This window comes from Acinetobacter sp. IRS14 (genome assembly GCF_034650275.1).
In the GTDB taxonomy this organism is placed as follows: Bacteria; Pseudomonadota; Gammaproteobacteria; order Pseudomonadales; family Moraxellaceae; genus Acinetobacter; species Acinetobacter oleivorans.
Map to the genome: position 1 here is coordinate 1 of NZ_JAOVFN010000001.1, position 115,343 is coordinate 115,343.

The following is a 115,343-nucleotide window of genomic DNA, read 5'->3' on the forward strand; positions in this document are numbered from 1 at the left end:
GTGGTGTTGCGTACTGCCCACACTGTGATGGTCCATTGTTCAAAGGTAAACGTGTTGCGGTGATTGGTGGTGGTAACTCAGGTGTTGAAGCTGCGATTGACCTTGCCGGAATTGTTGAGCATGTGACTTTGGTTGAGTTCGATACAAAACTACGTGCTGACCAAGTATTGCAAAACAAATTGCATAGCTTGCCAAACACAACTGTGATTATGAATGCGTTAAGCACAGAAGTGTTAGGTGATGGCTCACAAGTGACTGGTCTTAAATATAAAGACCGTGCGACTGATGAAGAGCATGTAGTAGAACTTGCAGGGATCTTTGTACAGATTGGTTTACTCCCAAATACTGATTTCTTAAAAGACAGTGAAGTTGAGCTAACCAACCGTGGTGAAATCATTGTGAATGACCGCAATGAAACTAATGTCAAAGGTGTATTTGCTGCTGGTGACTGTACGACCGTGCCTTACAAGCAAATCATTATTGCTACAGGTGAAGGCGCTAAAGCATCCCTCTCTGCGTTTGATTACATTATCCGTTCTGGGCAATAAAATTTAATTTCAAAACAAAAGAGCCAAAGGACAACCTTTGGCTCTTTTTATTTTATGGTTTATATAAACCGTGTTCGACTAAATGCTCTCGTAAAATACGACGCAATTCTAATACCGCTTGTGGTGTGAGCTGGATTGAATGACCACCCGGAAGAACTTTCTCCGATTTTGCACCTTCTAAGTGAGCACTTTTGTATGGAACGATACCATCGGTAATCACATTTGGATCATCACTTTTGGTAATGTTACCCATAATAGAGTGGAAGACTAACCCTTGGTGCGGATTAATATTTTCTGTAAGTTCCATAAATTTAGATTGATGACTCAAATCACTTGGACCATTTTGAATCAAACCATTATCAATATTACTCAAGAAATCTTTAACATCTAAATTTTCAGTGGTAAGTGAAGTCGCTACAGCTGACAAAAATGCACCCGGTAAACGAATAATTTTACGTGCTGCTAACGTAAACCATCGATCTGCATAATCTGTACCTCGATGAGGAGAAGCCAAGAAAATTGCACGATCAAAGTTATTGATTGAATGCATTTGCAATCGTTCAGTAACCATTGGATGTTTCTTGAAACGGTTTTGCTGACGAATCGTCATCAAATCTAAAGCAGGCTTGGTAATATCGCCATCACTGACCAGTAAGCGGCTAATAATACCTCCCATACTATGGCCCACAAGAACAGCATCATGTGCAGCAGGGTCACTAGGGTTCAACGAACCAAAAGCTTGTTTAAGAAGGGCATAAGTTTGGAAACGGCTTTCCAAAATCGGCATATTGGTTGAATAAAAAACTTGCCAAACTTGATAGTTATCTCTTAAAACCGTGTCACCCATAACATCATTGGTCAAAGCAATCCACGCCTCAGGACTACTTGCTAGCCCATGAACCAACACAATAATTTTCTTATTGGGATTGTACGGTTCAAGCATGTAGAGATGTGGCATAGTCAAGTGCTGGTCACGATCAATCAGACTTAAATAAGCTGCCACACCTAAGTTATTTTCGGCTAGCCATAGACCATAAGGGGCAGAGAAGTTGGCTGCTAGAGGATATTGCTTACCAGCGACATTAATATTATCGGTGCGATAAGGGTCGTAAACGCGAATCACGAATTCAGAATTATTAATAATTTCTTCAACAGTGGTCGCATGTTTTGGTTCAGCGACAATCGTTGCAGCCAAATAACGTGCATGATGAATATTGGGGTTAACGCCATTTTTATAATTGTATTTAAGCGGGTCTAGAATATATTCATTAATATCTTCTTTTCCTGAACTAGGAAAAACCGCTACAAATTCAGAGCCAAAACCATCGCGGCGGTTAATGGTTCTTAACCCTGAAAAATTTAAATTATAACTAGAAATTAACTTTTCTAATTTTTGTCCAGCAAGTTGTTGGTGAAATTCAAAATCAATCGAATAGACACTTTTACCAATATGTATTTGAGGTTCTACGACATCTTTTTTTGGATAGCGTAAATCATAAACACTTACCATTTTTGCTATGGCTTGATTGTAAAAGTCCCGAATCTGAACTTGTCTATTATCAAAAATACGGTCGGTAGGCTTACGTTTTGTTGAAAATAAATAGGCGTAGCTATAACGAATACTTTTATCGAGTAGATTTAATTGCTGATCTAAGCAATCATCATATTTATTCTGAATATTGGTTTGTTCTTCTTCGGACTTATGTTTAGTAAATCTACTAATTTTACAATCCGAGGAATCTGACAAGGCCATTGCTTTTGCCAGATACATTTCACTTGCAGCTGATAAAAACTGTTCATCTAAAATTTGAGGAAGTTTTTTGAGTTGATTTACACAGTTATCAGGGGTGTCAGTGCAGACTTTAGCTTCCTGACCAGACATTGATAAAACATTCAGACTTGCTTCGCTGAGTTTATCTTGCGTAAGAATACTATTACGTTCATTTGCAATAGTCACATTCAAAGCTTGCTGTTTAACATTAACGACCTGACAACCACTCAGAATTGAACCGAGTAGCATGACCGTCAATACTGTTTTGCTTCTTTTTATTGAAAACATTATGGTCAAAATTTAGTGGCTCAATGGTAGGTAGATCATACAAATTTTAAAATATTTTTCAAATGATCAAATAAAAAAAAGGGCTGTCAAAACAGCCCTTTTTTATCTATTTAAGCTTATTTTTTAGGTGTTGCACTTGGTGTTGTAGTTGCAGACATTGCAGGGTTAGTCAAAACTTGCCATACATTCCAACGACCTTGTTTTTCAATTTCTTGAATTAAACGATCAGCAATTTCCGATTCATCTGGATATTTCACTTTATAATTTTTAAGTGTCTGAATCGCGTTTTTCTTTTGCTCCATTGCAATATAGTTGTTTGCAGCAGCTAGATACGCTTCTTGAACATTACCTTTAATGGCTTTATCTAAGTAAGGAATAGCTTCGCGTTGACCACCACCTTCAGATAAACCAAAACCAAACCAGAAGTTTGTTTCTGCATCATCTGGGCTAATTTTTAAAAGTCTTTGAGCATATTCTAAAGATCTAGTGGTATGAACGGTACCTAAATCAAGATTACGTGCAAGAACGCTTGCTTTGAAAGCGCGAAGCAAAATATCAAATGACGCATTTGGATTTGCAGCAAGTGTATCAAGTTGCTGTGTTACTTCTTTAAGTTTACTTTCGAAGCCTTTACGTTCTTGACGATCAGTAAAGCGAGGTGGGTAGTGACGAGCTTTGCCTTCTACTAACTGTAAAAAGTCATCAATACTTGTAACATCAATTTCATTCTCACCAGCTAAAACAGCGTATTTCATTGAACGCTGTGAATTATTTACAGTTGGAACAATCAGTTTGTTGACGTCGAGAGTAAGTTGTTTAGTTGGGTCATCTTGACGATTAACCACCATTTTGGTTACTGGCTGTGCAGCAGCATCTTTTAACGCAACTTCAAATGCTGGCGGTTGATCATAGTTAAAAGGATTTAGTGCATAAAAAGGAGGAGTAAGCTCTGGTTCCTTGAAAACAAAAGGCTCAATTTTTTGTTGTTTTACAGGTGCCATTGTACAAGCTGTTAAACTTGAGGTCGCAAGGATGATATATGCCAAAGGCTTAAAATTCATAGGATCTTCCGTTCATTTTAGTAAAGTCAGATTTGGTAGTGACAAGTCTAGAAAAAGCTAAACCGACATGCAAGGGTAAGCGTGTTACATTATGAATCAAGAATATTACGTTTTTGATATCTTGTTTTGTGCACCACATTCACGACGCACTTCTTCAAGAATTTTTAGCTCTTCATCACTAAAAGGTTGTTCATCTTGACTTTCTTTTTCGAAGCTAGGATCTAGCTCTGATAGACGCTGACATAAATTATTCATACGCGTTTCATTGTGCTGAATACGATCAAGTAAAACACGCATGCCTTCTAAAATAGGGTCTGACTGATCAGCAGTTGTCGCATATGGAGCAAAACCAATACTTTGCGCATAATCGCGGCGACGTTCTTCATCTTTATCTTTAGTTCTGTCGGCATCTTTATAGATATAGCGAGCAGGGTTTCCTACAGCAGTTACTCCGGCAGGAACAGCTTTGGTCACTACAGCATTCGAACCGACTTTGGCACCTTTACCCACAGTAAATGGACCCAAGATTTTCGCACCAGCACCAACAACAACACCGTCTTCTAAAGTTGGATGGCGTTTACCAGTTTTCCATGTGGTACCACCTAAGGTAACCCCATGATAAAGCGTAACATCATCACCAATTTCAGCAGTTTCACCAATCACAACACCCATGCCATGATCAATAAAAAAACGCTTACCGATTTTAGCGCCAGGATGAATTTCAATTCCGGTTGCAAAACGGCTAAATGAAGAAAGTAGGCGAGCTGCACCTTTACAGTCTTTTTGCCATAATTCATGCGCAACACGATGCATCATAATTGCATGAATACCAGGATAAGTTGTGAGAACTTCTAGTGTATTGCGGGCAGCAGGATCTCGCGCAAATACAGCTTTTATATCTTCTTTAAGCTGCTTAAGCATTGGGTTGATCCTCCTTGTCAGATAATGCTTTTTTCCATTTACCACTTGTTAAAGCTTGTACGCGACTAAAAATACCGCGAAGTAAATGATATTCCATACGATCTAATTGTATACGACCAAATAAACGACGCAAGCGTAAAGGTAATAAACGTGGATTTTCTGGATCTAAAAATTCAATTTCAGTCAGCATTTTTTCAAGATGAGGATAAAACTCTTCCATTTGTTGCTGAGTCACCAAAGGTTCATCCCATTGCATGCTTTGGCCTTGAACTAATGGCATTTCATCTACATTCTGATCGACTTGCTCTTGCTCGAGAGCAGACATGTGAAGTTCGTAACATACAACTTGAATGGCTTGCGCTACATTCAACACGCCATAGTCTGGATTGACAGGAATGGTTAAATGATAATTTGCCAGTGCTAATTCTTCATTTGTTAAGCCACGGTCTTCACGGCCAAAAACAATAGCGATTTGTTGTCCTTGAGTGGTGGCCTTAATAGCTTCTTTAGCCGCAGGTCTCACATCAAGTAAAGGCCAAGGAATGGTGCGGCTACGTGCACTTGTTCCAAATACTAAATGACAGTCTTTAATCGCATCTTCTAAGGTATCTACAATCTCAAGATGTTCAAATAAATCTTGGGCACCTGCGGCAAGTGCTTGTATATCTGGATGAGGGTATGTTTTTGGTGCTACGAGAACTAATTTAATTAGTCCCATTGTTTTCATGGCACGTAAAGCACTACCAATATTGGCAGGCAAAGTTGTATTTACCATGACAATACGCACTTGTGCTAATTGCTTTGACACGGTGGTGTGGTCAAACGAACTCATAAGATTTCCAGAAATTACGAATATTGAGAAACTTCGCTTTGGTATAAATCCAATGCATCGTCCATAGACATACCCGCAGGAGGAGGGGCAACAGCATGTGGACGAACAGGGTCTGCTGCTTTAGCTGCTTTCGACTTTACTTGATATTCAATATAAATATTATCTTTACCAAAATAATCTCTGAGTTTAGCAAGTAATTCATCTAGAGGAGCGACTTTCCATTGCGGACCAAACTGAAGTTCGGCTTGAGCATAGGGTTGATCAATCTGTAACTGTAGAGAGATATGTTGATGCATATCTACATTGCAAAATGGCAAGATCATGTTTTGCAGATCTTTTGCCAGTGTTGGCTGCATGAACTCTTCTGTCAATTTGATTTGAATACTGTTAGCACGTTTTTGTCTTATTTCATTTAATGTGAAAGCCTTGGTTAAACGTCCCATTGGACGATCAAAGCCTTCTCGCTCATAGATTTCGCCTTCGAAAACGACAACACGTTCAACTTGCACAATATCTTTAAAACGTTGGAAGCGTTCATGGTTACAGCTGACTTCAATACGTGCCGTACCATCATCTAGTACAATAACCACACGGTTCGGGAAGTTTGCGACATCAATAACCAAACCTGCATAAACCGTTGTAACACCACGACGCGTCGCAGTAATTTCATTTAGTTTTACTGGAATAAAAGCTTTGAGTTCCTGTCGGTAAACATCAATGGGGTGACCGGTTAAATATAAACCAAGCGTATCTTTTTCGCCTTTGAGACGAACTTCGTCACTCCATGGTTTTACTGGTTTAGCTGGTTTACGCTGAACTTCTTCAACCTCACCAAATAAATCCATAATTCCGCTTTCACGGTTACTGCGAGCTTGTTCAGCGGCTTGAACAGCCTCAGGCAATTGTGCCATTAAGCTTGCACGTTCAATTCCTAAACAATCGAGTGCACCCGCGCGAATTAAAGCTTCAAGAGTACGCTTATTGATTTTCTTCAAATCAATACGATGGCAAAAATCGAATAGATCTGTATAAGGACCAAATTGTCGACGAGAGTCAATAACTGACTGCATTGCTTGTTCGCCGACGCCTTTAATTGCACCTAAACCGTAAACAATCGTTTTATCGTTACTTGCATGGAAGTGATAAGTCGACATGTTGACTGATGGTGGTAAGACTTCGAGATTATTGTTTCGACAGTCATCAATCAAAAATACAACACTGTCGGTGTTTTGCATTTCCGATGTCATTACCGCTGCCATAAACTCAGCAGGATAGTGAGCTTTTAACCATGCAGTATGGTAGGCAACTAGGGCATAAGCAGCCGCGTGAGATTTGTTAAAACCATAGCCTGCAAACTTTTCCATATAGTCAAAGATATGGTTTGCTGTACTTTCGTCAATCCCTTTTTCAGCAGCACCTTCTAAGAAGATTTGGCGCTGTTTGACCATTTCCTCAGGTTTCTTTTTACCCATTGCACGGCGTAATAAGTCTGCGCCACCTAACGTATAACCTGCACATATCTGCGCAGTCTGCATTACCTGTTCCTGATAAACCATAATCCCGTAAGTTGGTTCTAATACACCTTCTAAAAGAGGGTGGAGATATTCAAAATCTCCACCATGCATACGGTGAATAAAGTCAGGAATCAGGTCCATTGGACCCGGACGATACAAGGATACGAACGCAATAATTTCTTCAAATTTGCTTGGACGTGCTTCTTTAAGCATCCGTTTCATGCCGACGGATTCAAACTGGAATACCGCTGTCGTATTTGCATCGGCAAAGACAGAATAGGCTTTAGCGTCGTCTAGAGGAACATGCAAGATATTGAGTTGATCATTACTGTCGCGGTTTTTATTAATATTTTGAATCGCGTCTTCAATAACGGTTAAGTTACGTAAACCCAAGAAGTCGAACTTGACCAGACCCGCTGCTTCTACATCGTCTTTATCATATTGAGCAACGCGGTTTGTTCCATCTGCATCACAAAGTACAGCCGAGAAATCGGTAATTTTACCTGGTGCAATGACTACACCTCCGGCATGTTTACCAGTATTTCGGGTTACACCTTCTAATTTTAATGCCATTTCCCAGATTTCGCTTGCATCGTCGTTATCTGGGTTAGATGGATTGGTCACAATATCTTTAAGCTGTGGTTCCATATCAATAGCGGTAGCTAAATCCACACCGAGCGGTTTGGTAGGTACCATTTTTGAAATACGGTCAGCTAAACCGTAAGATTTACCCAATACACGTGCAACGTCACGGATTGCACCTTTTGCTGCCATGGTTCCGAAAGTTGCAATTTGTGAAACGGCTTCACGACCATAAGTACGTGATACGTAATCAATAACGCGGTCACGTCCAGCAATACAGAAATCGACGTCAAAGTCAGGCATCGATACACGTTCTGGGTTCAAGAAACGTTCGAAGAGCAGATCGTAACGAAGTGGGTCAAGGTCTGTAATTTTTAAGCTGTATGCGACTAATGAACCTGCACCTGAACCACGACCTGGCCCAACAGGAACACCATTATTTTTTGCCCATTGAATGAAGTCCATGACGATGAGGAAGTAGCCGGGGAAACCCATCTTCAGGATAATACCGACTTCATAATCAATTCGTTCATCGTAAGGCTTACGAATCTCTGGCCAATCTTCACCACGTTTTTCAACAGGGTAAAGATAATTTAAGCGCTCTTCTAAACCTACTTTAGACAAATGTTCAAAATAAGTGTCGATGGTAAAACCATCTGGAATTGGATAGTCAGGTAAAAAGTAAGTGCCGAGTTGCAGTTTAACGTTACAGCGTTTAGCAATATGATAGGTGTTCTCGATAGCACTAGGAATATCGGAAAACAATTCGATCATTTCATCTGAGGTTTTAAAGTGCTGCTCAGGACTATATATGCGTGGACGGCGATTATCTGCTAGTACATAACCATCAGCGATACAAACACGCGCTTCGTGCGCTTCGAAATCTTCTTTTTCTACAAAGTGCACATCATTATGTGCAACTACACCAACATTATATTGTGCAGCAAGTTTAGCTGCTTCTTGAATAAAGTCTTCTTCACCGGGACGGTCGGTACGTGTTAAAGCAAGATAAACACGGTTACCAAACTTTTCGAGCCATGCTTCTAAAAGGGGAGCTGCTTTTTGCGGGTTAGATGAACAAAGCATCTGACCAACATCACTATGCTGGCCAAGTAAAACGATAATATCTTGATGCTGTTCAAGTACCCATTCTTTTTTTACACATGGAATACTGAGCTGTTGTCCTTCAATAAAACCGCGTGAAACGATTTCAGTAAGACTTTTCCACCCAACATCACTCATTGCAAGTAATGTTGCACGGTGTTGAGCATCATCAAGGCGAATCGTACTACCTAAAAGAGGCTTAATGCCTTTTTTTAAACAAGCATTATAAAATTTTACCGCCGCATGGAGGTTAGAGAGGTCAGTTAATGCCAACGCAGGCATTTGGTCTTTAACCGCAGCATTGACCAAGTCAGGTATGCGAACTATCGACTCTGTAATCGAAAATTCTGTATAAATACCTAGATGAACAAACTGCATAAACCAATCCTTAATGCGACCGAAGCATAGTTTAACACGCAAAGTTAAAAGGAAATGGTTAATATTTTGGCAAACTGTTAAGGATTTTATTATTTAAGAAGAATGAGTTGAACATCTATTGTACAGTTTTAATATAAAAGACATTATTTTTATAAAATATGACCAGCTCAAACACCAAGGTTTGAGCTGGTTGAAAAACTTAGTACTGCCAGAACATACGTTGAATTTCTTTAGCGTCATTAGTCTTAGTAAGAGCTAATGCAGCAAGAAGACGTGCTTTTTGTGGGTTTAAGTCATGAGCAGCTACCCAACCATATTTATCATCAGGTTGTTCAGCATTACGTAATACGAAACCTTGTGGTACACGTGATGAACGGATAATTTGAATACCGTCTTTATCATGAAGTTTTTGCAAAGTTGGAACGATATAGTTCGCAACAGAACCGTTACCAGTACCTGCATGGATAATCGCTTTAGCACCAGCTTTTGCATATGCTTCATAAGCATCTGGAAGCATAGAGTCTGAACCGTAAACGATTTGTACTAGAGGAAGTGCATCACCTTTAATATTCTCGATATTAAATTCTGAAGCATTTGTAAAACGTTTTACAGACTGTCTGAACCAGTATGGCTTGCCTTCAACTAATGTACCTAAAGCGCCCCATTGGCTAACAAAAGCATTTGTATGAATGTTAATGCCTTTAGTGACATCACGCGCTGCAAAAATAGAGTCGTTCATCAGAACCATAACGCCTTTATTTTTTGCATCATCAGAAGCTGCTAAAGCAACTGCGCTATAAAGGTTAAGTGGTCCATCTGCTGAAAGAGCAGTTGAAGGACGCATTGAACCAACAATAACAATCGGTTTATCAGTGTGAACAACAAGATTTAAGAAAAATGCTGTTTCTTCTAAAGTGTCTGTACCGTGAGTAATCACAACACCATTAACAGATGGTTTTTTTACCAGCTCATTTACTTGACGAGCAATTTGTAATAATTCCTTGTCAGTAATACTTTCAGAAGCGACCTGTAATGCTTGAATACCAGTGACATTCGCCAAATCTTTGATTTGTGGAACAGCATTAATTAAGGCATCAACTGGAACTTTTGCAGCAGTGTAGGTTGCACTGTTTGCTGAGCTTGCGCCAGCACCTGCGATAGTACCGCCAGTGGCTACAACAACTACATTATTTTTTGCGTAAAGTGGGAGAGAGCAGGCCAATAAGCCCATCGCTAAACCTAAAGATTTAACAGTTTTAGTCAACATCGAAAATATCCTTATGAAGTGACGAAGTAGAAGTTTGCCGAATACGCCTGCTTTTCCTAAGCAAAATACATACCATGTAAAACATATTCGTAACTTGTTTGAATAAGAAGCATCCCTGAATAGCATTTTGTTTCATCAACAATTGCTTAGTCATTGCCTTTATTTAGCGTTAATAAATATCATGAATAAAATAAAAAATCTATTAAGTTTTTCTAATTTATCTCAATTTTTTTGTTTTTAATATAAATGATACAAATGATTTTCCCATTATTATAAAATTTAAAAATAATGGGTGTGATGTGCTTTTTCTTTACCATTTGGTATTTATATATCATTGATTTTATATGGCATTGTTTATAAGTAAAATTATATAAATTTTTTAATAGATAAACTAAATAATAATTTCAATAGTTTAATATAATTAATTGTTACTAAAAGGAATTAAAAAATAATCAATTGATGTTTGTTTCTAAGAATATAAATTCTGTTTGGGTGAATTTTATTCTCTTTTTAAGGTTTGTTTTAAGAAAATTTAATAGGAGTGAAAATACATTATTGGGTTCATTATTTAATATGGAAATACACATAAATTTTTATTGTTTAATTTTAGAATAAAAAAGAAGAGCAATTTTATAAGGTCATATAAAATTGCTCTTAAGTTGGGAGAGTGGGAGAAAAGAGAAACTTAAGCGGGCGTTTGTTCTTGAGTTGATTTAATTAATACTGGCTCTGGTAGCTCTTCAGTATCTGCTACTTTTTCTCCTTCAAGCTTAGCAACAACTGCGGTAGCAATACTGTTACCTACTACGTTTGTTGCAGTACGACCCATATCGAGGAACTGATCAATACCAAGCAATAAGAGAATGCCAGCTTCAGGTAAATGGAACATGGTGAGTGTTGCTGAAATAACCACAATTGAAGCTCGTGATACACCTGCAATACCTTTACTTGTCACCATCAGAGTTAACAGAATTAAGATTTGTTGAGTGAAGCTAAGATCGATGTTGTAAGCTTGAGCAATAAACAGTACTGCAAACGTGGTGTACATCATTGAACCATCTAGGTTAAATGAATAACCCAACGGTAATACAAAGCTAGTCACTTTTTTAGGTACACCAAATTTATTGAGTGCATCCATTACTTTAGGGTAGGCAGACTCACTTGAAGCTGTAGCAAAAGCAAGAGTTACAGGTTCACGAATTAATTTACCTAAGCGGAAAATATCTTTTTTAAGTACGATTGCACCAACAGAGAACAAAATGATCCAAAGTAATAGAAGACCGAAATAGAACTCAGCGATTAAAATACCGTAGTCAACAATTAAGCCTAAACCTTGTACTGTAATTGCTGAAGCAATTGCAGCAAATACTGCAAATGGTGCAAACATCATGACGTAATCGGTGATACGGAACATGATCTTGCTAAGTTCTTCAGTCAAACGAACAATAACTGAATCTTTTTCGTTGCCTTGATTTACAAAAGCGAGTGCTGAACCAAAGAAAATAGCGAAAACAAGTACTTGTAAAATATCGTTATTTGCCATTGCTTCTGCAATGCTGCGTGGGAACACATGGCTTAAGAATGATTGCAGTGTAAAGCCAGTAGTCTCTGGGAGAGAAGCGCCACTAAGTTGTTGAGCTGTTGGTAGTGCTAAATCTAGAGCTGCGCCTGGTTGGAAAAAGTTTGCTAAACCCATGCCGATGGCAAGCGATACAAACGAAGCAGTAATAAACCAAGTCATTGACTTGAGTGTGATACTACCAATCGATGTAGATTTCCCCATTGATACAATGCCTGAAACAATTGTGGCAAATACCAATGGAGCAATAATCATTTTGATGAGGCGTAAAAAGATGTCTGTGCCGATGCTAAAATAAGAAGCGATTTGTTTGAGTTGGTCACCTTCATTAAAAAAGTGGTGACAAATCCAGCCTGTCAGTACGCCAAGTAAAATAGCAATAACAATATATTTGAGCAATTTCTTTTGCTTCATATGAACCTCTATCCATTTGATTCAATCATTCTTTGATGGGATTTGAATGATTGAAAGCTTTCCTTGTTAGTTCAGTCCGGTCGTTCTACCGATTTTATCTTCCTAGATATCTGAATCTGTTTTAACCGAATCGAATATGGTGATGTTGTTATGGGAAGGGATTGTTGCTCGATTTTGAAGCAGTGTGAAATGCAAAAAAATATTGATCCATGCATTTTTTGCATAATGAAGATTGCAGTAAATGTGAAATTACGCACAAATTTAAACGTATGGTAAAAAATATAGAAATGAATTATTAAACAGAATTTAAAGATTAAATAAATTAGAATTTTAATGAAAAATATTTAAATTCAAATAGTTATTTTAGTGAAAATAAAAGCGTGGAAGAGTTTGTAATTATTCTTTTTTTAAATTAGTTAAATAAAATTATCAAAAAAGGCATCTAATTTAAGATGCCTTTTTTGATATGCATTTTTTTAACGACGATTGGCTAAGAAACGACCTAAACGAGTGATTGCTTCTCGTAATTCATTTTCAGCTGGTAAGAAAACCACACGGAAATGATCTGGAGTTGGCCAATTAAAGCCCGTACCTTGGACCAATAACACTTTTTCTGCACGTAACAAATCAAGCATTAACTTTTCGTCATCTTCAATTGGATAGATGTTTGGATCAAGGCGAGGGAAACAGTACATTGCTCCCTCTGGTTTTACGCAGCTTACGCCAGGAATTTCATTTAGCATTTCCCAAGCAATATTACGCTGTTCGTACAAACGTCCACCCGGACGAATCAGGTCATTAATTGATTGATAACCGCCTAAAGCAGTTTGAATCGCATATTGAGCTTGAACGTTTGCACATAGACGCATTGATGCCAACATATCTAAACCTTCGATATAGTCAGCAGCGCGGCTTTTATCTCCAGTAATTGCCATCCAGCCTGAACGGAAACCTGCGATACGATAAGCTTTTGATAAACCATTAAAAGATACGCAAAGCTGGTCGCCAGCTAATGAAGCTACTGAAACATGTTCAATACCATCATAAATAATTTTGTCGTAAATTTCATCAGCAAATAAAATTAGATCATATTTTTTTGCAAGCACTACAATCTGTTCAAGAATATGACGTGGATAGACTGAACCAGTAGGGTTGTTCGGGTTAATGATGACAATACCGCGAGTATTCGATGTAATCTTACTTTCAATGTCAGCAATATCTGGATACCAGCTATTTTCCTCATCACATTTATAGTGAATTGCTGTACCACCTGAAAGATTAACAGCTGCTGTCCAAAGTGGGTAATCCGGCATTGGAATCAACATTTCGTCGCCATCATCAAGCAGGCCTTGCATCGCCATAACAATAAGTTCGGATACGCCATTACCAATATACACGTCATTCACGTGCATATTTAGGATGCCTTTTTGTTGGTAATATTGGCAGATAGCTTTACGTGCTGGAAAGATACCTTTTGAGTCAACATAACCAATCGCATTTGGTAGGTTTAAAGCAACGTCATTAATAATTTCTTGTGGGGCTTCAAAACCAAATGGAGCAGGGTTGCCGATATTGAGCTTGATGATTTTATGTCCTTGCTCTTCCATTTCATTGGCGGCTCGTAATACTGGTCCGCGAATGTCATAACAAACATGCTCAAGCTTCGATGATTTCTTTATTTCTCGAGAAGTTGGCATGGATTGGAGGGTAGCAGTATTTTTAGACATAGCTGGATTCACTTTTGCATATCGGTATAAATAACTTTTAAATGTTTTAACTGTTACCAAATTCAGATCGTGTTGATCTTTTAGTAATTCAACAATTTTTTCATGGGTAAAGCCCGATTGCTGATACTGTTTGATAACTGGTAATAGTTGCTGGAAAAGCACACTTTTTTTCTGAGACATGTTTTGTCCTATACAACCGTGCCGAACAAGAATAGCACCATCTTTGCTTCCTTGGAAGAAAATAAAACATAAATTTGCTTACTTTTAATTTTGAATTTTGCTTACTTTTTGCTTTCTATTGCTTAGGTGATTAAATTCCAACAAATTTTACGTTCAGAGACTAGTGTTTTTGCGAGGAATGGCGTAAATATAAAACTCAATCATCAGAAATGTTTACTTCAGAATAAAGGTGCATGTCATGGGAAAAGTCAATAAAACAGACCGGGAATGGCAAAGAGAGTTATCACCAGAAGAGTATCGGATCACACGACAAAAGGGCACTGAACCTGCATTTACGGGGCAATACTGGAATACTAAGCAACATGGCACCTATGTCTGCCGTTGCTGCGGTGCAGAATTGTTCTCATCAGATACTAAATATGACAGTGGTTGTGGTTGGCCTAGCTTCTTTAAACCGATTGAGCCAACTGCAATTGAAGAACATGACGATTTATCGCATGGTATGGTCAGAACAGAAATTGTTTGTCATGATTGCGAAGCCCATTTAGGGCATGTTTTTGAAGATGGACCACAGCCGACTGGTTTGCGCTATTGTGTAAACTCGGCATCATTACAACTTAAATCACAAGAAAAAAATGATGAGGAAACCTATCCATGAGTAATATTTATCAGTTTGAAGCTGAACTGTTAGAGGGTGAAGTTAAGCAATTAGCTGATTACAAAGGTAAAGTTTTACTAATTGTAAATACTGCAAGTAAATGTGGTTTTACACCACAATTTGCTGGCCTTGAAAAGCTTTATGAGAAATATAAAGATCAAGGCTTGGAAGTTTTAGGGTTCCCCTGCAACCAGTTTGGTGGGCAAGATCCGGGTAGCAATAAAGAAATCGGTACGTTCTGCCAGCGCAACTATGGGGTGAAATTCCCAATGTTTGCGAAAGTAGATGTAAAAGGCCCAGAAGCTCACGTGATTTTTAGATATTTGACACGTGAAGCTAAAGGCATTTTAGGAAGCAGCACGATTAAATGGAATTTTACTAAATTCTTGGTAGGAAAAGATGGCGCCGTGCTCAATCGCTATGCGCCTACGACTAAACCAGAAGCATTAGAAGCTGATATTGAAAAAGCATTAGCAAGTTAATGAATTCAATGAACGCTATTCCTCAAGCTTTTGAGTTTTGGCAAGATGGGCGAATGCCTTATGTTGAAGCCAGAAGATCTTGTTTTAGTCGAACATGTTATAAGTCTCATAGTCATCCAACATTTTCTATTGGAGCTATAGATGAAGGGAATAGCGTTTTTCAAAGTTCATTTGGTACAGCACAAAAGATTTCTGCTGGTACCTTAGTCATTGTACCTGCCCACATAGAACATTCTTGTAATCCATTACCTGATCAGGCTTGGAGTTACCAGATGTTGCATCTGGATATATCTTGGCTTAATCAATGGTACGCTGAGTTTCAAAAAGAGGGCTTTGATTTAAATTTACCCCAGCATAAACCTCTCATTCTTAAAGATGAGTCTTTATATCAGGCTTTTTCTGGTATGAATGAAACTTTATTTGATTCTGAAAAATTGATTCTTGAAAAAGAACAGTCGCTTATCTATTGCCTTACTCAGTTGTTACTCCCTCATTTTATATTAGAAGAAATACAGAAAACTCAATATTTGTATGAGGACTTCTTGGCCTTAATTCATATTATTAAATCATCCGAACGATTTATTTCTCTAGAAGAGCTTGCACAGCAGGTAGGTCTTAGTCGATATGCAATTATTCGTCTATTTAAAGCTAATGTTGGCTTAACGCCCCATGCATTTCAAATTAATTTAAAGATTAATCAAGCCAGAGCTCAATTAAAACAAGGGATTTCGCTTGTGGAGTTGGCAGTAAATTTGGGCTTTAGTGATCAAAGCCATTTTCATAAAGCTTTCAAAGCGCATACAGGAATCACTCCTCGTCAGTTTCAACTCGCAGCCGCGCAATAATTTACAATAAATTATTTTTCTCTATTTTTAAGCTATTCCATACAGTTTTAAAGATGAAATCGTTATGGAAGTTTTTTTAGTTATCGCCTTTACCCACTTTTTAGCGCTGCTATCTCCGGGACCTGATTTTTTTCTTATTCTCACCAGCCTTTTGCAAAAGGGTTCACGTTATACATATGGTGTTATTGCAGGAATTACGTTTGGTAATGCCTTAATTTTGATGGCGTGCATGTTCGGATTTATGTTACTTGGAAATTTGAGTACGACCATTCTTTTAGTACTTAAGTGGTTTGGGGCAGGGTATTTGGTTTATTTGAGTTATCTTTGTTTTAAGGCTGCTCGATCTGGCAACTTAACTTTTGCTACTGAAAAAAATGAGTTGATTGATCAAGAGTATCAACATCAGGATAAAGTTAAGAGCTTAATGTTGGGAATACAATCTAGTCTGCTTAATCCCAAAAATATTATGTTTTATAGTAGCTTGATGTTGCTTATTCAGCATCAATTTAGTTTAGTTCAAAAATTGCTAATGAGTACGTGGATGACTGGAGTCGTACTTGGTTGGAACTTACTGTTGGTTCGGCTATTGCTTCAAAACCAAGTTCTAGAACAGATTAAACGTTCAGCGATAGGCTTATATTATTGTTCTAGTCTGGCTTTTATATGTTTTGCAATCTTACTGATTGCTTATAGTTAATGTCGGTTGTATAGCCTTCATGCTAAATAATTATGAAGGCTATACAACTTATCTATGCTTAAAGAATTGCTTTTAAACGCTTAACTACTTCTTCGCATTGCGCTAAATCGGCGACTAAAGCCATACGTACATGATTTTCCCCAGGGTTACCTTGATCTGTGTCACGAGATAAATAACGACCCGGTAAAACTTTAATATGGGCTTTTTCCATCAACATCTTGGCAAAAGTTTCATCGTTATCGACTTTTAACCAGTAATAGAAACCTGCATCTGGCTTTTGCAGAGGTAATAAGTGACCTAGTTCATTTTGGAATAAATCAAACTTTGCACGATATTGCTTACGGTTTTCTTCCACATGGTTTTCATCATTCCATGCTGCAATTGATGCAAGTTGATGTTGAACAGGCATTGCTGCACCATGATAGGTACGGTACTGCAAATATGGTTTTAATAATTCAGCATCACCCGCTACAAAACCTGAGCGTAAACCCGGTAAGTTTGAGCGTTTAGACAGTGAATGAAATACCACACAATTTTTATAGTCATCACGACCAAGTTCTGCACATACTTCTAATAAACCAGTAGGTGCTTGCTCGAACCAAAGTTCTGAATAGCACTCGTCAGAAGCAATAACAAAATTATATTGATCAGATAAGGCAATTAACTTTTTGAATTGTTCTTTAGAAAGCACAGTACCAGTTGGGTTGCCCGGTGTACATACAAAAAGAAGGGCAGTTTTTTCCCATACTTCTGCGGGTACAGCATCAAAATCACCTAAGTAACCATTTTCTTCGGTGCAATTGATGAAATAAGGTTTTGCGCCGGCAAGTAGAGCTGCGCCTTCGTAAATTTGATAAAACGGATTCGGCATTACCACATACGGAGCGTCTTCACGGTTAATGAGCGCCTGAACAAATGAGAAAATCCCTTCGCGCGTACCAGACACTGGCAAAATGTGGTTTTCAGCACTAATGCTATTAAGTTTAAAGCGCTTAGTGAGCCAGTCTGCAATACTTTGGCGAAGCTCAGGTAAGCCTTTGCTGTTTGGATAAGTTGATAGATGATTGAAGTTGTCAATAATTGCCTGTTTAACAAACTCTGGTGCTGGGTGCTTTGGTTCACCAATTGATAGAGGAATCAAGGGAAGGTTAGCAGGAGTAGTATCCTTAAAAAGCTGGTTTAACTTTTCAAATGGATATGGGTGCAATAACGACAAGCTAGAGTTCATTAAACAGTTACCAAGTAGTTGAGTTTCAGTGCTGACAAATTTGATTAGATGCTTCATCTAATGCAGCTTTAAGCTTTTCCGAGAAGAGTTTAACCTCTTCGTTATTTAATGGTTTTCCATCTTTTTTCGTGACAAAGAAAATATCTTCTGCACGTTCACCTAAAGTTGCAATTCTAGCTGAATGGATGTCTAAACCTTGCATCATAAATAAGCCACCCACACGTGCAAGTAGGCCAGGGTGATCGAGTGTTGAAATTTCAACCATGTTTTGCTGTAACGCTTCATTCAATGTAACGTCAACTGTATTTTCAATATCGAAATGACGTAGCTGACGTGGAATACGGCGTTGCATAAGTCCCGGATATTGGTCTGGCTGACTAAGCGCCTTCACCAATGCAGTTTTAACAGTTTCTTCGCGTTCAGGATCGGTTAGCAATGTACCAAAGCGATCGAGAACAACATAGGTGTCTAAGCTAAATGCGGTACTTGCTGTGATAATTTTTGCATCCTGAACGTCTAAGTTCATGCGGTCTAAAACTGCCACAGTCGTTGCAAAAAGGTTTGGTTGGTCACGTGTGTATATAAAGATTTGCACGGCATCTTGGGCAGCTTTACGGTGAGCACGTAACAGTACTAATGGCTCCGGGTTATCGCCGTGTTTCAAAATTGCTTGAGTGTGCCATGCAATTTCATCCGCCGATTCTTTAATAAAGTATTCATCGCCCAGTTCTTGCCATACTTTTTCAACGTCTGCCAATGAGAAATTATTCACCAGTAATTCACTTGCTGCAAATTTAGTGTCTTCAATCAGCATTTGATAGTCAACAGGACGGCTTAAACCTGTACGAATGACGTCACGGGCATGTGTATAAAGTTGACGCATAAGCGAAGCACGCCATGTGTTCCACAGTTTTGGATTTGTCGCATTAATATCTGCAACTGTTAAAGTATATAGATAATCAAGATGTTCCATATCGCCAAGTTTTTCAGCAAAATCTTTAACAACATCCGGATCGGAAATATCCTTTTTCTGAGCAGTCAGTGACATGAGCAAATGGTTGTGAATGAGCCATGCAATTAATTTACATTCACGCTCTGTAAAGCCGTGTGCACGTCCAAACTCAATCGCATCTTCTGCACCAAGTTCACTATGGTCTCCACCGCGGCCTTTGGCAATGTCATGAAATAATGCAGCAATAAACACAATATCTTGACGTGCAAGACGTTGGAAAACGGAGCTTACAACAGGGAACTCTTTAGCAAATTCTGGTTCTTTAAAACGATTTAAATTGCGCAGTAATAATAAGGTGTGTGCATCGACTGTATAGATATGGAATAGGTCATATTGCATAAGGCCCATAATCTGACCAAAGGCAGGAATATAGTTTCCTAAAACGCCATATCGTTTCATCGCAACCAAAGTATCGTATAGACGATAAGGTGAGCGAATAATCGACATAAATAGGGCTTGATGCTCAGGGTTATCTCGAAAATTTTGGTTAATACGTTTTGCAGCAAGGATAAGTAAGCGTAAAGTACGAGCGCGAATACCTTCAATATCTGGTCGATTAGCCAAAATATAGAATAGTTCTAAAATAGCACTTGGATGTTCTGCGAAGATTTTGTGGTGCTGTACGGCAAGTTTATTGTCGACAATCTTAAAGTGGTCATTAACGACTTCAATTTTACGTTCGTAATTTGGTAAACGCGGAGTAATAACTGATTCGCTAAAATAGGCCAATAACATTTCATTGAGTGTTGAAACCTGTTGAGCCGTACGGTAGTAGCGTTTCATGAACTGCTCGACACCGTAGTTTACAGGCTGACCTTCTTGACGAGCGTAACCAAATTGAGCCGCAATTTCTCTTTGATGATCGAACAGGAGACGGTTTTCATCACGCTTCGCTAAGCGATGTAAATGGTGACGAATTTCCCAAAGAAAACTCTCAGCTTCTTCTAAAACGTTTAATTCGAATTCTGAAATAAAGCCTAAATGAACTAAGTCATAGATGCGGTTTACGCGAAAATGACGCTTAGCAATCCAACCAATCTGGTTAATATCACGAATGCCGCCAGGTGCATTTTTAATGTCGGGTTCTAAGTTGCTTTCAGTATTGTTGTGTTGGTGGTAACGCTTAGCTTGTTCAGCCATTTTTGCATCAAAAAATGTTTTGTCTGTCCACGTTTGTGAAACAATACGACGCGGCCATTTTGCAAGTTGACTATTACCCGTAATTAAACGAGCTTCGATGAGTGTAGTTGCAACAGTTAAATCGGTAGCTGCTTGTTCAACACAGCTTTGAATGGTGCGAACGCTAATACCGGGCTTGAAATTGCCAACATCCCACAAAGAGGAAATGAATGTAGAAATGCGTTTTTCATTTTCTTCGTTAATTTCATGTTCCGATAAAATCATGATATCAACATCGGAATAGGGCAACATTTCACGGCGCCCATAACCACCCACAGCAAAAAGACCTAGCCCTGTCTGATCAAGTTCAGCATGTTTCCACAGAAAGATCAGTGCTTCATCAACGAGGTCTGAGCGTGCTTTAATGACTTCCCGAATAGATTGCCCATTTTCATATGAATCCTGCAATTGCTTTTCTACATCCGTTCGCCATTGATTAATGGCTTTAATATCATGATGGCTTGTAACGTAGTTCAGCAATGGCGATGTATTGATCATGAAAATGGGTCTACCAAAAAGTAAATGTTAAGAGTTGGTTTTTACGCTTACTTGATCAGCGGTTTCTTTCGCTAAAGTACGAGCAAGATCAGTATTTTCTGCACGAGCAGTTGCTACACCCATACGACGTCGTTTGAAACCTTCTGGTTTACCAAACAGGCGTAAGTCGGTATTTGGGTTAGCTAATGCTGTATTTAAGCCGCTGTAGCTTAAATTGTTTGCATCGACCCCAGCATAAATAACTGCACTAGCAGCAACACTATGGCGAGCTGTATTTACTGGCAATCCTAAAATTGCACGAGCATGCAGTTCAAATTCGCTTTGAAATTGTGATGCTAGAGTAACTAGACCAGTATCATGTGGGCGAGGCGAAACTTCACTAAACCAGACCTTGTCGCCTTTAATAAAAAGTTCTACACCAAAAATACCACAACCACCCAGTGCTGTTGTCACTTTATTTGCAATACGTTTTGCTTCTTCAAGTGCAGCCGCAGTCATTGGTTGAGGCTGCCAGCTTTCTACATAATCACCAGCATCTTGACGGTGACCAATTGGGTCGCAGTAGTGAGTTTCGATTTCACCAGTTTCAGGATTTTTAGCACGAACGGTAAGTAATGTAATTTCGAAATCAAAATCAATTTGAGATTCAATGATGACCGTACCTTGGTTAACACGACCACCTTGCATCGCATATTCCCAAGCAGCATCGACTTCATCGAAACTTTTTACACGAGACTGACCTTTACCTGAAGATGACATTACTGGTTTTACAAAGTTTGGATAACCAATATCATCAGAAGCAGCGCGGAAGCTTTCTAATGAATCAGCAAAGCGGTAAGCAGAGGTAGGTAAACCAAGTTCTTCAGCTGCAAGGCGACGAATACCTTCACGGTTCATAGTCAGATTTACAGCTTTAGCAGAAGGAATAACAGTTGCAGTTTGGCTCGCTTCAATTTCAAGCAAAACTTCTGTCGCGATTGCTTCAATTTCTGGAACAATTAAATTCGGTTTAATTTTCTCGATGAGCTGTTTTAACTCAGTTGGATTAGCCATATTTAGCACATAAGAAAAATGTGCAACTTGCATGGCTGGCGCATGATCATAACGGTCGGCTGCATGTACTTCAACACCAAGGCGTTGTAAAGAAATTACAACTTCTTTGCCAAGCTCTCCTGAACCTAACAATAAAACTTTAAATGCAGAAGATTGAAGGGGGGTACCGAGTGTCACGCTCATGCGAATCATCCTGACAAAATTATTTTTTTAAGCATAGCAGAACTTATGAGGGAGTTAAGCTTTATCACACATAAAAAAATTAATTTTGTCGGACAATTAAGATGTCACTTTTTAGATATTAACTTGATAGTTTAAAAGCAACTCATCTGCATTTTTGCCGCGAATACCCCAATTTTCTTTAGGGGTTTCAAAAATCGTAATTTCAATATCTTGCGGAGCTATTTTGCATTGTTCTTCAATATTGCGAAATAAAGTTTGAATGAGTTGTTTCTTAGTAGCTGCGCTACGTCCTGCAAACATTGAGAGTTCGATAATAATGTAGTGTTGGCTGCGGTCAGAAGGATAGATAAAATTTCCAGGCTTAAGACTGATAAAACGTTGAAATCTTTTCTCTATAGGATATTTCAATTCTTCAATGAGCGCTTGATGGATTGCATGAGAAAGTAATTCTCGATACTGCATAATCGTTTGTTCATTGGCGTAAATTTTAACTTGTGACATTTTTATCTCTATTAAGTAGGTAAGATTATCTTTTTAATCAATTCAAAAATTAGATTTTTACGCCAGAAGTTTCAATTTTAAAGGCCTCTGGCTAGGTTTTATTTTATATAAGGAAGATCAGTTTATCTATTTATAAAGGTAAATAAGTATAGATCAGACCATAAACAATTGCGGCAGTTAACGTTGCCGGAACAATTTTCTTAAATTTAAAATAAAGACCTGCTAGCACTAAAAAGCCGATAAGCATAGCTAGGCTTTTATCTGGATTTTCAAGAAGTGGTGGAAGAGTGGCCACAATAAGCATGGCGCTAATTGCAGATATACCAATGCTTCCCAAAGCAATTTTTAGCCAGACTGAACCGCGTCTTTGCTGTGTCCCTTGTAGCTTTTGTATAACAAAGAATGGTCCAAAACGTGAGGCGAAATTAGCAATACCAACAATGATGCCAACCACAATAATCTCTAGATTCATTTTAAACTTCGACCTCTTCTTGTTGTTTCAGCACATAATGTTTAAACAAGCCGGCTAAAATGCCTGAAAGAATACCAATAAAAATAGCCGCAGATAGGTTAATCCAATAACAGGACAATGCTGAAACAACCAAAGATACAGCAACTACAAGGCTATGTTTTCGCTCAAATGCTGCTAATAAAAAACTTAAGAATAAAGCAGGCAATAAGAAGTCTAAAGCTGCTTGTAAAAACTTTGGCAGATGAGACACTTGATCTGCAAATAATCCGCCTAACAATGAGCCAGTTGCCCAAGCCATCCAACTAAATAGACTTAAGCCTAACATCCAAGACTCAGACCATTGTTGTCTGCGCTGTGAAAGTTGAATCATTCCACTTGCAAAAACTTCATCGGTTAAGCCCCAAGCCCACACCGCCGTTTTCTTAAGATTTAATTTGTTTGGAATCAGGTTGTATAGCGCTGGTCCATAAAGCACATGGCGAATATCAAGTGCAATGACTGTTAATGCAGTTAACCAGATAGAAGAACCACTTGCTAAAAGTGCGACAACTAAGAACTGGCTGGCTCCGGCATACATTGAACAAGATAGAAAAAAAGCTTCCCATGGTGTAAAGCCAAACTGAGATGCAGAAACGCCAAAGGCAAAAGAAACAGGTAAATAGGTGAGTACGATAGCTTGGCTATCTTTGGCGCCTTGCCAAAAAGTTGCTGTTTGGGCAGGCATCAATTGTTGTTCGGACACAATACACCTTGGCAATAAACCAAATGATAAAAATACTTGAAAGATTGAGTATTGTAGCCGAATTTAATAGCATAGTGCCGAAATGTTTAATCGGCAGTTTGCTATGTTCAATGCAAAGATTCGTTTAGTTTATATCGCCATGTTGAGTGCAGGTATTTTTACATTGCAGGGCTGTGACAATGGTAATCATGAGGCAGAAAAAAAAGTAGAAATTAAGCCGGCACCTAAACTGACCAATGATGCAACTGTTTATGCTCAAAAAGCATGGACATTGATTAATACGGTTGAGCATTTGGTTTATGAAAAGCAGTTGAGTCAAATCGATGGCAAAGTTCGTAAACCTTTACGTCAATTGAGTACAGACTGGCGTATTAATGTAAAAATGACGGACTCAGTAACAGAAGGGAAATATGCCCTTTGTCGTAAAGCTTTAACGAGTCTAGATGTGTGGGCCCGCGAAACGCTTGAAAATAATGATTCAGTTGCTAAGAAACAAGCAGATTATGAGCGAGATAAAGCGCAATGTAAGGATGCGATCGATACGCCAAATCTTGGAAACACATCTCCAAAATAAAAACTTATAAATATAAAAAAGCGAGATGATCAGTCTCGCTTTTTTGCTTTTAAAACGATAATGAGTGAATGTTAATTACGGCTTTGTCGCAGCTTTAGCTGTGTTTGCTGTTTTCACTGCATCTTGTTTCATTTGATGAGTCATTTGCTGTGATTCATGTTGAGCATGCGTAGATTTCATCATTGCTTCATGCTTTTGTTCAGTCATATCTTTTTTAACATCTTGTTTTGCTTTTACTGCTTCTTTTTTAGCAGTTGCTTTGCCGTGTGCAGCAACACATTTTCCGCCTTTATGATTCGGCCCTGTACCACCTTGTAATTGAGTTCCTTTTGGACATGCAAATGCCGAAACACTTAACATAGCCAATACGCCAGCTGTAAGAATTGTTGATAATTTTTTCATGTTAATCAGCGCCTTGTTGAGTATTATTGCTCAGCTTGAGTGTAAAATGAAAATATATGCTTTAAAACATTTATTTTGTGAAATAGAGTTTGAACAATGTGTTGTTTTGCAGCGTTATCTATTTTTTTAATTTGGTTTTAAGTTTTTGTCATATAGCTGGTTGTGCAAAGACTAAGAATGGACTTGAGCAACTACTTTCAATTTCTCAATATCTAGAATCTCGATTTTTCTAAAAGTAATTTTGATGATTTTCTGTTTTTCGAGCAGACTCAGCTCATGGTTGATCGTCTGTCTAGATGTGGTCAGCATATTTGCCAATTGTTCTTGAGAAATATGGATGTGATGATCTTGAATAAGAATATGATTCCCATATCCTTCTAAAATGAATAGAAGACGTTGAGCAAGCCTTTGAGAAATACTGCGTGTTTGGATAGCAATCTGTTCTAAGAAAACGTATCTGAGTTTTTGACTGGTTAAACGAGCAAAGTAGTACCAATAATAGGGATTGTCTTTGAGTAATTCATTTAATGGTTTTGCAGGAATATGCAGAACGGTACTTTTTTTCAAAGCAATCGCATCGTGCGAACGTGGTTCATGATCAATCAGCGATATTTCACCAAACCACATAATTGGCTCAGCAATTGCAGAAAGAGCTTCATTACCATTTACATCGACATAACCCAAACTAATTGAGCCTTCAAGCACAGTATAAATGCCATCAAACACATCTTGGGCACGGAACACATAATTGTTTTTTTCAAAGGTTCTTTGCTTACCATGCTCTAGAATAAAGTTTTGGAATGCTTCTGGAAGCAAACTAAACCATGTATTTTCTCTTAGTCGATTAATATAAATAAGATCCAATATCAGCCCATCCATGAAAAAATCATTACTTTGTCAAATAGCTGACAACTTTAAGTTTTCCTTATTTGTACAGTATGACTATAGATAGATGAATAGGGAACAACTCATGTCAAATTTGGAGCGACAGCTTAGCAAATATGCGGCTTACCACTTAAATCATAAAAATATTTTGACGCATTTTATCGGTATTCCGCTCATAGTGTTTTCAATTTTATGTTTAACTGCGAGAGCTGGAGTCGATATTGGCAGTTTTAAACTGACTTTAGCTATAGTGTTGATTGCAGTTAGTACGATCTATTATTTCATTTTGGATAAAGTTTTTGGCGTAATTATGCTGATTCTTTTAGCCGCTGTGTATCCACTGGCGAGCCAAATTGCCCAGTTATCTTTGGGGCAATGGTTAGCGACAAGTATTGGTTTCTTTGTGGTGGGGTGGATTTTTCAGTTTGTTGGACATTATTTCGAAAAGAAAAAACCTGCTTTTGTTGATGATGTAATAGGACTTGCGATAGGGCCATTATTTGTATTGGCAGAATTTATATTTATGCTAGGTTTTAGAAAGCCTTTGCATGCGCGTATTTTACAAGAGGCGCGCAGTAAACGAGAGGCGATGGATTTAAGTCATTAAACATAAAAAAAGCCCCAATATGATGGGGCTTTTTTTGAGCTTTAACTTATACGTTAAAACGGAAGTGCATTACATCGCCGTCTTGAACAACGTAAGTTTTACCTTCTAAACGCCATTTACCAGCTTCTTTAGCGCCGTTTTCACCGTTGTATTGTACGAAGTCGTCATATGCAACAACTTCAGCACGGATAAAGCCTTTTTCGAAGTCAGTATGAATCACACCAGCTGCTTGAGGAGCGGTTGCGCCAACTTTTACTGTCCATGCACGAACTTCTTGTACACCAGCAGTGAAATAAGTCTGCAAACCTAAAAGCGCATAACCTGCACGAATAACCACGTTTAAGCCTGGTTCTTCCATGCCCATTGCTTCTAAGAACTCAGCACGATCTTCATCTTCTAATAATGAAATTTCAGCTTCGATCTGGTTGCAAAGAGGAACAACAATTGCGTTTTCTTCAGAAGCAAGTTTTTTAACTGCTTCTAAATGTGGGTTGTTTTCAAAACCATCTTCTGCAACGTTTGCAATATACATGGTTGGTTTTAAAGTCATTAAACCAAAACCACGAACTAATTTACGTTCGTCATCAGACAAATCAGCCGCACGCGCTGGTTTACCTTCGTCAAGTAAAGGTTGGATTTTTTCTAAAACTGCTTTAGTTGCTACAGCTTCTTTGTCACCGCCTTTAGCAACTTTAGTTAAACGTAAAATTGCTTTAGCAACAGTTTCAAGGTCTGCAAGCGCAAGTTCAGTATTAATAGTTGCGATGTCGTCTAATGGATCAATTTTACCATTTACGTGAATTACGTTTTCGTCTTCGAAACAACGTACAACATGAGCGATTGCATCAGTTTCACGAATGTTAGCAAGGAATTGGTTACCTAAGCCTTCACCTTTTGATGCACCAGCAACAAGACCTGCAATGTCCACAAATTCCATGGTAGTTGGCAAAATACGCTGTGGTTTAACAATCGCAGCAAGTTTGTCTAAACGTGGATCTGGTACAGGAACAATACCTGTGTTTGGTTCAATGGTACAGAAAGGGAAGTTTTCCGCTGCAATCGCTGCTTTCGTTAATGCATTGAAAAGGGTAGATTTCCCTACGTTTGGCAGACCAACAATACCGCAATTAAAACCCATGAAAACCACTCACAAATGTGTAAATTAAAAATTGTCGCTGATTTTACATGAAAGCCATGACAAAGTCATGGCTAGAGCGGGGGTGTATTGCTTTTAAACTTTACGTTTATCAAGTTGCTGGGCTAAGGCATCGCCAGTTGCTTGTACTAACATGACTAAAACAATGAGCACAAAAATTACAGCCAACATAATTTGCATATCAAAACGTTGATAACCATATCTATATGCGATGTCTCCTAGACCACCTGCACCAATAGCACCAGCAATCGCAGAGGAGTTAATCATAGTCACAATAGTCACGGTAAAGCCTGCCACAATACCCGGCAAAGCCTCTGGTAAAAGCACATGCCAAATAATTTGTTTACGGTTACAACCCATGGCTTGAGCAGCTTCAATTAAGCCTTGGTCGACTTCACGTAAGCTGACTTCTGCAATACGAGCAAAAAAGGGAATTGCCGCAATCGTCAATGGAACAACGGCTGCCCAAACGCCATAACTTGTACCTACAATCCAGCGAGTAAGCGGAATAAGTGCAACCATTAAAATAAGAAAGGGCACAGAACGAGTAATGTTAATGACCCAACCTAAAGCCTGATTAATCTTTTGTGACGGGTGAATGCCGTGCTCAGAAGTGCTAACTAAAACAACAGCAATCGGTAAGCCAATTAAAAAAGCAATAAATGCAGATGCACCTACCATGAGTAAGGTGTCTACAGTTCCAGTAATTAATAAATCAATGAGCTGGTCGTGCATAGCCAAGTACCTCAAATTGTGCAATTGCAGTTGATGCGTCTTGTCGTATAGATGAAAGATCAATTTCTACGTTAGGAATACCCACTAAAAGTGAACCAATAATGTGCCCTTGAATGGTATCGACCTGACTTTGATATAAATTGACGGGCGCTTTAAATCTAGCAAGTAGCTCTTGTATATCGGGTACTTGATGCGCTTCAGCCTCATATTTCAGTTTTACAATAATATGAGTTGAATCTTCATCGGGTAGAGGACTGATTTTAAAAGGCAGAGTGATCTGCTCAAGGTTTAACAATTCTTGAGTAATTTGTTGCTCTGGTCGTGAAAATACAGACCAGACTTGGCCAGCCTCTACAATTTCACCTTGGTCAATCACAACGACCTGATCACAAATTTCTCGAATGACCTGCATTTCGTGTGTGATGAGAACAATCGTTAGACCAAGTTCCTGATTAATCTTTTTAAGTAAAGCCAAAATAGTAGCAGTGCTTTCTGGGTCAAGTGCAGAGGTTGCTTCATCACACAGTAAAATTTCAGGATGATGGACAAGTGCACGTGCGATACCGACACGTTGCTTTTGTCCGCCTGAAAGTTGTGATGGATAATGACCAGACTTATCTGCAAGACCTACGAGTGCCAGAACTTCATTTACACGTTGATCGATATCTGCTTTGTTGTAATTGGAAACTTTTAAGGGCAATGCCACATTTTCCCAGACCGTTTTTGCAGACATCAAATTGAAATGTTGAAAAATCATTCCAATGCGTTGGCGAGTTTGAATAAGCTCGGCATGACTCAATTCAGCAATGTTTTGTTGATGAATATGAATACTGCCTGTATTTACTTGTTCTAAGCCATTTAACGTGCGGAGTAGGGATGATTTTCCTGCACCACTTTTACCAATAATGCCTAAAATCTTACCTTGAGGAATATCAAGGTTAATCTCTTTTAAAGCATGCAGCTTTTGACCCTGCGATTGGTAAAATTTATTCAAACCACGAATTTTGATATGAGGTAGAGAAAAATCAACTTGTGATCCAAAACTCACCATTGTCATTCTCCTTATTTCCAGCCTTGAAACCACATACCTTGGCCAAAGTCTTTATCCAGAATATCTTGTGCTTGTTTTGAGTTCTGGAATGCTTTAACAAAGGTTGCAAGTTTTTGGTTTTTATCTTGGTAATCGCGACGGGTCACAAATAAAATTGCATATTTTTTATCGATTGGATCTAAAAATAATGCGCTATGTGGGTCGGTTACCTTTGCCATTTTTAAGTAGTGAGGGAAGCCGAAAATTAAATCGACATCGTTATATGCATGTGAGGTTTGAGGGCCTTCAACCTCAACAAAGCTTAGCTGTTTAGGATTAGCAATAATGTCTTGAGTGGTTGAAAGTTCATTGTTAATGTCTTTAAGCTGAATTAAACCTGCACGGTGCAATAAAATTAAAGCGCGAGCTAAATTGACGGGATCGTTTGGAATAGCAACACGTGCATTTGAAGGTAAGTCTTTAAGTGATTTATATTTTTTTGAATATAAACCTACATGACTTCCTGAGCCCACGGCAAATGCATGTAAGTCATAGCCCGTTTCTTTAACAGCATTACGTAGAAATACGCTTTGCTGGAAAAAGTTTGCATCAATATCACCGTTTTGTACGGCAACATTTGGTGCTCGCCAGTCAGAAAATTCAACGAGTTTGACATGAACACCTTGCTTTTCTACTTCATTGGCAACGCTTTGTAATAACTCAGCATACGGTGGGCTAATGCCAATCGTTAAAACATCATCGGCTTGTTTATTTTTAATATAACGGTAACCGACGAGGCCCAGAACTACGATAACAATCGTAATTCCGAGTAACCAAGGCTTATGCTGTTTGAACTGAATCGCCATAATCTTTCCGTTATTACTTCCAGCCAGGGAACCAAAGTTTTGGCCCAATCTCAGCATCTAACACAGCTTTAACTTTTGGCGAGTTTTGATAGATCTCAACAAATTTCTTCAATTTGTCGCCTTTATCCTGATAGTCGTCACGTACTACAAACAAAATTGCATAACGTTTATTGGTATTGTCATCAAGTAAAAGAGCACTATCAGGGTCAGCTGTTTTTGCTAAGCGTAAGTAATGTGGGTAACCAAATGCCAAGTCAACATCATCAATTGCACGAGCAGTTTGCGGTCCTTCAACCTCAATGAATTGCAAGTTTTTAGGGTTTGAAACAACATCTTTAAGTGCAGATAAATGGTTATTTGAATCTTTAAGCGTAATTAATTTAGCTTGCTGTAAAAGTAGTAGGGCACGACCTTGGTTCACAGGATCATTTGGAATGACTACACGTGCGTTTTGTGGCAATTCAGCAAGGCTTTTATATTTCTTTGAATAAAGTCCCACATGTGATGCTGCACCTACTGCAAATGCTTTTAATTTAAAGCCAGTTTCTTTAATTGCATTGTCTAAGAACGGTTGATGCTGGAAAAAGTTCGCATCAATATCCCCATGATTTAAGGTAATGTTTGGGGTGTTCCAGTCAGAAAACTCAACCAGTTTCACATTTAAACCTTGTTGCTTTGCTTCATCGGCAGCAGCTTGTAAAGTTTTTGCAAATGGTGGACTAATACCAATCACAAGTTCATTTGAGCCACTTTGACGGTGTTTATTCCAAAAGAATAAAGCAACAAAAAGGACTACAACGACTAAGCCTACGCCTAGCCATTTTTTTGAGGCTGTTTGAGCCATGTCTATCTCCAAATTTAAGCGGTTATTTCTTCAATTGTTGTTAGGTTTTTGCTGTTGTTATAGGGACTACATCGGAACGCTTGAACAGGGTGTTGTTTTGGTAATTGATCACCCCGATTAAAAATTTTGTTCCGCAGTGAACCCGTTTTATATGCAGTCTTATAACGACCACGTTGTTGTAGCTCAGGAATAACCAAGCGAATAAAGTCGTGGTGAGACTCAGGTGCAACTGTACGTGTCAAATTAAAGCCATCAATATCTGTTTCATCTAAAAGATGAATTAAGTATTCAGCAACTTCTTCGCCACTACCCACGATGAGGGGATAACGACCACCTAAAACATGCTGAGCTTTTAAGTCATTTTTCGTGATTTGTTGCTCTTTAAATTTTTCGGTAATCGAAACAATACTGTTACTTTTTTGGTAAGGAATCGCTTCATCGTCGGCAAATTTACTTAAGTCGATGCCAGTTGAACTCGCATAATGCGCGAGGCCTGCTTCAGGGCTTGCATACTGACGATATTCATTAAGTTTTTGTACAGCGAGATCATGTGTTTCGGCAACAACAACCGTTATGCCAACAAACACTTTAATGTCATCCGCTGAACGGCCTTGCTGTTCTGCAAGAGCACGAATCTTTTTCACTTGTTCGCGTATTTTTTCGGGTTTGTCGCCACCAATAAATATACACTCAGCATGTCGAGTCGCAAACTGCATACCTTTGGGTGAAGCACCTGCTTGAAAGAGTGTTGGAGTGCGTTGCACAGAAGGAGACACCTGAAAAACACCTTCACTTTGGTAATATTTTCCGTGGTGGTGAATGGTGTGAACTTTAGATGGATCTGTAAAAACACGCTGTACTTTATCTTTTTTTACTGCGTCGTTTTCCCATGAACCTTCCCAATATTTATAGCAAAGCTCTAAAAATTCTTCGGCTTGTTCATAGCGGGCATCGTGGTCTTTTAAACCTTTTTGACCAATTAAGCGTTCCGCACTATCTAGATAACCTGTCACAATATTCCAGCCAATACGACCTTGAGTTAAATGGTCGAGACTCGCAAAGCGGCGGGCAAACTGATATGGATGCTCATAGCTTAAGTTCACAGTGACCCCAAAACTTAAGTTTTGAGTGACTGCCGCCATTGCTGAAATGAGTGTAGATGGGTCATGGCTCGGAAGCTGAATGGACTCTTTTAAAGTCAGATCAATACCATTTTGATAGACGTCATAAACACCTGTAATGTCTGCAATAAACAAACCATCAAATAAACCACTTTCTAGAGTTTTGGCTTGTTCTGTCCAATAGCTCAGTTCATTAAAGAGGTGTGATTCATCACGTGGATGTGTCCATAAGCCATGATTGATATGTCCAACACAGTTCATGTCAAAGGCGTTTAATAAAATTTCTTTCGCTTTAAAATCAGCCATTACAATGTCCCCCGACGAGGTGGTAGAACACCGTTAAGTACATAGTTCCCAATAAAGTAATATTTCCATCGTGCAGCATCATGCAACGTATGTACGCGCGCATTGCGCCAGAAACGGTCTAAGCCATCTTGTGTCTGACTACCACGACTACCAGCAAGTTCAATCAGCTTAGAAGATGCTTTGAGTGCTGTATCGCTACTATGAGCACGTACTTTGGCCACATTAATTGAAGCTTTGGCAATGCTTTCAGGTGTGGTTTCAATTTTTGCGGCATCAATTGATTGCGCAGCTTGCTTTAATAACACTTCACTTGCCCGTACATCTACGGCAATGCGTCCTAATTCATAAATCGTTAAAGGATCTTGGTTTGCAGTTTCTACATTTGAATCAATCCATGGGCGGGCTTGATGCACTCTTTGCAAGCTTTCTTCAAAGGCTCCACGTGCAATGCCTACCTCAATTGATGCATGCATAATTTGAGCAAAAGGGCCCACTAAGGTTGGTTGTAAAAATGCAGTATCAAAAGGAATAACATCATCTGCATCGACAAAAACCTGATCAAATTTAACTGTGCCGCTGCCTGTGGTTTTCTGTCCAAAGCCAGACCAGTCATCAACAAGTTTCAATCCTTGTGAACCACTTTTTACAAAGGCTAGATACTCTCGGCCTGCATCGTCTAAAACTAAGGTTGGAATACGGTGAGCAAATAAACTTCCTGTGCAGTAAAACTTTTCACCCTGAATCAAATATCCATTTTCATGCGGACGAATGTTGGTTTGTTTATGGGTTGAAGTTTTAGTTTTAAACTCGGCAAGTGCATTACCGAAGCGAGTGCCATTTAACACTTCGCCATATAAACGTTGTTTTTGAGCTTCTGTGCCTGTATTGCGCAATACTTCTAAGGCATAGAAATGGTTTTGTGGAATTTGTCCGATTGAACCATCTGCACCGCTTAAAAGTGCAATCACTTTAGCAACTGTATGACTTGAAACTTCGGCACCACCATATTGCTTTGGCACTGTAATTGCCCAAAGACCAGATTGGCTCAATGCATCGATTTCGGTATACGGTAAAATTCGCTTAGAGTCTCGCTCAACTGCGGTTTTTTTAAATTGCTCAGCAAACTGTTTGGCAACTTCTAATGCTTCTGCATCATTTTGAATAATGTGCGCTTGGCCAGATGCCGAGGTTTGTTTCGTTTGAACCGATTGATATGAAGTCATGACAATTTCTCCTTAAATCCAGGCATGGCGGGCAGGGAAATGACCATTAAGGTAATAATTGCCAATGGCATGTAATTTCCAGCGAACAGGATCGTGTAAAGTATGTACACGGGCATTTCGCCAATGTTGATCTAAATTGTGTTGGCTTAAACTTGAACGGCTACCGCCTAGTTCCAGCAATTTTTCAGAGATTTGTAGAGCCGCATCATTGGCATAGACTTTTGCTTCTGCGACCAAAATTGAAGCTTTAGCTACTTGTTCATCAGTCACAGTTTCAAGTTGGTCAAGTTCATCTAAATATTCAGCAGCGTCATCAAGCAGTAAAATTGCAGCATCGAGCAAAATATTTAACTTACCTACTTCTTGCAGGGTGTAATGTTCAAAGCTGGCTTTTTCAACATTTGCATCAATAATTGGACGTGCTTTATGAATAGTCGATAAAGTATCGTCAAAAGCGGCTTCTGCAATCCCCACATCAATGGCAACTTGTAATAACTGAGAATAAGCACCGCGATAAGTAGGGGCTTTAGTTAATAAGCGTTCATCAAAAATGAGTTCTGGATTAACTTCAACGTGATTTAATTTAACTGTACCACTCGCTGTAGTACGCTGACCAAATCCATTCCAGTCATTAATGACTTCAATACCTTGAGCTTCTCGATTCACAATGACTAAAACTACATGACCTTCAGGATGAACCGCTTTAATTGCGAGCCAATGCGCAAAACTTGTACCTGTGGAATAAAACTTTTCGCCGTTTAAAATATATTTGCCGTTTTCAATGGTAAGTGTAGTTTTTAAAGTTTTTGAGTCATGTGTATTACGTTCTGGTCCACCGTTAGCAAGACGTTTGCCTGCCAATATTTCTGAAAAGATAAATTGTTTTTGTTGTTCTGTGCCCATAATTTCGATCAGGTTTAAAAGGCTAATCTGATTTTGTGGAATCTGACCAACGTTCGCATCACCTTTACTTAAAATACGGAAAACTTGAGCTAAAGTTTTATTGGAAACAAAAGCGCCGCCATATTTTTTCGCAATTCGAATTCCGCCTAAGCCTTTTTGGCTAAAGCTTTCGATTTGCTCATGCGGTAATAAGCGTTGTTGATCACGTGTATTACGACCCTCTAAAGCATAATCAGCCACTTGATAAGCAGCATTAATGGCTTGTTGATCATTTTGAATGATTTGGACGTATGCCGTCGTTTTAGATAGAGAATTAGACATAATGACACCTTGTATTGCTGTCATTACCTTACAAAAGAAATATTTTTCCACTAAACGAGGACTTATGCTCAGCTTATGAAATAAAGTGCAAAGCATTTTTTTTGATTTTTAATGGAGAAATACAGATATTAAAAATATTTATAAATCAATAGATTGTAGTTTTTATGCGAAAAATTGATAATAAAATTAGTTTTAATATGAAAAAGAGCAATAAGTACGGTAAAAAAAGATATAAAAAAAAAGACCTAACTGTCAGCAAAAAATGAGCACAATATCCATTGTTTTAAATAAAAATAGCTTCTAAAGTATCTACTTACCATCGACCATTTTTGTACAAATAGTCAAATAAAAATAAACGTGGAGATTTTATGCGGGTTTTGTATCAGTTTCCTTTGTCCCATTATTGTGAAAAAGCTCGCTGGTTGTTAGACCATAAAGAACTTGATTATGTGGCTCATAACCTAATTCCAGGGTTTCATCGTGCTTTTGCACAACTCAAAACAGGCCAAAATTTATTGCCAATTTTGAAAGATGACCATCAATGGATTGCTGAATCAACCAAGATTGCACTTTATTTGGATGATACCTACCCAGAACACGCGCTTTTGCGTCGTGATGAGCAACTTAGACAACAAACTCTTAAAATTGATAGTTTAGCTGATGAGCTTGGTATACATGTGCGCCGTTGGGCTTTAGCTCATACGTTGGCGCAAGGAGACCATGCTTTAGAAATTATGATGGGTGAACAAGGCTATTTACGTCAGTTTGAAAAAATATCGAAACCTTTTCTCAAAACACTCGTAAAGAAGAACTATAAACTTGAAGAGGAGTGGGTGGGTCAGTCCAAAGAGCAGATGGACGAACTCATAAATGAATTAAACCGCTATCTAATAGAAAACCAAGCGCGCTACATGGTGGGTGATCGCTTAAGTCTTGCTGATATTTCTGTGTGTTCGATGCTTGCACCATTGTTAGAGGTGAAGGGTACGCCATGGGAGCGTGAAGAAGCAGAAGAAGTTTCTGAGGAATGGAGCAACTATCAAAAATATTTGCTTGATTTACCTCTAGGCCAATATGTTTTAAGAATATATCAAACCGAAAGAAACGCACGCGTAGATTGGCGAGGAATTTAAGCTTTATAAAATGCCCTGATTTTCTCAGGGCATTTTTGTAATATTTCTAAGTTCAGTCATTAACTTAAATATTACTATCAATTTTCTAAATGATTTTTATTAAACCATTTGCATATATTATTTTACTCCTGCAACTTCTTTATTTAGCTCATTATTCGAACTTATTCTAAATACTTAATAATTTTAATTTTTATAATTTTTTGCAAAATACAATTTTTCTAAAAACAGTTTTTAGCTGAAGTTAAGCCACTTTATTGTGCATGTGTTTACATTGTAATCAATAATTGCCACATTTAAGTGTAATTAGTTGAGCTTAATAATAGACAGAAGATTAAAACATAGATTAAAGTAGAAACATGTTAGCAGTTTTAAAGGTATTAACTCTGCAAAACAGACTGAATAAAATAAGTGAAGCAAATGGATGTGTCCTACTTGGAAAAGTTGGCGCGATAATTGCAATTTAATAATAAATCACTCTATTGCTCTATATGAATGATTCTATAGATAAATAGAGAGAATGATCATCAAGGAGTTCTTATGAAACGTTCTGCAACCTCTCTCATTATTTCAACATTTATGCTTTGTACGGTTGGTGCTACTTCTCAAATTCAGGCAGCAGATACATTAGCTAAAATTAAAAGCAGCGGAAAAATCGTTATTGGCCACCGAGAATCTTCTGACCCAATTTCATATGTTGTTGCAGGTAAACCAGTGGGTTATGCAGTCGATATCTGTAACCAGTTTGCAAATGACATTAAAAAAGAATTGAAAATGCCTGGGCTAAAAGTTGAATACAAGGCAGTAACTTCATCAACACGTATTCCTGAACTTTTAGCAGGCAATATTGATATGGAATGTGGTACGACCACAAACTCTAAGCAACGCCAAGAACAAGTGGGTTTCTCAACTAACTATTATGCAACAGAAGTACGTATGGCAGTTAAAGCCAACTCTGGCATTAAGAGTTTGGCAGATTTAAACGGCAAGGCAGTTGTAACAACTCAAGGCACAACATCTGATAAATACATTAAGATGAATGAAAAGGGTCAGTCAATTAATGTCCAAAATATTTATGGTAAAGATCATGCAGACTCTTTTGCTATGATGGCATCTGGCCGTGCTGCTGCATTTGTTATGGATGATAATATTTTAGCTGGTTTGGTTGCCAAGTCTTCTACACCTAAAGCATTTGCAATTGTAGGGCCAGTACTTTCATCTGAACCTTACGGTATTATGCTTGCTAAAGATGATCCAAAATTTAAAGCGATTGCAGACCGTACTGTAAATAATTTATGGAAAACTGGTCAAATGGACGCTTTATATAAGAAGTGGTTCTTATCGCCAATTCCACCAAAAAATACAAATTTGAACATGCCACAAAGTTCATCTTATAAAAAACTAAAAGCTCACCCAACAGATGCAGGGATCTAACAAGATCTTTTTGTCCTAAATTTACTTAAGCAAGTGAGACTCACTTGCTTAAGCGGTCTATTTTCCTAAAGATATTCATTTAAGGGGCAAACATGTCAGTCGGCTCGCTAAACTGGACTATATTCTGTGCGGAGTCTAATGAATATGGTGTCGATAAAGCCGCATGGGCAGAATCAGTCTGTAGAGCAATTGGTAGTACAAGCTACAATGCTCATGCTGAAGCGCCCACATGGTTACAAATGTTAGGTTCAGGCGTCTTTACTATGGTTTGGACAGCTGTTATAGCCTTTCTTATCGCATTTTTATTAGGTTCTCTCCTTGGGGTAATTCGTACATTACCTAACAAACCTCTCGCATTTATTGGCAATTGTTACGTTGAAATCTTCCGTAATATTCCACTTATTGTGCAGCTATTCTTCTGGGCATTTGTTTTTCCGGAGTTTTTACCGGACAGCTTAAGTGCAGGCAGTGGGGACGTTGTTGCAGGTGGATGGTGGAAAAATATTTTAAATCAGCAACCTGCGGTTATTGGTGTTTTTGCATTAGGTCTCTACACTGCTGCGCGTGTATCTGAACACATACGTGCCGGTATTAATACTGTTTCTCGTGGACAAAAGTTTGCAGCTTCTGCAATGGGTTTTACCACTGCACAAAGTTATCGTTATGTCATTTTACCTGTTGCATATCGTACAGTGTGGCCAACGATTACTTCTGAAGCAATGAACGTTTTCAAGAACTCGGCTGTTTTATATGCTTTGAGTGTTTTGAACTTCTTCGCTTATACAAAAACCATGCGGGAAGAAACTTCTCAGGACATCATTATTCTTATTCTCTCTACACCTGTTTATTTAATTATTACTTATAGTATTAAATTTATCATGGCATGGATTGAGAAACGAATGGCTGTGCCTGGCTTAGGCTCAGGAGGGAAGTAATTATGGATTTTTCTTTATTACATAACCCTGATGTGATCGCGGCACTCAAAGAAGGTTTTATTTTTACCCTGACCGTGACTGTATTGGCGATGATGGGCGGTATCCTAATCGGAACCCCATTGGCAATGATGCGTTTATCAAACAATGCCATCGCAAGTAATTTCGCAAAATTTTATGTCGATCTGTTTCGTGGTATTCCACTGATTCAGGTGATCTTTATTTTCTACTTTTTGTTGCCAAAAATATTTGAGTTTCAATCTGATACGTATTGGGGACCATTGTTTTCAAGTGTTGTGACTTTTGCTATTTTTGAAGCTGCATTTTTCTCGGAAATTGTACGTTCCGGAATTCAGTCTATTTCAAGAGGTCAGGTCAATGCAGGCTACGCGTTAGGTTTTACCTATGGTCAATCAATGCGCTACGTGGTTTTACCTCAAGCCTTTCGTAACATGCTCCCAGTATTGTTAACTCAAACAATTATTTTATTTCAGGATATCTCATTAGTTTATGTGATTAGTGCACCAGACTTTTTAGGCCGTGCAGATACATTGGCTAATACATATGGTCCTGAAACCAAAGCAACATTCTATTTAATCGTCGCTGTAGTTTACTTCTGTAGTTCGTTTGTACTGTCGCAATTAGTCAAACGCTTACAGCAAAAAATTGCCATCATTCGCTAATTGGAGATTTTAAATGCCAATGATAGACATCCAACATATCTCTAAATGGTATGGTGATTTTCAGGTTTTAACAGATTGCACGACGAGTATTGAAAAAGGTGATGTCGTTGTTGTTTGCGGACCGTCTGGTTCAGGAAAATCAACACTCATTAAAACAGTGAATGCGTTAGAGCCATTTCAACAAGGCGATATTATTGTTGATGGAGTTTCTCTGAAAGATCCAAAAACGGATCTTGCTAAATTCCGTTCACGAGTAGGAATGGTCTTTCAACACTTTGAACTTTTTCCGCACATGACTGTTTTGGAAAATCTAACCATTGCTCAAGTTAAAGTGTTAAAGCGTTCAGTTGCCGATGCTCGTGAAAAAGGTTTGAAATATTTAGAGCGTGTAGGTTTGCTTGCGCACAAAGATAAGTTTCCGGGCCAATTGTCTGGTGGTCAACAACAACGTGTAGCGATTGCTCGTGGCTTGTCCATGGACCCAATCTGTATGTTGTTTGATGAACCAACTTCTGCACTTGACCCAGAAATGGTCGGGGAAGTACTTGAAGTGATGGTGCAACTTGCACATGAGGGCATGACCATGATGTGCGTTACACATGAAATGGGTTTTGCTAAAAGAGTATCTAACCGTCTAATTTTTATGGATGAAGGTAAGATTTTAGAAGACTGTCCAACGCATGAATTCTTTGATAACTTAGATGCTCGCCACGAGCGTGCGAAGCTTTTCTTAGAAAAAATTCAAGCCATGCACTAATACCATTAATAAAAAAAGAGCCTTTAAAAAGGCTCTTTTTTTACATCCAATTTTTAGAAACTATATTTTGCTAATAAATTGACGCGAGAGTAATCACCCTTATCGCCTGCGAAAGTTTCTCGTTGGCCATATGTATATTCTGCACCTAAATCAATATTTTTAACCGGATTCCAGATTAAATTGACCAAGGCATTATAAGTTTCTTTGTTATAGCTGGTGCTGATTAAATTGCTATTTGCATAGATGCTATCATCTTTGTATTGAATACCGCCTATTGCAAAAGTAGAGCGGAGGATAGGGCTCCATTTCCGTTGATAGCCAATAACGGCACTATCAAATTCACCTAAATTAATATCCTGAGTTGTTGTGTCATAGGCATAAGCTGAGTTGCTATAAAGTAAATAGCGGCCATCTCCTTTAACATGATAGTAATTAGCAACCAAGCTATCTTGAGGCGTTAAATCATATTTACCACCAACGCCGACACCCCAACCAAATTTTTCTTCAGAAGTACTATCTTTGGGAGCTACACGGTTTTCATGGGCAAGACCATGTAACTGTAATAGGCCTTTATTATCTGTAGTTTTGAAATCATATCGTGCTGTTAAAGCAGGAAAGCGGCTTCCACCGGCAGCATTCCCAGCTTTCTCAACATCACCACCTTCTAAGGCAACTAATATTTTCTGTTGTGCATTAATTGGCTGAGTGTATCTAACCTGTACTGTACGCGTAGTACCTGTACCAATAGCACCATTAAAATCTACTGTTTCTGGTGATGTATCGGTATTTACAAAAGGTGAGGTCGTTTGACCAGCTAACCATTTTCCTAAAGACATATAAGCATGGCGAACACGGAAGGTACCATTACCATTATCGCCATTTCCGCCCATGAAATCGGCTTCAATTTTTCCGATTAAATCTCCGTACTGAGTAGGTCGAGTAATGTCTAGACCAATTCTTGAAGTTGCGGCAGATACATTTAGTGAGTCTTGTTTCGGATCATCTTTATTTAATGGATAGTTGGCGCCATTTGAAATGCTACCATTTGAACCTTTAAAGTCATAGGTTGCATCTGCGCGGACACTACCATAAAGCTTAACTTGGGTTTGCCCATCCGCCATAGCCATCCAACCTGGTTTTGATACAGGAGGTATAGGGGTAGCTGGTGTTACGGGAATTGTTGCTGGAGCACTAACCGATAAAACTGTTTTTTGTTGATCAGATAGTTTCTGGACGAGTTGTTTTAACTCTTTTACTTCATCACGTAAGGCGTTAACTTCAGCATCTGTAGCGGCATGCACAGGCATCGTCACGCTAATTACGCCTAAAGAACTCATTGCTAGCACGAGTGTTTTGATCTTATTCACAGGAACTCCCCGACATGGATAAAAATTTTCCTGCAAATACATAACAATAATAATGCCAACTTTAAGAATTTAGAAAAAAGTAAAATCTCTATAATTATCATTGGTCTATGTGTAAATAATGGGGCGAGTAAGATCTTATATTGAAAAAAATAAATAAGAGCATGAAATCGGCTTTCTAAAATGCGCCATATGTTCCATTATTTGCACGGTTAAAATGCACTTCTGCAATAAAATGTGTAAAAGAATTAAACGTATTAGCTATTTTTAAACCTTTGTATTTTAAATGCAGGTGAGTTGTATAGGGTATACTGTCCTTACTGTAAAATTCTGGCTGGAGATAACAATGGAGTTAGATCGTTTTGATAAACAAATTCTAGAAATTTTGTCTCATGAAGACTTAAATTTGAATGAACTTTCAGAACGGATCAATCTGTCAGTCAGTTCTGTGCATCGCCGGATTAAGCATCTGATTGAAGCCAACGTTATGGGGCAGCTCAAAAGGGAAATTAATTTTAGTAAACTTGGATTTACCTTACACATCTTATTGCAAGTTTCATTGAGTAAGCATGACACCGAAACATTTGATAAGTTTCTTTCTGAAATAGAAGCAATTCCAGAAGTAACCAATGCCTTTCTTGTGACAGGGCAAAGTGCCGATTTTATTTTAGAACTTGTAGCACGTAACATGGATGACTACAGTGAAATTTTATTAAGACGTATTGGAAAAATTGATAATGTTGTCGCACTGCATTCCAGCTTTGTGATTAAAAAATATAATGTTTTTAACTGCTATAACTTACTCAATAAACTATAAAAAAAACGCACCATTAGGTGCGTTTTTTATTCAAATGTTTGATTTAGGCATCAAGTTGAGCCAAAACCTCATCTGTGAACTCAACGTTTGTATAAACGTTTTGTACATCATCAAGATCTTCAAACATATCAATCATTTTAAGAATTTGTTTTGCTTGGTCGACATCAGTAATTTCAGCTTTAGTTGATGGACTCATAACAACTTCTGCGTTGTCAGATTTTAAACCAGCAGCAGTTAGAGCATCTTGAACTTCACCAAAAGTTTCTGGTGAAGTGATTACCAAAATTTCATCTTCTGAAACTTCAATATCTTCAGCGCCAGCTTCTAAAGCAATTTCCATGATTTTGTCTTCTAAAGAAACATCTTCAAAAGTAATTTCACCACGTTTAGTAAATAGATAAGCGACAGAACCCGCAGTTCCTAGGTTACCATTTGTCTTGCTAAAACAGTGACGTACATCTGGTACTGTACGGTTTAAGTTATCGGTCATTGTCTCAACAAGAACAGCAACACCGCCAACACCATAACCTTCGTAAGTTACTTCTTTTAAATCATCATTATCTTCACCACCGGCACCACGTTGGATTGCACGGTTGATGGTGTCACGTGTCATATTAACTGAAAGTGCTTTTTCAACTACTGCACGCAAACGAGGGTTACTAGCAGCATCTCCACCACCAAGTTTGGCAGCAGTCACAATTTCACGAATATATTTAGTAAAAACTTTACCGCGACTTGCATCTTGTTTCGCTTTACGATGCTTAATATTGGCCCATTTAGAATGACCCGCCATGGACGTGAACTCCAAAAAAAGAAAATGCAAAAGTGCTGGAATATTAGCATAGGCTTGGTTTTGTTGAAAACTATTGCCCTGCGTTTTGTTAGCCAATTGAATAAGAATAATAACCTTAAGGCCTAATGAGTGAGATCAGGCCGAATCAAATCCAATTTGATCTAGTTAATTTTGACATCTATGTCAAATTTCGCATATAGCTCTTTAATCGTTTCCAGATCTTTTTGTAAGTCTGTTGGGTAAATTTTGCCTAGAATTCCGCCTTGTTTGCTTCGGGCATTGGCATACATGAGTACAATTGGAACATTAGCGGCTTTCGCAATATGCCAAAAACCTGTACGGATAGGTTTACGTTCTGAGCCATCTTTCGCACGAGTAGCTTCAGGAGCAATCACTAAGTTAAAAGTTTCATGAGTTTGAAATTGTTCAACCATTTGAGAAACAATATCTTTACTCGCTTTGCGGTCAACGGGAATACCACCAAGTTTTTCTAAAAATGGTTTAAAAGGACCCTTAAAAAGTTCTTTCTTTATTAAAGTATGAATTTTAATGTCTAAAATTTGGAAGAGAGCAATAGAGAGCACTGCATCTAGATTTGAGGTATGTTCAAATCCAATAATAACTTGTTTTTTTTCAAGAATTTTGGGATCTACATTATAGGTCCAACCAGCAGCTTTAAAGATAGAGTTAGCTAGAAATTTTTTCATAGATCAGTGCAAGGTGATAAATTTGCAGGATTCTAATATGAGTTTGTAAAAAAGCCTAGAAAAATTATGAAAGCTAAAGTAGCCAATTAAAAATGAAGATTATCTAAGCTTGAAGATTTAAAAAGTTCTTTTTTATTTTTCTTTAAACATAATAAACTTAGATAATTTTAAAATTACGAAACTTGTTGAGGTATTTCTTCATTAATTAAAAACTCAATATACTGCCAAATTTTTTCAGCGTTAATTAGTTTTTTATCTGTTGTTCCATCAATAATCATCCCATCAATAATAGAAATAATAATATGAGTAAGGGGAGTGGGGTTTTCAATACCTAATTGAGTGAGCTGGTCTTGTAGTAAATGAGTTAACCACTTTGTATACTCGTAAAATGGTTCACGAATTGAAGTATATTGTTTAGATACTTCAATAAATGCTTTTTTAAATAAGCATCCATTAAATGTTTCGCTATTGATCCATTCAATATACCAATTAAAAATAATATGAATTTTCTCAAGCGGGTTAGCATCTTGACGTAAACTTAATTGTTCATTAATTGAATTTTGAATATTTAAGTTTCTATGTTGCAAACACTCCATAATTAAATTTTCTTTTGAAGGAAAATATTTATAAAAGGTCATCTTTGCAACATTAGATTCAGCAATAATACGGTCAACACCAGTTGCATTGTAGCCAATCTGATTAAATAAATTTAAAGCAGTATTTATAATATCTTCTTTTTTTGACATTACTATTCCATATAGTTAGAACTAATTATAACTTAATCGAAAAATTAAAATTTTAATATCAATGATCATAATAAAAAAAGGGATTGGATTCAAGTTGATATTGTGATAATGATAATCATTAACATAAGTTTTTTTTAATTTTCTATTTGATTTCGTACGATTTTAATTCTAATATGGATTGATAAGGGAACATATTTAAATATTAATTTAAGTCATTGTTTTTATAATAAAATATGTAAAAATCGATCAGGCTTCAATAAGTTTAATGAGAGTAGATATGCCTAAGAAATTTGAGAATTTTAATAATCCTAGAAAGAAAGCACTCGCAGGGATGAAGCAAAGCATTTCTACTGAACTATGGGAAAAAAATTCAGACTTTTTGACCCAATTAAGAGAAAAAATTGCTAAACATGCGGTGTCACATCATCCTGCAATTGATATTTTAAATAACGGAGAAATTAATAAAGAAAATTTAAAAAAAATACATTTAGAATATCGCCATGCAATTGTACAAACTTTTACTGATGCATTGCTCATGGCCCAATTTCAAACTAAACAACTAGAGCCAAGATTGCATGCTGGTGCGAAAATGTTTCCGCGCTTTCTTTTGAGCCTAAATATTTTTGATGAGTTTGGATTTCGTCCAGGTTTAGACAAAGATGGTTATTATCAGGGAAATCCTGAATATGCTCACTATCCTTTATTTGAAGATGTATTAAATGATTTCGGTATTACGGAACAAGATCGTTTGACTTATCAGCCGACTGAAATTGCAGATCAAGTTAGAGTGTTTTTAGAAAATGCTTATGATGACTATAAAGCTGTTTCAGCCTTATTAGCAGTCGCAGAAGAAGAGGTGATTCTTTATAGCCCACCGTTACGTAAAGCGACTAAAGCTGTAGGTTTAGAGGTAGAGGGTGGTGGTTATTATCATGTGCATGGTATTTCTGAAGATGAAAGTGCCGAAGCCGCAGATGATGATCATGAGGAAGACTTATGGTATGTCTTGATGCAAGCTTGTACAGAAGAAGATTATAACTATATCGAAAAGTTATGCTTAGAGTATTGTGATTTATGGGAAAAATTTTGGGATGCTCAAATAGAAAACTTAGAGTCAATTCCTAAACAGAGTTTGGCTTAAGAACATGACGAATAAATAATTCAATAATTTATAACAATCATAAATACTGAAAAGAATCCTCAAAATATGGAAATAGGAAAAGATTTTTAAAGTTTAAATGAACAATACAAAAATCGGCATGCCCTTTATTTTTAAAGTGTTGTTTTTATATTAGGTTGCTGATATCTAAAGTGCTTTCTATGCAGATTTATAATAATCCCAGCATTACTGCGCGAATGACTGCCGAAATTTTATTGTTTACATTGAGTTTTTGCATTGCATTCATCATATGGAAAGTCACGGTTCTCTCACTGATAGATAGAATTAGTGCAATTTCTGAAGCAGTTTTTCCTTCAGCACTCCAACGCAATACCTCTTTTTCTCTGGTAGATAACTTAAGGTTTAAAACTGCACACTCTCTGTCATTCACAATTTTGGCAATACTATTGTGCAACATTTGAGCAAGCCAAAACATTTTTGTGGATAGTGATTTTTGTTCCTGTTCAGAAATTAGATCGGCTGATCTGGCAAGTGTGAGCATGCCTTGTGTACCAATTAAATCTCGACATGATTGGGACCAGCCAACATCTAGACCGTATGATTGTGCTTCATCCCAAAAATCGCTTGGTAATTGCTTATTTGCTGTTTGGCTAGACCAAATCAGTGGTTTCAATGAGTTTAGGCAATGTCGTACTGTTGGGTCGATAGCTACGTAGTGACGCTCAGCATAACGTTGTTGCCATTCTTCAGGATAATTATTCAACAAGATTGTTTTAGGTTGAGCAATAGAGAGAGGGATATGCATGCCATAAGCACAATAGCTATATCCAAGTTGTGCGCTAATGGATTTAGCGATATCAAATAGCTGATTCGTATCTTTTGCATCTAAAGATGCAGAAAGCAAATCTTCTTGCCAATTTTCCATGTTTTCCCCTTGTCTTTAATGCATAAATTTTATTAAAAGTATTCGATTCTTATAATCAGGTATTCCCTGAGGTGGTTTTTTATAACTGCAATTTTTTGAAATTAATTGATTAATCGGAAAAATGTAGGACTAGTCGTTAGCGTGGCGACTTAAGCTCATATTTTTTGTTAAGAGTTTGATAAGTCAGAAAATGTGTAGTAAATCGACATTATCTTTATCATTGAGCTCTAACTAAATTATAAGTTTTTACGTATGAACAAGTGCTGTCTATCAGCAGGAATTTAAAGGCCCTTATCTTGCAGCTATAAATATGGTTGATGAAAAAAGTGAGGAATCTGTTGCACTAGGAATACAGAGTGCAACAGATTGATGCAATTAATTAGATTTAACAAGAACCCCAAACAACACCAGACCAAACAGGGTTGTCATTAAGATAGAGAGTAATTTTTAAACCAGTAGGGATACCCCATGACGTGCAAAGATCGCCGCAGACTTTTAGTGTTGCACCAACTGGAATACTGATAGGAGATGGGAAGCAAATTTGCCCAATGATTGGGAAGCTGAAACATATTTTGTTTGTTGTCGGATCGTAAGAAGCTGAAACACAAGCCTGAAGATTTAGTGCTTGAACTCCAGCTGAATTTAGTTGGCTTTTGAGACCTTCTACAGTTATATTATTTTCAGTTGTTAAGTTGGTATTTTCACTTGTTAAATTAGCGTTTGCAGGTTGAGTTTCAAAACCGACTTTTGTGTAGTCAGGAATCACGTCTTTTTCACATTGACATTTGCTCATTTTAATACTTCCTTTTAAATATTCGTACTCATCTGGCTTTTCCGAAATTTGCCCCATTTATTTTTCGTGGTTTCTGGAATCCACAGCCACCCCAATATGGGATGATTTCTTTGAGGTGGATGTATTTCTACGTTCTTGCATATCCATACATCTGCCTATTATTTAGTCAAAATGTATTGGTTTTTTTAAAAGGAAATAACTGTAAGTTTTTACAGTTTTTAAGCAAGAATGATGTTTTGAGCTTTGAAGGGATGAATACCTAAAACTTGTCGAAGGTTTAAGAATAGGTATATTTTTTAGGCTGTGATGCACTTAGCACTTTTATTTTTCTCGATGAGTTATACTAGGCTCTAAGAAAACTTGATTTAAAAACAAACAAATTTGAGTTTTAAGCTATAAGATGCAACCTTGCTAGATAATAAAATAAATTAGCACACTCATCATGAGTGGTTATTTTAAGTGATAAATTCTTGAACCATATTCAGAAGATATGTTAGTAACTTTAGAGAATTTATAGCGAGATTAAATATAGATAATCTTATTATCTATAATGTGCCCATAGTTCCAGATCACTTTCTGAAAACCCTTGTCCTAATAGGAGAAGAGTTCAAATAGAAGAAACTTAGATTTACCAAGTCTGATTGTTTTTCTTTCATTTTAAGTGTTAATGGTTTGGATGACAGAAGATTCATCTTATGCTGAGAAGAAAGGCAAAGTGCTCAAAAAGATTAAATGAAGGATAAAAACCAAAAAATTATGGAATGGATGGACTATAAAATAGATGAGAGCGTCTGATAGTCTGAAAAAAATACATTAAAAAACCCCATAAACTTTTTAGTTTATGAGGTTTGTATTTGGTGGGCCCACCGTGACTTGAACACGGGACCAACGGATTATGAGTCCGCTGCTCTAACCAACTGAGCTATAGGCCCTATAAGTCAGAAAAGCTTTAAATCTCAAGGCCTTTCAGTGCGTGCAATACTAATCAATTTTTTAATCAAACACAAGTCATTTTCTAAATTAGGCACATACTAGACCTAAAAAATATTGTGTTATTTTGGTTAAATATTACGAGCGAGAGTGATTCTAGCGTAGGAGTACTCCCTGAGTAAAGTGAACTTAGTTATTTATCGATCAATTAGAACTTATGCCAGTCAGAAGTTTATAGTGATTGGGTTTTAGTTAATTATCAGTTCGAATAGTCAATTTCTTTTAAAACATCTTCTGTTTGAAAAGTAATCAAATTATGGGTTGATTAAGTTTTGCTTAAAACATGATCAATATAGGTTTGCTAAAAAAGATTACAAACATAATTTATACATTTATGTCTTACACAGAATTTATAAATATTTTTTTAATAAAGATTATAAAATATTCTAAATAAACTTAATTTAAGAAGTATTTTATCTGCACTAAATATTTAGAAAAACGTGCAACTTAATAGAGTGATATATTTATTATCATACTAAAATTCTAATCTAAATTATTATTTGAAAATTAATAGAAACTGTAATAAATCTTATTAAGATAAGTAGGTTTTTAACTGATCGAAATCAGATATTTTTAATTAATATTCAAAAACTAATAATACAAAGATAATATTTATGAAATTAATTTTGTTCAGGGCATAGGGAAAAAATCCATAAGCTTTAACGAGGAAATACAAAAATAAGGGAGTAAAGTGAGCTTCCTTAAAATTAAGACCTTTATCTGATTTTATTAAAAAATTAGAACTTTTAGTGGGAGAATTGGAAATTTTTTAATTGAAATTTCTTTCTTTTTCTCATGTGTTTTCTATACAAAACTTAAAGTGTGACTACTTTCACGCTCAATACAAATGATTGTATTTTATTGAATTTATTCTTGACTAAAATGCTAGGTTTTAATAAAGTACAAATGTATTTTTCCAAAATAAAAAACTATTGCTTAGTCCTGAAATACAGTAAGAAGCCTGCTTTTTAAAGTAGGCTTCTTGCTTTTTGTAATATAGAGGAAATAGGAAAGAGCAATAATCTGAATTTTAAAAGTAAGTATATAATTAGAAATAAAACTATAGAAAGATCATGTGTGCTCAGAGCTACAGTATAAGAAATTATAAGTTTTCTTGAATAATCTGAATGAATTCTCGAGCCGCTTTAGATAAGGGGCGGTCTTGAAGCCAAATTAAGTAAATGGATAGAGGTAAATGATTTTTAGTATTTTTAAAATCTAAAAGAACTAAATGACCTTGAGCAATTTTTTCTTGTACTAATGATAACGGGAAATTTCCCCAACCGAGTCCTGCTTCAACCATATTAATTGCTGTTTGTAGACTATTGGTTTTCCAGTACATAGCACCAATAATTGATCGAGAATCTGTCATTTCATGGTCGCTACTCGCCACTACAATTTGCCTAATATTAATTAACTCTTCAATAGAAAAATGTTTTGTTTTTCCTTGTAGAAGAGCATGACTAGACGAGATAGTAGCAACGACTGTTTCAGTCATTACTAATTGCAGATTCTCACGCATTTTTATATTGAGGTCTGAACCAGCTAAGCAAAGACTAATTTCTTCCCTATAAAGTAAATTAAGAATGTCATCTTGAGGTGCAGTAATAACCTCTATATTTAGTAAGGGGAATTTATCAGCTAACTTCTTTATTGAAGAAAATAATAGTTTTGTATTTACATCTGAGACTACACCAATACGTAATTTACTCTCTAGTCCTAAAGAAAGTTCATGAGCATGAGTACTAAATAGTCTAAGTTGTTCAGAAATAATTCGTGCTTGAGGTTCCAAAGCTAATGCGGTAGGTGTAGGAATGACTTTGCGTGGAGTACGTTCAAATAAGGTGTAACCCAATTCTGCTTCTAGATTAGCAACCGCCATACTGACTGCTGAGGGTACTCGATTTAGTTTACGGGCGGCCGCAGAGAAAGAGCCTGTATCTAGTACCGTAATAAAGAGTTCAATAATTTCGCTGTTAAAATTCATTTTGATATCAGTAGAACTGAAAGCTATTAACTTTATATATGATTTTGACTGAAATTAAAATATAAAAAATTAATTAGAGTTTGCCTATTATGCAAGGTGTAAAGCGAAGAATTGTCTATGTTTCTTCTTATGAAGTCATCGGAATGATTATTTCATCAGTAGGTTTAGCGATTTTAGCAGGTGATAGTCTTGAACATACAGGACCACTCTCTGTCATGATTACGACCATCGCTGTAACTTGGAATTTTATCTACAATATTTTATATGAGAAGTGGGAGGCTAGACAAAGCAGTAATGTTCGTACAGTTAAGCGTAGAGTTGGACATGCTATTGGTTTTCAGCTGACTTTAGTTCTGTTCTTGATACCGCTTATTGCATGGTGGATGGATATTTCTCTAGTTGCTGCTTTTTGGTTAGATGTGGCTTTTATTATCATTATTCCTATCTATACTTTTATATTTAATTGGAGCTTTGATAAGTTATTTGGATTGCCTGTTTCGGCACAAGCTAAAGCATTGAAAGAATAGTCACTAAATCAGCTTAATAAGCTATCAAGGTGTGTGACTTTGATAGCTTATCTCTAGTTTAATTATTTGATTTGATTTGATTTGATTTGATCAATGACTAACTGCTTTGAAAACTTAAGTTGAGCTTTCTTGGCGAAAATATAATAAATCACCGCTGTAGAAATAAGTCCTACCAGCCATGATAAGTCGATCCCTCCTAACATTGCAGCAATTTGTCCCGTATAAAATTTACTATCAATAAAAGGCAGTTGGATCAAAATACCTAGAAAGTAGCAGGTGATACCAATTCGATTCCAACGGCCATACTTGCCATTTGGATCATAGAGCGCATCTACATCACATTCTTCTTTAGAGATAAAGTAGTAATCAACCAGATTAATAGCACTCCATGGAATAAAGAAGGTAAGTAAAAACAAAATAAATGCTTTAAAAGCGCTTAAAAAAGTATGTTCACCTATAATTGCAATAAATGTTGAAATCACAACCATAGCAAGGACAATGAGTAATCTTGTTATTTTTGAGATTTGATTTGTCGATTTGAAACTATTCCAAACCGTAGCAATGCACATAAAACTACCGTAAGCATTTAAGGTTGTCAGAGTAACTTTGCCAAAAGCGATACTAAAATATAAAAAGGTCACGACGAGGGCAATTGGGTTCATACCCACAACATATTGAACTTCATTTCCGACAAAATTGCCGTTTGCAACCTGAGCAATCAAAACACCTAAGCTCATGGAAATTTGTGAACCCAATAGAGAACCTAAGCCAACGGCCCAAAATACACGAGATGAAGATGTTTTAGTTGGAAGGTAACGGGAGTAGTCTGCAACATAAGGCCCAAAAGAGATTTGCCAAGAAGCAGAAAGTGAAACTGCTAACAAAAATGAAGACCAACTGAAATGACGTATTGCTAAGAGTTCTGATAAATCAGAAAGTGCTAAAATTTGAGTCAAAATAATCACAAAAGCGATCAAACCAATAATACTGGCTACTTTGCCTACCAAATGAATTAAACGATATCCAATCGTTGCAAATATAATGATTAAACATGCGTAAATTAAGATACCAGTTGTATTGCTGACATGTGCGAGATGTGCAATTGCTTTACCAGCCAACACCTCTCCAGTTGCGGTAAAGCCAATATACATGAGGCAAACAAGTATGATTGGAATACAAGCACCATATACCCCAAATTGCACACGGCTTGAAATCATTTGAGGAAGGCCAAGTTTAGGACCTTGGGCAGCATGTAGTGCCATAACGGCAGCACCAAAACATTGTCCCACGAATAAACCAATAATAGACCAAAAAACATCCCCGCCTAATACAACTGCTAGCGCACCCGTCACAATTGCTGTGATTTGTAAATTAGCACCAAACCAGAGGGTGAATTGAGCAAATACTCCGCCATGTCTTTCATTTTCTGGAATAAAGTCAATACTTCGGTTTTCAATAAAACTACTATTTGGTTTCTCAGCCGATGAGCCCATTACACTCTCCTTGTCCTTTTAAGAGTCCACTCTATTTTTATTAAGTCAACATTTGTACAAACAAATACAAACATGTATATACAAGTAATTTAAAAAATAATCAAACAATTTTTGAGTCTGTAAAAGCTAAAAGTGGCTTAAATAATTCATAGATAAATAGAAAAAGTATTTGACGAATTTATTTTTTAAGAAGTTAAATAATGGAAAAATAATATATAAAAAAGCCCTCTATAGAGGGCTCAACTTTATGCGTTTGCATCTAAAACGATTTGGAAATAAGTAGGAAGTTCAGAAAATTGCACGAGTTGGGTTTTATCTTCTTGCTTAAAATAATATTGATAATTTGGAGTTTCTAAATGGTTATCTAGATATTGTGTTGCATCAGTAAACTGGGCTTTTGCAATGGGCTTATCTTTCTTGCATTTAATAATAACAGGATTTACCGAATTTAATTTTACAGGAACACCATTTTCAAATTTAGCAGTTTCAATCAACAAAGAAATTTTGAAATCACCAAAATTTACACAAAAGTGGCCTCCATTTTCTGTCTTAACTTCTCGGTCAGAGAAAAGATCTTTAAATAAACTCTTTAGGGATTCTCGGTGTTTATCTAAAGCAACTTGAAATTCATGATCTCGTTGCTCGATCTTTTCTTGTTCTTCTTGTAGCAATTTGGCTTGCTTTTCAATAGTTGTAAAATCCAGCTTCATTTTAATATCTCCTTTGGTTGTTTTAAAACTATATATGGCAATCTTTTATTAAGTTTTAAAGAAACATACAGTATTTGTTACAACGGAATAATTAAGATGAGCTTTTGTATAAAACTTCAAAAATGTAAAAAATGTTTTCGAAAATATAGGAACTTAAAGAGATTGTCGGGAGGTGATTTTGTATTTTATATTTGAAAATGCTGCTACATATTAATAGTAGATTTTAATGTAGCAGCATATTTCTTATTTTGTACAATGTTTTGCCATAAGTGGAGTACTTTTAATTTTTAAAAAACCTCCGCTACTCATGACACCAAGCATCACCAAACCTGTTCCTACTAACTGCCAGATATTAAGCGTCTGCCCAGCAAGCAGAGCAATTATCATACTGAACACTGGTACAAAGTTAAAAAATACCGAAGCGCGGCCAGCACCTAATTTTTGTATGCCATTAAACCAGAATAAATAAGCAATCATGGTAGAGCAGATAACCACATATCCCATGGCTAAATGTGCATTTACAGGTGCAGATGCAATGGCTGAAAGAGGATTTTCAAATATCATACTCAACAAACCAAGTGTTATTGCTCCAAACATCATAGAAAAAGTTGTTGTTTCTAGCGGCGTAGCATTTTTTACATAACGACGAGACAGTACATTTGCGAAACAAAATCCAAATGCACCTAATAATATAAATAGATCTCCAATGTCTATTTTGAGATGAAGTAAAGTTGTTATATGGCCCTGACTAATCACAAGTAATACGCCACTTAAGCCAAATAAAACGCCTAAAAATTTACTAGTGGTAAGCTTTTCACCATCTAGCATTATTGTCATTAATAGGGTCATTAACGGTGTAGTTGCCATAATTAAAGCACCGTTCACGGCAGATGTCGTTTTTAAGCCATAAAAACAGCCTATGTTGAAGCCTGCAATTCCAATTACCCCAATCACAAGGTAGATAACTAAATTCTGGCTTAAAGCTGACCATCTTAGTTGGCCTGTTATTGAAAAGATCAGAAGTAAGCCTAGGCTTGCAATTGAAAACCGTTCAGATGCAGCAGATAGCGGAGGCATATGTTGAATGATATAAGACATTGCATTAAATGCTGATCCCCAAAAAAACATTGTTAAGACAACACCAGCATAGGCATAAGCCACCGTTCTGTTCATGGACAGGCTCCCATCAAGAAAGGTTTTATTCTGGGCAATTATATAAAGGTGTACAATTCCATATTAATACACTTCTAATGTGAAAATTTGCACAATGATTGATTGGGAAAATTTACATTACTTTTCAGTTTTTACAGAAGAAAAGTCACTGTCAGCGGCTGCTCGAAAATTGGGAGTAGATCATGCAACTGTATCTAGAAGAATTGCCCAGCTAGAACAAAACTTAAAACTTAAATTAGTTGATCGTAGACCACGCACCTACATCCTAACCCCTGATGGTGAACGCCTTGCGCAAGTGGTTGCTCGTATGATGGAAGAAACTTTTTCTATTGAACGTTTAACTCAGGCTGGTCAGCAAGAAGTGATGGGAAGTGTTTCTATTAGTATGCCTCCTTTAACTGCGGCACATCTCATCATGCCTCATCTGGGCAGATTTTATCGACATTATCCTCAATTAAAATTGCGCGTGCTCGGTGATGTTCATTATGTTTCTTTACAGCATAGTGAGGCTGATATTGCGGTAAGATTTGGCCGTCCTAAAGATGAAAATTTAGTAGCTCGTAAAGTAGGTGAAATTCCTTTTGGAATATATGCGGGTCCAAATTATTTGGCTTCAACGGCTCCTGAAAATTATGAATGGATTAGTGTAGAAGTAGGGGGAGTACATGGTCAAAAACAGCAAAAACTAAAAGAAAGATTAAATTATAAAGAACCCATAATGGTGACCAACCATCCCGAGTTACAGTGGAGAGCTGCATGTGGAGAAGTGGGATTAGCGGTCTTACCGGATTTTTTAGGCGCTCTTAGTAATTTAGTTAGATTACAAGATGATCATCCGATGAGTGCTGAAATTTGGTTAGTTACACATGAAGATTTACGGCACAGTCCAGCAATAAGAGTAGTAATGGATTTTCTTGTATCTTGTTTTGAGCCTTTTAAAGTTTAAGCTGTTAACTATCGATTTATATAAAAAGCTGCTGGAGTCCGCAGCTTTTTTATTTTGATATATTTAGGTTAAACTGACTTCTATTCCGTTGCGTAAATTAGATTGATCCTGAACAGAATTTGAATCAATTTTGGCATAGGATTTGGTGAGTATACGTCTAGCAGTAAAATTAATTGGTTTTTCTAAAAACTTTGGTAATTTAATACCAAGTGGATTGGTCTCGGTTTTAGACACTTCGGTAGTGACTCTAGTTCCCATAATATAGTCAAACCAAGGTTTAGTAACGCACCAATTAGCATTTTGATTACTTGTCATGTGATGATCATAGTGCCAAGGAATACGTTTTTTTGCATATTCTGAATCTAAATGTGCTTTTGAATGTACACGCCAATAATTCCATAAGCCATAATAGAGTCCAGCTGTAAAAAATGGAGCGACAGGCAAAAAAAATGTAGCAGCTCCAGCTAATCCAATTAATGCTGTTTTTTCATTATAAATTTCAGCATTTTTGAACATCGATTCAGCATAACCTTCATCTTGAAAACCATTTAAGCGAGCGCGCTTATGATGAGCGATGTGAGTGAAAAATGGGCTATTACGATACTGACTTGGATATTCGTGTAACCAGACTTTATGAAAGTACCATTCAAGACCATTAGCAACAAAAACACCTACAGGAAAACCAAGCATATTGGGAACTTCTTAATTACAATTTAAAATGATTGTAAAAGAAGAATGTTTTATCCCTTTGACTTAACAGGCAGCTAGATAAGTGTCATTAGAATCAATTTAACTATTTTGTTTACGCTGGCGATAAGCACTAGGAGTCTCACCAGTCCAACGTTTAAAAGCTCGCGTAAAAGCAGAGGGTTCAGAAAAACCAGTTAGATAAACTATTTGATCAATTGTTTCTTGTGTGTGAGCAAGTAAACGTCTGGCTAGTTTTTCCCGATGCTGATTTAAAATTTTCTCATAATTTATATTAATTGCTTGTAAATCTGCTCGAAGGGTACGAGGGTTACGATTTAATTGTTCAGCAATAAATTTTTGATCAAAATGCCCAGATTCCAGTAATCCATTGCTAAGCAAACGCTCAATAGCATAAACGAGTTGATGCTTTTCTAAAGTCATTAACTGTTGTTCTGCAAGCGTTTCATGAATTCTTAATAATTCTGGTTCAGCAGCTGGTGAAGCTTTATTTAAAAGTACGCTAGGAAAAATAATAGAACCTTCGATTTGCCCTAAAATCACGGAGCAATTCCATATTTCCTCATATATTTCTGCTGATGCACCTTCTTGATGAGGCAAGATAATTTGAGTAGGTCTGAACTCTTTATTTGTAATATATTTAAAAAAATTAAGAAAAATACCTATGGCACATTCAAGATAATGTCTTACGGGATGCTTAAAACCAGACAGTATTGCTTGATCTTCCTTAATTGTTAATTTTAGGTCAAATACATCTGTAAGTATGGCTTGATATCTTAGGGTACGCTGTAAACCTTCTCCAAAAGTTGAGCTACTCAAAAATAGATATTCAATTACTAATCCCCTAAATGGCGGCATTTGACTACCTACATGCAAGCCAATATCAGGGTCTTCACTTATTTCTTCAGCCGCTGTCCAAAACCTTTGTTGAGTCGAATTATCTCTACGAATATTTTTATCGGGAGGCTGATTGGGTAAATTTACACTTGCAAAAATAGATGCTGCATCTAAGCCCATCTTTTGCATAGTCTGATAAGTCATCCACAAAAAAATTCCAGCATCTGAAGAACTTTTTGACATATTTTGATTACAACCATCCCTATAGACTCTATGGTGCATTCAATCATGATTTTACTATTGATGATATATCCTAGAAATTCATAGTATTTTAATTATCGGGAAAGAAACCAGCATCTTCACGTGCTTGCTTTAAAGCTAAGATAAAGCAGATTAATAAAAGGAATCCTATAAAAAAAAGAAAAAAATCGATGTTACTAATCGCAAAACCTATACTTGTAGCGCCTAGACTTAGTAATAAGATACATAATATTTTCCAAAAAATGAGCATGTTACGTTCTGATAAAAAGTCTAAAGATATTATTTGCAATTGAAGGGGAATTCTAAATTTATTTATGTTTTTTTTATTATAAATTATGTAATTCAGTAAGATTTTAATTTTTATGGTTTTTGATATAAAATTATGAAAATAAAACGATTTTTGTTTTGTTTGGCTCGATGAGTGAATTTTAATTTTTCTTAAAATTAAGTTTTTATTAATTAATAGAATGATAATTCTTTAGAAACACTATAAAATAGTGCTCATGAATTAAATTTATTTTTTTAATTTATTTAAAACAATATGTTATGTTGTCTATTAGAATCTTTGTTAAAAAAAAGACTTGATCTTTAAGCTATTTTTTGAAATTATAGTCATGCAAATTGTGATCTATTTCCCACAATTTGTATTTCAGGTTAAGTGGTTATCACTAATGCTCATTTGCTATTTTTGCTTATGAGCATTTTTTTATGTGATTTTTTAATAGAACTACAAAGTTTTAAAAAATAGCCTTTGTGTTCCCTTGGTATCGTTAAGCTTATTTTTTTAGTAATTTTATAGAGAATAGTTAATCATATTGAATCGTCACCGTCGCTGTAGCTTTAACCTCACCTGCGGTCACATTGGTGGCGGTCTGATAATAACGGGCAGTTAAAGGAATATCATATTCAACAGTTTGGTTGGAACTCACGCTACCTATATTGAGTTTGGTTGCTTTTTGAATCGGCTTATTTGCCCCATTCATATTCCATAACAGTTCAACACCAACGCCGTTAGCTTTTATTGAATTCGCAGCACTGTTGTTAATCACCTGATTATTGGAGGTATCAGAATTATAATCAAAACTTAAGCTGATCGTATTGCTTGTAGCGATACCAGAGTTGTTTTCGCCACCATTACATAAGATCGATAAATTAAAATTCTGTTCCCCTTGGGTTGACCCAATCGCTCTAAAGCCTGATTTCATCACGGTTGGAAGTTGAACTGGTGAATCTACACCATTTTGAATTTCACAAGATGAAGACGCAATAAGAATAGGGGCATTACTTAATACAGTAGTGGTTAAAAATGGGCGGTTCTGTTGCCCTGATACGTAATAGGTACTGTAACGGCCTGCAACTAGTGCACCAGAACCAGTTGTCATGGCAGTTTTAATAACTTCCATAACAAAATATCCAGGGGAAAGTGTATAGGTTTGATTGGGTGTTAATGTACGTCTATAAGGATAATATCCTGAAAAATCTGAAGCATCGGCAGCTTCGCGATAAAGACGAATCCCAATACCCGGAATATTGGTGGCATAAACATTATTGCCTATTGGGCTAATTGGATAATTTAAGGGGAGAGCTGCAATAATTTGATCACTTGCTCGATTACAAGTTGCAGTCGAATTATTAGGAGATATTGTAAAAGTATTCTTTTGTAAGATCGTTCCTATTGGATCGTTTGGTTTTACTACGATTTTACCTATCGTCATCGGAATATCGACGGTAGTAAATCCTTTACTTAAATTACAATTTGCATTTGTATGGCTATAAGCAAATAGACTCACTGCCAAAAATCCAATTTTTTTTAAAATATTATTCATTTACAGACTGCCTTTGTCATAATAATTGGTTGGTTGTTATGCTTTATTTGATCCGCTATATCGTATTCAATCTCACATTTTTCAGTACTCGTATTTCCCCATTTCACATATAAACGATCATGGGTTAAGGGTGTTCGTAAATAAATGCGACTGCCTTGTGCGACAATGCCTATTACTTCGTTATTCTGGTTATATACCTGTGCGGCAAAAGGTAGATGTGAACCATCTAATGTTGTTGTATTAATAAAAAGTGCATAACCTTTTTTTGTTGAGAATTGGACTTTAGTGATTGAGCCTGCATAGGGTGCAATCCGTAAACTACTTTCAGCAAGTTCAATTTGGGTAGACATGCCTTGCGGGTCAAGACTAATGTCATTCATACGGTAAGGCGTAACATAGGGAATAACGGCATATCCGTTTTTGTTAATACTTAGCCCGGGTGTATTACCGACTTGTGCTCCAGTAGCATCCGGCGCATAGACCAACACCATGGTTTGGGCTTGATCTGGCCCAAACAAAATTCCTTGAGAATGTGCAACAACATTGCCACTGAAGCTAAGCATTTCTTGTTGGTATGAATCTGCATGACTGAATGAAGCACCAAGTGTTGTATAGTTTGTTTTATAGGTGCCATTAATATTTAGGTTGGTTTGATCATGGTCCTGATTAGAAATTGATGCGCCGTAGTTTAAGCGATTTCCTGTAAAGCCACTGAAGCTTAAAATCTGACTGTCGTCACCAATAACACTATTAAAAGTCAGAGAATTTTTCTTAAAATCTAATGGAAAAGAGAAAGAAGCAAGGTACTGTGTATCTTGTCCTGTGCGAGCGCCGTCTTCTTCAATCTTGCTGCTCATTGCAGATAAACTATAAGTTAAATCTTTAAATTGATTGCTATAACCTAATTGGAACTGTTTATTGGTCTTGGGTTGATTCCAATAATTTATCCATGAACCGACTAAGTAAAAATTTCCCCATTGCTTTGGAAGTACCTGATTTAAAGTAATCTGAAATTCACTTTTTTGTTTGTCTACGGAAAAGCTATCAATATTTTGCTTTTGTAAATCTTGAATTAAAATTGCATCACGCAATTTGAGGTAGTTTTCAGTTGAATAGCGATAAGTCGCTAATGTTAAACTAGTATTTGTTGGGGAAAATAACTTACTGTAGCTTAAACGATAGCTTTGCCCAGTCATTCTAGGTTGATGATCAAACTCAGTTTTTGACTGGGTAGCATCAAAAGAAATCGCTCCAATAGGTGTTGAAAAAGCCGTACCTAGTAAGAGTGAGAGATATTGTTGCGTTGCTTGAAGTGCGGTGTAAGTTGTGAGGTAATTATTAATTCCCCGTTGATACTTACCTTGTATTAGCCAAGGATTTAGACCTAGATTTGAATCTCGAAACTGTCCTAATGTGAAAGAGTATCGACTCATTTGCGGGCGTAGCATTTCGACGACAGAAGCATAGGGAATAGCGAATTTCTGAATTACGCCATTAGATTCAATTACCGAAACTTGTAGCTCGCCCCCAAATCCTGTTGGGTAAAGATCATTAATTTCAAAGTTTCCGGGCGGTACTGTTGTTTGATAAATTAAGTTGCCTTGTTGTCTAACCTCGACTTTCGCATTGGTTTTTGCATAACCTCTCACTCTGGGAGCATAACCGAGCATACTGTTTGGAAGCATTCGGTCATCACTTGAAATATTTACACCGCGATATGGTAAAGAATCGATAAAATCACTATTAGTAAAATAATCGCCTAAAGTCACAACACCATGAATTTTCGGAAATGCTTTTTGTATATAAGTATTTGTTGAAGTATAAGAAGAATTATCAGATTGAAAATCAGTATGGTCTTGCCATTTCCATTGTCCATTATGGCGAAATTGCCAACTCGCTAAATTTGCTCCAAGATTAGTCCCCATAAAAGCATATGTACTTTCATGTTGTTCGTTAACTATTCGATAAGCAGTCGCGTTATATGTCAAAAAAGCTGCATTAATACCTCGATCCCAAAGATGTGGATCGATATAGCCCTGTGCATTTTTTTCTAATGTGACTTGGGGGATAGAGATATCAATTCTTAAACGAGAACTATCAAATAAATAAAAAGCATTATCTATCCAATGACCTAGTGCATCACAAGAAAGAGAGGATATATGAGAATGTTGGTTAAGCACATCAGCTTTTACGCCATATTCTAGTAACATGGCTTCTGTAAAACAGGTTTCGGCATTTACGTTAGGAGAGCTGGCATTAAAGCGCATGCGTCGTTTACCCAACCATTGACCATTAACATAGACATCTAAGCTATATTCGCCAGCTAAGATGGGGTTTCCATATTTGAAACGACCAATATCAATTTTTTGTGCATTACCTACTAAAAAATTGCTATCAAATTCTGCTTTTGAGAAACCTGAAACATCAACATTATTTTGTGCATATGCTGCCAAAGGCATAAATAACGCAATACTTGAGGCCACATAACAAGTAAAAGGGCTTTTTAAACATATATAAGGTATAAACCATTTAGACATAGTTTTAGAGCCTATTCATGATAGGTATTTAGGTTTTTTTAAGTAATATAGTAAGGTTAGAATTTTATTGGATGCTCAACTCTTCCGCCGTAATCATTGATATATACAAAGCTCATATCTACTACATTTTTATTCTTTAGTTTTATTTTATCTTCAGAAAAAGGGGCAACCATTAAACCTTGTTGTAACAAGTCTGCTTTATGGCCTTCAGTTCCTTGAAAAATGGAAATGATAGTGAGGAAAAAGGGAGTCGGATTCTTTACTACTAGATATTGATCATTTATTTTCCATTGAACTTTTTCACTTAGCTGTTCAATATTTTCTTTTAGATCTATAGGACGATAAAAGAATTTAATTCGCGAACGTACAGCGAGCTGTAAAAAATTATTAGAAATTGGGGTACTTTGGTCTTGTTGAGTTTTGCCTTCGGGTTTAGGAGGTATATCTAAAACATTAAGCCAGAAAATTGATTCTTGTTGCTGACTTAATTGAGACGAATTAGGTAGAGCTGTAATTCTTAAAGTTTGGCCCTTAGTTGCTTCTACTCGTGAAATCGGGGGAGTAATAATGAAAGGCACATTTGCTTCATCGGGAGTTGATTTTGCATTTCCATCATCAATCCAAGCTTGAACAAGAGACGGAGCTGTGCCGTTATTGCTTAGTTGTAATGTGATCTCACGTGCATTTGAAGGATAAACGACACGAGTTCCATGCAAAACAATTTCAGTATGACCTGTGGTAGTCAGTGCTACCTGTAGGCAAACTAATCCCCAAAAAAACTTACGACCACGAAAAAGCATGAGCCATATTCTCAATAATGAATAATAAATAGGAGATAGCTTCTATTTAGAAATAGAAGCTTCAGTTTTAATTTTATTGATAAATAATCGTGTATTTTACTTGCGACGTTACCGTACCAGCAGTAGAAGCACCTGTAGCATAATATTCAGCATAATAGTTAAGGTCAGCATCACCACCTGCTGAAACATTTACCCATTGTGAGTTGGTTTGCGTGCTATTCGTGCTTGTAGCGAGTACTGGGATTACAGCATTATTACTGCCTAGCAACTGGATATTCACGTTTGTTGCCGCACCCGAGGTTGCTTGGTTTAATAAACGACCAGTATTAAAGTCAACTGTAGCGCCCGGCTCGAAATAAGTGGCAACTTTACCAGCAGAAGCACAGTTCGTTAAATTAATTTGAAAAGGTGTGCGACCAGCCACATCACCTGCATTTTTTAAAGTTTGAGATGAAACTGTAGGTAGATTAATTGTTAGATTTTTATCTCCAGTATCAATAGTACAAGTATTATCCGTGACAAGACCATTAATAGTAATTGTGCCATCTGCTGCTTGTGCATTTGTTATATTTAAGAGAGAAACCGCTGCTATAAAAATAAACTTTTTCATAAAATCCCCAGAATAGCCTTTTAAAATAAAATCCATTACTTTTCAGCAAGTTTATTCTGCTTAAGTAAGGCGAAGGAAATATATCACTTTTCAACCAAAAAACAAGAAGAACATTATATTTATATATATTTTGATCAATTGTTTTTATAAATAAATTTTTTTGAAATATATTTTTTATCAGTTGGTAAAATACTTTATGATTCATTTTTAAAATAAAATTAAAAAACTCGTAATATTTAAGTATTTGTATTTTATTAAATTAATATAAATTTAAAATATTCCTGAGATAAAATGTTTATTTTATTTGTGTAAGTGTATGTTTTTAAATAATAAAAATATTTTTTAATTTATCTTGTGAATAAATTTATTTTTTAAGAATTTTTTAAGATTCAATTCCTACTGTTTTAGTTGTAATTCAATAAAAGATAATCTGGAGTTCCGTTCCATGAATAGTATGAAGTATAGCTATAAACCAAATTACTTTTTCTTTGCTCATAAACTAGTTTTGTTTTTAAAGGATTATCTGATTAAGCACCCAACGGAGCAGCAGACAACGTTTAACCTACAGACGATTTATGACATCTTTAGTCATGATCTTGCTTCAAGTACAACTAATCTTGAGGGTATTTTAAATATTGCAGATGAATACGTCTTTGAAACAGAAGATGGTTTACTTCCATTGATTAGTAAGCACTCTGTTAATCTCAAGAATCATGTACTTTCTTTGGAATTTTCACCACAAGCTTTGACAAGCTTATTGTCAGGTCGCTCTTTAGTGAATCCTAAAGCAGCTTAGATTTTCTTTTAAGGTAGAGTGAACTCATATAAAATTCATAAAATTTATTTTTAAGAGTTACTTATGAGTAAAGACTTTAAGGCCTTAACTTATATTACGGATGATAATATAGCAGATACGGTGACTTGGCTCTTACACCATCAAGATGTTTTTGATTCTTTTAATTTTGATGTATTGAGCCAAGAGCTGTCTGTAACACATGCAGCAGGAAAAGACATTATTCGGGTAGGGACATTTCTTAATGCCACTTACGGAATTTTAGTTACTTCTGTATAAATAAAAAAGCCCTGAAACATCAGGGCTTTTTGTTCTACTGCATTAAGTTATGCACTCATTGCATTTACTGATAAGTCAGCAACTGTAGGTTTTGGTTTTTCTGCGGTTAAGCCTAGTTTATTAAACAATGCTTGGTCTTTACCTTCACCTGCATTTGGTGTGGTGAGTAATTTATCACCAGAGAATAATGAGTTTGCACCCGCCATAAATGCTAATGCTTGATCTGAATCACTTAATGACTCACGACCAGCAGATAAACGAATATAGCTATGCGGCATAATAATGCGTGCAACGGCAATAGTACGGATCCACTCAATTACATCAAGCTTTTCAACATCTGCTAAAGGTGTTCCTTCAATTGGAACAAGCATATTAATTGGTACTGATTCAGGATGAATTGGCAAGGTAGCTAATTCATGCAATAAACCAACACGGTCATCACGACTTTCACCTAGACCTACAATACCGCCACTACAAACTTTCATACCAGCTTGGCGAACATAATCTAGGGTATTTAAACGATCATCAAAAGTGCGTGTGCTAATGATGTGAGAGTAGTACTCACGAGATGTATCTAGGTTGTGATTGTAATAATCTAAACCAGCAACTTGTAGACGTTCTGCTTGAGATTGGTTAAGCATGCCTAAAGTCATGCATGTTTCTAAACCTAACGCTTTTACTTCACGTACCATTTCTAAAACATAAGGCATATCGCGCTCATGTGGGTTACGCCAAGCAGCACCCATACAAAAACGAGACGAACCTGAATCTTTTGCAGCTTTCGCTTCGCTAATCACTTTTTCTACAGCGATACGTTTTTCTGCTTCTAATTTTGATTCGTAATGTGCGGATTGTGAGCAGTATTTGCAATCTTCAGGACATTTACCCGTTTTAATAGATAAAAGGGTACTGACCTGAATCGAATTGGCAGTGAAGTGCTCACGATGTACTTGCTGAGCCTTGAAAACTAAATCCAAAAAAGGTTGTTCATATAAAGCTTGGATTTCTTCACGATTCCAATCATTACGTAGAGTCATTGTCATATCCATGATGATGGCATTAATTCACTACACATAATCATACAGAATTCGTATTAAAGCTATAGGGCAAAAAACATCATTTTTTTAATTTGATAGCTGAAGTTGATTAAGTTGCTGTTCAATTGCCCAATCAATATGCACATTGACGATTTCGTCATGTAAATTTTTGCCTTTGTGTAGCTGATCTACAATTTCTTTTGAATAAGGAGCATTTCCTAATCCGATAGCAATATTACGTTTAAATGATTGATAACCTGTCCGGCGGATAGGGCTACCTTCTGTATTGGCTAAAAAAGTGGCTTCATCCCACTGCCAGATATCCAGTAGACTAATATTGTCTAATCCATTTCTAGGATTGAAATCGCTAATGGACGCAGTTTTGGCAAAACTATTCCATGGACAAATTAATTGGCAGTCGTCACAACCAAAAATTCGATTACCAATCCCTGCACGTAATTCTTCAGCAATAATTCCTTTGTATTCGATAGTTAAGTAAGCAATACATCGTCTTGCATCTAGCATATAAGGCTCGACAATCGCTTGCGTCGGGCAAATATCAATACAAGCGCTACAAGAACCACAATGTGCTGTTGCAGGTTCATCGAAAGGTAAATCGAGTGACGTAAATAGCTCGCCTAATACAAAAAAAGAACCCGACTTTTTATGAATGAGCAAAGTATGCTTACCTGTCCAACCCATTCCTGCACTTTCAGCTAATGATTTCTCAAAAATAGGAGCAGAATCTGCAAAAGGGCGAGATTCAAAATCGCCAACTTTTTCACGAATTCTTGTTGCTAAAGTTTTCAATCTGCCACGCATGACTTTATGGTAATCACGGCCACGTGCATAACGGGCGATAATCGCAGAGTTGGGTTCGAAAGGTACATATCGAGGTTTTGGAGATTCCACAAGATAGTTCATACGAACGCAAATAATACTTTTTGTGCCCGGAACTAGTAATGTAGGGTCGGCTCGTTTTTCTAGATTTTCTTCTAAATAGGTCATGTCTGCATGATAACCACGATCTAGATATTCTAAAAAACGTGGCATTTGCTCTTGAGCATCTGGTTTTGCAATGACACAATCAGCAAAACCCAAATCTAAGGCTTGAGCTTTGATCCATGCTTTTAATTCATGAGGATCAAGTTGTTGCACTGCAATGCGTGATGTGTCGGAAGATGTCATAAACCAAAATGCAAGAGGATAATAATATGCAGGCGGTAGTTTACCATAGCGATGATATTCGAGCATGGGAGCAGCGTTGGTTTGCTGCACAAAACTCCTCATTAGGTTTAATGCAACAAGCAGCTTGGTCAATCGCTCAGCAGTTCCTCGAGGTTTTTAAAGATCGCAGTATTAATAATATTGCTGTCTGGTGCGGACAAGGTAATAACGCAGGTGATGGCTACTTTATAGCGAGTTATCTAAAGCAAGCTGGATTTCACGTTGAAATATTTGCGGCTCAATTGGGTGAATCAACCGATTTACATTGTGCAGTGCAATTTGCGATAGAAAAGAAAGTTCAAATTCATTCAGATTTTGATATTAAAAGAACATTCGATTGCCATATTGACGCTCTATTTGGCATAGGCTTAAATCGTGAATTAAATACTAATTGGCAACAAGCTATTCAACAATTTAATGAACAATCTGGTTTAAAAGTTTCGATTGATATACCGAGTGGCTTACATGCAAATACAGGCTGTGCTTTACCTTTTGCAATACGAGCTGATCATACCTTCACTGTTTTAGGTCTTAAGGCAGGATTATTTACAGGTCAAGGTAAAGAATATGTGGGGCAAGTTCATTTAGTTAATTTAATTCCAATAGATCAAGAGTTGAAACCATTAGCTTATTTGACACCGACAAGTATTAAGCTTCCTAAACGTTTAGCTTTTGGTCATAAAGGGAGCTATGGACATGTCTTAGTGGTTGGTGGACATGAGCAAATGGGTGGCGCTGTCATTATGGCTGCTGAGGCTGCTTTTCATGCAGGTGCAGGTAAAGTGACCGTGATTTGTCATCAAAAGCATCATCAAGCTATTTTGTCACGGGCACCTAATATTATGCTCCGTGATATTAATGCTTTAGATGAAGAAAATATTAGTGAGATTTTATCTCAAGTTGATGCAGTATGTTTTGGAATGGGCCTAGGCCGTGACGATTGGGCAAAGCAAATTTATCAGCAATGGTTTAATTTGTTAAATCAAAGTACACATCTAGAAACTGTTTTAGATGCAGATGCTTTATGGTTTCTTGCCAAGCAGCCTGAAAAATTAGGTACACATGTTTATGCGACGCCTCATCCGGGAGAAGCTGCTACCTTACTTGGTTCCTCTACAGCACAAATTGAAAATGACCGAATTGCTGCAATTTATGCCTTGCAACATAAATATGCGGGTCAGTGGGTACTTAAAGGAGCAGGTAGCTTAATTTTAGAGGATAACTTGTATATTTGTACCGAAGGTAATGCTGGTATGGGAACTGGTGGAATGGGCGATGTATTAGCTGGAATGATTGCAAGTCTAAAAGCCCAGTTCCATAAGGCAATTGCATTTCATGAGATTGTTACCCTTCATGCTCAGGCAGGTGATGAACTTGCAAAACAAGGTATGCGTGGTTTACAGGCTTATCAAATGAATGAAGCAATTACTCAAGTAGTGAACTAAGAAAGTTTTAACGTCTACGACTGCTAGAGCGGCTTCGTCCACGCGCCATACCACCTAAGGCATTAAGGACAGAAAGTTTACTCATACTTCCCGATGCATGAGCATGGCAAATTGCGGCAGCAAGAGCATCGGCTGCATCGGATTGAGGTTTAATCGTCAAGTTAAGTAATCGCATAACCATCATTTGTACTTGTTCTTTATCTGCGGCACCATAACCAACGACAGACTGTTTAATTTGACGGGCAGTATATTCTGCAACTTGTAAATCTAAATTAACTAATGCGGCTATGGCAGCACCACGAGCTTGCCCCAGTTTTAAAGCAGAGTCCGGGTTTTGAGCCATAAAGACCTGCTCAACCGCAGCTTCAGTGGGACCATGAAATTTCACAATTCGCTCAACGCCAGCAAAAATGCGTTTTAAGCGTTCCGGCATTTCTTGAGTTTCAGTTCGGATTGTACCAGCATCAACAAAACGCAGTTTACTACCATCTTTTTCAATGATTCCATAACCTGTTAAGCGTGAACCCGGGTCAATTCCAATAATCAATGCCATGTGAAGACTTATATAAATAGTTCAGTGGGTATTGTTACATAGCCAAAACGGTTATGCATGAGTAATTTAAAGAATGCTGTGATGAATGGTTATTTTTCGGTTTTTATCGAACCAATTTATATTTTCTAAAATCATTTGATGTGATTCTATTTTAATGGAATACTTATCTATAATTTTGGAATTAAAGTCTGTCGGCAGATGGAAGATATAAATATACGCATTGCGCAGCAAGTACGTGAATTGCGTCTAGCCCGTGGATATACCTTAGATATTCTTGCAACTCGATGTCAGGTAAGTCGTTCTGCAATTTCGTTAATTGAACGAGGTGAGGCGAGTCCTACAGCTGTTGTCCTTGAAAAGCTGGCAAATGGTTTAGGTGTGCCTTTGACTCAGCTATTTGATGTCCCACAAAACAATCAATCACCTCAACCTATGGTTCGGCGTACTCAACAATCAGAATGGAAAGATCCCGAAACAGGTTATATTCGCCGTCAGGTTTCACCGCCAAATTGGAAATCTCCATTTCAAATCGTTGAAATCGAATTCCCGCCTCAGTCACGAATTACGTATGAAATTAGTGAAACCTCGAAGGTGGTACAACAGCAACTCTGGGTGGTTGAAGGGGAAATTGATATTCAATTAGGTGATTCTTCTTATGCTTTAAGCACAGGGGATTGCTTGGCAATGCAACTCAACCAGCCCGTTATATACAGTAATAATTCATCTCAAGTCGCTCGCTATATTTTAGTCGTCTCTAATCAACTTGTTTCTGCCGTTAAGGAATCTTTATGACTTATTCCCTCAATTCTAATTTTCGTTTAATTGATTGTAATGAAACAGAATATTCTGGGGCTATATTAGATATTCTGAATGAGGCAATCATCAATTCTACCGCTCTATATGACTATTTACCGCGCTCTCAAGAATCGATGAAAAACTGGTTTTCAGTTAAACGAGAAAATGGTTTTCCAGTGATTGGTATTATTGATGAAACAAACAAGTTATTAGGTTTTGCGAGCTGGGGAACATTCAGGGCTTTTCCTGCCTATAAATATACTGTTGAACATAGTATTTATATTCATCATGAGTATCGTGGTTGTGGGCTAAGCAAAATTTTAATGCAAGAGTTGATTAAGCGTGCTCAAGAGGCCGAGCTACATGTATTGATAGGCTGTATTGATGCGACCAATCAGGCAAGCATTGGTTTACATGAAAAAATGGGTTTTATCCATGCAGGTACTTTTAAACAGGTCGGTTTTAAGTTTGGACAATGGTTGGATGCCGCTTTTTATCAGTTAAATTTAAATACGCCGCAGCAGCCAGTTGATGGGTAAATCATAAAGCTCAAATCTCAAGTTTAAGAAAATAGCCCAGTTTATGATGAAATAAAAACAGGGCTATAGAGCCTAAATTATAAAACACCGAGTAGTTCTAATTCTTTATAAGCAATTTCTTTTCGAATAGAACTAGGAATTCCTTTTTTCATTTCTAAATTGAGTGAGAATGCCACAATTTCTCCTTGCGGTTGAACGACCCAGCCTGTTAACCAGCCAACTTGTGGTTCAACATCCCATCCCCAACCACTTTTAGCATAAATTTTACGTCCATTTTTTTCTTCTATGAACACCATTGATTGGACTTGTTCTTGTACATTTTTACTAAATGGAAGAGTTTTATTAGCTAATTCATAAGCAAATTGGGTTTCTTGCTCAGGTGTAATTTTAAGTGGACCTACAAGCCAAAAATTATCTACTTTTGAACCAATGTCCGCATTACCGAAACTAATACGTTTTACCTCTTTAGACATAAGATCAAGTCCAATACGACGAGCTAGTTCTTGATAAACTGGAATAGCAGAAGCTTTCATTGCATCACCTAAAGTCATGTCCTTTTCCCAATCAGGAAACAAACGTTTTTGCCCATCCCATTTAAATACTTCAGTTGTCGTTGCTTTATGATGTTCAAGTCCAATTAAAGCATTTAGCATTTTAAATGTAGAGGCGGGAACATATTCGGTTGATGCTCTTTTAAGATCATTGCCATAAATTTCTTCGGTTTGCCCACGCTTAATCACTAAAACTCCCGTGGTGTGTGCCTGATCAAACAGAGATTTAATTTCTTCTGAATTTTTATTCGCGGAAATAGAATGTATTTGATGTTGTTTTACTATGTTAGAAGAGCAGGCAGATAAAAAAAGAGTAGCTGTTGCAACGACAAGGACTTTTTTATACATAGTTCTGACTAAGTGTAATTTGTGAAGTGTTATTAATTAATTTAACTTGAATAGAACTGACTTTAGATAGGTAAAATGTAAGCTCTTTAGGAAAGTTTACATGTCTGTGGGACTTTTGAAGTTCTCTAAACGTATAGCGGAAATAAAGGAATACTCATAAATTTAATAAGTAAAGAAGAGCTTCTTTGACTAAATACGTCCTTTTCCGAAGACCTTTTCGCTCAAATAAAGTAAAAAATTTAAAATCTGATTGAAGTGGCACTTGATAAACCTGATACAGCACTCATTAATAAGAAAGCATGTTTGTTTTTATCGAGTTAAAATCAAATGTACTCCAGTATTGCAGACTCTTATTGATCCGATCGTATTGTTAATTTTTTAGAAATTAGACAAAACAATCAGAGTTAAGAGAAATGCTTAATCCTTATATGAAACTTAGATAGGGTTAGGTCAAATAAAACTGCAATGAATTTTCTTTTTGAGATAGATAAAGTTTTACATGAATTTACTTCTTATTGTAGTTCTGGGCGCGATTGTTGAAATTGCCGTATGGATTGGCGTAGCACAGTTCATCAGTGGATGGTACGTGTTCTTTTGGTTCATTATTGCTTTCTTTATTGGTTTGGGGCTTATTCGCAGAAGTACTGCTGGTATTATGCCTCAATTACAGCAAATGCAGATGACTGGCCAGCTAGGTAGTGACCCAACTGTAACTAAAAAACTTGCTTACGCTTTTGCTGGTTTCTTATTAATGTTGCCAGGTCTTGTATCTGATGTTTTGGCTGTTTTAATTTTGATCCCTGGTGTTCAAACCGCATTCCGTAACATAGCGATGAGAACTCTTGCAAAACGCCAACAAGCCATGATGAATAAAATGATGGGTGGTATGGGCGGTAATGCTTCAGGACAAAATCCATTTGCTGATTTAATGCGTCAAATGCAAGATATGCAAAATCAGCAAGGTGGTGGTCAAGGCCAATACCATGACTCAAACATTATTGATGGCGAAGCGCGAGATGTTACGCCAAACCACAAAGAAATTGAGCATAAAAATAAAGATTAATAAGTAATTATGTTATGAAAGAGCTTAAACCTCATGGGTTTAAGCTTTTTTATTTCTAAAATTATTATTGATTTTGAGAAACCGAATCAGATGAAACACTATCGTCTATTTCTAATTTAGTTTCTTCTTGTGGTTTCGGCTGTGGTTGATATTTATTTGAAGGTAGAGCGGTTTGCTTGTTTTCAGATTGTTGATAACCTCGACTTCGGTTTGCTCTTTCGCGAAAGCCACCTTTATTAATCAGCTGTGTATGAGACATGCATTTGCCTAAAATGTGAGATTATTCGCTTATTTTAGCAAATTTGGCAAAATATCAAAATAAGAAAAATAGTGCTAAAAAAATAATATTTAACTTATCTTTTTGTATTTTAATAATATTTTTTAATTGACTCAATTGTTCATTCAGATTGAATTATCTTTTCATTTCACATAGGATAAATATAAAGGATGTATAAATTAAAAATGCAGTAAACCTATTAAAAAAACAACGGTTGAAATGAGGGAAGGAGGGTTACCTATGCTATATCAATACCATTGTGCGTGTTGCGACAAAGTTGTGGCATCAACTGATAAATCATGTCCATATTGTGGTTCGCAACATATTCGAAGCCCGTATGGTTTGTGGATGTTTTGTGTGATGGCTTGTCTAGCAGTTGTCGTTGTATTTAAAGTTGTCCATATTTATGTTCAGAACCATCAAGATACTCCGACGCAGTCAACATTACTTGATGTATTAAATCAGGATGATAAGACCACAAGACAATAAATTTTGATCAGAGCTACAAATGATATGGCATCAAGGATGGTTGCTAGAAGAGTAAACCCTACATATTATGAAATTTGAACTGTAAAAAAAGCCCGCTCATTGGCGGGCTTTTTTATGACTTTATATTAGAGGCCAGCAGCATCTTTAAGAGCTTCAACTTTATCAGTTTTTTCCCATGTAAATGCAGTATCTGATCCTTCGCGACCAAAGTGGCCATAAGCCGCAGTTTGTTTATACATTGGCTGAATAAGATCCAGCATACGAGTAATACCAAACGGTCTTAAATCGAAATGATCACGTACAAGTTGAATAATCAACTCATCAGAAACTTTTGCTGTACCAAATGTATTAATTGAAATTGAAGTAGGTTCTGCTACACCAATTGCGTAACTCACCTGAATTTCACATTTGTCAGCAAGACCAGCTGCTACAATATTTTTTGCAACATAACGGCCTGCATATGCAGCAGAACGGTCAACTTTAGATGGATCTTTACCAGAGAAAGCACCACCGCCGTGACGAGCCATACCACCGTATGTATCAACAATAATTTTACGACCTGTTAAACCACAGTCACCTACAGGGCCGCCAATAACGAACATACCTGTTGGGTTAATGTGGAATTTAGTCGCAGCGTGGAACATTTCCGCAGGAATGATCGGCTTGATAATTTCTTCAATAACAGCTTCTTTAAGCTGGCTTTGAGTAATTTCAGGATCATGTTGAGTAGACAAAACAACTGCATCTAGACGTACAGGCTTGCCATTTTCATATGCAAAAGTAACTTGGCTTTTTGCATCTGGGCGTAACCATGGAAGTGTGCCTGAGCGACGAAGTTCAGCCTGACGTTCCATTAAACGGTGAGCATAAGAAATCGGAGCAGGCATTAAAACATCTGTTTCACGGCTTGCATAACCGAACATTAAACCTTGGTCACCGGCACCTTGATCTTCAGGTTTTTGACGGTCTACACCTTGTGCAATCTCTGGTGATTGTTTACCAATCATATTGATTACAGCACATGTTGATCCATCAAAGCCAAGATCAGAGTGGTGGTATCCAATACCGTTAACAGTATTACGAACAACAGCTTCAACATCAATATTAGCAGTCGTTGTTACTTCACCAGCAAGTACAACAGCGCCTGTTTTTACCAGTGTTTCACATGCAACACGTGCGTATGGGTCTTCTTTTAAGATTGCATCCAAAATAGCGTCGCTAATTTGGTCGGCCATTTTATCGGGATGACCTTCGCTTACAGATTCCGAGGTAAAAACAGCGTACTCGCGCATGAAAGTCCTATCTTGGTTATTTCAAAAGACATAATATGTTACATCGACTTGAGCTTAAGGACCAGTTCATACTGACCAAAAAGCATGAATTTGTTTCATTTATACTGTGTTTTAATTGATAAGTGTATTAGTAAAATTGATATAAAGAATGTTTATTTAAAGTATTGGTATTTTAATAACAAGTTATTAGAGTACTTTTTAGACATATGAATTAACAAAAAGATTATGTCTCCTAAGTGGGATTTTAAAGAAAAGAAAACATGATCAACCTAGATAGAGGTTTCAAAATATTTTATCTATATATCAAAGTCTAATAGAACGGTCTGGTCGTATAGGGGAGCAGTATTTAAGAAAATGAGCACTGTTTTGTATAACTTAAAGGTCCAAATGATTTTTGTGTAACCAAGAAACGGTTAAAAATAAAGAAATATACTATGTTGGGGTTTACCCTCAGCCTTTTTTTTAAGACAATATAGCGGCATTGAATTGTTATTCATCTTCTTCTTTTCATCAATCTATTAAAATTGGATTCTGATCTTATGACGACCCCTTTAAACGAACGTCGTATTGCAAATGCAATTCGTGTATTGGCAATGGATGCTGTGCAACAGGCAAACTCAGGGCATCCTGGTGCTCCAATGGGGATGGCAGATATTGCTGACGTCGTCTGGCGCGAGTTTTTAAATCACAACCCAACTAACCCACAATGGGCAAACCGCGACCGTTTCGTTTTATCAAACGGCCATGGTTCAATGTTGCAATACGCTTTGCTTCATTTAACAGGTTATGATCTTTCAATTGAAGATTTAAAACAGTTCCGTCAATTACATTCAAAAACTCCTGGTCACCCTGAATATGGTTATGCACCAGGTATTGAAACTACTACTGGTCCTTTAGGCCAAGGTATTGCAAACGCTGTTGGTTTTGCATTGGCAGAAAAGACTTTAGCTGCTCAGTTCAATAAAGATGATTTAAAAGTAGTTGATCACTTTACTTATTGTTTCTTAGGCGATGGCTGTTTAATGGAAGGTATTTCTCACGAAGTATGTTCTTTAGCAGGTACTTTACAGCTTGGTAAATTGATTGCTTATTATGATGACAATGGCATTTCAATTGATGGTGAAGTAGAAGGCTGGTTCAGCGATGATACAGAAGAGCGTTTTAAAGCCTATGGTTGGCAAGTTCTTCGTGTAGATGGGCATGATGCTGATGCGATTCGTCAAGCAACAATCGAAGCAAAAGGTGAAACTCAAAAACCAACAATCATTATGTGTAAAACCATTATTGGTTTAGGTTCACCAAATAAGCAAGGTAAAGAAGACTGTCATGGTGCGCCATTAGGTAAAGATGAGATTACTTTAACTCGTGAAGCATTAGGTTGGAAAGAAGAAGCATTCGTTATTCCTGCTGATGTATATGCTGCATGGGACGCGAAAGCAAAAGGTACTGAATCTGAAGCAGCTTGGGATGCGGTATTTGCACAATATCAAGCAAAATATCCAACTGAAGCAGCTGAGTTACTTCGTCGTATTAGCGGTGATTTACCAGCTGAATTTGCAGCACAAGCAGATGCATTCATTCGTGAAACAAATGCGAAAGGCGAAACCATCGCAACACGTAAAGCGAGCCAAAACACATTACAAGCATTTGGTCCTTTATTGCCTGAATTACTAGGTGGTTCTGCTGACTTAGCTGGTTCTAACTTAACGCTTTGGAAAGGTTGCCAAGGCATTCAAGAAAACCCAGCTGGTAACTACGTGTATTATGGCGTACGTGAGTTCGGTATGACTGCAATTGCGAATGGCGTTGCATTGCATGGCGGCTTTGTTCCTTACGTTGCAACATTCTTAATGTTTATGGAATATGCTCGTAATGCAGTGCGTATGTCTGCATTGATGAAACAACGTGTAATTCATGTTTATACACACGACTCAATTGGTCTAGGTGAAGATGGTCCAACTCACCAACCAATCGAACAAATTGCTTCTTTACGTGGTACACCGAACCTAAATACATGGCGTCCTGCTGATACTGTAGAGACTGCTACTGCGTGGAAATCTGCTCTAGAGCGTAAAGATGGCCCTACAGCACTTATTTTCTCTCGTCAAAACTTACCATTCCAAGCACGTTCTGAAGAACAAATTCAAAATGTTGCAAAAGGTGGTTACGTTCTTGCTCAAGAAAAAGGCGAATTGAAAGCAATCATTATTGCCACTGGTTCTGAAATTTCTTTAGCAATGGAAGCTTATGCTCAACTTGACGGTGTGCGTGTAGTTTCTATGCCATGTGCAGAAGAGTTTATGAAACAAGACGCTGCATATCGTGAAGCTGTATTACCAGCTCATATCCGTGCACGCGTTGCAGTTGAAGCAGCTCATGTTGACTACTGGTGGAAGTTTGTTGGTCTTGATGGCAAAGTAATTGGTATGACAACTTATGGTGAGTCTGCACCAGCAAAAGACTTGTTCCAATTCTTTGGTATTACAACTGAAGCTGTTGTTGCAGCGGTAAAAGAATTAACTGCTTAAATATTAAAGTAGTGTAAAAAAGCGCTCCTTATGGAGCGCTTTTTTTATATTTGGAGATTAAATGCTAAGTTCGGTTTGAATATTAATTTGAGACGTCAGTAATTTATGAATAGGGCAGTTCTCGGCAACTTTTAATAAGCGCTTGTGTTGGTCTTCCGTGAATTCACCTTTGAGTGTGATTTTGCGTTCAATATTATTTTGGCCTTTCTCTGGTTCACCATTTGGGTTTAATGCTAAGTCCACTTGAACATGATCAATCTTAATACCTTTAAGATTCGCATACATCTCTAATGTGATGGTAGTGCAAGCACCTAAAGCAGACAGTAAGATTTGAACTGGGTTTGGTGCAGTATCTTGCCCACCTTTATCTGTAGGTTCATCAGCAAACCATTGGTGACCTGAAGGATCGGTCAGAGTTACTCGATATGGAGTGGAAGTACTTTGTGCTTGAGCAGTGTTAGCCATGTTTTACCTTATTATTAATCAAAAATCGAAGTAAAAACGAATTAATTTCAGAGTGCAGACACGGTACGATAGTACCTATACTTTATAATATTGTTTTTAAATAATAACTGTAACGCTTTTATTGTTGCATGGATGAAACATATCGTTTTATAAAGAATAGTGAATTAAATTACTTGATGTATACACTAACGACTATATCAATAAAGGATACGAAAAATGCATCTTAAAACATTAAGCTTCGGTTTGGCAGTAGCATTAGCTAGTTCAGTTACTTTAGCTGCACCAGTCGACTACAAAATTGATCCAACACATACAGCTACTGTTTTCTCGTGGAATCACTTTGGTTTCTCTACTCCAAGCGCTAACTTCTCGGATATCCAAGGTGTAATTAAAGTTGATAATGCTAAACCAGCAAACTCATCTGTTAATGTAACTATTCCTTTAAGCAGCGTAAATACAAACGTTCCTGCTTTGGATAAAGAGTTCCAAGAAGAAGCTTGGTTTAATGCAGCTAAATATCCAAACATTACTTTTAAAAGTACTAAAGTTGAAACAAAAGACAAAAAGCACTTTAAAATTACTGGTGACTTAACTGTTAAAGGTGTAACGAAGCCTGTTGTGCTTGATGCTGTTTTAAACAAGCAAGGCGAACACCCAATGGCAAAAGTTCCAGCGATTGGTTTCAATGCTACAACTTCATTCAAGCGTTCTGATTTTGGTCTAGGAAACTATGTACCTAATGTTGGTGACAAAATCACTGTAAACATTACGACTGAAGCAACTGTTGCTAATGCAGCTAAAAAATAAGCTATAAGTTTTCTCAAAAGCCCTCAAATATGAGGGCTTTTTTATTTAGATTGGTTCTTTTTTATCTGGATCTATAAATACTAAAGGGACTGAAGGATCAATATTCCTTTTTTCAGATTTTTCTCTAAGGAATTGGTAAGTAGGGACTTTCATTTTTGCCTGATCACGCAATTTCTTTTTAATATAAAGAACAAGAGCAAAACATGTTGTTGCAACAGTGAGCATCATACCATTCATATAGCTCATGATTGAACTTACATAACCGATGGTCGTTAATCGGTGCATCATACGTTCAACTTGAGTACTACTTTCAATTCCAGTAATGGCCCAACTACATAAATGTTCGCAGTTGTTAATAATGAGATGATAGTGGTTTTCATGCATGCGTGAACGCATCCGGCGCACGACTGCTTTTCCTTTATAGCGTGGCGTGTCATAAGAGCGAACGTGAATTTTTTTGCCATGCGAGAATGCATCTATTGATGTGATCTCAATCGGACGCTTTTTGATGAAATGCGCTAAGCCAGAATAATGGATAACTCGACCTCTCCCAGCATATATACCATGATGGCTATAGCCGAGATGCTTTACGATGAGATGAGCCCCTAGAGGGTAGCGTTTATTCGATTGCTGCATGCTTACGCTGATCCAATAAAGTGTAAATGGCTTTTATTGAAAAGCTGGCAACCATTATAACCAATATCAGCAATGCAGAGTGTATTGATTACGTCGAATGAATGAGTTTGGTTCATACCCAATCTATTTGTCTTTATTGTATATAATTTAAAGATTTCATATGAAGGAAAAATGTCATGCTTGGGAACACTAAATGAAATGGTTGATGTGGTGCTTAACGATATATGGTCTTTTGATTCAGTCTGTCTATGCCATAGAACATCAGCAAGTTAAAACAGCGGAAGGCGACCAATATGATGTGATTGCAATTAGCAATTTAAAACAGTTACGTCTGTTTCTTAAGAATTCCAATAATCAACAATATTACAAAAGCTTTAGTAATATTCAGAAAAATTTAAAGCGATGTGAGCATCTTTCTTTTGCAATGAATGCAGGGATGTTTCATCCGGGATTTTCTCCAGTAGGGCTATTTGTTGAACAAGCTAAAGTGATTCAGCCATTGAATGAAAATAAAGGATTGGGGAATTTCTTTTTACAGCCGAATGGTGTGCTAGGTTGGAATAAAAAACAGGCCTTTATTTTAACAACGCATCAATATAGCCAACGAGATTTCAACCTTGAGTATGCGACACAATCTGGCCCGATGTTAGTTATTGATGGGAAGATCAACTCCCTTTTCTTACCAGACTCTCAATCGAATAAAATTCGTAATGGTGTTGGTATTCGAAATAATAAGCTCTACTTTGTAATATCGAAAAATAGCGTGAGTTTCTACAGATTTGCTCAGTTCTTTCAAAGAAATCTTAAGGTAGAGCAGGCTTTATATCTTGATGGTTCTATTTCTAGTTTATATATTCAAAAAAATAAGCGTAATGATCAATTATTTGAAATGGGGCCAATAGTGGGTTCGGTTGATCAGACAGATTGCCAAATAAAGTGAAATATAAAAAAGCCAGTACAAGACTGGCTTTTTTATTAGTGAATAGATGGTTTTTGAGTGAGTTCATTTAACTCTTTTCGGCTATAACCACGGGAAATAAGAACTTTTTTGATTCCCTTAATGACATCTTCATCTGTTGCTAGTGCAAGAGCACTTAGAAGTTGTTCATTTGTTTTACATGAGCAGTCATTTTCAACACAAGCAGTTTGGTTTTTATGCTCGTTATGCTGTTGATCTGCTAAGAACAGCTTTTGCCAAAAACTCATAGAGCCTTCATATACAACCTAACATAGCTCGAAATATAGCCAATTTAAAATAAAATACAAGTCTCTATAAGTGATAAATCCACCAATTGAACTCAAGAATTTTCGATAGGAATGCTCGAGTTAAACGAAATTATGACGAATAGATGACTTGATATTTTTTGAAAATTTAAATACTTAACTAATAAAGTGTTAAAAAATAAGGAGGTACAAAACCTCCTTATTTAAAACTTTACAATGAAAGATTTTGTTTAAATCTTCTCAAGTAATACACCTGACTCAACATGATGCGTATAAGGGAATTGATCGAACAATGCAAACTTAGTAATACGGTGAGTTAAACCTAATATTTTTAAGTTCTCATACAATGTATCTGGGTTGCATGAAATGTAAATAATACGTTCAAAACCTTGTAATAATTTCAAAGTTTCATCATCAATCCCTGCACGTGGGGGATCAACAAATACGGTATCAAAATCATAACTCTGAATATCAATATTTGCTTCTTGTAGACGACGGAATTCGCGCTCACCTTGATAAGCTTGAGTGAATTCTTCAGCTGAAAGACGGGCTACTTGAATATTATCGATCTGATTTTGTTCGATGTTCCATTGAGCAGCATAAACAGAGGATTTTGCAAGTTCTGTTGCCAAAACGCGTTCAAACTTTAAAGAAAGTGGAAGAGTAAAGTTACCGTTACCACAATAAAGCTCTAATAAATGTTTTTTCGATCCTTCTGCTGCATCACATGCCCATTGCAGCATTTTTTTGCAAACCTGTGCATTTGGCTGAGTAAAGCTACTTTCAATTTGTTTGTATTTAAATGAACGGTTTAAAAGTTCGAATTCTTCAACGACGAAATCATGGCCAATAATAATTTTCTGGCCACGACTGCGACCCATAATTTTAATGTCTAACTTCTCAGCAAGCGCTTTAGCTGCCTGTTCCCATTCTTGATCTAGTTTTCGGTGATAAATTAAGGTAACTAACATTTCTCCGCTAAGTGTAGCGAGGAAATCAGCTTCGAATATACGGCTAGAAAGCTTGGGTTCCGCTTTGAGTTCTTCTAAAAGTTTTGGCATTAAATCATTAATGCTTTGGTCAGCAATAGGAAACTCATCAATGCGTACAACTGTTTTTTGCTTGTCATCATCGTTACGTTCAAACATGGCATAGAACATGTCATTTTCTGTATGCCAGATACGAAACTCAGCACGCATACGGAAATGTTGTTCAGGTGACTCAAACACTTCTAATGTAGGTGGAGTAAATTCAGAAAATTGGGCAGTAATGCGGTCAATTTTAGTTTGAAGTTGTTGATGATAAGAAGAAGTCATAGACAAAGAAAATTTAGACAGAATCAAATAGTGAATGGTATCAAAAAAAACGGGGTTACAGGAGCCAATTTTAGCTAGATATCAATAAGCAAGACTAACGTTAAAATTAAGGATGTTTCAAAACGCGATTAATAAAATCTGCTTTTATTGTCCTATATTGATCATGGTCTAAATGGCTACATTCTAATTTTAGTTGGTTATATTCGTTGACTAGAGCTGGAGAATCCATAAGCTTATTTCTAAATGTTAAGAAAAATGTGAATACTGAATCGGTTACCACAATTTGAAATGCCACATCATCGTTGTTGAGTGATTCGAGCATACAAAGCTCCTCTGTCCTTAGTGTATTTTGCTTCTCTATAAAATTAAGTGTTTTTAACTGCGTTATAGCGAATTCAAAATGTTCAGGTTTAACTTCAATGTAAATATCTAGATCACCTTTAGAAATTACATTAGGTATTGCAGATGAGCCAATGTGCTCAATTTGGGCAAATGGTAGAAGTGTGGAAATATCTTTTTTATACGAATTAAAAAGTTGAGCGCATCTTTGCTGATATTGTTCTGGTTCTAAAAAGACCATTATTAGAATCTCGATTTGATAAAATTTATATATTAAAGAATAGATTACTTTATTAAATAAAAAAGCCCAAATACTGAGATTTGGGCTTTTTTAGAAAAATTATCGATTAATCAGTCATTGTCATTAAGCTTGCGTTACCACCAGCTGCAGCTGTATTCACACTAATCGCACGTTCAATCACTAAACGTTCAAGTGGAATATTCTCATTTGGCTCAACGTGCGTAATACCAATAATTGCACCAGAACGCTTAGCAACTTCTTGCTGTAATGAGAAGATTTCTTCACGGTTACCATGGTGTAAAACTGCATCAAAATCATCTGATGTGATGTTTTTAACCGTAGTAATTGCTGCAAGCACATCTTTTGGCAAAGTTTGTTTGTATTTTGCCAATAATGGACTATTAGGCATTACTGCTGCTTGGCTACCCACTGCAAAAATTGCGAGCAACTGATGCAATTGATTTTGTTCAGTGTCTGCAATTGAAAGCACACGATGACGCGGCAAAATAATATATTGGTTACTTTCCCCAGTAGGGCCTTGTAACTCATAGAATTTACCTATACCAAATGGTTCAATCTCACGATTTGCTTGCGGTAAATGCTGTTTCGCCCAATTTTGTAAGCTCTGATAAACCTCACGGTTAAAGCCTTCAAAAGCAGTTTGCTCATTCTTCATGGCAAATGGTGTTGCCAGTACTTTGTTTGAACAGTGCTGCATTAAGCGGTACATATATAGCGGACCACCAGCTTTCGGGCCTGTACCAGATAGACCTTCACCACCGAATGGTTGTACACCAACTACAGCACCGACAATATTACGGTTGATATAGAGGTTGCCAACTTCAGCGTGCTGAATGACGGTTTGGATGGTTTCATCAATACGGGTATGTAGACCCATTGTTAAACCATAACCTTTGGCATTAATACGTGAGATGAGTTGTTCGAGTTCACCATACTTATAGGTAATGATGTGTAAAACTGGACCAAAGACTTCACGTTGCAAATCATCAAGATTAGGTAACTCAATTGCCGTTGGTACAACAAAAGTTCCTTTATCTAATTCATTCTGGCTTGTTGCACCGAACATCAACTGATGTACAGGGTAGCCTTTAGACTTCATTTTCTGGATGTGCTGGTCAATCGTCTGCTTTGCTTCTTCATCAATAACAGGACCAATGTCAGTTTTTAAAATTGCAGGGTTACCTACGATCAACTGTTGCATTGCACCTTTAAGCATTTTAATTACGCTTGCAGCACTGTCTTCTTGCACACATAAAATACGTAAAGCAGAGCAACGCTGACCCGCGCTATCAAAAGCAGAACTTACAACATCAAGTACAACTTGTTCAGTTAATGCTGATGAATCCACAATCATGGCGTTTTGACCGCCAGTCTCTGCAATGAGAGGAATAGATTGACCATTATCAGATAAACGTTTCGCAACAGTTTTCTGTAAAATTTTGGCAACTTCAGTCGAGCCAGTAAACATGATGCCATCGATACGACTATCTTGGCTAAGCTGAGCACCAACTGTTTCACCACGACCAGGAAGTAACTGTACAGCACCATGTGGAATACCAGCTTCCCATAAAATCTGAACGGCTTGAGCTGCGATTAATGGCGTTTGTTCAGCAGGTTTAGCAATAACACAGTTACCGCTCACTAATGCGGCAGCAATTTGACCAGAGAAAATTGCAAGAGGGAAGTTCCATGGGCTAATACAAAGTACTGTACCTAAGGGTTCAATCACTGTATTTGAAGGAAGATTCTCGACTTGAGTTGCGTAGTAACGTAAGAAATCTACAGCTTCACGAACTTCTGCAATCGCATTGGCATAAGTTTTACCACTTTCACGGCAAAGCAAAACCATCAATTCTTGAATGCGGCTTTCCATTAGGTCTGCTGCACGTTTTAAGTATTGAGCACGTTGTTCTTTAGGCGTATTTGACCATTCAGATTGAGCTTGTTCTGCTGCATTCAATGCAATTTCGACATGCTTAAGATCAGCTTCTTGTACATGCCCAACAATTTCATCATTTTGTGCTGGGTTTGTAATTGCAACAGAATGACTTGGCTCTAATGAATCGTTATTTGCCAATAATGGATGACTTTGCCAAATACGATTACGGAGCTGTTGAGCTGTGCTATCTAAAGCTTCAAGTGGAGCATCATTTGCTAAATCATAGCCTTTAGAGTTTTTACGGAGTGATCCGTACATATCTAAAGGTAATGGAATTGATGGGTGTTTTAAACCAACTGAACCTTCAAGCTTAGCAGCATGACGAATATCATAAATTGGAGATTGGATAAGATCTTCAACTTTAAGTGTTTTATCGGCAATACGGTTAACGAATGAAGTATTTGCGCCATTTTCAAGTAAACGACGAACTAAATAAGCTAACAACGTTTCATGGTTACCAACAGGAGCATAAATACGGCATGGCACGCCTAATTTATTTTGCTCGCGTGGACCAACAACTTGTTCATAAAGCGGTTCACCCATGCCATGTAAGCATTGGAATTCATATTGACCCGCATAATATTTGCTCGGATCAGCTAACTGATAGATCGTTGCCAATGTTTGAGCATTATGAGTTGCAAATTGAGGATAGATGAAATCTGGCGCAGCAAGTAATTTTTTAGCACAAGCGATATAAGATAAATCTGTATGTACTTTACGTGTGAAGACAGGGTAGTCATCCATACCTTCGATTTGCGCTTTCTTAATTTCGCTATCCCAATACGCACCTTTCACAAGACGGATCATGAGGCGCTTCTGGCTGCGTTTAGCAAGGTCAATAATATAATCAACCACGAAGAAACAGCGTTTTTGGTAAGCCTGAATAACGAAACCAATGCCTTTCCAGTTTGCAAGCTCTGGCTCGAAACAAAGACGTTCAAGTAACTCAAGTGAAATTTCTAAACGTTCTGATTCTTCTGCATCAATATTTAAACCAATATTATAATTTTTAGCTAAAAGAGCGAGTTCAAATACTTTGCCGTAAAGTTCTTGATGAACACGTTCAATTTGCGCACGTTGATAGCGAGGGTGTAAAGCAGAAAGCTTGATTGAAATACCCGGGCCATCATAAACGCCTTTACCATTAGATGCTTTACCAATTGCATGAATGGCTTGCGTATAATCGTTAAAGTAACGTTCAGCATCATGTTCGGTTAATGCTGCTTCACCCAACATGTCGTACGAATAGCGAAAACCTTTGTCTTCGAGTACTTTAGCATGGTCTACAGCTTCTTCAATGGTTTCACCAGTTACAAACTGCTCACCCATCATACGCATTGCAACGTCAACAGCTTTACGAATAATGCCACGTCCACTACGTGCTAAAAGGCCAGTAAGTACACTTGAAAGACTGGTTTGCTTTGGAGTTTCCATAAGCTTACCAGTTAACATGAGGCCCCATGCCGCAGCATTTACAAACATTAAGCTGCTTTGGCCAACGTGTTCTTTCCAGTTACCTTGGTTAATCTTATCTCGAATAAGTAAATCACGTGTTGCAGAATCTGGAATACGAAGCAAAGCTTCAGCAAGACACATGAGTGCCACGCCTTCTTGTGAAGAAAGAGAGAATTCTTGTAATAACCCTTGAACAATACCTGCTTTACCCGAAGAGGTCTTACGTTCACGTAAATTATTAGCAAGATTAAAAGCAAGGTCATAAATTTTATGATCTAAATCATCAGATACCGCAGCAGCTTGTAATAGCTCTTCTACAGCTTCTGGTTCAGCACGTCGCCAAGCTGTATTGATGCGTTGTTCAAACTCACTTTTATCGTTGAATTCGGTGATATAGCCTTGGTGAGATTTATCCATTTGATGAAAAGTATCCATTGTGTTCATATCTGTTTCCGCCAACCGACTCTCGTACAAAGATCTTGAGTAGAGAGGTTTAGATAATTTATCATTACAGAAGAAACACCGAATAACTCACTATATTTAGCCCATTTTTTAGAGGAAAATTCAGATGAATGGCCCAATATTAAGCCTTGATCGCACTGATTTAAAAATTTTGGATATTCTTCAAACAGATGGGCGTATTTCTAACAGTAAATTAGCCGAACTTGTGAATTTATCTCCAACTGCTGTGATGGCCCGAGTTCAAAAGCTGACAAAAGATGATTTCATTTTGGGTTATGAAGCAAAATTAAATCCAGTCAAATTAAATGCAAATTTTTTGGTGTTTGTTGAAGTATTACTAGATAAAACCACACCTAATGTTTTAGATGAGTTTATTGATGCTGTGGTTCACTATCCGGAAATTGTTGAATGTCATATGGTGAGTGGAGGTTTTGATTTTTTAATTAAATTACGAAGTGGCAGTATGGAAGAATTTAGACGTATTGCCGGGCAGGTGCTATGGCAGTTACCGGGCGTGAAAGAAACTCGGAGTTATCCAGTAATGCAGGTAGTCAAAGATACTTCAAAAATTAAAATTAAAACCAAAAATAAATAAAGGGGCCAAAGCCCCTTTATTTATTTTAATGATTTATACGCTTTCTTTGTAGAGTTTATCTGCTTCTTCAAAGCGTCCAGTTACAGTCGTATTTGGCGCTTTAGTTAAAAGACTCACTACAATGATGCTGATAAATGCAAGGATAAAGCCCGGAATGATTTCGTAAACACCTGTGCTTGCGAAAAGATTTTTCCAACCAATAACCACAACTGCACCAACGATCATACCAGCTAATGCACCTTGTAAATTCATACGTTTCCAGAACAATGACAAGATGATAAGCGGACCAAACGCTGCGCCGAAGCCAGCCCATGCATAAGCAACAAGACCAAGAACCTTGCTATCAGGGTTGCCTGCAAGAATAATTGCAAGAACAGCAATAACAAGAACCATGACACGGCCAACCCATACAAGTTCTTTTTGAGATGCATTTTTACGAAGGAAACCTTTGTATAAATCTTCAGTTAAAGCACTTGAACATACTAAAAGTTGACAGCTTAGCGTGCTCATAACAGCAGCTAAAATTGCAGCCAAAATGATACCAACAATCCATGGATTGAATAAAATTTTAGTCAATTCCATAAATACAGTTTCAGGGTTTTTACTCACAACTGCTGCTAATTCAGGGTGTTGCTCGAAATAAGCAATACCGAAGAAACCAGCACCGACAGCACCACCTAAACATAAAATCATCCAAGTCATGCCAATACGCCGAGCAGCAGGAATAGATTTTACTGAGTCGGCTGCCATGAAACGTACAAGAATGTGTGGTTGACCAAAGTAACCAAGACCCCATGCCATGGAGGATAAAACTGCTACCACACCAAAATCTGAGATGAGATTAAATGCATGCGGGCGTGCAGTTTCAATGAGGGTAACAAAATGAGTTGTGTCCCCGATCGCAAGGTAAGTCACGATTGGTGTCAAAATCAGGGCAAAAATCATCAACCCAGCTTGGAATGTATCAGTCCAGCTAATTGCTAAGAATCCACCGATACAAACATAACTGATGGTTGCAATAGCACTGAGCCAAATGGCTGTGTTGTAAGACATGCCGAATAGATTTTCAAATAAACGGGCACCCGCTACCATGCCTGAAGCACAGTAAATAGCAAAGAAAACCAAGATAATAACGGCAGAGAAAATACGAAGTACTTTTTTCTGGTCATCAAAACGGCTTGTAAAATAATCTGGCAAAGTTAATGCATTGTTTTGAATTTCAGTATGAACGCGTAATCGACCAGCAACCAGTAGCCAGTTAAGCCAAGCACCGATAATAAGACCAATTGCAATCCACGCTTCAGATAGACCAGAAAGATAAATTGCTCCTGGTAAACCCATGAGTAGCCAACCACTCATGTCTGATGCGCCTGCGGATAACGCAGTAACGAAACTGCCTAAACTACGACCACCGAGAATATAATCTGAGAAGTCGCTTGTAGCACGGTAGGCGAATAAGCCAATAAGTACCATTGCTACGATGTACACCATAAACATGATGAGGGTGGGATCAAAATAACTCATGATGGATGTGTGTCCTTATATCCATAATCCGTGATTGTAACCTAATCCAGGTCGCTGTTTTCTTGTACGGCATTCAAGAGGTTGAGATTCAACCACAAAAGATTTTTTTTGCTCTGTTATTTTTATATTGTACTTTTGTATCTTTGTGTAAGTTGAAATAAGTGGGTTTTTTAAGAGGAAAATTATAATATTAATCATTAACTTATAATTTTTTAATATTTATTTTTTAAAGATTTTGTGGAAAATAAAAATATTTTAAAAAAAATAACTCTAAATTTAGTTATAAAGTGCTTAAGTGATAAAGTTTTATTGAGCAAAATTAGAACAATGTTAAAAAATTTTATCTAAAAAATAGTAATTTTTATTCAAATTAAATTTATTTAGTCCTTAAAAATAGCAATTAATTGGTTAAATTTTCAAAAAGTTCATGCATTCCTTGAGTCGCTGACATCTTTAATAATTGGTATTGTTGAGGAACACGTCCATGATCTGCTTTGGGGTCTATATAGTAAGCTTTACATTGAGCTGCAATTTCATGCACTAAACCCGCAACAGGATATACGCTTAATGTGGAGCCGATTACAATAAAAATATCTGCACTTTGCACGACTCTAATTGCTTCTTCATAAGCAGGTACAGCTTCACCAAACCAAACAACATGTGGACGAAGGGGATAACCATCTGGGCAAAGGTCATGTTCTAAATCTAGTTCCCAACCGTTAATGTCATAAAACTGAGTTGTAAATTGTGCATTTGGGCCAGAACTTTTTGCTAAACGAATTTTTCCATGCAAATGTAAAACTTTGGAACTTCCGGCACGTTCATGTAAATCATCAATGTTTTGAGTAATAACCTGAACGTCAAAATAGTCTTGTAACTTTGCAATATATTGATGAGCTGAATTGGGTTGAGATTCTAAAATATTTTTACGTCGTTCATTGTAAAAGCGTTGAACTAGAGCAGGGTTCTTTTGCCATGCTTCAGGTGTGGCAACTTGTTGGATGTCGTAATTTTCCCATAGACCATTACTGTCACGAAAAGTGCTAATTCCACTTTCGGCACTCATGCCAGCGCCAGAGAATACAACAAGCTTTGTCATAGAAGTCACCGATTCGTAAAACTGAATTTGAATAGATAAAGAAAAAACCAGTTTAAGACTAAACTGGTTTTTATTAAATATGAAAAGCTATAGCTATATTTTATAAGCCAGCTTCATATTCTGCATTTGTTAAAAGTTTTTCAACATCTGCAATGTTGTCTGGTTTGATTTTATAAATCCAACCTTTACCATATGGATCATCATTTACAAAATCAGGATCATCTTCAAGGTCAGTATTTACTTCTACTACAGTGCCTGAAACAGGAGCATGGATATCAGAAGCAGTTTTTACTGATTCAACCACACCAGCTTGTTCGCCAGCAGTAACTTTACTCCCAACTTCTGGAGTTTCAACGTAAACCAAATCGCCAAGTTCATCTTGTGCATGATCGGTAATCCCTGTAATAACAAGATCACCCTCAATCTTTACCCACTCATGTGTACGTGCATACTTCAGTTCTGAAGGATGATTCATGGTAACTCCTTAAGCTTGTGTCCAATAGTTTTAAAAATTATAAGTATGGGTCTTTACGCCAGTTGCTCGGACTGCGGCCGCTCCAGCGTTTAAAAGCACGGCTAAAATTTGCGACATCCGAATAGCCAAGTTCATCAGCAATTTGTTCAAGACTATAATCTGTACGTGAAAGTAAAGATGTTGCATGTCGATAACGTACTTCATCAACTAACGTTGAAAATGATGTTCCTTCCGCTGCTAATTGACGTTTGAGCGTTCGATCAGACATATGTAGACATTCAGCTACATTTTCGATGCTTAAATAATGTTGTTCAGAATTACTTAAAATATCACGAACTCGCATTGCTAAACGACGGCGTTCACCTAAAGCGGATAGCTCAGCTTCGCACTGATTAATAGCAACTTGACTTGCGATAGGGTCAGCATTAACCAATTTAATTCCTAAATATTTTTTATCAAAACTTGAAATTAAATGAGGTTGGTTAAAGCGAATTGTGCTGCTTAGCTTATTTCTATATTTGTCAAAACCTTCTGGTTCTGGGAAATCTAAATCTACATCACCAGCTAAATCTTCAATACCAGTAATCGCTTTAGCCATGCTCATGATACCAATGGTTAAACCTAAAACGATTTCTGTACGTAAAGGTTCAAGTTCAATATCACACTGTAATTGTAAGGTTGCTTTAGGCCCAAAAGTTGAGAAATATAATTGTAAAAAGGGTAAGCGTAGCTGAATAAAGCGAGCCGCAAGAGCAATTGCTTCAGTAATATCTTTGGCTGTCATAATTGCATAGCCAATGAAGCCATGAATTGAAATACGCATTTGAGTACCAAGATGGTAACCCAACGTAGTTTCGCCAGTTAAATTAAGAGCGTGTTTTACTAGTTCATTTGCTACTGGTGTAGAAATACGATAGTCAGGGTCAGCCAGTTGCTCGCTGGTAAGATGAAATGGAGCAAATAATGTTTCGTCGTTGTATCCCCAACGTGAAACAACATCTAATAGCAATAAGCCATAGACACCCGGAATACCCTGATCTTGACGAGCTGAGGTAATTTTCATATGCGTTCCATTGCTCTCATCAATTTTTCACATGCATTTCTTACACATCTTGTCATGAAATATAATCTGAGTTTATAAAAACTGTTAGACAATCATATCAACCATTTTTAAACATTTTTTTTAAAGACAACAATTTTTGTTGTTGAAATAAGTAAAACATCCCCGTGTTGATTTAAGGCCTGCGTAACGTAACTAACAATACCACGATCTAATTTTGTTTTGGATGGTGTGATAGCTGAAATTTCAGCTTCAACATGAATTCTGTCACCAGGTCGGGTGGGGCGTGGCCATCGTAGGCTGGATTCGGAACCTATGAGGCCGCCATGAATTGGCATGCATTCTGTCCATAAACGCATAGTGATAGCTGACGTATGCCAACCACTGGCAGCAATCCCCTGAAAAATAGGGTCATGCTTAGCTTGCTCTTCATCTGTGTGAAATATTTGAGGGTCATAGGAGTTTGCAAATTTTTTGATTTCATCTAAGGTGATTTCATATTCACGGCTAATGAAACGATCACCAATTTTCAAATCTTCTAAATAAAGCATTAATCTTGACCCTGTAAAACTTTTTGTTCAAACAGGAAGCCGCCTGTTTGGCGTTTCCATAATTGTGCATATATTCCATTTTGAGCAATTAACTCTTCATGTGTTCCTTGCTCAGCAATTCGACCTTCATCAAGAACAATTAAACGGTCCATTTGTGCAATAGTAGATAATCGGTGTGCAATTGCAATAACCGTTTTATCAACCATCAGGTCATTTAAACTGGATTGAATTGCTGCTTCAACTTCCGAATCTAGTGCACTGGTCGCTTCATCTAAAATGAGAATAGGCGCATCTTTTAAGAATACACGTGCGATAGCAATACGTTGTCTTTGACCGCCAGAAAGTTTTACACCACGTTCACCGACTTGAGCGTGATATCCATTACGACCTTTTAAATCAACCAATTGAGGTATAAATTCGGCTGCTTTTGCTTTATTTACAGCATTCTCCATCTCGGCATCAGATGCATCTGGACGGCCATATTTAATATTTTCAGCCACTGAGCGATGTAATAAAGATGTATCTTGGGTTACTAATGCAATATTTGCTCTAAGACTATCTTGAGTCACATTTTCAATATTTTGGCCATCAATTAAAATTTCACCGTCTTTAAGATGATAAAAATGTAAAAGTAGTTGGATTAGAGTGGATTTACCTGCACCTGAACGCCCAACAATACCAATCTTTTCGCCTGCTTTAATATGTAAATTGAAGTGATCAATTACATTTTTATTGTTATAAGCAAAACTCACATCTTTGAATACAATCTCACCTTTGGCAACTTCAAGAGTTTTTGCATCTGCTTTGTCTTGAATATTGATTTTTTTACCTAATGTCTGCATACCATCTTGAATGGTTCCGACATTTTCAAATAACGCGGACATATGCCACATCATAAATTCAGCCATACTATTCAGCTTTAAAATCATGGCAGTAGTCGCTGCAATTACACCTAATGCTGCTAAACCTTGAGTCCATAGCCAAACTGAAGTGCCAATAACGCCAATAAATAAAACAGCTGATAGCATGTTGATACTTATTTCAAAAAGAGTGCCTAAACGCATCTGAGCATAGACTGTTGTCATAAACTCTTTCATTGATGCTTTGGCATACTGGCTCTCACGTCCTGCATGAGCAAACAACTTAACAGTTTGAATATTGGTGTAAGCATCGGTAATACGGCCAGTCATCACTGCTCTGGCATCAGCTTGTTGTTGCGAAACTTTACTTAAACGAGGAATAAAGAACCATGCACTTAAGAGAAATAAAGTTAACCAAACTAAAAGTGGTATTAACAAAATAGGGGAAATAGCCCCAAGGACAATGCTAACCGTAATAAAGTAAATAGCGACATAAGCCAACATGTCGCCCAAAATAATCCAGAATTCACGGATTGCCAGAGCAGTTTGCATAACTTTTGCGGAAAGCCTTCCAGCAAAGTCGTTATGGAAAAAATCTAAGCTTTGTTTCAATAAAAGATTATGGAACCGCCAACGCAAACGCATTGGAAAAGTACTATATAAAATCTGGTGTTTAATAATAGATTGAATATTTATGAAGAAGATATTGGCAAATAAAACACCAATTAAAAGCAATAGATCAGTTGCATGTTGACTTAAAAAACTTTCAGGATGACTTTTACTTAACCAATCTACGAGTTGTCCAATCTTTGAAAAAAGTAAGGCTTCAAAGCTTGCAGCACCTGCTGTAAAAAGAATAAGTAATAATAAGTAAGGGCGTAAGCCTTCCGTCGCTTGCCAAATAAATGGAAAAAAACGAGTTGGTAAAGGTTCATCCAGACCTTTTGTTGGGTAGGGATCTACAAGTTTTTCAAACCACTTCAGCATGAATTACTACCTTTAAGACAAAAGCCACTTAATTAAGTCTTTGCAATTAAATTTACAAAAAAGTCAGTCAGATCAATATCACTTAGCTGTCGATCTTTTGAGTATGTGCAAATACACAGAACTGATTACGTTGTACGTCATTCATTTGTACATGACGTAAAATTTGGATACCTGAAGAAATCTTCAAGAATGTCGCGAGGACTTAAAAAATTATGATTTATTATATCGGGATTAATAGATAAAGTGGTGAAGGAATTTATTCTTTAAGTATTTTTTCTTAATATTTTGAACATTTGTTAAATTAATATTTTTAACCCAAATCAAAAAAGGCCCTTAGATTTGCATCATAAAGGCCCTTGTATGTATTACCACATTAAATCATCAGGAATAACATACGCTGCATAAGGATCTTCTTCATCAGTGGCTTGTTCATTTTTCTCAGCATTATTCATTAAAATGAAACCTTGCATTTTTTGTTCGATTTTTTCAGCTAAAGCTTTTGGCAAATAAGCGTATTGATCTTGATCTTTAGCAATGACTAAGCTACCGCTAACAAGTGCATTATATACTTGCTGAGAAATATATACCTTCTTGATCTTACCCTCATCAATAAATTGATAAACACTATCACCTTCAGTATTTGAAATTTTATGATGTTTAATCATTTGAATGATTGATGCTTTGAGGGATTTTTCCTCAAGTTGTTGTTGTTTTTCTAAGTTTAAAGCCTGATCTTTAGCTAACTTTTCTTGTTGAGCTTTTTCAATATTTGCTTTGATTGTTGGTTCATCGCTTTGACCGATACGTTGCTCATGGTGAGCTTGTTTTGTTAGTTTTTTTGCTTTTTTATTATCCACTAACCCAGCTTTCAGTAGCTGTGCTTGTAAGGCATTTTTAACCATGACTTAATCCTTATGTGAAGTTGAAGGGCTATAGAGATAAACTACCCAGTAAGAAATACTTAAGACTAAGCTTAAAGTTGCTGGCAATAAAAATGCTTGTAACTTTAAATACGGATGTACGAGCGCTGCGAGAATCCCACCAAGCAGGAAACCTGTAAAAATAAGTAAGTGTAAAACAATACGTCGGTTTTCTACTGGTAAGCCTCTGGCTTTATATCCAAGTGCTAAACCAATATCTGTTAAAACACCAGATAGATGGGTAGTTCGAATAATGGTTCCTTTATAATGGCTTACCATCGCATTTTGTAAGCCCATTGCTGTACAAGCCCATAATAATCCATAGCGTGGAAAATAAGGAAGTAATAGCCAACAAAGAAAAATGAATAAGGCAACAAGACTCAAAGGTAGTCCATAGCGACGACCTAATCGAAAATGGCTGCTGCCTAAAATAAAACCACTATAAAATGAACCGCAAACATAACAAATAATTACTAGAAGCAAGAAAATGATATGTTCTGGCTGCCACTCTACCAAGCTCATAGCTAGCATACTAACGTTGCCAGTCATATGTGAAATAGATTGATGCAAAAGGGTAATTAACCCTAATACATTAATCATTCCGGCATTGAATGCCAGTAAAAAGGCTCCGAGCTGGAACCAGTTTGGTAGACGTTGAAATGGCATGTGTTTAAGAAGCTTGTTTAGAACGAATATCTACAGCTGCGGTAAATAAAACATCCGTAGAAGAGTTAAGCGCTGTTTCTGTAGAGTCTTGTAATACACTAATAATCATACCAATAGCCACGACTTGCATAGCAATTTCAGTTGAAATGCCAAATAGACTACACGCTACTGGAATCAGAAGTAAAGAACCACCAGCTACACCAGAAGCACCACATGCTGAAACTGTAGCAACAACTGATAAAATAAGCATTGTTGCAAAATCAACATGAATTCCAAGCGTATGTACAGTTGCTAGCGTAAGTACAGTAATTGTCACTGCTGCACCCGCCATATTAATTGTGGCACCTAACGGAATGGACACACTTGCTGTAGATGGATTAACACCTAAGCGTTCTGCTAAATCTAGGTTAACTGGAATGTTGGCTGCTGAACTTCGTGTGAAAAAAGCAGTAATCCCACTTTCTTTAAGACACTTAAACACAAGAGGGTACGGATTCCCGCGTATGGTAAGTGCAACAAGAATTGGATTAATAACTAAAGCAACAAAGAACATCGTACCCAATAGTACTATTAATAATTGCGCGTAACTTTCAAGAGTCGCGAGGCCCGCGTCAGCAAAAGTTACTGCAACCAAACCAAAAATACCAACAGGTGCAAAAGCAATTACTTTATGAATAATAGCACTGACAGCATGAGCAACATCTTGCATTACTTCTTTGGTGGTTTCTGAGCTATGGCGCATAGCCAAACCTAAGCCAATTGCCCAAGCTAAAATACCGATAAAGTTTGCTTCACTAATTGCTTGAACAGGGTTCGCAATAAAGCTCAAAAGCAGATTTTTTAAAATATCGGCTAGACTTCCTGGGGCTTGCAAATCATTGTGCGAAACAGTGTTAAGGAACAAAGTACTAGGAAAAGAAAGACTAACAATCACAGCTGTGAAAGCAGCAAGCAACATACCTACTACATATAAAATCAAGATTGGACGTAAATTTGCACTATGACCGACTTGGAAGTTGGCGATAGAGGAAAGTACTAATACAAAAACTAAAATAGGCGCAACAGATTTTAATGCTTTAATAAAAAGCTCACCAAACAAACTTAAATATGGCGTAACGTCTGGAAATAATAATGCAACGCCAATACCTAAAATAATGGCGAAAATAATCTTGGCTACCAAGCTTAATCGAGAAAAGAATTCAAGCATATAAAGACCTTATTAACCTATTCATGGCTAAAGGTTGAACAAGCGGAGTATTTTATACTTAAGTTAAGTGAATCTTAAGCTTTTTTATGCTAACTAGATTTTTTTATAGTGATTGGTAATATTAAACTATTGTTTTAATTTTATTTATTATTGAAATTTAACTTTTCTCGTTAATTGTTTTGCTTGTTAATTGTTCGTCAGAAAAAGAGTTATATCAAATAACTATCAAATCGCAGAGAAATGAATAGATGAAATAATAAAGGGGACCAGTGAGACTTTGGAAAAGCTACGCGAATTTTCAAAACTCTGTGCTTGGACTAAACTCTAAGCTTTCAAGCTGAAAAATCGCATATTTCAGGAAATTACTAATATTATTATAAATTTATAGTTTAAAGATATTATTTACTTGCGCAGTACAGTTGGTGAAGCGTATTTAAAATTGAATGCATATTGTCGTCCTTAATAGAATAAAAAATTTGCTTACCATCACGACGAGTTGATACAACGTCACTTTTACGTAGCATCATAAGTTGTTGTGAAAGAGTGGGCTGTGTAATTTGGGTCTTCTCTTCAATTTGTGAGACATTTAGCTCTTCGTAAGCTAAGTGACATAAAATTAATAAACGATCTGTATTCGCCAAAGATTTGAGAATTCCAACGACTGAATCAGCCGCATTTTTCATTTCTTCAATTTGGAGTCCATCTTTCATACTTTATACCTATATCAATATAGCGGGCATAGTATAGATTGATCTTGCACAAATGAATGTAGCAAAACTAATCAATCCAATTGTTTTTGTTGAAAAGCAATATAAGGGGAACTGATAAATAAGTAGTATTTTTAATTAAAAACAGTTGTTTGTAGTTCTTTTGTGTCTAAAGTGTTGCATTGTGTTATAAGTTTAATTGTTAAGTATAAGTGAATTGAAGCTAATATGAAATAACTGCTATTTCACTCTGATAAATAGTTAAATCTAATTTATCTATAAATGAATTATAAAAAATGATTGAGTTTTTATTTTTTAAATATATAATCTGCTTTGTACAGACAGGTCTGTATATTTTGGTTCGGTAGGGTCGAAAAAAACGTCTAATTTTGAACCAAAATGACTTTCAGACGCAGCGTGATAGATAAGAAGAACATTAATATAAGAAGAAGAACATCACGCTTTATTTTTAAGCGGCTCTTTCAAAGTCGATTAACTTTTCAACTCGATTCCAATAATCATAAATTTTTATTGAACCATGTTCGACTTGAGCTTGAATCGTCATACCTTCCAATATATTAACGAGTAGTAAAGATAAAGGACCTGGTTCTTTTACATCATATTGATTAAGAAGATTTTGCATAAGTTGAGTCAACCAAGCTTTATACAACGTAGCAGGTTGGTGTGTTGACGGATACTGTTTTAAAACTTCTTCCAAAGCTTTTTGAAACATACAGCCATTAAAATCTTCACTATTAAACCAGTCAGAATACCATAAGAATACTGCTTTAATTCTCGCGAGAGGGTCTAACTCATCATGTTGTGATAAGGCAGAAGTCAGAGAGTTTTGTAAAAGCGTATTCCGTAGAAGTAGGCATTCTTCAATTAATTTTTCTTTTGATGGAAAATGCTTATAGAAAGTCATTTTTGCAACGCCAGATTCATTAATGATGCGATCTACCCCTATAGAATTATAGCTATACGAGTTAAAAAGTCTTAATGCGGTGTTAATAATGTCATCTTTTTTCGACATATTTTTTAGCCTCTCACAAATGAATTGCTATTCGCTTGAACTGTGATCTGTATTAATGAGAATCTGGATGTTTAATTTTACAAGGTATTGTTTGTTATTGATAGAAAAAAGATATTATTTTTTTAAACGGTATCGTTTAAATTTTAAGGAAAAAGTAAGTATGAGGTATGCTATTTCTCTAATAATAAGGTTTTCTATTTTTAATTTTGATTTCAAAATTTCTTACGCTTAATAACTTTAATTACGCGCTATTTAAGGATTTGCAGGTAAATTTAATGAGTAATAATCGAGTTTATTTTGAGTTAGGTTGTTAATTTAAAAAGTAGACTTTTCCACGGTCATGTAAAAGTCTACTTTTATTAAGACGTTTACTCTGCAGGAGGTAAAAGCATCAGAATAGATTCATTTAACAAGTGAGCAACGTTTTCTAGCGTTTCATCATTATTAAATTGGCTATCGAAAGCTAGACTTTCTCCATTAGAAATTGCTTTTAATTTTTGCTCAAAGGACTCAGCTATAAATAGGGCTTCACCATTGCCCCAAAAGTTTAGGGTGCCGTTTTTTTCTGTATAGAGTAGTCGAGAGGCAGGCTCTAAAAGAACTTCGTAACCTTCATGTAAAATTTCCTTCAAGTCATCGGCTTCGATTTCATCAGCCTCTGGAATATTATCCGGATATTTAGGTTCACTCATATAAGACATGATAGCGGCATCAAGTGCTGCCGAATCTTGTAATTGAGCTAATACTAAGTCTTTTAGGTGGCTAAGTTCAGAGGCATTAATTTCCCCAATTTGGCTCATCTGTTTGCGCGCGATGTCGACAACAGGATTTTGCAATAAACTATTAGCTGAAAATTGATCACTAATACGTTCCATCATCCCTGCAACGTTTGGCATGCGAAAACCAAATGAGAACGTTAGGCAATCATCTTCAGCAACGCCATAATGTGCCATTCCAGGCGGAACATATAGCAAATCACCAGGTGCCAAAATTTCATCAAATTGCACATCTATTTCTGGCAAGAGTTTTAATGGTTGATTTGGTACAAAGGAAGTATTTGCATCACACATTTGTCCTAACTGCCAGCGACGATGTCCATGACCTTGAACTAGAAACACATCATAAAAATCAAAATGCTTTCCTACTGAACCACCTTTAGGAGCGTAAGAGACCATAATGTCATCACGGCGCCATTGAGGAATAAATGGAAATTTTTTCCAAAGTTCAGACAGATCAAATGAATAGTGATCTACCGCCTGTACTAAAATTGACCATAGTTTTGGTAGCTTTTGAAAATCACCCTTGGTTAAAGGTGAAGACTTAACGTGCCATTCATTTGGATTTTTATCTTTTTGGCGAATGAGTCGGGCACTCGCATGTTCTTCCAAAGCAAGTTCTTGTACATCTTGGGGTTCTAAAAGACCGACAATTTCTGGCAACCCGTTACGTACCAGTAAAGGTTTTTTCTGCCAATATTCTGCTAAAAATTGTTCGGCAGTAATACCGCCTAAAACTGCTAAAGGTTCTGTCATGGAAATAACCTATTTATAAAAACATCTAAAATTAAGGAATTTGTAGACCAAGCTGCCTTAAAATATGGCAAAGTTGAATCATGGGTAAACCCATAAGTGTCGTCTGATCTAGGCCAGTCATTTTTTCGAACAAACTAATTCCTAAACTTTCACACTTAAAGCTACCAGCACAATGGAGTGGTTGATCTAATGCAATATATCGTTCAATTTCAGCTTGAGTTAGGGTTCGGAATTTAACTTGATAATGTTCAACAAGCGTTTGCTCAAAACTCCCATCAAGCCATTGCACACTGAGTGCCGTACTAAAGAAGACAGTTCGACCTGAGTTTTCTGCTAACTGTATTTTGGCATTTTCAGTGGTCATTGGTTTACCAATGAAGTCGTTAGGAGCGTGTTCTCGCCATGCGACTTGATCGGAACCAATAATAATTGCATGGGGGTTTTGTGCAGCAACCACTTGAGCTTTTGTGAAAGCTAGCCTTTTCGCAAGTTCATCAGCATGGGTTTCATTGCGAGGGCTCTCATCAATATCAGGACTGACACAGATATAGTTAATCCCTAGGCGATCCATTAAGGCTTTACGCGTTTGACTGCTTGATGCCAAAATAATTTGTGGCTGAACCATTACACTGCAAATTCCATTAAAACATCTAAAGGCACATAGCTTAAAACAGCTTGGTGACATGCATGTATTTTGATAGGAGGTGCCTGACCTGCTTGATATGCTTCTACCCAGCGGGTTACACAGATACACCAGAAATCACCGGGTTTTAGGCCAGGGAAATCTACTTCTGGTAACGGGGTAATAAGATCATTACCTATTTTTTGTGAAAAATTTAAGAAATCAGAGGTCATTTGCGCACATACGGTATGCTGACCAAGGTCTGTTACTGCTGTGTGGCAGAAGCCATTTCTAAAGTAGCCAGTAATAGGGTCGAAACAACAACTTGCTAAAGGTTCCCCTAAAACATTTAAACGATTGATTTGTGGATCTGGATGAATAGACATAATGGATGAAATATCAAATGACTATCTCTATCATAATCAAAACTCAGGCTTTCTACAGCTTTTATGCAAAAAAACTAACCTTTTTTGATGTAATCATTTAAAATTGGCGCGTTTTTAAAATCATAAAGAGAGCTTTACATGAATTTTCAGCGTATGACTGACCTTAACTTAACAGGTAAACGCGTCCTTATTCGTGAAGATTTAAACGTTCCTGTCAAAAATGGTGTGATTACTAGTGATGCTCGCTTACGTGCAGCATTACCAACTATCAAGGGTGCTTTAGAAAAAGGCGCAGCAGTGATGGTATTTTCACATCTAGGTCGTCCTGTTGAAGGTGAACCAAAGCCGGAACAATCACTTGCACCAGTCGCTGCTTATTTAACAGAGGTATTGGGTCAAGAAGTTAAATTGTTAACAGATTACCTAGATGGTGTAGAAGTTGAAGCTGGTCAAGTTGTATTGCTTGAGAATGTACGCTTTAACCATGGCGAAAAGAAAAATAATCCAGAGCTTGCACAAAAATATGCTGCATTATGTGATGTATTTGTAATGGATGCATTTGGTACTGCTCATCGTGCTGAAGCGTCTACTGAAGGTGTTGCTCGCTTTGCTCCAGTTGCAGCAGCTGGCCCTTTATTGGCAGCTGAGTTAGATGCACTAGGCCGTGCAATGCAAACTCCTGAAAAACCAATGGTTGCAATTGTTGCAGGTTCTAAAGTTTCAACTAAACTTGATGTTCTAAACTCACTTTCTAGTATTTGTGATCAACTTATCGTTGGTGGTGGTATTGCAAATACATTCTTGGCAGCTGCTGGTTTCAATGTTGGTAAGTCACTATACGAAGCTGACTTGGTTGAAACTGCAAAACAAATTGCAGCTAAAGTAAGTGTTCCACTTCCTACAGATGTGGTAGTTGCGGATGCTTCGCAAATTAACTTTGAAGATTTCTTGGGTTCTTTAGCAGCAGCGCAAGCAGTTGTGAAGAAAGTAGAAGATGTAACATCAAATGACATGATTTTAGATGTTGGTCCGGAAACAGCTAAAGCATTTGCAAATATTTTAACAACATCAAAAACGATTCTTTGGAATGGTCCTGTAGGCGTATTTGAAGTTGATCAGTTTGGTGAAGGTACGAAAGCGCTTTCACTTGCTGTTGCTGAATCTGCTGGTTTCTCTATTGCTGGTGGCGGAGATACTTTAGCTGCGATTGATAAATATAACGTTGCTGATCAAATTGGTTATATTTCTACAGGTGGCGGTGCCTTCCTTGAGTTTGTTGAAGGAAAGACTTTGCCAGCAGTTGCGGTTCTACTTGAGCGCGCTTAATACTGTTATCTAAAAAGAAGGAGGGATTGGGTTGCCAATCCCTTTTTTCATGGATAGGTCATTAAACTGTCATATATCTGCAATAAAATAGCGAGCATTAAATCACCAACTGTGGACAATAGTGATGAATTTAAAGCTTACATTTGCTGCTGTGTTAATTGTACCGATGATGTTGACTGCTTGTGCTAAGAAAGATGAAGCATCTCAGGCTGGGCAAGAATCGGCAGCTTCTACTGCTGTTTCTGAAAAAGTAACGCCTGAGCAACAAGCAGCAATTGATGCGATTGATAAGCCAGTTTTAGATGAAAAGAATACTGATGTGGTTGAAGGTAGTGCATCAAGTGAGGCTGCTGCTTCAGAAACACATTAATTTGTTGTTTTTTGTTAAAAAATCCCTGCATATGCGGGGATTTTTTTTGAAATACTGTGATTTGTTGCTGAATTGAAATAAATGAAAGGGTAGAATAACCCGCACTACCTGGGAGGATATTATGGCACTCATTTCAATGCGCCAGCTCTTGGATCACGCTGCTGAACATAACTACGGCGTACCAGCATTTAACGTAAATAACTTAGAACAAATGCGCGCAATCATGCTTGCCGCGGATGCAACCAATTCACCTGTAATTGTTCAAGCATCAGCTGGAGCTCGCAAATATGCAGGCGCTCCATTCTTACGCCATCTTATTTTGGCTGCAATTGAAGAATGGCCACATATTCCAGTGGTAATGCACCAAGATCATGGTACAAGCCCTGATATCTGTCAGCGTTCTATTCAGCTTGGCTTTAGCTCTGTGATGATGGACGGTTCATTAGGTGTAGACGGTAAAACACCTACATCTTACGAATACAACGTTGATGTAACTCGTAATGTCGTTGCTTTAGCGCATGCATGTGGTGTTTCTGTCGAAGGTGAGATTGGCTGTTTAGGTAGCCTTGAAACTGGTATGGCTGGTGAAGAAGATGGTGTTGGCGCAGAAGGTGTGCTAGACCACTCACAACTTTTAACTTCTGTTGAAGAAGCGACTCAGTTCGTTGCTGATACAAATGTTGATGCACTAGCAATTGCAGTTGGTACTTCACACGGTGCGTATAAATTTACGCGTCCACCTACAGGCGATATCTTGGCAATTGACCGCATTAAAGAAATTCATGCGGCATTACCAAATACTCACCTTGTAATGCATGGTTCGAGTTCTGTTCCGCAAGAATGGTTAAAGGTAATCAATGAGTTTGGCGGCAATATTGGCGAAACTTATGGCGTACCTGTTGAGCAGCTTGTAGAAGCAATCAAACACGGTGTACGTAAAATCAACATTGATACTGATTTACGTTTAGCTTCAACAGGTGCGATTCGTCAATTTTTGGCAGAGAATCCATCTGAGTTTGATCCACGCAAATATTTTGCTAAAACAGTTGATACAATGAAGCAAATTTGTATCGATCGTTATGAAGCATTTGGTACAGCTGGAAATGCTGACAAGATTCGTCCAATTTCTTTAGAGAAAATGGTTGATCGTTATAAATAATTCCCGTTAGGGTTTAATTTAAAAAACCGGTTATTTATATAGCCGGTTTTTTATTAAGTAAATTTTATTCATAAAAAAAACCTGCTATGAACGCAGGTTTTAATGAAGACAAAAGACTTACTTTTGTAAGTTCTTTTTGTCTAGACTTGGATCTTTAATTTCTACATAAGCATTCGCACGCACTTCACGCAACCAACTGTCGATTTCAGTATTAAATTGACGTTCACCTAAAATTTGACGTGCCATACGCTCTTGATATTCATGAGTCATATCTTTTTCGCGTTTTTCAGTTACTTGTAAAATGTGCCAACCGAATTGAGTTTGAAATGGTTCGCTGATTTCACCTACAGGAATTTCCTGCATTTTTTTGTCAAATTCAGGCACCATCATGCCTGGAGTTACCCAACCTAAGCTACCGCCATCACGCGCAGAGCCTGTATCATTTGAGTAGGTCGCTGCAAGAGTTGCAAAATCATCGCCAGCTTTTAAGCGCTTATAGATGTTGTCAATAATTTGCTTGGCATTATCAAGGCTAACCACTTCAGACGGTTGAATAAGAATATGGCGAGTTTGATATTGAGGTACTAAAGCTTTTTGCTCATTTTGTTTACGTTCAATAAGCTTTAAAACATGTACACCATCACGTACTGAAATTAAGTCGGTTGTTTGACCTTCTTGTAATGGGGTAATACGGGCTGCAAGTTCGGCAGGAATGTCTGAAAGTGGGCGGAATCCCATGTCAGCCCCATCAACTTTTGCATTTGCAGTTGAAAGCTTTTTCAATGCGTTTATATCATTACTTTGTGCAAGCTTCGAGCGTACTTCTTGAGCTACAGCTTGAACTTCCTGCGGATTATCGCCAGTAATACGCATATGAATTACATGCGCTTGGTTACCTAAAGCAGCCTGTCCCTGAGGTGATTTCAAGAAGTTTTCTACGTCTTGGTCACTAATTTTAATACGAGACATGACTTGTTGTTGGCGCAAACGGCTAATCGCTAAATCTTCAGCGATTCGGCCACGTAAACTTTCATAAGTTCCTGGTGCCATAGCATCCAACTTTTGCTGGAAAGCTTCTAAACTTTTACTTCCAGATTGACTTGCTACTTTTAAGACTGCTTCATTTAAGCTTTTTTCATCAGGTTTGATGCCATATTTTTTAACTTGTTCAAGTTGTGCCTCACGCAAGATGAGTTGATCTAACACTTGAAATTGTAAATATTGCTGAGGTGGAACCTCTTTTTTTTGTGCTTGTAGTTCGTGAGCAGCTTCAGCCATCCCTTGTTGAAGATCACTTTTTAAAATTACGCTATTGTCCACAATTGCCACAACTTCATCAGCGGGTTGGGCAAAACTATGCATTGATGAAGAGATTAGGGCAGCAAGGGTAGTTGCTTTAAAAAACTGTTTAAGATGCTTTGTCTTCATTAACGTTGTGTCCAAGATTGATTAATTTTGTTAAAACCTAAAACGCGATTTTCAAGTAAAGACGCGAGTTTATTGTTTAAACCACCTAAACCTTTTAGCGTAATTTCGGCCATAATGGCACGTTTTTCACTAACATCTGAAGTTTTTGGATCATCTAGATCGTTATAGTATGAGCGACCATAGACAGAAATACCCCAGCAACATGACTCATAGTTAACCCCTAGTAATATCTCGCGGGCAACATCACTGTCCATGTCATATTGTACGTGACCCATAATACGCCAATTATCTTTAACTGGTTGTATAAACGATGCAACAACCTGATCGTAAGTAGCTTGACGTCCTTCAATATTTTTGCGATAGAAATAACCTAAGTTATAAAGATTTCCTTTATCGCCAGTATAATAAACCTGAAAATCGCGCTGAGCATTATCACCATTAGACATCCATGATGAGTTAGCAGCAATGGTGAAATTCTGGTTTAACTGGCTTGATAAGCTTACGACTGGTCCAGTGTTACTTTCAGTATCAATTTCATCTTGTTTTTGCGTCAAGGTGACACGACGGTCTTCAAAATAATAACTTTGTCCCACACTTGCACGTAAACGTTCTAAGCCCACTGTATCAAACAGACTATAGCTTACGCCAAGGGATAGAAAATTATTGTCTTCAAGACGGTCATGTCCGTAGAAACGGTAAGGGTTAAATAATTGATCGTAATTTACCGACGCTGAAGTCGAGTCGAAGTTTGGATAGTTGTCTTGGTTTTTGTATGGAGCATATGCATAAAACGCACGAGGGGTAAGTGTTTGTAAATACTTGCCCTCACGTTCAAAATTTAGTCCAGTGTCCAAAGTGAATTGGGGTACAACGACTGATTTATTTTCAGAACCACCAGGATTATTTAACTGAGTGTCTTTATCATAGAAAGTTTGAACAGAACGCACAGATACTTCAGGTATTACAAATGCTGCTGGTGTGCGGTAGTTGTAGCGCGTTGCGAACTGGTTATAAATACGAGTACCACTACTTTCCTGAGCAGAACCATCAGTAATTGACTTTTTGAAGTATGCAGTATCGTTATTAAATTCGTATTGTAAACCTAATGGATTGCCTGTGACATAATTCAATAAGAACTGTGGTAAGCGGGCGTAAGGTTTGTTTGCATCCTTAACTTGAGGGTCAAGTGTTTGGAAATCTTCAACTTTAAGCTGAGCTTTTAAACCTGGAATGCCATGTTGGTAGTTAAGTTCCCATGCTCTACGTAAGTTTAGATCTGTTTTAGAGTTAGGGCTGCTATCCAAATCTGAGAAATAGTCTTTATCTGAAGCGTAATTATACTCTAGATTAGTCGACCATTGATCGTTGATATTCCAGTTATGTAAGAAATGGAAATCTTTACGATCTTTATCATCATATTCTTTGTCAGATGGCAACATGCCACCCCATATCTCGCCCGCACCAAAGCCATCGGTTAAATATCTAAAGTCACCTTTTAACATTGCACCGCGGTCTGCTAAATAGCGCGGAGTAAGTGTCAGATCATAGTTAGGTGCAAGGTTTAAATAAACTGGTACAGAAAGCTCAACACCGCCATCGTTTGAGAAACCAAACTGTGGATTGAGAATACCTGTAGTTCGGCGATCATCAATTGGGAAGTTAAAGTAGGGAATTGCTAGAACAGGAACATCTTTAACATACAGTTTCGTTCCGTGCGTTACACCACGTCCAGTTTCCTGATTTAACTCAATTTTATTTGCCTGAATTTTCCAACCTGGTTTTTGACCCGGTGGGCAAGTCGTATAGGTGGCATCGTTAAGAACCATCACATTTGGTGATGTTCTTTCAATTTTTCCTGCATGACCATGTGCATGTTGTTGTTCTGAAATATAAAAACTATTTTCTAAATTACCAGTCTGGTTTTTTAGGTTGTAATTAATTTCGTCACTCTGTGAAAGTAACCCACCTTGAGCGAGTTGTACTCGGCCTTGTGCGTGTGCAAAGGTTTGGGTCTTATCAATTGTAACCTTGTCAGCACGAACCGTGCGTCCTTCCTGATCAATAACGACATCGCCTTCTAAAACTGAGTCGCCAGTAGGATTATAATGTCCATAATTAGCCGTAACGACAGAAGTCGTCTTGTCGGCATCTAGAGGTTTGGTCTCTGGGCTAATCGGAGTAACCCATGTACCCTGGCAAAATGCCGAGCTTAAATATTTATTGTCACGAAGCTGTGCCTCAGGTGCAGATTTATCAACATAGTACTGTTGAAAGAATTCTTGACCCGGGTAGGCTTCTTTGATGCTCGCTTTAAGTTGATTATTGTCTATATTGGAGACAACATCAGCTGACTCAGCATAACTTGATTGTATGGAGCCACATAAGAGCGTAAAAATAGCTGTCGCTAAAGGATTAAATTTAAACTGATGCTTCATTGTCTCATTAACCAAGTATGCTAATTCACAATTAATTATTGTCGCATCATAGAGAAAAAGTTTATAAGTGGCTACACTTAACCCTTCAAAAATCTCAGCTTGTTTTAGATTTTATTGCAAATGAATACACAACGTGAACAATTGATATATACATGGCTTACATCTGTTCTTAAAAATGATCAATTTAAGATCGCTTTTTTAGCAGGTGATGCAAGCTTCCGACGTTATGCGCGTATCCAGTTACAAAATAAAACGTATATGCTTATGGATGCCCCTCCAGAAAAAGAAGACTGTGTTCCGTTTGTGACCATTGACGAATTTTTTGCAGGCCATGGTGTACGCGTACCTCAGATCGTCGCGAAAGATTTGGCTCAAGGTTTTCTGTTATTGGAAGATTTTGGTGATGTGCTGTTGTCTACATTATTAAATGATGAAACAGTCGATAAATATTATGAACAAAGTTTTAAACAACTTATTCAATTGCAATCTATTGATGGGACTAACCAGTTTCCAGCTTATTCCTACGAAAAATTAATGTCGGAAATGCAGTTGCTTACAGAATGGATGTTGCCATCGCTTGCTATCCAGCCAACTGCTGAGCAGAAAAAAACGATTGATGATGCATTTGATTTCTTGGCTCGTGCCGCAGTAGCCCAACCGCAAGTTATTGTACATCGAGATTTTCACAGTCGTAATCTGATGAAAATTGAAAATGAACTAGAGCTTGGAGTAATCGATTTCCAAGATGCTGTTATTGGTGCTGATACATATGACTTAATTTCGATTACTCGTGATGCATATGTTCAATGGAATGCCGAGCATGTTTATGAATGGTTTAGAACCTTTTATGATTTATTGCCTGAGTCTGCCAAACAGAACCGCAGTTTTGAGCAATTCAAGCGTGATGCAGATTTAATGGCTATTCAGCGCCATATTAAAATTCTTGGCATTTTTGTTCGTTTGTTTGAGCGTGATGGTAAGTCTGGATACTTAAAAGACTTGCCGCGAGTCATGTGGTATTTACTCGAAGAAAGTCGTGGTTACGCTGAACTTGAAGAATTTATGGTATTTATGAATAACATAGTGATGCCTAAATTTATCGAGAAATATGGTAGCTATGAGGTGGCAGCATAATGAAAGCAATGATTCTTGCTGCTGGCTTGGGTAATCGTATGCGTCCACTTACGCTATATACACCAAAGCCTCTGCTTGAGGTGGGCGGTAAGCCGCTAATTGTGTGGCATATTGAAAAGCTTAAGAAAATTGGTGTGACTGAAATCGTCATTAATTCTGCATGGTTGGCTGATAAACTCATCAGTAGCTTAGGTGATGGCTCGCAATTTGGTGTAGATATCCGTTGGACACGAGAGGATGAGGGGCTAGAAACAGCTGGTGGAATTATTAATGCTTTGCCACTGCTTGGAGCAGATCCGTTTATTCTGGTGAATGGAGATGTATGGACCACAATGGATTTTGAAGCTCTACCCCATATTAAATTAAATGATGATTTAGCACATCTTGTATTGGTTGATAACCCTAAACAGCACCCTGAAGGCGACTTTACATTATTCGATGGACGCGCTTTTACATTCGATCAAGATGTGACAGGTGAGAATCTCACTTTTAGTGGTGTGTCTGTTATCCATCCTAAGCTTTTTGATGGATTGGAACCTGGTAAACGTCCTTTAGCTCCATTGTTGAAGCAAGCAATGCACAATCAAAAAATATCTGGTGAAAAGCTTAACGGTGCATGGGTCGATGTGGGAACGCCTGAGCGTTTATTGGAGCTGGATTTGCAAATTCGTGAAGGCTTCTACGATTAAGTGTGTAATCCCTAATCGTTAACTAGTGTTCCACGATGCATAAATGGGTATACTTTGTTTTAAATTTTACTTAGATGTTATCTGTTTATGCATCCGTTTTTTCAAGAGTTACAACAGGGTAGTCAAAAATTAGGTTTATCGCTTAGCGATGAAGCTTTGGCATTATTGTTAAAGTATCAAGATGCTTTGGTACTTTGGAACAAAGCATATAATCTGACAGCAATTCGTGATCCGAAAGAAATGTTAGTGAAGCATTTGTTGGATAGTCTAAGTATTTTAAATGACTTACCTGAAGGTAGACTACTTGATGTGGGTACAGGTGGTGGTATGCCTGGCATGATTATTGCTCTTTGTCAGCCACAACGCCAATGTGTTCTTTTAGATTCTAATGGTAAAAAAATTCGTTTTTTGAAGCAATTTATTGCTGATCTTAAATTGAGTAATGTTGTGGCAGTACAAACACGTGTTGAGAATCAAGATACAATTGATGAGCTTGGCCAGTTTGACGTCATAACAAGTCGAGCTTTTGCTTCTTTAACGGACTTTGTAGATGCAGCTCAGCCATATCTTCATCAGAGCAGTATAATCGCAGCGATGAAAGGTGTAGTGCCAGTTGAGGAAATTGAGCAGCTCAAGCAGGACTTTTCATGTAAAGTGATTGAACTGCGCGTACCAAGACTTGATGAACAACGTCATTTACTTTTACTTCAACATATCTAAATAAAAAGTATTAAGGTTACCATGGCTCAAATTATTGCGATTGCAAACCAAAAGGGTGGTGTTGGTAAAACAACGACTGCAGTAAATCTTGCAGCGTCTCTAGCTGTATTAAAAAAACGTGTATTACTTGTAGATATGGACTCACAAGGTAATGCTACGATGGGGTCTGGTATTCAAAAGAACGATCTTTTGTATTCAATTACAGATGTTCTTCTTGGTGAAGTCCCAATTGAAACAGCCATTCAAAAAGCAGAAGTTGGATATAAAGTTCTTGGCTCAAATCGTGAGCTTTCAGGTGTAGAACTCGCTATCGCAGAGCAGGAAGGTCGTGAATTCATTCTAAAGAATGCTTTGAATGAAATCAGAAACTCATTTGACTATATTATTGTAGATTGTGCTCCAAGTTTGAGTTTGATTACTGTCAATGCTTTGGCGGCTGTAGATAGTGTAATTATTCCAATGCAATGTGAATATTATGCGCTAGAGGGTTTGGCTGATTTAACACAGACTATTGATCGTATTCAAAAAGCACTCAATCCTGATTTAGAAATTATTGGTGTATTACGTACGATGTACGATGCACGAAATGCCTTAACACGTGATGTGTCTGCAGAACTAGAGCAATATTTCGGCAAAAAACTTTATGATACTGTTGTTCCACGAAATGTTCGCTTAGCAGAAGCACCAGCACACGGGTTGCCTGTTATCTATTTCGAAAAAAGTTCTAAAGGTGCAGTTGCATACTTAAATCTTGCAGCTGAGATGTTAAAGAGAAGTAAAGTGAAGAAAGGAAGTAAAGTATGAGCATCAAAAAACGCGGGTTGGCTAAAGGACGTGGTTTAGATGCATTACTTGGTTCAATTCAAAAAGAAAAACTACAACTGGAAGCACAGGCGTTAGACCACGGACAGTTAAAGCAAATTGATGTGAATTTACTAAAGCGTGGTGAATATCAACCACGTCGTTTTATTCATGAGCATGATTTACAAGAGTTAGCATCTTCTATTGAAAAACATGGCGTGATGCAGCCTATTGTAATCCGTCCAGTTGATGATGAAACACATCCATATGAAATCATTGCGGGTGAGCGTCGTTGGCGTGCAGCTCAAATTGCGGGCTTAACTGAAATTCCTGCAATTGTTCGTGACTTAAATGATCAGGTTGCAATTGCATTAGCGTTAATCGAAAACATTCAGCGTCAAGATTTAAATCCAATTGATCAAGCAATAGCTCTACAGCGCTTTCATGATGAATTTGGTTTGAGTCATCAGGAAATCGCTGACACAGTTGGTAAAGCACGTACTACTGTCAGTAATCTACTGCGCTTATTGAGTTTAGCTGATGATATTAAAGATTTTATGCAGCAAGGGCAGCTTGATATGGGGCATGCTCGAGCAATTTTGACATTGAAAGGTAAAGATCAATTAGAAGTTGCTAAAATTGTAATCGAGAAAGGATTGTCCGTTCGTCAAACAGAGCAATTGGTGCGTGATAGAAGTGAGCCTAAACAGGAAAAGGAAAAAGCACCTGTAGCACCAGATATTGAGCAATTGACACAAAAATTATCAGAGCGTTTTGGCGCTAATGTAAAAATTGATCATAACCAAAAAGGTAAGGGTAAACTTGTTATTCATTATCATACCTTGGATGAGTTAGATGGCATTTTAAATATTTGCTTGCCAGAATAATTTGCAGTTGGGTCATGTATTTCTAATTTTATATTCTTGGGGAAGAACATATGTGGGAACTTGTGAGAGCGGGTGGCTGGTTGATGCTGCCTTTAATTTTATGCTCAATTTTAACTGTTGCGATCAGTATTGAACGTTTTGTTCGGTTAAGACGTTCACAAGTTCTACCCGAAGTATTAAGCGGTAAGAGCTCTTTAAGAGCTGAAGATATAGTGGAAAGTTTAGAACAAAATGTAGAAGTGCAAAATAGTGCATTAGGACACATTTTAAAAGCAGGCTTTGAGCATCGCGAACATGGTGAGCAATTTGCTCGTGCGCAAATGGAAGTTGCAGCTTCTCAAGAAATTTCCTATTTAGAAAAAAATATTAATTTCTTGGGCACTTTAAGTGCTGTAGCGCCGTTACTCGGATTGCTTGGCACTGTAGTGGGAATTATTGAGTCATTTCTTGTGATTGATTTTGGATCGGCTGGAAGTCCAAGTTTAATGATCCCTGGTATCTCTAAAGCATTAATTACCACAGCTGTAGGAATGTTAATTGCAATTCCTGCTCTAATTGCTTATCGCTATTTCCAAAGAGTAGTGCAAGATTATATTGCTGAATTAGAACAGCAATCGACCTTGTTTCATGCTTCATTGTTCTATAAGCGTTCTTCGTCTGTAGCTGAACACCGCCGTGTTGGTTAAGAGGTGGACGCCAAATGAAGTTTAAACGTTCTCAAGTTGAAGACATTCATATCAATTTAACGCCTATGATTGACTGTCTGTTGTTCATTTTGGTTTTTTTATTGCTGTCGACCACTTTTAATCAGCCAAGTCGCATCAATTTAACATTACCAGATGCACAAGGTGTTCCACCAAAACAGTACGATCATAAAATTGAAGTCGTGGTAGACTCTGCTGGTCATTATGCTGTGAATGGTCAAGCACTTTCATCTAAAGAGGTTGCTGATCTGAGTACTGCAATTAAGCAAGTTGCTCAAGAGCACCGTGACTTTATGTTCATCATTGCTGCGGATGCCAAAGCGTCTCATCAGGATGTAATTCGCGTTATGGATGTGGCAGGACAACTCGGTTTTGTTAACATCAATATTAGTACCAAAGTTCCTTCTAGAGGTTTTTCTGAGTGAATCAAGATTTTAAGGTTTATACGCGTCTCTTAGCCTATTTAAAACCTTATTGGGGCGTGGCCTTATTAGTACTTATCGGGTTCGGTATTAACTCAGCAACAGAAGTTTCCGTTGCTAAATTGATTAAATTTATTATTGATGCAATCCAAAACGGTAGTAGAGCAGATTTGGATTGGTTCCCGTTATTAATTATTTTATTAGTATTCTTCCGCGGCTTAGGCCTATTTATGGGCGGCTACTATACTGCTGTGATTTCCCGTAGTTTAGTTTTTAGTATTCGACAGGAAGTTTACGCCAAACTTTTAAGACTCCCAGCACAATATTACTTAGATAATTCATCTGGTCATATTACCGCCAAAATTATGTATAACGTTGAACAGCTAACAGCTGCTTCTTCGGAATCATTAAGAACCATTGTTAGGGATGGGATGATTACTATTGGACTATTAGGCTATCTGTTCTATACCAATTGGCGTCTTACCTTATGCGTTTTTGTGTTTTTACCTGTAATTGGTGTATTGGTACGTAAAGCTTCGAAACGTATGCGAAAGCTTTCGTTACAAGTTCAAGATACGATGGGTGATGTGAACCATGTTGTCCAAGAAAGTATTAATGGTAATGCTGTAGTAAAAACTTTTGCTGGTGAAGAATCTGAACAAAAACGTTTCTATAAGTCATCGGAAGAGAACTTAAAACGTGGTTTAAAAATGGTGATTGTGCAAAACCTGAATAGCCCAGTTGTTCAGGTGGTAATGGCTTGTGCTATGGCCCTTATTGTATGGTTAGCTTTAAGACCTCAGATTTTAGGTAATACAAGTGCTGGTGAGTTTGTGGCTTATCTTACCGCAGCTGGCCTATTAGCAAAACCAGTTAAAAGCTTGACTGATGTAAATGAAAAGTTACAACGTGGTTTAGCAGCAGCTCATTCTGTTTTTGAATTACTAGATTTACCTGAAGAGCAAAATAACGGTCAATTGAAACCTAAATTAAATGGTGCAATCCGTTTTGATCATGTGACATTAAATTATGCTGATGGCGTAGCAGCTATTAAAGATTTTTCTTTAGATATTCTCCCAGGTCAAACAGTGGCATTGGTTGGTCGTTCAGGAGCTGGTAAAAGTTCATTAGTGAATATGTTGGTACGTTTTCAAGAAGTATCGAGTGGACAAATTTATTTAGATGATTTGCCAATTAATGATATTGAACTTTCTTGTCTGCGCACACAAATTGCAATGGTAAATCAACAGGTTATATTGTTTAACCGTACTGTTCGTGAAAATATCGCATATGGTCAGTTGGAAGGTGCATCAGATGAAAAAATCTATGCAGCGGCAAAAGCAGCCTATGCACATGACTTCATCATGAATTTGCCAAACGGTTATGACACTGTTTTAGGCGCACAAGGTTTAAACCTATCTGGTGGTCAGCGTCAGCGGATTGCAATTGCTCGAGCAATCTTAAAGAATGCTCCAATTCTAATTTTAGATGAAGCTACAAGTGCTCTCGATAATGAATCTGAACATTTTATTCAGCAAGCATTTGATGAAGCGATGCAAGACCGTACAACGATCGTTATTGCACACCGTTTATCAACAATTGAAAATGCTGACCGTATTGTAGTGATGGATCAAGGGCGAATCGTTGAGCAAGGTACTCATAAAGAGCTTCTTGAGAAACATGGTGCTTATTATCAATTACATCAGCGTAATTTTGAGGATAACTAAGCATGTCATTGGCCCAGCTGATCCAGAATGCATGGAATAAGCAATCAAGTTGGTTGATTGCTTTACGTCCATTATCTTGTTTGTATCGTGCTGGGTTTCTATTAAATCGTAATTTTTATACTGCGGGTTTAAAGAAAGTTTATAAGGCACCTGTACCTGTCATGGTGATTGGTAATATTACCGTGGGTGGAAGTGGAAAAACTCCATTATTAATACAACTGGTGAATTATCTACAACAGCATAATGTCAAAGTTGGAGTCATTAGCCGTGGGTATGGTGGTATAGGTCCTTTTCCCATGTTGGTTACTTCGGGTGCTCAAGCAACTCAGGTTGGAGATGAGCCTGCATTAATTGTTCAATCGACAAGTGTACCAATGGCAGTAGGTCCTAATAGGCAGGCTGCAATAGAACTTTTATTAGCATCAACATCAGTAGATTTAATTATTAGTGATGATGGTTTGCAGCATTGGGCATTGGGACGACAAATCGAGTGGATTGTACTCGATCAAAATCGCGGCTTAGGAAATCAAAAACTATTACCTGAAGGATATTTAAGAGAGCCAGTTGAGCGTTTAGAAACTGGAACAGTAATTGAACATGCGTATAAACCAACTACAGAATTAAATATGCATCTTGAGACTGGACAGCCATATTTACTTAATCCTTCGCCAAGGGGCGAACACAGTTTTAATCCTCAAAGTAATTATCATGCTGTAGTGGGTATTGGCTTTCCACAGCGTTTTTATCAAACACTTAAAGATTTAGGCCTGAAACAATTTCAAGAACATGCGTTTCGCGACCATCATGATTACTCAATCGATGATTTAATGTTTAATGATGAACTACCATTTATTACAACTGAAAAAGATGCAGTTAAATTATTACCATTGCTTGAAAAACATCCAGAATTTAAACAGCCTATTTGGGTTGTTCCTGTTAAAGCTATCCTGTCTGTAGAGTGTTATCAGGTTTTAAAGCAGCAACTGCAACAACTTGATATCCAATTATCTTAGGAAGAAAAAATGAAACACATCGTCATTCCAGCACGCTTCTCAAGTTCGCGTTTGCCAGGTAAACCATTGTTGCTTATTCATGACCGTCCTATGATTTTACGTGTAGTCGATCAAGCCAAAAAAGTTGAAGGTTTTGATGATTTATGTGTGGCAACAGATGATGAGCGTATTGCTGAGATTTGCCGTGCAGATGGCGTAGATGTTGTTCTCACGAGTCCTGATCATCCATCAGGAACAGACCGATTAAGTGAAGTTGCGCGCATTAAAGGCTGGGATGCTAATGACATTATTGTAAATGTTCAGGGAGATGAACCTTTATTGCCTGCCCAACTTGTTAAGCAAGTTGCAAAACTTTTGGTTGATAAACCAAATTGTTCAATGTCGACGTTGTGTGAGCCTATTCATACCTTAGATGAATTTCAGCGCGATAGTATTGTAAAAGTAGTCATGTCTAAACAAAATGAAGCCTTATATTTTAGCCGGGCCACTATTCCTTATGATCGGGATGGGGCTAAAGATAAAGAACCGACTTTACATACACAAGCATTTCGTCATTTAGGTTTATATGCGTATCGAGTGAGCTTATTACAAGAATATGTGACCTGGGATATGGGTAAGCTTGAAAAATTAGAAAGTCTTGAACAATTACGTGTTTTAGAAAATGGACATCGTATTGCGATTGCTGTTGCTCAAGCAAATTTACCACCCGGTGTGGACACTCAAGCTGATCTTGATCGCTTAAATAATATGCCTGTCGAATCTTTTGAATAAGCGTTAATTTTTAATGAATCCGAATGTAACTTCAAAGGTTTATCCTTGGCAGAAAACAACATGGGATACCTTAACAACAAGGTTTCCCAATATTGGACATGGCCTGTTATTTTATGGCAAGGAAGGCTGTGGGAAACATGCATTTGCTAAGCATTTCTTGGCGTGGGTGCTTTGTCTAAATAAGCAATCTCATGGTGCTTGTGGTGAGTGTAGCAGCTGCCAATGGTTAAAATCGGATACTCATCCAAATTATGTCCATATCACAACAGATGAAGAAAATAAAAAGCAAAATGCAAAAATAAAAATCGAAAAGATTCGAGATTTACTGCCTTTCGTGCAACAAACAGGAGAGGGTTGGCGCGTTATTCTTATTGAACCTGCTGAAGCTCTTAACTTGGCATCGTCAAATGCGCTATTAAAAACCTTAGAAGAACCAGGTGAGCGTGTTGTTTTAATTTTATTGGCCGATCACTACCTTAAATTACCAGCTACTATTCGTAGTCGATTGCAGCACTTTGCTTTAGATCGCATTTCATATGAGCAGGCTACTTCATATTTGAATGAGCATTTATCTGAAATTGCAGAAGTCCAACCTGATTTATTGCTTGGTCTATCTAATGATATGCCTTTACAAGCTATAGAAATTGCAAAGAGTGATTGGTTTACTAAACGACAGATTTTCTTAAATGACTGGCTAAAAATTGTAGCTCAAAAAAATATGCCTTTATTTTTCTCAGGAAAATGGCAAAAAGAATTAAGTTTCAGCGATTTTATCGTACTTTTTGAGTACTTGTTGGGAGATTTAATTTGTGTCAAGCTAAATCAACCGCAGAAAAATACAGATTTAGATTTTGATCAATTAAGTCCATATTACGATTTAGAAAGCTTATTCAATATTTATAGTGAACTACAACAAGCAAAAAAGCTTGTTGAGCAAAATGTACAAAGTCAACTTATTATAGATCAATTGTTTATAATGTTAATGAATGTTTAAGGGGAAGATTATGCAGCCGCAAATGGGGGGGATTATTCAGGTAAATATTCCTGATAGAGCTACTTTACAAGCAAGCTATATGGGATATGTGCAAGGTGGAGGCCTATTTGTACCATCAAAACA

111 protein-coding genes and 1 tRNA gene (1 of these 112 running past the window's edge) are annotated in these 115,343 nt (G+C 37.3%); 42 read left to right on the top strand and 70 right to left on the bottom strand.

The window, feature by feature from the left end; translation table 11 throughout:
- Positions 1–548 (top strand): FAD-dependent oxidoreductase (locus tag ODQ17_RS00005; protein WP_322900898.1); only part of this gene is annotated, 548 nt, incomplete at its 5' end.
- A 52-nt stretch (positions 549–600) separates the two neighbouring features.
- Here the strand turns inward: ODQ17_RS00005 and ODQ17_RS00010 are convergent.
- The 8 genes from ODQ17_RS00010 to ODQ17_RS00045 form a co-directional block, all read right to left on the bottom strand.
- Positions 601–2,607: an esterase/lipase family protein gene (locus ODQ17_RS00010; protein WP_107880137.1), complete on the bottom strand. Its 2,007-nt coding sequence runs from the start codon at positions 2,605–2,607 to the stop codon at positions 601–603.
- 116 nt (positions 2,608–2,723) lie between these two features.
- Positions 2,724–3,668, bottom strand: coding sequence for an ABUW_2363 family tetratricopeptide repeat lipoprotein (locus tag ODQ17_RS00015; RefSeq protein WP_005304468.1), 945 nt, complete (start codon positions 3,666–3,668; stop codon positions 2,724–2,726).
- 105 nt (positions 3,669–3,773) lie between these two features.
- The gene (gene cysE, locus ODQ17_RS00020) at positions 3,774–4,589 is read right to left on the bottom strand and encodes a serine O-acetyltransferase (RefSeq protein WP_005304471.1); all 816 of its coding nucleotides are present in this window, start codon (positions 4,587–4,589) and stop codon (positions 3,774–3,776) included.
- Positions 4,582–5,421 carry an RNA methyltransferase gene (locus ODQ17_RS00025; protein ID WP_322900902.1) on the bottom strand — a complete coding sequence of 280 codons (840 nt, stop codon included), beginning with the start codon at positions 5,419–5,421 and terminating at the stop codon, positions 4,582–4,584. The genes cysE and ODQ17_RS00025 overlap by 8 nt, the downstream gene beginning before the upstream one ends.
- 14 nt (positions 5,422–5,435) lie before the next feature.
- Entirely contained in the window at positions 5,436–8,999 is a 3,564-nt protein-coding gene (dnaE, locus tag ODQ17_RS00030) for a DNA polymerase III subunit alpha (RefSeq protein ID WP_151827258.1), read from the bottom strand.
- A 199-nt stretch (positions 9,000–9,198) separates the two neighbouring features.
- On the bottom strand, positions 9,199–10,266 hold the full coding sequence (locus ODQ17_RS00035; protein WP_013198152.1) for a type II asparaginase: 1,068 nt from the start codon (positions 10,264–10,266) through the stop codon (positions 9,199–9,201).
- A gap of 685 nt (positions 10,267–10,951) precedes the next feature.
- Complete coding sequence (locus ODQ17_RS00040; RefSeq protein WP_013198151.1) at positions 10,952–12,259, bottom strand: dicarboxylate/amino acid:cation symporter; 1,308 nt, start codon at positions 12,257–12,259, stop codon at positions 10,952–10,954.
- A 476-nt stretch (positions 12,260–12,735) separates the two neighbouring features.
- Entirely contained in the window at positions 12,736–14,166 is a 1,431-nt protein-coding gene (locus ODQ17_RS00045; RefSeq protein ID WP_174742013.1) for a pyridoxal phosphate-dependent aminotransferase, read from the bottom strand.
- A gap of 238 nt (positions 14,167–14,404) precedes the next feature.
- Between ODQ17_RS00045 and msrB the strand changes: the two genes are divergently transcribed.
- The 4 genes from msrB (at position 14,405) to ODQ17_RS00065 (ending at position 16,848) form a co-directional block, all read left to right on the top strand.
- Complete coding sequence (gene msrB, locus ODQ17_RS00050) at positions 14,405–14,824, top strand: peptide-methionine (R)-S-oxide reductase MsrB (RefSeq protein WP_004792889.1); 420 nt, start codon at positions 14,405–14,407, stop codon at positions 14,822–14,824.
- Entirely contained in the window at positions 14,821–15,306 is a 486-nt protein-coding gene (locus ODQ17_RS00055) for a glutathione peroxidase (RefSeq protein WP_005304488.1), read from the top strand. The genes msrB and ODQ17_RS00055 overlap by 4 nt, the downstream gene beginning before the upstream one ends.
- Positions 15,306–16,151, top strand: a complete 846-nt coding sequence (locus ODQ17_RS00060) for an AraC family transcriptional regulator (RefSeq protein ID WP_322900907.1) — start codon at positions 15,306–15,308, stop codon at positions 16,149–16,151. The genes ODQ17_RS00055 and ODQ17_RS00060 overlap by 1 nt, the downstream gene beginning before the upstream one ends.
- A 64-nt stretch (positions 16,152–16,215) precedes the next feature.
- Complete coding sequence (locus ODQ17_RS00065) at positions 16,216–16,848, top strand: LysE family translocator (RefSeq protein WP_151987893.1); 633 nt, start codon at positions 16,216–16,218, stop codon at positions 16,846–16,848.
- 58 nt (positions 16,849–16,906) lie between these two features.
- On the opposite strand, the gene dapC is transcribed toward ODQ17_RS00065, so the two are convergent.
- The 6 genes from dapC to ODQ17_RS00095 form a co-directional block, all read right to left on the bottom strand.
- Positions 16,907–18,076: a succinyldiaminopimelate transaminase gene (gene dapC, locus ODQ17_RS00070; RefSeq protein WP_151827732.1), complete on the bottom strand. Its 1,170-nt coding sequence runs from the start codon at positions 18,074–18,076 to the stop codon at positions 16,907–16,909.
- A 25-nt stretch (positions 18,077–18,101) separates the two neighbouring features.
- A complete protein-coding gene (glnD, locus tag ODQ17_RS00075) occupies positions 18,102–20,765 on the bottom strand; it encodes a [protein-PII] uridylyltransferase (RefSeq protein WP_005304499.1) in 2,664 nt (887 codons plus the stop codon).
- A gap of 27 nt (positions 20,766–20,792) precedes the next feature.
- Positions 20,793–22,010: a formate-dependent phosphoribosylglycinamide formyltransferase gene (gene purT, locus ODQ17_RS00080; RefSeq protein WP_081399164.1), complete on the bottom strand. Its 1,218-nt coding sequence runs from the start codon at positions 22,008–22,010 to the stop codon at positions 20,793–20,795.
- Positions 22,011–22,112: 102 nt separating this feature from the next.
- Positions 22,113–22,502, bottom strand: a complete 390-nt coding sequence (locus tag ODQ17_RS00085) for a tautomerase family protein (RefSeq protein ID WP_107880131.1) — start codon at positions 22,500–22,502, stop codon at positions 22,113–22,115.
- Between the two features lie 130 nt (positions 22,503–22,632).
- Positions 22,633–22,974: an L-valine transporter subunit YgaH gene (gene ygaH / locus ODQ17_RS00090; protein ID WP_322900911.1), complete on the bottom strand. Its 342-nt coding sequence runs from the start codon at positions 22,972–22,974 to the stop codon at positions 22,633–22,635.
- 1 nt (position 22,975) lies between these two features.
- A complete protein-coding gene (locus tag ODQ17_RS00095; RefSeq protein WP_081402146.1) occupies positions 22,976–23,698 on the bottom strand; it encodes an AzlC family ABC transporter permease in 723 nt (240 codons plus the stop codon).
- A 121-nt stretch (positions 23,699–23,819) separates the two neighbouring features.
- On the opposite strand from ODQ17_RS00095, the gene ODQ17_RS00100 reads away from it, so the two are divergent.
- A complete protein-coding gene (locus tag ODQ17_RS00100) occupies positions 23,820–24,290 on the top strand; it encodes a hypothetical protein (protein WP_322900913.1) in 471 nt (156 codons plus the stop codon).
- A 75-nt stretch (positions 24,291–24,365) separates the two neighbouring features.
- Here the strand turns inward: ODQ17_RS00100 and ODQ17_RS00105 are convergent, their stop codons facing one another.
- Both ODQ17_RS00105 and ODQ17_RS00110 read right to left on the bottom strand, forming a co-directional pair.
- Positions 24,366–24,692 carry a hypothetical protein gene (locus ODQ17_RS00105; RefSeq protein WP_004792870.1) on the bottom strand — a complete coding sequence of 109 codons (327 nt, stop codon included), beginning with the start codon at positions 24,690–24,692 and terminating at the stop codon, positions 24,366–24,368.
- A gap of 171 nt (positions 24,693–24,863) precedes the next feature.
- The gene (locus ODQ17_RS00110) at positions 24,864–25,571 is read right to left on the bottom strand and encodes a Crp/Fnr family transcriptional regulator (protein WP_322900916.1); all 708 of its coding nucleotides are present in this window, start codon (positions 25,569–25,571) and stop codon (positions 24,864–24,866) included.
- Between the two features lie 91 nt (positions 25,572–25,662).
- Between ODQ17_RS00110 and ODQ17_RS00115 the strand changes: the two genes are divergently transcribed.
- Complete coding sequence (locus ODQ17_RS00115; RefSeq protein ID WP_322900917.1) at positions 25,663–26,184, top strand: Mpo1 family 2-hydroxy fatty acid dioxygenase; 522 nt, start codon at positions 25,663–25,665, stop codon at positions 26,182–26,184.
- Positions 26,185–26,230: 46 nt separating this feature from the next.
- On the opposite strand, the gene ychF is transcribed toward ODQ17_RS00115, so the two are convergent.
- From ychF to ODQ17_RS00155, 8 genes are all read right to left on the bottom strand, one after another.
- Entirely contained in the window at positions 26,231–27,322 is a 1,092-nt protein-coding gene (gene ychF, locus ODQ17_RS00120; protein WP_151767959.1) for a redox-regulated ATPase YchF, read from the bottom strand.
- A gap of 93 nt (positions 27,323–27,415) precedes the next feature.
- A complete protein-coding gene (locus tag ODQ17_RS00125) occupies positions 27,416–28,075 on the bottom strand; it encodes a methionine ABC transporter permease (RefSeq protein WP_004792864.1) in 660 nt (219 codons plus the stop codon).
- Positions 28,056–29,132 (bottom strand): methionine ABC transporter ATP-binding protein, encoded by a 1,077-nt coding sequence (locus ODQ17_RS00130; RefSeq protein ID WP_078225416.1) that lies wholly within the window; start codon positions 29,130–29,132, stop codon positions 28,056–28,058. The genes ODQ17_RS00125 and ODQ17_RS00130 overlap by 20 nt, the downstream gene beginning before the upstream one ends.
- A gap of 5 nt (positions 29,133–29,137) precedes the next feature.
- Positions 29,138–29,971 carry a MetQ/NlpA family ABC transporter substrate-binding protein gene (locus ODQ17_RS00135; protein ID WP_322901471.1) on the bottom strand — a complete coding sequence of 278 codons (834 nt, stop codon included), beginning with the start codon at positions 29,969–29,971 and terminating at the stop codon, positions 29,138–29,140.
- A gap of 13 nt (positions 29,972–29,984) precedes the next feature.
- On the bottom strand, positions 29,985–30,815 hold the full coding sequence (locus ODQ17_RS00140; RefSeq protein ID WP_322900921.1) for a MetQ/NlpA family ABC transporter substrate-binding protein: 831 nt from the start codon (positions 30,813–30,815) through the stop codon (positions 29,985–29,987).
- A gap of 14 nt (positions 30,816–30,829) precedes the next feature.
- On the bottom strand, positions 30,830–32,242 hold the full coding sequence (locus ODQ17_RS00145; RefSeq protein ID WP_322900923.1) for an LLM class flavin-dependent oxidoreductase: 1,413 nt from the start codon (positions 32,240–32,242) through the stop codon (positions 30,830–30,832).
- Positions 32,242–33,465: an SfnB family sulfur acquisition oxidoreductase gene (locus ODQ17_RS00150; RefSeq protein WP_322900925.1), complete on the bottom strand. Its 1,224-nt coding sequence runs from the start codon at positions 33,463–33,465 to the stop codon at positions 32,242–32,244. Before ODQ17_RS00150 ends, ODQ17_RS00145 begins: the two co-directional genes overlap by 1 nt.
- Positions 33,466–33,477: 12 nt before the next feature.
- Positions 33,478–34,713: an SfnB family sulfur acquisition oxidoreductase gene (locus ODQ17_RS00155; protein WP_322900927.1), complete on the bottom strand. Its 1,236-nt coding sequence runs from the start codon at positions 34,711–34,713 to the stop codon at positions 33,478–33,480.
- 344 nt (positions 34,714–35,057) lie between these two features.
- Here ODQ17_RS00155 and ODQ17_RS00160 point away from each other — a divergent pair, with 344 nt between their 5' ends.
- The 5 genes from ODQ17_RS00160 (at position 35,058) to ODQ17_RS00180 (ending at position 39,625) form a co-directional block, all read left to right on the top strand.
- Positions 35,058–35,822 carry a glutathione S-transferase family protein gene (locus ODQ17_RS00160; RefSeq protein WP_322900928.1) on the top strand — a complete coding sequence of 255 codons (765 nt, stop codon included), beginning with the start codon at positions 35,058–35,060 and terminating at the stop codon, positions 35,820–35,822.
- A gap of 537 nt (positions 35,823–36,359) precedes the next feature.
- Positions 36,360–37,253: an amino acid ABC transporter substrate-binding protein gene (locus tag ODQ17_RS00165; RefSeq protein WP_005304540.1), complete on the top strand. Its 894-nt coding sequence runs from the start codon at positions 36,360–36,362 to the stop codon at positions 37,251–37,253.
- A 92-nt stretch (positions 37,254–37,345) separates the two neighbouring features.
- On the top strand, positions 37,346–38,188 hold the full coding sequence (locus ODQ17_RS00170; RefSeq protein ID WP_005304542.1) for an amino acid ABC transporter permease: 843 nt from the start codon (positions 37,346–37,348) through the stop codon (positions 38,186–38,188).
- 2 nt (positions 38,189–38,190) lie between these two features.
- On the top strand, positions 38,191–38,868 hold the full coding sequence (locus ODQ17_RS00175) for an amino acid ABC transporter permease (protein ID WP_005304545.1): 678 nt from the start codon (positions 38,191–38,193) through the stop codon (positions 38,866–38,868).
- 13 nt (positions 38,869–38,881) lie between these two features.
- The gene (locus ODQ17_RS00180; protein WP_004792844.1) at positions 38,882–39,625 is read left to right on the top strand and encodes an amino acid ABC transporter ATP-binding protein; all 744 of its coding nucleotides are present in this window, start codon (positions 38,882–38,884) and stop codon (positions 39,623–39,625) included.
- A 53-nt stretch (positions 39,626–39,678) separates the two neighbouring features.
- Here the strand turns inward: ODQ17_RS00180 and ODQ17_RS00185 are convergent, their stop codons facing one another.
- The gene (locus tag ODQ17_RS00185) at positions 39,679–40,992 is read right to left on the bottom strand and encodes a DcaP family trimeric outer membrane transporter (RefSeq protein WP_322900931.1); all 1,314 of its coding nucleotides are present in this window, start codon (positions 40,990–40,992) and stop codon (positions 39,679–39,681) included.
- Between the two features lie 343 nt (positions 40,993–41,335).
- On the opposite strand from ODQ17_RS00185, the gene ODQ17_RS00190 reads away from it, so the two are divergent.
- Complete coding sequence (locus ODQ17_RS00190) at positions 41,336–41,806, top strand: Lrp/AsnC family transcriptional regulator (RefSeq protein WP_004642558.1); 471 nt, start codon at positions 41,336–41,338, stop codon at positions 41,804–41,806.
- A 43-nt stretch (positions 41,807–41,849) separates the two neighbouring features.
- On the opposite strand, the gene ODQ17_RS00195 is transcribed toward ODQ17_RS00190, so the two are convergent.
- The 3 genes from ODQ17_RS00195 to ODQ17_RS00205 all read right to left on the bottom strand — a co-directional run bounded on the left by ODQ17_RS00195 (position 41,850) and on the right by ODQ17_RS00205 (position 44,052).
- The gene (locus tag ODQ17_RS00195) at positions 41,850–42,599 is read right to left on the bottom strand and encodes a YebC/PmpR family DNA-binding transcriptional regulator (RefSeq protein ID WP_005304550.1); all 750 of its coding nucleotides are present in this window, start codon (positions 42,597–42,599) and stop codon (positions 41,850–41,852) included.
- 161 nt (positions 42,600–42,760) lie between these two features.
- Positions 42,761–43,306, bottom strand: coding sequence for a 1-acyl-sn-glycerol-3-phosphate acyltransferase (locus ODQ17_RS00200; RefSeq protein ID WP_322900935.1), 546 nt, complete (start codon positions 43,304–43,306; stop codon positions 42,761–42,763).
- Positions 43,307–43,479: 173 nt separating this feature from the next.
- Positions 43,480–44,052, bottom strand: a complete 573-nt coding sequence (locus ODQ17_RS00205; protein ID WP_322900937.1) for a TetR/AcrR family transcriptional regulator — start codon at positions 44,050–44,052, stop codon at positions 43,480–43,482.
- Between the two features lie 277 nt (positions 44,053–44,329).
- Between ODQ17_RS00205 and ODQ17_RS00210 the strand changes: the two genes are divergently transcribed.
- Positions 44,330–45,193 carry an iron-containing redox enzyme family protein gene (locus ODQ17_RS00210; RefSeq protein ID WP_322900939.1) on the top strand — a complete coding sequence of 288 codons (864 nt, stop codon included), beginning with the start codon at positions 44,330–44,332 and terminating at the stop codon, positions 45,191–45,193.
- Between the two features lie 187 nt (positions 45,194–45,380).
- Here the strand turns inward: ODQ17_RS00210 and ODQ17_RS00215 are convergent, their stop codons facing one another.
- The 4 genes from ODQ17_RS00215 to ODQ17_RS00230 all read right to left on the bottom strand — a co-directional run bounded on the left by ODQ17_RS00215 (position 45,381) and on the right by ODQ17_RS00230 (position 49,867).
- Positions 45,381–46,097 carry a LuxR family transcriptional regulator gene (locus ODQ17_RS00215; RefSeq protein WP_322900941.1) on the bottom strand — a complete coding sequence of 239 codons (717 nt, stop codon included), beginning with the start codon at positions 46,095–46,097 and terminating at the stop codon, positions 45,381–45,383.
- A gap of 385 nt (positions 46,098–46,482) precedes the next feature.
- Complete coding sequence (locus ODQ17_RS00220) at positions 46,483–46,890, bottom strand: hypothetical protein (protein WP_254626059.1); 408 nt, start codon at positions 46,888–46,890, stop codon at positions 46,483–46,485.
- A gap of 855 nt (positions 46,891–47,745) precedes the next feature.
- Positions 47,746–47,822: transfer RNA gene (locus tag ODQ17_RS00225), tRNA-Ile, on the bottom strand.
- Between the two features lie 1,160 nt (positions 47,823–48,982).
- The gene (locus ODQ17_RS00230) at positions 48,983–49,867 is read right to left on the bottom strand and encodes a LysR family transcriptional regulator (protein ID WP_322900944.1); all 885 of its coding nucleotides are present in this window, start codon (positions 49,865–49,867) and stop codon (positions 48,983–48,985) included.
- Positions 49,868–49,956: 89 nt separating this feature from the next.
- Between ODQ17_RS00230 and ODQ17_RS00235 the strand changes: the two genes are divergently transcribed.
- Positions 49,957–50,394: a PACE efflux transporter gene (locus ODQ17_RS00235; protein WP_322900946.1), complete on the top strand. Its 438-nt coding sequence runs from the start codon at positions 49,957–49,959 to the stop codon at positions 50,392–50,394.
- 62 nt (positions 50,395–50,456) lie between these two features.
- On the opposite strand, the gene ODQ17_RS00240 is transcribed toward ODQ17_RS00235, so the two are convergent.
- The 3 genes from ODQ17_RS00240 to ODQ17_RS00250 all read right to left on the bottom strand — a co-directional run bounded on the left by ODQ17_RS00240 (position 50,457) and on the right by ODQ17_RS00250 (position 53,770).
- On the bottom strand, positions 50,457–51,887 hold the full coding sequence (locus tag ODQ17_RS00240) for a purine-cytosine permease family protein (protein WP_322900949.1): 1,431 nt from the start codon (positions 51,885–51,887) through the stop codon (positions 50,457–50,459).
- 245 nt (positions 51,888–52,132) lie between these two features.
- Positions 52,133–52,597, bottom strand: a complete 465-nt coding sequence (locus tag ODQ17_RS00245) for a hypothetical protein (RefSeq protein ID WP_144730686.1) — start codon at positions 52,595–52,597, stop codon at positions 52,133–52,135.
- A 243-nt stretch (positions 52,598–52,840) separates the two neighbouring features.
- Positions 52,841–53,770: a DMT family transporter gene (locus ODQ17_RS00250; RefSeq protein ID WP_267530236.1), complete on the bottom strand. Its 930-nt coding sequence runs from the start codon at positions 53,768–53,770 to the stop codon at positions 52,841–52,843.
- A 94-nt stretch (positions 53,771–53,864) separates the two neighbouring features.
- Between ODQ17_RS00250 and ODQ17_RS00255 the strand changes: the two genes are divergently transcribed.
- Positions 53,865–54,716, top strand: coding sequence for a LysR family transcriptional regulator (locus ODQ17_RS00255; RefSeq protein ID WP_322900952.1), 852 nt, complete (start codon positions 53,865–53,867; stop codon positions 54,714–54,716).
- A gap of 63 nt (positions 54,717–54,779) precedes the next feature.
- On the opposite strand, the gene ODQ17_RS00260 is transcribed toward ODQ17_RS00255, so the two are convergent.
- The 7 genes from ODQ17_RS00260 to ODQ17_RS00290 form a co-directional block, all read right to left on the bottom strand.
- Complete coding sequence (locus ODQ17_RS00260; RefSeq protein ID WP_322900954.1) at positions 54,780–55,406, bottom strand: sterol desaturase family protein; 627 nt, start codon at positions 55,404–55,406, stop codon at positions 54,780–54,782.
- Positions 55,407–55,505: 99 nt separating this feature from the next.
- Positions 55,506–56,504: an AraC family transcriptional regulator gene (locus ODQ17_RS00265; protein WP_322900956.1), complete on the bottom strand. Its 999-nt coding sequence runs from the start codon at positions 56,502–56,504 to the stop codon at positions 55,506–55,508.
- An 88-nt stretch (positions 56,505–56,592) separates the two neighbouring features.
- Positions 56,593–56,772, bottom strand: coding sequence for a hypothetical protein (locus ODQ17_RS00270; protein ID WP_035331443.1), 180 nt, complete (start codon positions 56,770–56,772; stop codon positions 56,593–56,595).
- Between the two features lie 556 nt (positions 56,773–57,328).
- Complete coding sequence (locus tag ODQ17_RS00275; protein ID WP_111853736.1) at positions 57,329–58,348, bottom strand: fimbrial protein; 1,020 nt, start codon at positions 58,346–58,348, stop codon at positions 57,329–57,331.
- Positions 58,345–60,801, bottom strand: a complete 2,457-nt coding sequence (locus tag ODQ17_RS00280) for a fimbria/pilus outer membrane usher protein (protein ID WP_322901473.1) — start codon at positions 60,799–60,801, stop codon at positions 58,345–58,347. Before ODQ17_RS00280 ends, ODQ17_RS00275 begins: the two co-directional genes overlap by 4 nt.
- Positions 60,802–60,941: 140 nt before the next feature.
- Complete coding sequence (locus ODQ17_RS00285) at positions 60,942–61,685, bottom strand: fimbrial biogenesis chaperone (RefSeq protein WP_322900962.1); 744 nt, start codon at positions 61,683–61,685, stop codon at positions 60,942–60,944.
- Positions 61,686–61,758: 73 nt separating this feature from the next.
- Positions 61,759–62,295 carry a fimbrial protein gene (locus ODQ17_RS00290; RefSeq protein ID WP_421613622.1) on the bottom strand — a complete coding sequence of 179 codons (537 nt, stop codon included), beginning with the start codon at positions 62,293–62,295 and terminating at the stop codon, positions 61,759–61,761.
- A 445-nt stretch (positions 62,296–62,740) separates the two neighbouring features.
- Here ODQ17_RS00290 and ODQ17_RS00295 point away from each other — a divergent pair, with 445 nt between their 5' ends.
- Both ODQ17_RS00295 and ODQ17_RS00300 read left to right on the top strand, forming a co-directional pair.
- Positions 62,741–63,091, top strand: a complete 351-nt coding sequence (locus ODQ17_RS00295) for a hypothetical protein (protein WP_004792817.1) — start codon at positions 62,741–62,743, stop codon at positions 63,089–63,091.
- 63 nt (positions 63,092–63,154) lie between these two features.
- Positions 63,155–63,367: a hypothetical protein gene (locus ODQ17_RS00300; RefSeq protein WP_049836495.1), complete on the top strand. Its 213-nt coding sequence runs from the start codon at positions 63,155–63,157 to the stop codon at positions 63,365–63,367.
- A 47-nt stretch (positions 63,368–63,414) separates the two neighbouring features.
- On the opposite strand, the gene bioB is transcribed toward ODQ17_RS00300, so the two are convergent.
- Both bioB and queG read right to left on the bottom strand, forming a co-directional pair.
- A complete protein-coding gene (gene bioB / locus ODQ17_RS00305; protein ID WP_004792815.1) occupies positions 63,415–64,404 on the bottom strand; it encodes a biotin synthase BioB in 990 nt (329 codons plus the stop codon).
- An 87-nt stretch (positions 64,405–64,491) separates the two neighbouring features.
- Entirely contained in the window at positions 64,492–65,592 is a 1,101-nt protein-coding gene (gene queG, locus ODQ17_RS00310) for a tRNA epoxyqueuosine(34) reductase QueG (RefSeq protein WP_322901475.1), read from the bottom strand.
- 26 nt (positions 65,593–65,618) lie between these two features.
- On the opposite strand from queG, the gene ODQ17_RS00315 reads away from it, so the two are divergent.
- The gene (locus tag ODQ17_RS00315; protein WP_322900965.1) at positions 65,619–67,076 is read left to right on the top strand and encodes an NAD(P)H-hydrate dehydratase; all 1,458 of its coding nucleotides are present in this window, start codon (positions 65,619–65,621) and stop codon (positions 67,074–67,076) included.
- 7 nt (positions 67,077–67,083) lie between these two features.
- Here ODQ17_RS00315 and ruvC read toward each other — a convergent pair whose 3' ends face one another.
- Entirely contained in the window at positions 67,084–67,629 is a 546-nt protein-coding gene (ruvC, locus tag ODQ17_RS00320; protein ID WP_002121356.1) for a crossover junction endodeoxyribonuclease RuvC, read from the bottom strand.
- A gap of 198 nt (positions 67,630–67,827) precedes the next feature.
- Between ruvC and ODQ17_RS00325 the strand changes: the two genes are divergently transcribed.
- Positions 67,828–68,421: a helix-turn-helix domain-containing protein gene (locus ODQ17_RS00325; RefSeq protein ID WP_322900968.1), complete on the top strand. Its 594-nt coding sequence runs from the start codon at positions 67,828–67,830 to the stop codon at positions 68,419–68,421.
- On the top strand, positions 68,418–68,963 hold the full coding sequence (locus ODQ17_RS00330; RefSeq protein ID WP_322900969.1) for a GNAT family N-acetyltransferase: 546 nt from the start codon (positions 68,418–68,420) through the stop codon (positions 68,961–68,963). Before ODQ17_RS00325 ends, ODQ17_RS00330 begins: the two co-directional genes overlap by 4 nt.
- A gap of 77 nt (positions 68,964–69,040) precedes the next feature.
- Here ODQ17_RS00330 and blaOXA read toward each other — a convergent pair whose 3' ends face one another.
- A complete protein-coding gene (gene blaOXA, locus ODQ17_RS00335; protein ID WP_322900971.1) occupies positions 69,041–69,862 on the bottom strand; it encodes an OXA-213 family carbapenem-hydrolyzing class D beta-lactamase in 822 nt (273 codons plus the stop codon).
- Positions 69,863–70,361: 499 nt separating this feature from the next.
- Here blaOXA and ODQ17_RS00340 point away from each other — a divergent pair, with 499 nt between their 5' ends.
- Positions 70,362–70,925, top strand: a complete 564-nt coding sequence (locus ODQ17_RS00340) for an FxsA family protein (RefSeq protein WP_322900973.1) — start codon at positions 70,362–70,364, stop codon at positions 70,923–70,925.
- 64 nt (positions 70,926–70,989) lie between these two features.
- Here the strand turns inward: ODQ17_RS00340 and ODQ17_RS00345 are convergent, their stop codons facing one another.
- Entirely contained in the window at positions 70,990–71,184 is a 195-nt protein-coding gene (locus ODQ17_RS00345) for a hypothetical protein (protein ID WP_322900975.1), read from the bottom strand.
- Between the two features lie 258 nt (positions 71,185–71,442).
- On the opposite strand from ODQ17_RS00345, the gene ODQ17_RS00350 reads away from it, so the two are divergent.
- Positions 71,443–71,691, top strand: coding sequence for a hypothetical protein (locus ODQ17_RS00350; protein ID WP_005304620.1), 249 nt, complete (start codon positions 71,443–71,445; stop codon positions 71,689–71,691).
- Positions 71,692–71,816: 125 nt separating this feature from the next.
- On the opposite strand, the gene metK is transcribed toward ODQ17_RS00350, so the two are convergent.
- The gene (metK, locus tag ODQ17_RS00355; protein ID WP_004792802.1) at positions 71,817–72,983 is read right to left on the bottom strand and encodes a methionine adenosyltransferase; all 1,167 of its coding nucleotides are present in this window, start codon (positions 72,981–72,983) and stop codon (positions 71,817–71,819) included.
- Positions 72,984–73,522: 539 nt separating this feature from the next.
- Here metK and tkt point away from each other — a divergent pair.
- A complete protein-coding gene (gene tkt / locus ODQ17_RS00360) occupies positions 73,523–75,511 on the top strand; it encodes a transketolase (RefSeq protein ID WP_322900978.1) in 1,989 nt (662 codons plus the stop codon).
- 57 nt (positions 75,512–75,568) lie between these two features.
- Here tkt and ODQ17_RS00365 read toward each other — a convergent pair whose 3' ends face one another.
- Positions 75,569–75,976, bottom strand: a complete 408-nt coding sequence (locus ODQ17_RS00365) for an OsmC family protein (protein WP_005304635.1) — start codon at positions 75,974–75,976, stop codon at positions 75,569–75,571.
- A 216-nt stretch (positions 75,977–76,192) separates the two neighbouring features.
- On the opposite strand from ODQ17_RS00365, the gene ODQ17_RS00370 reads away from it, so the two are divergent.
- On the top strand, positions 76,193–76,783 hold the full coding sequence (locus ODQ17_RS00370; RefSeq protein WP_005304638.1) for a YceI family protein: 591 nt from the start codon (positions 76,193–76,195) through the stop codon (positions 76,781–76,783).
- A gap of 45 nt (positions 76,784–76,828) precedes the next feature.
- Here ODQ17_RS00370 and ODQ17_RS00375 read toward each other — a convergent pair whose 3' ends face one another.
- Entirely contained in the window at positions 76,829–77,419 is a 591-nt protein-coding gene (locus ODQ17_RS00375) for a lecithin retinol acyltransferase family protein (protein ID WP_013198108.1), read from the bottom strand.
- A gap of 193 nt (positions 77,420–77,612) precedes the next feature.
- Between ODQ17_RS00375 and ODQ17_RS00380 the strand changes: the two genes are divergently transcribed.
- A complete protein-coding gene (locus tag ODQ17_RS00380; RefSeq protein WP_322900982.1) occupies positions 77,613–78,359 on the top strand; it encodes a phosphodiester glycosidase family protein in 747 nt (248 codons plus the stop codon).
- A gap of 35 nt (positions 78,360–78,394) precedes the next feature.
- On the opposite strand, the gene ODQ17_RS00385 is transcribed toward ODQ17_RS00380, so the two are convergent.
- The 4 genes from ODQ17_RS00385 to putA form a co-directional block, all read right to left on the bottom strand.
- Positions 78,395–78,625, bottom strand: coding sequence for a hypothetical protein (locus tag ODQ17_RS00385; protein WP_003651412.1), 231 nt, complete (start codon positions 78,623–78,625; stop codon positions 78,395–78,397).
- 248 nt (positions 78,626–78,873) lie between these two features.
- Positions 78,874–79,959, bottom strand: a complete 1,086-nt coding sequence (gene trmA / locus ODQ17_RS00390; RefSeq protein WP_322900984.1) for a tRNA (uridine(54)-C5)-methyltransferase TrmA — start codon at positions 79,957–79,959, stop codon at positions 78,874–78,876.
- Between the two features lie 106 nt (positions 79,960–80,065).
- Positions 80,066–80,539: a GrpB family protein gene (locus ODQ17_RS00395; RefSeq protein WP_322900986.1), complete on the bottom strand. Its 474-nt coding sequence runs from the start codon at positions 80,537–80,539 to the stop codon at positions 80,066–80,068.
- A 106-nt stretch (positions 80,540–80,645) separates the two neighbouring features.
- Entirely contained in the window at positions 80,646–84,398 is a 3,753-nt protein-coding gene (putA, locus tag ODQ17_RS00400) for a trifunctional transcriptional regulator/proline dehydrogenase/L-glutamate gamma-semialdehyde dehydrogenase (protein WP_322900988.1), read from the bottom strand.
- A gap of 124 nt (positions 84,399–84,522) precedes the next feature.
- Between putA and ODQ17_RS00405 the strand changes: the two genes are divergently transcribed.
- Complete coding sequence (locus ODQ17_RS00405; protein ID WP_005304655.1) at positions 84,523–85,011, top strand: Lrp/AsnC ligand binding domain-containing protein; 489 nt, start codon at positions 84,523–84,525, stop codon at positions 85,009–85,011.
- A gap of 33 nt (positions 85,012–85,044) precedes the next feature.
- Here ODQ17_RS00405 and putP read toward each other — a convergent pair whose 3' ends face one another.
- From putP to ODQ17_RS00475, 14 genes are all read right to left on the bottom strand, one after another.
- Positions 85,045–86,535, bottom strand: coding sequence for a sodium/proline symporter PutP (putP, locus tag ODQ17_RS00410; RefSeq protein ID WP_005304658.1), 1,491 nt, complete (start codon positions 86,533–86,535; stop codon positions 85,045–85,047).
- A gap of 400 nt (positions 86,536–86,935) precedes the next feature.
- Complete coding sequence (locus tag ODQ17_RS00415) at positions 86,936–87,643, bottom strand: SIR2 family NAD-dependent protein deacylase (RefSeq protein WP_322900990.1); 708 nt, start codon at positions 87,641–87,643, stop codon at positions 86,936–86,938.
- 91 nt (positions 87,644–87,734) lie between these two features.
- Positions 87,735–88,109, bottom strand: coding sequence for a glycine cleavage system protein GcvH (gene gcvH / locus ODQ17_RS00420; protein WP_005069578.1), 375 nt, complete (start codon positions 88,107–88,109; stop codon positions 87,735–87,737).
- Positions 88,110–88,146: 37 nt separating this feature from the next.
- Positions 88,147–89,172 carry an AraC family transcriptional regulator gene (locus ODQ17_RS00425; RefSeq protein WP_004792780.1) on the bottom strand — a complete coding sequence of 342 codons (1,026 nt, stop codon included), beginning with the start codon at positions 89,170–89,172 and terminating at the stop codon, positions 88,147–88,149.
- A 107-nt stretch (positions 89,173–89,279) separates the two neighbouring features.
- Entirely contained in the window at positions 89,280–89,720 is a 441-nt protein-coding gene (locus ODQ17_RS00430; protein ID WP_013198101.1) for a MaoC family dehydratase, read from the bottom strand.
- On the bottom strand, positions 89,720–91,567 hold the full coding sequence (locus tag ODQ17_RS00435; RefSeq protein ID WP_322900993.1) for an ABC transporter ATP-binding protein: 1,848 nt from the start codon (positions 91,565–91,567) through the stop codon (positions 89,720–89,722). The genes ODQ17_RS00430 and ODQ17_RS00435 overlap by 1 nt, the downstream gene beginning before the upstream one ends.
- A 365-nt stretch (positions 91,568–91,932) precedes the next feature.
- Positions 91,933–92,469 carry a DUF2058 domain-containing protein gene (locus tag ODQ17_RS00440; protein ID WP_322900994.1) on the bottom strand — a complete coding sequence of 179 codons (537 nt, stop codon included), beginning with the start codon at positions 92,467–92,469 and terminating at the stop codon, positions 91,933–91,935.
- A 3-nt stretch (positions 92,470–92,472) separates the two neighbouring features.
- The gene (locus ODQ17_RS00445) at positions 92,473–93,153 is read right to left on the bottom strand and encodes a YoaK family protein (RefSeq protein ID WP_151768069.1); all 681 of its coding nucleotides are present in this window, start codon (positions 93,151–93,153) and stop codon (positions 92,473–92,475) included.
- Between the two features lie 4 nt (positions 93,154–93,157).
- On the bottom strand, positions 93,158–94,360 hold the full coding sequence (gene sstT / locus ODQ17_RS00450; protein ID WP_151768068.1) for a serine/threonine transporter SstT: 1,203 nt from the start codon (positions 94,358–94,360) through the stop codon (positions 93,158–93,160).
- Positions 94,361–94,758: 398 nt separating this feature from the next.
- Positions 94,759–95,070: an ArsR/SmtB family transcription factor gene (locus ODQ17_RS00455; RefSeq protein ID WP_002121379.1), complete on the bottom strand. Its 312-nt coding sequence runs from the start codon at positions 95,068–95,070 to the stop codon at positions 94,759–94,761.
- 466 nt (positions 95,071–95,536) lie between these two features.
- Positions 95,537–96,100: a TetR/AcrR family transcriptional regulator gene (locus tag ODQ17_RS00460; RefSeq protein WP_004792769.1), complete on the bottom strand. Its 564-nt coding sequence runs from the start codon at positions 96,098–96,100 to the stop codon at positions 95,537–95,539.
- A 368-nt stretch (positions 96,101–96,468) separates the two neighbouring features.
- A complete protein-coding gene (locus ODQ17_RS00465; RefSeq protein WP_322900997.1) occupies positions 96,469–97,632 on the bottom strand; it encodes a ribosomal protein uL16 3-hydroxylase in 1,164 nt (387 codons plus the stop codon).
- A 31-nt stretch (positions 97,633–97,663) separates the two neighbouring features.
- On the bottom strand, positions 97,664–98,257 hold the full coding sequence (locus ODQ17_RS00470; RefSeq protein WP_322900999.1) for a Maf family protein: 594 nt from the start codon (positions 98,255–98,257) through the stop codon (positions 97,664–97,666).
- Positions 98,257–98,640 carry a DUF2237 family protein gene (locus ODQ17_RS00475; protein WP_003651438.1) on the bottom strand — a complete coding sequence of 128 codons (384 nt, stop codon included), beginning with the start codon at positions 98,638–98,640 and terminating at the stop codon, positions 98,257–98,259. The genes ODQ17_RS00470 and ODQ17_RS00475 overlap by 1 nt, the downstream gene beginning before the upstream one ends.
- A gap of 138 nt (positions 98,641–98,778) precedes the next feature.
- Between ODQ17_RS00475 and ODQ17_RS00480 the strand changes: the two genes are divergently transcribed.
- From ODQ17_RS00480 to fba, 3 genes are all read left to right on the top strand, one after another.
- Positions 98,779–99,966, top strand: coding sequence for a phosphoglycerate kinase (locus ODQ17_RS00480; RefSeq protein ID WP_151768065.1), 1,188 nt, complete (start codon positions 98,779–98,781; stop codon positions 99,964–99,966).
- 124 nt (positions 99,967–100,090) lie between these two features.
- Positions 100,091–100,336 carry a hypothetical protein gene (locus ODQ17_RS00485; RefSeq protein ID WP_013198094.1) on the top strand — a complete coding sequence of 82 codons (246 nt, stop codon included), beginning with the start codon at positions 100,091–100,093 and terminating at the stop codon, positions 100,334–100,336.
- A gap of 121 nt (positions 100,337–100,457) precedes the next feature.
- On the top strand, positions 100,458–101,495 hold the full coding sequence (gene fba, locus ODQ17_RS00490; protein ID WP_005304678.1) for a class II fructose-bisphosphate aldolase: 1,038 nt from the start codon (positions 100,458–100,460) through the stop codon (positions 101,493–101,495).
- A gap of 117 nt (positions 101,496–101,612) precedes the next feature.
- On the opposite strand, the gene ODQ17_RS00495 is transcribed toward fba, so the two are convergent.
- Both ODQ17_RS00495 and ODQ17_RS00500 read right to left on the bottom strand, forming a co-directional pair.
- Positions 101,613–102,923, bottom strand: coding sequence for a peptidylprolyl isomerase (locus ODQ17_RS00495; RefSeq protein WP_322901003.1), 1,311 nt, complete (start codon positions 102,921–102,923; stop codon positions 101,613–101,615).
- A complete protein-coding gene (locus ODQ17_RS00500) occupies positions 102,923–105,358 on the bottom strand; it encodes an LPS-assembly protein LptD (RefSeq protein WP_322901005.1) in 2,436 nt (811 codons plus the stop codon). The genes ODQ17_RS00495 and ODQ17_RS00500 overlap by 1 nt, the downstream gene beginning before the upstream one ends.
- A gap of 120 nt (positions 105,359–105,478) precedes the next feature.
- Here ODQ17_RS00500 and ODQ17_RS00505 point away from each other — a divergent pair, with 120 nt between their 5' ends.
- The 12 genes from ODQ17_RS00505 to ODQ17_RS00560 all read left to right on the top strand — a co-directional run.
- Positions 105,479–106,492 carry an aminoglycoside phosphotransferase family protein gene (locus ODQ17_RS00505; RefSeq protein WP_322901007.1) on the top strand — a complete coding sequence of 338 codons (1,014 nt, stop codon included), beginning with the start codon at positions 105,479–105,481 and terminating at the stop codon, positions 106,490–106,492.
- A complete protein-coding gene (gene murU, locus ODQ17_RS00510; protein ID WP_322901010.1) occupies positions 106,492–107,181 on the top strand; it encodes an N-acetylmuramate alpha-1-phosphate uridylyltransferase MurU in 690 nt (229 codons plus the stop codon). Before ODQ17_RS00505 ends, murU begins: the two co-directional genes overlap by 1 nt.
- Positions 107,182–107,268: 87 nt before the next feature.
- The gene (gene rsmG, locus ODQ17_RS00515; protein WP_092705594.1) at positions 107,269–107,901 is read left to right on the top strand and encodes a 16S rRNA (guanine(527)-N(7))-methyltransferase RsmG; all 633 of its coding nucleotides are present in this window, start codon (positions 107,269–107,271) and stop codon (positions 107,899–107,901) included.
- 21 nt (positions 107,902–107,922) lie between these two features.
- Positions 107,923–108,705 carry a ParA family protein gene (locus ODQ17_RS00520; protein ID WP_003651453.1) on the top strand — a complete coding sequence of 261 codons (783 nt, stop codon included), beginning with the start codon at positions 107,923–107,925 and terminating at the stop codon, positions 108,703–108,705.
- Positions 108,702–109,589, top strand: a complete 888-nt coding sequence (locus tag ODQ17_RS00525; RefSeq protein WP_322901013.1) for a ParB/RepB/Spo0J family partition protein — start codon at positions 108,702–108,704, stop codon at positions 109,587–109,589. Before ODQ17_RS00520 ends, ODQ17_RS00525 begins: the two co-directional genes overlap by 4 nt.
- A gap of 50 nt (positions 109,590–109,639) precedes the next feature.
- A complete protein-coding gene (locus ODQ17_RS00530) occupies positions 109,640–110,275 on the top strand; it encodes a MotA/TolQ/ExbB proton channel family protein (RefSeq protein ID WP_322901014.1) in 636 nt (211 codons plus the stop codon).
- A gap of 14 nt (positions 110,276–110,289) precedes the next feature.
- Positions 110,290–110,718, top strand: coding sequence for an ExbD/TolR family protein (locus ODQ17_RS00535; RefSeq protein WP_004642621.1), 429 nt, complete (start codon positions 110,290–110,292; stop codon positions 110,716–110,718).
- Positions 110,715–112,442 carry a lipid A export permease/ATP-binding protein MsbA gene (gene msbA / locus ODQ17_RS00540; RefSeq protein ID WP_322901016.1) on the top strand — a complete coding sequence of 576 codons (1,728 nt, stop codon included), beginning with the start codon at positions 110,715–110,717 and terminating at the stop codon, positions 112,440–112,442. Before ODQ17_RS00535 ends, msbA begins: the two co-directional genes overlap by 4 nt.
- Positions 112,443–112,444: 2 nt before the next feature.
- Positions 112,445–113,455 (top strand): tetraacyldisaccharide 4'-kinase, encoded by a 1,011-nt coding sequence (gene lpxK, locus ODQ17_RS00545; protein ID WP_322901018.1) that lies wholly within the window; start codon positions 112,445–112,447, stop codon positions 113,453–113,455.
- A 9-nt stretch (positions 113,456–113,464) separates the two neighbouring features.
- The gene (gene kdsB / locus ODQ17_RS00550) at positions 113,465–114,226 is read left to right on the top strand and encodes a 3-deoxy-manno-octulosonate cytidylyltransferase (RefSeq protein WP_322901020.1); all 762 of its coding nucleotides are present in this window, start codon (positions 113,465–113,467) and stop codon (positions 114,224–114,226) included.
- A gap of 13 nt (positions 114,227–114,239) precedes the next feature.
- Positions 114,240–115,220 (top strand): DNA polymerase III subunit delta', encoded by a 981-nt coding sequence (locus tag ODQ17_RS00555; protein ID WP_322901022.1) that lies wholly within the window; start codon positions 114,240–114,242, stop codon positions 115,218–115,220.
- Positions 115,221–115,230: 10 nt separating this feature from the next.
- Positions 115,231–115,343: the beginning of a PilZ domain-containing protein gene (locus ODQ17_RS00560; RefSeq protein WP_009387057.1), read on the top strand. Its footprint extends 229 nt past the window's final position; the window shows 113 of its 342 coding nt (coding positions 1–113); its start codon is at positions 115,231–115,233; its stop codon lies beyond the right edge, outside the window.

Excerpts from the sequence above, each read along its gene's own strand:
- ODQ17_RS00010 (WP_107880137.1), bottom strand. The coding sequence starts at position 2,607 with ATGTTTTCAATAAAAAGAAGCAAAACAGTATTGACGGTCATGCTACTC.
- ODQ17_RS00015 (WP_005304468.1), bottom strand. The coding sequence starts at position 3,668 with ATGAATTTTAAGCCTTTGGCATATATCATCCTTGCGACCTCAAGTTTA.
- cysE (WP_005304471.1), bottom strand. The coding sequence starts at position 4,589 with ATGCTTAAGCAGCTTAAAGAAGATATAAAAGCTGTATTTGCGCGAGAT.
- ODQ17_RS00025 (WP_322900902.1), bottom strand. The coding sequence starts at position 5,421 with ATGAGTTCGTTTGACCACACCACCGTGTCAAAGCAATTAGCACAAGTG.
- dnaE (WP_151827258.1), bottom strand. The coding sequence starts at position 8,999 with ATGCAGTTTGTTCATCTAGGTATTTATACAGAATTTTCGATTACAGAG.
- ODQ17_RS00035 (WP_013198152.1), bottom strand. The coding sequence starts at position 10,266 with ATGTTGACTAAAACTGTTAAATCTTTAGGTTTAGCGATGGGCTTATTG.
- ODQ17_RS00040 (WP_013198151.1), bottom strand. The coding sequence starts at position 12,259 with ATGAAGCAAAAGAAATTGCTCAAATATATTGTTATTGCTATTTTACTT.
- ODQ17_RS00045 (WP_174742013.1), bottom strand. The coding sequence starts at position 14,166 with ATGTCTCAGAAAAAAAGTGTGCTTTTCCAGCAACTATTACCAGTTATC.
- msrB (WP_004792889.1), top strand. The coding sequence starts at position 14,405 with ATGGGAAAAGTCAATAAAACAGACCGGGAATGGCAAAGAGAGTTATCA.
- ODQ17_RS00055 (WP_005304488.1), top strand. The coding sequence starts at position 14,821 with ATGAGTAATATTTATCAGTTTGAAGCTGAACTGTTAGAGGGTGAAGTT.
- ODQ17_RS00060 (WP_322900907.1), top strand. The coding sequence starts at position 15,306 with ATGAATTCAATGAACGCTATTCCTCAAGCTTTTGAGTTTTGGCAAGAT.
- ODQ17_RS00065 (WP_151987893.1), top strand. The coding sequence starts at position 16,216 with ATGGAAGTTTTTTTAGTTATCGCCTTTACCCACTTTTTAGCGCTGCTA.
- dapC (WP_151827732.1), bottom strand. The coding sequence starts at position 18,076 with ATGAACTCTAGCTTGTCGTTATTGCACCCATATCCATTTGAAAAGTTA.
- glnD (WP_005304499.1), bottom strand. The coding sequence starts at position 20,765 with ATGATCAATACATCGCCATTGCTGAACTACGTTACAAGCCATCATGAT.
- purT (WP_081399164.1), bottom strand. The coding sequence starts at position 22,010 with ATGATTCGCATGAGCGTGACACTCGGTACCCCCCTTCAATCTTCTGCA.
- ODQ17_RS00085 (WP_107880131.1), bottom strand. The coding sequence starts at position 22,502 with ATGTCACAAGTTAAAATTTACGCCAATGAACAAACGATTATGCAGTAT.
- ygaH (WP_322900911.1), bottom strand. The coding sequence starts at position 22,974 with ATGAATCTAGAGATTATTGTGGTTGGCATCATTGTTGGTATTGCTAAT.
- ODQ17_RS00095 (WP_081402146.1), bottom strand. The coding sequence starts at position 23,698 with ATGCCTGCCCAAACAGCAACTTTTTGGCAAGGCGCCAAAGATAGCCAA.
- ODQ17_RS00100 (WP_322900913.1), top strand. The coding sequence starts at position 23,820 with ATGTTCAATGCAAAGATTCGTTTAGTTTATATCGCCATGTTGAGTGCA.
- ODQ17_RS00105 (WP_004792870.1), bottom strand. The coding sequence starts at position 24,692 with ATGAAAAAATTATCAACAATTCTTACAGCTGGCGTATTGGCTATGTTA.
- ODQ17_RS00110 (WP_322900916.1), bottom strand. The coding sequence starts at position 25,571 with ATGGATGGGCTGATATTGGATCTTATTTATATTAATCGACTAAGAGAA.
- ODQ17_RS00115 (WP_322900917.1), top strand. The coding sequence starts at position 25,663 with ATGTCAAATTTGGAGCGACAGCTTAGCAAATATGCGGCTTACCACTTA.
- ychF (WP_151767959.1), bottom strand. The coding sequence starts at position 27,322 with ATGGGTTTTAATTGCGGTATTGTTGGTCTGCCAAACGTAGGGAAATCT.
- ODQ17_RS00125 (WP_004792864.1), bottom strand. The coding sequence starts at position 28,075 with ATGCACGACCAGCTCATTGATTTATTAATTACTGGAACTGTAGACACC.
- ODQ17_RS00130 (WP_078225416.1), bottom strand. The coding sequence starts at position 29,132 with ATGACAATGGTGAGTTTTGGATCACAAGTTGATTTTTCTCTACCTCAT.
- ODQ17_RS00135 (WP_322901471.1), bottom strand. The coding sequence starts at position 29,971 with ATGGCGATTCAGTTCAAACAGCATAAGCCTTGGTTACTCGGAATTACG.
- ODQ17_RS00140 (WP_322900921.1), bottom strand. The coding sequence starts at position 30,815 with ATGGCTCAAACAGCCTCAAAAAAATGGCTAGGCGTAGGCTTAGTCGTT.
- ODQ17_RS00145 (WP_322900923.1), bottom strand. The coding sequence starts at position 32,242 with ATGGCTGATTTTAAAGCGAAAGAAATTTTATTAAACGCCTTTGACATG.
- ODQ17_RS00150 (WP_322900925.1), bottom strand. The coding sequence starts at position 33,465 with ATGACTTCATATCAATCGGTTCAAACGAAACAAACCTCGGCATCTGGC.
- ODQ17_RS00155 (WP_322900927.1), bottom strand. The coding sequence starts at position 34,713 with ATGACAGCAATACAAGGTGTCATTATGTCTAATTCTCTATCTAAAACG.
- ODQ17_RS00160 (WP_322900928.1), top strand. The coding sequence starts at position 35,058 with ATGCGGGTTTTGTATCAGTTTCCTTTGTCCCATTATTGTGAAAAAGCT.
- ODQ17_RS00165 (WP_005304540.1), top strand. The coding sequence starts at position 36,360 with ATGAAACGTTCTGCAACCTCTCTCATTATTTCAACATTTATGCTTTGT.
- ODQ17_RS00170 (WP_005304542.1), top strand. The coding sequence starts at position 37,346 with ATGTCAGTCGGCTCGCTAAACTGGACTATATTCTGTGCGGAGTCTAAT.
- ODQ17_RS00175 (WP_005304545.1), top strand. The coding sequence starts at position 38,191 with ATGGATTTTTCTTTATTACATAACCCTGATGTGATCGCGGCACTCAAA.
- ODQ17_RS00180 (WP_004792844.1), top strand. The coding sequence starts at position 38,882 with ATGCCAATGATAGACATCCAACATATCTCTAAATGGTATGGTGATTTT.
- ODQ17_RS00190 (WP_004642558.1), top strand. The coding sequence starts at position 41,336 with ATGGAGTTAGATCGTTTTGATAAACAAATTCTAGAAATTTTGTCTCAT.
- ODQ17_RS00195 (WP_005304550.1), bottom strand. The coding sequence starts at position 42,599 with ATGGCGGGTCATTCTAAATGGGCCAATATTAAGCATCGTAAAGCGAAA.
- ODQ17_RS00200 (WP_322900935.1), bottom strand. The coding sequence starts at position 43,306 with ATGAAAAAATTTCTAGCTAACTCTATCTTTAAAGCTGCTGGTTGGACC.
- ODQ17_RS00205 (WP_322900937.1), bottom strand. The coding sequence starts at position 44,052 with ATGTCAAAAAAAGAAGATATTATAAATACTGCTTTAAATTTATTTAAT.
- ODQ17_RS00210 (WP_322900939.1), top strand. The coding sequence starts at position 44,330 with ATGCCTAAGAAATTTGAGAATTTTAATAATCCTAGAAAGAAAGCACTC.
- ODQ17_RS00215 (WP_322900941.1), bottom strand. The coding sequence starts at position 46,097 with ATGGAAAATTGGCAAGAAGATTTGCTTTCTGCATCTTTAGATGCAAAA.
- ODQ17_RS00220 (WP_254626059.1), bottom strand. The coding sequence starts at position 46,890 with ATGAGCAAATGTCAATGTGAAAAAGACGTGATTCCTGACTACACAAAA.
- ODQ17_RS00230 (WP_322900944.1), bottom strand. The coding sequence starts at position 49,867 with ATGAATTTTAACAGCGAAATTATTGAACTCTTTATTACGGTACTAGAT.
- ODQ17_RS00235 (WP_322900946.1), top strand. The coding sequence starts at position 49,957 with ATGCAAGGTGTAAAGCGAAGAATTGTCTATGTTTCTTCTTATGAAGTC.
- ODQ17_RS00240 (WP_322900949.1), bottom strand. The coding sequence starts at position 51,887 with ATGGGCTCATCGGCTGAGAAACCAAATAGTAGTTTTATTGAAAACCGA.
- ODQ17_RS00245 (WP_144730686.1), bottom strand. The coding sequence starts at position 52,597 with ATGAAGCTGGATTTTACAACTATTGAAAAGCAAGCCAAATTGCTACAA.
- ODQ17_RS00250 (WP_267530236.1), bottom strand. The coding sequence starts at position 53,770 with ATGAACAGAACGGTGGCTTATGCCTATGCTGGTGTTGTCTTAACAATG.
- ODQ17_RS00255 (WP_322900952.1), top strand. The coding sequence starts at position 53,865 with ATGATTGATTGGGAAAATTTACATTACTTTTCAGTTTTTACAGAAGAA.
- ODQ17_RS00260 (WP_322900954.1), bottom strand. The coding sequence starts at position 55,406 with ATGCTTGGTTTTCCTGTAGGTGTTTTTGTTGCTAATGGTCTTGAATGG.
- ODQ17_RS00265 (WP_322900956.1), bottom strand. The coding sequence starts at position 56,504 with ATGTCAAAAAGTTCTTCAGATGCTGGAATTTTTTTGTGGATGACTTAT.
- ODQ17_RS00270 (WP_035331443.1), bottom strand. The coding sequence starts at position 56,772 with ATGCTCATTTTTTGGAAAATATTATGTATCTTATTACTAAGTCTAGGC.
- ODQ17_RS00275 (WP_111853736.1), bottom strand. The coding sequence starts at position 58,348 with ATGAATAATATTTTAAAAAAAATTGGATTTTTGGCAGTGAGTCTATTT.
- ODQ17_RS00285 (WP_322900962.1), bottom strand. The coding sequence starts at position 61,685 with ATGCTTTTTCGTGGTCGTAAGTTTTTTTGGGGATTAGTTTGCCTACAG.
- ODQ17_RS00290 (WP_421613622.1), bottom strand. The coding sequence starts at position 62,295 with ATGAAAAAGTTTATTTTTATAGCAGCGGTTTCTCTCTTAAATATAACA.
- ODQ17_RS00295 (WP_004792817.1), top strand. The coding sequence starts at position 62,741 with ATGAATAGTATGAAGTATAGCTATAAACCAAATTACTTTTTCTTTGCT.
- ODQ17_RS00300 (WP_049836495.1), top strand. The coding sequence starts at position 63,155 with ATGAGTAAAGACTTTAAGGCCTTAACTTATATTACGGATGATAATATA.
- bioB (WP_004792815.1), bottom strand. The coding sequence starts at position 64,404 with ATGACTCTACGTAATGATTGGAATCGTGAAGAAATCCAAGCTTTATAT.
- queG (WP_322901475.1), bottom strand. The coding sequence starts at position 65,592 with ATGACATCTTCCGACACATCACGCATTGCAGTGCAACAACTTGATCCT.
- ODQ17_RS00315 (WP_322900965.1), top strand. The coding sequence starts at position 65,619 with ATGCAGGCGGTAGTTTACCATAGCGATGATATTCGAGCATGGGAGCAG.
- ruvC (WP_002121356.1), bottom strand. The coding sequence starts at position 67,629 with ATGGCATTGATTATTGGAATTGACCCGGGTTCACGCTTAACAGGTTAT.
- ODQ17_RS00325 (WP_322900968.1), top strand. The coding sequence starts at position 67,828 with ATGGAAGATATAAATATACGCATTGCGCAGCAAGTACGTGAATTGCGT.
- ODQ17_RS00330 (WP_322900969.1), top strand. The coding sequence starts at position 68,418 with ATGACTTATTCCCTCAATTCTAATTTTCGTTTAATTGATTGTAATGAA.
- blaOXA (WP_322900971.1), bottom strand. The coding sequence starts at position 69,862 with ATGTATAAAAAAGTCCTTGTCGTTGCAACAGCTACTCTTTTTTTATCT.
- ODQ17_RS00340 (WP_322900973.1), top strand. The coding sequence starts at position 70,362 with ATGAATTTACTTCTTATTGTAGTTCTGGGCGCGATTGTTGAAATTGCC.
- ODQ17_RS00345 (WP_322900975.1), bottom strand. The coding sequence starts at position 71,184 with ATGTCTCATACACAGCTGATTAATAAAGGTGGCTTTCGCGAAAGAGCA.
- ODQ17_RS00350 (WP_005304620.1), top strand. The coding sequence starts at position 71,443 with ATGCTATATCAATACCATTGTGCGTGTTGCGACAAAGTTGTGGCATCA.
- metK (WP_004792802.1), bottom strand. The coding sequence starts at position 72,983 with ATGCGCGAGTACGCTGTTTTTACCTCGGAATCTGTAAGCGAAGGTCAT.
- tkt (WP_322900978.1), top strand. The coding sequence starts at position 73,523 with ATGACGACCCCTTTAAACGAACGTCGTATTGCAAATGCAATTCGTGTA.
- ODQ17_RS00365 (WP_005304635.1), bottom strand. The coding sequence starts at position 75,976 with ATGGCTAACACTGCTCAAGCACAAAGTACTTCCACTCCATATCGAGTA.
- ODQ17_RS00370 (WP_005304638.1), top strand. The coding sequence starts at position 76,193 with ATGCATCTTAAAACATTAAGCTTCGGTTTGGCAGTAGCATTAGCTAGT.
- ODQ17_RS00375 (WP_013198108.1), bottom strand. The coding sequence starts at position 77,419 with ATGCAGCAATCGAATAAACGCTACCCTCTAGGGGCTCATCTCATCGTA.
- ODQ17_RS00380 (WP_322900982.1), top strand. The coding sequence starts at position 77,613 with ATGAAATGGTTGATGTGGTGCTTAACGATATATGGTCTTTTGATTCAG.
- ODQ17_RS00385 (WP_003651412.1), bottom strand. The coding sequence starts at position 78,625 with ATGAGTTTTTGGCAAAAGCTGTTCTTAGCAGATCAACAGCATAACGAG.
- trmA (WP_322900984.1), bottom strand. The coding sequence starts at position 79,959 with ATGACTTCTTCTTATCATCAACAACTTCAAACTAAAATTGACCGCATT.
- ODQ17_RS00395 (WP_322900986.1), bottom strand. The coding sequence starts at position 80,539 with ATGGTCTTTTTAGAACCAGAACAATATCAGCAAAGATGCGCTCAACTT.
- putA (WP_322900988.1), bottom strand. The coding sequence starts at position 84,398 with ATGAACACAATGGATACTTTTCATCAAATGGATAAATCTCACCAAGGC.
- ODQ17_RS00405 (WP_005304655.1), top strand. The coding sequence starts at position 84,523 with ATGAATGGCCCAATATTAAGCCTTGATCGCACTGATTTAAAAATTTTG.
- putP (WP_005304658.1), bottom strand. The coding sequence starts at position 86,535 with ATGAGTTATTTTGATCCCACCCTCATCATGTTTATGGTGTACATCGTA.
- gcvH (WP_005069578.1), bottom strand. The coding sequence starts at position 88,109 with ATGAATCATCCTTCAGAACTGAAGTATGCACGTACACATGAGTGGGTA.
- ODQ17_RS00425 (WP_004792780.1), bottom strand. The coding sequence starts at position 89,172 with ATGAAAATTACCTCAGCTCGTCAAGATCAGGGTATTCCGGGTGTCTAT.
- ODQ17_RS00430 (WP_013198101.1), bottom strand. The coding sequence starts at position 89,720 with ATGCTTTATTTAGAAGATTTGAAAATTGGTGATCGTTTCATTAGCCGT.
- ODQ17_RS00435 (WP_322900993.1), bottom strand. The coding sequence starts at position 91,567 with ATGCTGAAGTGGTTTGAAAAACTTGTAGATCCCTACCCAACAAAAGGT.
- ODQ17_RS00440 (WP_322900994.1), bottom strand. The coding sequence starts at position 92,469 with ATGGTTAAAAATGCCTTACAAGCACAGCTACTGAAAGCTGGGTTAGTG.
- ODQ17_RS00445 (WP_151768069.1), bottom strand. The coding sequence starts at position 93,153 with ATGCCATTTCAACGTCTACCAAACTGGTTCCAGCTCGGAGCCTTTTTA.
- sstT (WP_151768068.1), bottom strand. The coding sequence starts at position 94,360 with ATGCTTGAATTCTTTTCTCGATTAAGCTTGGTAGCCAAGATTATTTTC.
- ODQ17_RS00455 (WP_002121379.1), bottom strand. The coding sequence starts at position 95,070 with ATGAAAGATGGACTCCAAATTGAAGAAATGAAAAATGCGGCTGATTCA.
- ODQ17_RS00460 (WP_004792769.1), bottom strand. The coding sequence starts at position 96,100 with ATGTCGAAAAAAGATGACATTATTAACACCGCATTAAGACTTTTTAAC.
- ODQ17_RS00465 (WP_322900997.1), bottom strand. The coding sequence starts at position 97,632 with ATGACAGAACCTTTAGCAGTTTTAGGCGGTATTACTGCCGAACAATTT.
- ODQ17_RS00470 (WP_322900999.1), bottom strand. The coding sequence starts at position 98,257 with ATGGTTCAGCCACAAATTATTTTGGCATCAAGCAGTCAAACGCGTAAA.
- ODQ17_RS00475 (WP_003651438.1), bottom strand. The coding sequence starts at position 98,640 with ATGTCTATTCATCCAGATCCACAAATCAATCGTTTAAATGTTTTAGGG.
- ODQ17_RS00480 (WP_151768065.1), top strand. The coding sequence starts at position 98,779 with ATGAATTTTCAGCGTATGACTGACCTTAACTTAACAGGTAAACGCGTC.
- ODQ17_RS00485 (WP_013198094.1), top strand. The coding sequence starts at position 100,091 with ATGAATTTAAAGCTTACATTTGCTGCTGTGTTAATTGTACCGATGATG.
- fba (WP_005304678.1), top strand. The coding sequence starts at position 100,458 with ATGGCACTCATTTCAATGCGCCAGCTCTTGGATCACGCTGCTGAACAT.
- ODQ17_RS00495 (WP_322901003.1), bottom strand. The coding sequence starts at position 102,923 with ATGAAGACAAAGCATCTTAAACAGTTTTTTAAAGCAACTACCCTTGCT.
- ODQ17_RS00500 (WP_322901005.1), bottom strand. The coding sequence starts at position 105,358 with ATGAAGCATCAGTTTAAATTTAATCCTTTAGCGACAGCTATTTTTACG.
- ODQ17_RS00505 (WP_322901007.1), top strand. The coding sequence starts at position 105,479 with ATGAATACACAACGTGAACAATTGATATATACATGGCTTACATCTGTT.
- murU (WP_322901010.1), top strand. The coding sequence starts at position 106,492 with ATGAAAGCAATGATTCTTGCTGCTGGCTTGGGTAATCGTATGCGTCCA.
- rsmG (WP_092705594.1), top strand. The coding sequence starts at position 107,269 with ATGCATCCGTTTTTTCAAGAGTTACAACAGGGTAGTCAAAAATTAGGT.
- ODQ17_RS00520 (WP_003651453.1), top strand. The coding sequence starts at position 107,923 with ATGGCTCAAATTATTGCGATTGCAAACCAAAAGGGTGGTGTTGGTAAA.
- ODQ17_RS00525 (WP_322901013.1), top strand. The coding sequence starts at position 108,702 with ATGAGCATCAAAAAACGCGGGTTGGCTAAAGGACGTGGTTTAGATGCA.
- ODQ17_RS00530 (WP_322901014.1), top strand. The coding sequence starts at position 109,640 with ATGTGGGAACTTGTGAGAGCGGGTGGCTGGTTGATGCTGCCTTTAATT.
- ODQ17_RS00535 (WP_004642621.1), top strand. The coding sequence starts at position 110,290 with ATGAAGTTTAAACGTTCTCAAGTTGAAGACATTCATATCAATTTAACG.
- lpxK (WP_322901018.1), top strand. The coding sequence starts at position 112,445 with ATGTCATTGGCCCAGCTGATCCAGAATGCATGGAATAAGCAATCAAGT.
- kdsB (WP_322901020.1), top strand. The coding sequence starts at position 113,465 with ATGAAACACATCGTCATTCCAGCACGCTTCTCAAGTTCGCGTTTGCCA.
- ODQ17_RS00555 (WP_322901022.1), top strand. The coding sequence starts at position 114,240 with ATGAATCCGAATGTAACTTCAAAGGTTTATCCTTGGCAGAAAACAACA.